A 114,928-nucleotide genomic window follows, 5' to 3' on the forward strand; every position below is an offset into this window, starting at 1 on the left:
GATTTTTTTCATTAGAGAAAGCTGTAAGTGCGATAGAAGTAGCTGGCAGAGACATGCTCTGCCAGCTTAAATGATTTTTTAGTTATCAACCAAAGTGTAGGTCACAGTAACGGCAGTACTTTTTGCTTTCAAATCAGCATAGTCTGCATCGTCAGCGTCAAAGGCATACGTTAGCTGATGACCTTTACTAATACCTGTTCCGGTGTAAACTGAGCCGATACCAGAGATAATCTCCTGATCACTTGTTGAAAGTGTAATTTCTCCGGCAGAAGTTCCTTTAGTACCTGCACCGCCGGCAGCAGCAGCACCAGCAGTAACTTTAATGGTTACACCATCAGGAATTGCACTTGCCTTAACATTTACTTTTCTTGATGTCACAGCCGAAGGTAAGATAGAGGAATAATTGATCCACAAATCTGTGTTATCGTCCGGATTATCAATCTTTTCACCCGCCTCAAGAGGTGTTGGTTGTGCAAAAGTTGATGAGAAGTTTCTTGTAGCGGCCGTTCCTGGCTCAATATCCAAAAGAGCGATGTTCGGTACCACTACTGTAATCTGGTGGTTGTCTGAGTTTGAGTCTTGTGCGTGAGCCAATGACATAACACCTACAACCAAAGCTGTCAGTGAAATAATTTTTTTCATTTTTCAATTTTACTTTTTGATTCGTTTGATATGGGGCTTTCGCCACCGATTTCGGAAAATGGAATCCAAAAAGTATGCCAAATAGAAAAACAGCTTTAGATATATAAAATAAAGTATTGGATATATGAATTTGGCTTTAACATATATGAAATCAGAATTTTCAAATCCAAAAAGGAATCCGATTTCTGTACTGAATTTCCAGATAATGGAAACTTCGAACCAAGAAATAGGGTGAGAGTGCCCTTAGCTTCTAAGGAAGAATTTATGTATATACAAAAATATTTCACCAATTACCTTGCATTGCAAAGTACCTTCCATTATGTTTGTATCAGAATTTGGTTTGAACCAGTTCAATTATGAAAAAGCTATTTAAAAACTTTAAGAGCAGCGGGGAATCTCCCTGCTGCTGCTTTCAACATCCAAAAACATTATGAAAATTGAAAACGCCAAGGTGCAGATGCGAAAGGGGATCCTGGAGTATTGCATTCTGCGAATCATCTCCCGGGGTGAAATTTATGCCTCCGAGATTCTTGATGAGCTCATAGAAGCCAAAATCATGGTGGTGGAAGGCACCCTTTACCCCTTGCTGACCCGACTAAAAAATGCCGGACTGCTCGATTATAAATGGGTGGAATCAGCCTCAGGGCCACCAAGAAAGTATTATGTACTCACTGACACCGGCCAAGAGTTTCTGGAGGCTCTCGGCGATACATGGGATAGCCTCTCTTCTTCTGTCAACACCATCATTTCGAACAAATAAGCTATTACTCAACAGATGAAAAAGACAATACAAATTAATATAGCCGGCATCGTTTTCAACATTGAAGAAGACGCCTATAAGACACTGAATGATTATCTGGCATCCGTCCAGAAGTACTTTTCGAGCTATGAAGGCAGTGAGGAGATCGTGGCTGACATTGAAGCCCGCATTGCCGAAAAGTTTATCGGTAAAAACAAACCTGATGCTGTACCGGTTATCACCGCTGCAAACGTGGACGAAATCATGAAAACCATGGGATCGGTGGCCGATTTTGAAGCTGTAGAAGAAGAGGCTGCTTTTTCGTCAGATGCTTTTGAAGAGCCTCAGGCGAAATCTTCCGAACAGTCAAAAACAGAACCTCAGGGAGAAACCAAACGAATCTTCCGTGACACTAAACGTAAAGCACTGGGTGGCGTTTTGGCTGGTTTAGCCAACTATTTCAAAACAGACGTCGTTTGGTTCAGAGTGCTGTTTCTTATAGGCTTTCTTGGCCTTGCAGAAAGCGGAATAAGCGGTATTCTTTTCCTTGCCTATATCATTTGCTGGATCGCCTTCCCGCCAAGTGAAGAGCTGGAAGAAAACGAAAACGTGAAGAAGTTTTACCGTAACCCGGAGGGTAAAGTTATCGGTGGTGTGGCCACAGGACTTGCTTCGTACCTCAATATGGATGTGGCGGTATTAAGAATCATTTTTGTGGTTCTTGTTCCTTTCTTCGGAATCGGTTTCCTGGCCTACCTCATCCTTTGGATAGCTTCTCCGATTGCACAAACGCTGACTCAAAAAATGGAAATGAAGGGCGAGGCCGTTACCATTGAAAACATTGACAGCAATATCAAGCAAAGCCTGCATGTAGAAAATAACCCGACAACCCCAAGGAAAGAAAGTGCGATTGCTACGCTGCTACTTTTCCCGTTCCGTCTTCTGGGACAGGCCTTTTCAGTTCTTGGCAGAGGTCTTTCTCATCTCGGGCCTGTGGTTCGTATTTTTCTCGGAATAATTTTATGCCTTATCGGACTCGGACTCACGATTGGAGCTTTGACGGGAACGGCCGTATTTTATGGTCTACTCACTGATCACCGTTGGATAACTAATGATGCTAACCTCGGCTTTTTTGCCCGTGATTTACCTGCAAACTCCGGCATCTTCTTATTTCTGACAACAGCCATTCCCGCCGTAGCGACGTTACTTTCGGGTGTTATTTTGATTACCAATGAGCGAATTGGTACTAGAAACTTCTGGTTAACAGGTCTCGGCCTTTGGGTTGTCGGTATTCTCGGTCTCAGCTTTATTGGTGGGCGTTACTCCTTAAATTATGCCAAAAGAGCTTCTGTACGCGAAGTCGAGAATTTTAAACTGAGCTCTGAAACGGTTTATCTTGACTCTTATGAAAATCTGGATGACGATACGCACGATTATAATCTTAAAGTGCTTATTGAGCCTTCTGATTCTGATGAAATAGAAATTGTGAAGAACTTTACAAGCTCGGGAAGCTCCCGGGAAGTCGCTAAAGAAAATGCCCGACAACTTTCTTATCAAGTCAATGTAAGAGATTCATTGGTCTTGTTTAATGAGCGACCAATTCTGGAAGAAACAGCCAATTTCAGAAATCAAAAAATAAGTGTCGACTTGAAAATTCCGAGAGGAAAAAAAATCAGAATGACCGAGAATTTTGCCCGTGAACTGCTGGCAAATGCCTGGGCTGTTAAAAACAGGTTCGGAATCGAGTATAATGATTTTGATAAACTGATTTTTGAAATCAATGAAGAAGGAGATTTGGTTTGTTTTGATTGCGAGCCGCTTGACGAAGAAGAACAAAAAGCCTATCGTGAGCGGGAAAGTCGCTGGAGTTCCTATTACCTGAATGACGATGATTTCAAACCAACCGGCCGATTCGATAAATCCTTCGATCTTGATGATTTTGATAGTATCGAATTCGGAGGCACTTTCAGAGTGATGGTAACTCAAGGCGATAATTATGAGGTTTCTGTAGTGGCTGAGAGCGAAAATGATCTTGAAGATATGACGGCCGAAGTGCGTGGTGGAGAGCTGCGTCTGGGATTTAGAGATCGTTTCTTCGACAACAGAGACCGTGTGAATGTCTATATCAATATGCCTAAACTGGAAAGCCTCAATGTTTCGGGAGCTTCCAAGTTGAAGGTTCTGGATTTTAAAAATATTACTGATCTCAATGTCGACATTTCAGGTGCGGCTAATGCTCAATTGGATATCGAGGCTAATGATATGAATTTTGATGGTTCGGGTGCCAGCAAAACTGAGATCAGAGGTATTATTGATAATCTGGATCTGGACATCTCAGGTGCCAGTCATCTCAAAGCGGTTGAGACGGAAATTAACCGTGCTGAAGTGGAAGCTTCCGGAGCAAGCCACGTTGACTTGGGAGAGGTTCAGGATTTGAAATCCAATACCAGCGGAGCCGCTTCAGTTAAGCGGAAATAAGAAGCACTTAAAACTTGTTCAAAGGCCCCGGAAATTCCGGGGCCTTTTTGCTTTCAATTTCAAAAATCAATACCGAATTAAAATCAGGGAAAGGCTGTTCTTTCCTCATGCAGCTTTTCAGCCCTTCTACTCTCATCGTGTTCTTTAGCTGGCTAGCCTATGGACTTTTGCATAGCTTAATAGCTTCAACGATAATCAAAAATAACCTGAGACCAAGGATTGAGCCTGAAGGCATCAACTACCGACTATTGTATGTGATTATTGCTGTATTAAGTCCTATTCCAATTGTCTGGTTTCAGCTTAATTCTGAGAGCCCGCCAGTTTGGGAGAATTACAGGGAAATCCGACTTTTCGGAGGGTTCATGGCCGGTATAGGCCTGGCTCTTTTGCGTCAAGCCTTCTCGGTTTATGACACCTCTCTGTTCCTCGGCTTAAGTCGTGCAGAAGAGAACTCTGAAAGCTTCAAAACTTCCGGACTGTTGCAATATGTTCGACATCCATTGTATACTGCAACACTGATGATTTTCTGGGGATGGTTTTTATTCAGTAACAGCTACCACAATCTCGCCTTTTGTCTGGCCAATACACTATATATCCTGTTGGGAATACAATGGGAAGAGAAAAAACTCATTAGACAATTTGGAGAAGAGTACCTCGAGTACCGCAAGAAGACTCCCATGCTTTTCCCAAAAAAGTTTAACTTTTCATAAACCTCACCAAAAGAATCTCAACGAGTAGAAAAGCTAATGCTGCATAAAGAAAATACTTCCAGAGCTGTTTACCGAAGTTGCTTTCGGCAAAGCTATCGATAAAATCACCATCAAGTATATTGTCAAAAACAGTAATGTTCGGCTGCTCAGCAAAAATATCCTTTAACTCTTCAGGGGTATATTGACCCATTTTAGACTCTTCCGAGTTATGGTTGAGAGCTAATAATTTCCGGGTAACTCCATCCTGTTGAAGTTCAAAAAAGCCTGACTCTATCTCATCCCCCAGTTCGGCGATATCTGGCAATTCCAAAATCAGATTATTACGAATAACCCGCTGAACCGGAATCACCTCTTTCTCTCCACTTTTCAAAGTGTAAACTGCATTTTGAGGAGCATCATTCATCGGAATTATAATACTTCCTTCATCAAAATTATAAGCCAGTCGTTGAGGCTTAACACTCAATGCAGCCATTTTAAATAATGTAGGAACAAACAAGGCGTGCTCGGCAAAATTGCCAAAACGGCCGAGTAATGGAGAACTCAAAAGATACACGGAACCATCACCAAAATTAGCCTGACTTAGAAAATTCTTACCACTTTTCATCATTAGAAGCCTGGTTCCGACCCCACTCCAATCCAGTACAGGTTTTACCGAAGGCAAATTGAGAATAACATCACCCGACTGCTCGAAAACATCAGCAAAAAATGGATTGGACTTATCCGGCTCCGTTAGCATAGTCGGAGTAACATTTACTGAAGATGAGTCTTTCAAAACCCGGAGAGAACTGAGACCAAGACTGGCCAGGGTTTCTCTATAAACCTGCTCAGAAGGATTTGACGAAGGAATAACCAAAACATGCCCACCTTCTCTTACAAAGGTCTGAATGGCCGTTTGAAGATTGGGGTCAAAAGCCTGAATCCCTTCAAGAATCACAAAATCGTTTTCAGAGATTCGATTCAAATTAACATTCCCTGAATTGTATTGAGAAAAGTTAAACAAACTATCGTTCGAAAAGAGCTTTGCTACGTAATCAGACGGTGACCGCTCCTGAAAAAGATGAAGAATATTGATGGCCGGCGAAATATCCAACACAAAATAACTTTCATTATCAAAGGTAATGGGCTGATCGTCAAACTGCACTACTCCACGATGTTCACCTTTTTCTCTAACCGTAAAATTGAAACTTGCCGTGGCATACGTATCAGGTGCTATGCTAACTGAACTGGTGCTGGTTTGAACATCATCTATAAAAAGTTTCACAGGGAGGTTTTCTACCGGCTCATTACCGGAATTAAACACTTTGACATAGAGCACACTGTTCTGCATTTCTCGAACAAAAGGCGAAGCAAGCCATACAGAATCCACAAAAACGTTTTTAAGCCCTTCTCCCTGCACAGGAATCAGATAAATTTGCTGGCTACTATCCACTCTAAAGTTCTGTAAATCACCGACCGTACTTTTTTGAAAATCTGAGAACCAGAAAAAGCTGTTTCTGTCAGCAGAGGATTCTTTATGAGCCATACTAACCTGTCGCCGATAAACATTCTCCAGTGTTCGGTGTCTTGAAGAAAAACCTACTTCGGTTAATCGGTCTTTGATTTTTGCCGCCCCTTTAATAAACTGATCATCCCCACTGAAACTGTTACTCAAAAACTGAACATTCTGCTGGTTTTTAAATAGGCCAAGAAGCTCATCAATCTTAACGGCCGCTAGGTCAATATACCGCTTATTCTCCGTTGTATTCTGCATACTCAGAGAGTTATCAAGATAGAGACTATTCATCCCTCTTTTGGTAGTACTCTGATCATTTTCAGCAGGTAAAAAAGGCTGGGCAAAAGCAACAACCAAAGCCGCTATAAAGGCCATTCTGGCAGCCATGATAAGCCATTGCTTCAGCCGTCTGAAAGAAGAAGTTTCAGTTTCGACTTTCTTGAGAAAAGCAACATTGGTAAAGAAGACTTTTTTGGTTCGCCTGAAATTAAAAAGGTGGATAATAAGAGGGATGGCTAATGCCAGAAGTCCCCATAACATACCCGGATGTGCAAATTGCATATGCTTTTATTTTTACGAGCCCTTTTTCATGTAATCGCCTCTGGAGAAGTACTTTTCAATAAAACAATACATGAGAATAAAGAAATAACGGCTTCCCATTTCCTTTATTTTCAATTTTGACTCCCCATATTTCCGGTTTGTCCAGCTATTGGGTACCACGGCATATGAGTACCCCCTCACCATAGCTTTCAAAGGCAGTTCAATAGTCAGATTAAAATGTGGAGAAAGAAAAGGCTTAATACCATTTATCGTTTCTCTTTTATATAACTTAAAGGCATTTGTGGTGTCATTATAGTCAATCCGCATCAGCATTTTAACAATGAAATTAGCCACCCTGTTAATGACTTTCTTGTGCTTTGGGTAATCAATCACTTTTCCTCCTTTCCCCCACCGACTACCAAAAACTGCATCCACATCTTCCTGAATCATCGTTTGGTAATACTTCACCAAATCTTCAGGATCATCAGACATATCCGCCATAAAAACCGCAACACAATCACCAGAAAAACGCTCCAGACCGTAACGAACGGCATAGCCAAAACCATTAGGGCCGGAGTTAGTCTCAAAAACAAGGGTAGGGATTTCCTGCTGAAGCGTTGCTAAAACATCTGCTGTATTGTCTTTTGAATTGTCATTGGTAACCCAAATTTCATGGTCTATTCCATGTTTTTGCAGTGTAGAGTATAAAGACCTGAGGGTTTCAGGGATAGATTCGGCCTCATTATAGGCTGGAATAACCACGCTTAGCTTCATGACGTAAAATTGTAGAGAAAAGCTGAGATGAGCAACGCCCCCGATTGACCTTTCTGAAATGACTGATTAAACAAATTTTAAATAGCTGATTTCCAATTTACTTCCCTCTGTTCCTCCCCCACCAAATCATAAACCCTGTTACAGGTAAACTAGCGGCTATTAGAGACATACCAAAAGCCAGTACCTTTCCTGCGAATCCCAGTATACCACCTGTATGAATATCATAGGTCATACGAATTAATAAATCTGCGGTGTCTGCATCTTTAAGTCTGCCGTAAATATTCTTTACAGGGACCTCCTCCAGGGTATATTGGTCAAAATAACGATAATCTGCACTCCAATGCACCCCTTCATTTGTGTTAACATTGGCTCCTATGGTCGCTGAGTCTGACTCTATAGTGTGGACTTCTAATGAAAGGGCATCCGGATGTTCGTTTTTCATTTTCTCCCATACAAGATCAATGACCGGTTTCTCAAAATTCAGGTTCTGAGTAGATACCTTGGAAATAGGCTCTGAAAACAACAGATCTTTCTCGCCACCTGTGGCAGTATATACCAGCTTAGTAAACCATTGAATCCCGAAAAAAATACCCGTAATGGCAATAATGAGCAGCAATGCCGAGCTATAAAAGCCGGGGATATTATGTAAATCATAATTTTTTCTTTTCCATTTGGTGCTTGGTTTCCATTTAAACCAAAACCGCTGCCGGGCAGCTGCCTTGTTTTTAGGCCACCATAAAACGATCCCGGAGATTAGCATAAACACAAAAAGAAGCGTAGCATAAGAGGTCAAAGGCTGACCGATATTCGGTGGCAACCACATATAATAATGACCATTTATAACCCATCTGAAAAAGGTCTTGTTCATGTCCTGCGTATGAATAATCTCAGCCGTGTACGGATTCACATAGATCACATAGTAATGCTCCTCTGGCTCAAAACCATAGAAGATGGCCTCTACACTCCTGTCTTTTGCCGGATAATTAATAGCATGCAAGTGCCATTCAGGCAATTCTTTTCTGGCGACTGCCTCAAAAGCCGAAGGTGGTAATACGGGCTTTTGCTGTACTTCAGAAAACCTGTAAGGCTGTAAGGCATCCTGAATTTCTCTCTCAAATGCATACAGACAGCCCGTTATACTAACTATAAACACCACCAGCCCTGTGGAAAGACCGAGCCAGAGGTGTATTTTCCCTGCTATTTTTTTTAAAGTCATCAGGTGCTTCAGTATTTATAACGAATGCTTAATCGGGCATTTCTAAGGGCCTCAGCCTGCCAATAGTAAAACTGACTCCAAGAATAATATCCCCCTGAAATCACACTGGCATTGAAGAGGTTATTCACGTTTAAAGCCACATTGAAGCGATCAAAAGTATAAGACAAAGCACCATCAAATCGGGTATAAGAGGGCATTTGAGGATCAACAGTGGTATCATAAGCGGAGTACCAAGATGTACGGCCTCCAGCATGAGAGGCTCCCATTGAAATACCAAACCCTTCCAGTGCTCCTCTGTCCATATGATAGTTTAGCCAGGCATTTGCGATATGTCTGTCAGTCCCCGGAATTTGCCTTCCTACCAGATACTCTTCGGTATCTTCAGAGATCTGACCATCAGTGAAAGCATAATTCATTGTCACATCCAGACCATTGAAAATTTGTCCACGCAGATCAAATTCAACACCCGAGGTTTTCGTTTGTCCCAGCTGCACCGAGAAATATTGATGCTCCGGATCTGTCGTAAGAACGTTATTTTTAGTTATTTGATAGGCTGCTAATGAGGCTACCCATCGACCATCAAGCCACTGTTTTTTTATACCGATTTCTGTGTTCAAACCCGAAACAGGATCAAAAGGCTTTCCATCAAAACCGGCTCCGGCCTGAGGAATAAACGACTCATCGACTACACCATATACACTCATGTTTTGATTAATGGAGTAAGAAATCCCCACCCTCGGGGTAAATTTTCCGGCATCTACCTCACCGCTATAGGGATCATCATTGCCTGTAGAAGTGTATCGCCCAGCCAACGTCAGTCTAAGTTTTTCTTTCAGGAGATGGATTTCATCCTGTGCATAAAATGCCATGTATTCATTTGAATAATGAACGCCACGTTGTCGAAGACTCAGACTACGGTCATAGACCGGATAGGATGACGAAGGGACGTTGCCAAAAACAGGATTATAGACATTAAAACCTGTAGAGCCAGGGATGGCTCCACCCTGAGCCCAGTCATGGTAAAAATCATATGCTCCCATATCTAGTCCCGTAAGAATTCTGTGAGTGATATTTCCTGTAAAGGCATCACCGTTAACAAAGAACTGCCCTACACGGGTCTGACCTTGAATATCCCAGATAGACTCGGCTCTTTGTAAGGTATCTCCGATAAACCCTGAAGGCCACAAACTACTTCCGATCTGATCAAACGTAAGATGAGCAAGTTGACCAGTAAACTTCCAGTTTTCATTCAAACTATGAGCAAGAATGAGCAAAAACGACCGATCGTCAATCGTTGTTGGTGACATATTGTTTTCAAGCGTAGTAAAGTCTGTGGGTAAATCACCCAGACCATTTGGGGAATAGATATAATTTGAACCAATCGGGGACATTTTAACATGCTGATAATTGTATTCCGCTGTGAGGGAGGTTGAAGGGTTAATCTGGTACTTTAATACCGGGGCTACAGAAATGCGGTTATTGTATTCAAAAGGCCTTTGCGTTCCCTTTTCCTGTCCCATCAGATTCAGACGATATTGTAGCTTTCCATCTCTGCTTATGGTTCCGTCAATGTCCAAAGTACTTCTGTAGGTTCCGAAACTCCCAACCGTCATTGAGACCTCTCCTTTCCGGTAACCGGTTGGTTTCTTGGTAACCACATTATAGAATCCGCTGGGCTCACCTGCGGCTAGCATAAAACCCGCCGGTCCTTTGACAAACTCAATACGCTCCACCATACTCATGTCCTCAGTAAGAGGGCCCCACGTTTGGGTTACATTCATTCCATTTCTAAAAGAGGCCACCCGAGAACCTCTCATAACTATTCGGGCATAATTCTCCCAATGTTCTGATCGGGTAGCTCCACTCACATTACGGATCACCCCCTCACGCATATCAAAAATCTGCTGATCTTTCAACGTCTGATTGGTAATCACCTGAATGTTCTGAGGCACATCCAGCAGGGGTGTTCTGAGCCTCAGCGAAACAGATGGATAATCTGTGACATATTTTCCCGGATCTGCAGTGACTAGAATTTCGTTGAGCTGATTTTCATCGACTTCTAAAATAAAATTAATGGTTGCCGTTTGGCCATCAGAAAGTGTTAAGCTTTGTTGGGTAGGTTTCATTCCAACAATAGAAGCTTCAATTTTAAAAGTACCTTCCGGAACATTGTTTAACTCATAAGCTCCCGTTGAGTCCGTTAGGGTACCAATTGTGGATCCCTTGAGTACCACACTTACAAAAGCTGCCGGTTGTTTATCCTGAGTTCTGACAGTACCCTCTATTCTGTTTTGTTGGGCAATGACCAGCCCGGGGAAAAGTAAAATTAATTGTAATAGCTTTTTCATTTTTATTTAGACTAATTATAAATAACGCGACAAATGTAGAGAACCCACCTAAACCTATCAAGCTTTATTTAGAATTAATTTAAATAATGTGTTTTAATTTTTGAGGAGGGTCAAAATTTCAAAATCAAATTCGTTCTTCTCATTCTTTTCAAAGAATTGACGTTCAATGATTTTCCAACTATCAAAGAGTGATAGATCAAAAAAGGCGTCGGCCTCCGGCGAAGAATGAACTTTAGTAAGATAGACCTTTGAAGCATAAGGAAGAGCCTGTTCGTAAATATTGGCCCCGCCGATAACAAAAATTTCCTCGCTTCCCTCCTGCTCAGCTGCAAGATCAAAAGCTTTCTCCAGAGAATAAACCACCTCACAGCCTTCCACTTTCAGGCGTTTATTACGAGTCACAATGATATTCGTTCGTTTGGGAAGTGGTCGACCAATAGAATCAAAAGTCTTTCTACCCATAATGATACTATGGCCACTAGTCAGTCTTTTGAAGTTTTTCAAATCATCAGAAAGATGCCAGATCAAAGTATTATCCTTGCCGATAGCATTATTTTCAGCTACAGCGATGATGAGGGAGATGTTATTTTGGGGCATTAAATTCATCTTAAAGTGACTGCCCTCTGCTACGCCCAGGTTGACAAATAGTACTGTCAGTTCGAGCGGAGCCGAGAACCTCGTTTATACTCAAAAGTACTAACTATTTTCTCAAAACATCCTGCTCAGAGAAACCGCAAAACCTTGATTGAGTTTTAACTCCTGATTACTGAGGTTCTGTGCTATGGGCAATTGACCGTTTATGCTCAGACCGAATTTTTTCCAATATAAATCCACTCCTGCGGCACCATTGACATACCAACCGCCGGTAAACTCATTGCGTTCGCCATTGACTAGGTCCTGCCCTTTAATTTCCGAGTTCGTTCCTGCTGAAATAACCAGATTGGCATTTCCGATATATACCGAGCGAAAAGCCAGAAGACTCAACAGCGTTTGATTTGCAAAATGATAGCCATTGTCGTTGGTGCCATTGATATTGTACATCAAATTGATATTTAAACCCGCATCATGCTTTTTTAGAGTATAAATGAGGTTCAAAGGCACATCCCAGCTTCCTGTACCCAGTTGAAAATTGGCATTGGCCACCTCAGCTACGTCATATTGATCGTAATGATAATCGCCCAGCGGAGCTTTTACCCCGAAACCTGCCATTAGCTGATGGTTCCATTGCTGATGCAGCCTGGTGGTATCTACAAAAGTGTTCAGCAGGTTATAATACACCAGCACCCGTGAATCACCTACACCCTCAAGCCTGGCTTTAAAATCATCATAAAATCTGTTTTGTTCGTTTTGCTGATAGGGTAAAAAAGCCATTAGCTGAACTTTGGGCAACGGATATAACCTCGCCCACAATTCGGTGGTTCTGAAGGTCTCTTGAGCCTCTAAAAGCGTACTTCCAATATGGGAGTCAAAGCTATTCTGCCGATAGCGAATGCCCGCAAACTGCAAATGCCCTTGCGGCAAAATCCCGAAGAATGAGCCGCCATTTACACATCCGCAGATATCGCAGGCCTGACTTTCAAAACTTGCAAAAAGTATAAGTACTAAAATTGAGAATTTTTTCATGGTGCAGCGAAACGGGAGTCTCTGACAAACTCCTCGTCACTTAATGTTTTTAAAAAGGAAATAATCTGAGCTTTTTCGGTGCTAGTCAAAGCAATTCCCAGTATTCCATCCTCTGATTTGAGTAAAGGATCCAGATTCTCTGTGTCCTGCACTCCGGCAGCATAATGATCCAATACATCGTCCAATGAACTGAATCGGCCGTCATGCATATATGGAGCTGTAAAACGAATATTCCGAAGGCTCGGCACTTTGAATTTCAACCGGTCTTCGGGCCGTTCAGTCACCAAAGCCCGCCCTAGATCAGGGTCAATTCGAAAGGGTTCCAAACCATTATTTCTGAAGCTCTGATCAGAGAATAAGGCTCCTGAGTGGCATGAGCTACACTTTTGTTCAAAAAGCCGTAGGCCCTCGAGCTCATCTGCTGTGAGTTCTCCGCCCGGCTCATTTCTGACATACTTATCGTATCGGGAATTAGCTGAAACCAGAGCATTCATAAATTGGCTTAATGCCCTCAAAAAACGACTTGTGTTTACCTCCTCTGTACCGTAAGCTTCTTTAAACATTTGCCGGTAAGTAGAGTCAGCCGCAATTTTATCAATCACGTTCGTCATGGTTTCATCCATTTCCAGCGGGTTCATGATTGGAGCCGGAGAAAACAGATCAAGATCAAAAACGCCACCGTCCCAGAAAAAACTCGTCATCCAGGCCGTATTTTGAATAGGAGGAGCATTCCTGCGACCCACTCTATTATCAATTCCATGACTCACAATATGCCCATGATGTGTAAAAGCATAGGGCTGGCCGTGACACTCCGCACAGGAAATAGTCCCATCTCTACTGAGCCGACCATCGTAAAACAGTTTCCGGCCAAGCTGGAAACCTTCTTCAGAAACCGGATTTTTTGAGAGGTCATATACTGGTTCATCGAAGTTTGAAGGAACTTCAAAAAGAGGCTTTTCTTCATTAATTATAGGTACCTCGCCTCCGGCCTTTTCGCAAGACCAGAGGCTCAGTAAACCTGCTATGAGGATCAAATATCTCATTGAAAATTAATGAATGTGATCCATTGAGAAAGCGGAAGAGTAATTCGCAGAGACCTTCATTCCACCCGTCATATCCATAATCACCGGTGTTTCGGCAATTTTGAGGGAATTAATTCCATCGAATACCTTCGTTACATCCAATACCACATGTGCTGTAGAACTACTCATATTCCGAACGGCCAGATCTTCTGACAACATGGTGTCAATCACTTTGAGGTTATTCGGAGTGGCCGTGTCTTTACCTCCAAAACCTCCGATATGGAATTTGAAAACGTTACCCGGCTTAGTAGAAACCGGGCTAACACCCTCCATTTTGAAGAAAATGTATCCCGAATTCCAGACCCAGTACATATTGTCATCTCCGTAAGAATAAATATCCAACACACCCGTACGCTCAGCCTCTGGCGAAACGCTTTTAAGGCTATCCACGCCAATCATGTAAGTAAGATGATGGTAATCACCCGCCGGCACATCATTCAGCGTAATTCTTTGAGAAGCCTCATCAGCCTCACGCACAATATAGTACTGATCAGGGAAGGAAATCGTTTTTCCGTCCATGGCAGTCAATTGAATATTGGACACAAAATAATTCAAGGTGGTTACCGTGTACTCTTCACCTGAATTATTTGAAGCTACCGTTTGACCCAGATTTAGCTCGTTGCTGCCAATACGGTTATCGAACTCAAGTACTACTGTACCGCTGCCCGTCAGCTCGTCATCATTCATTGTTTCGCAGGCAAAAAGAAATGTGATTACAGCGACAAAACCTGCCGCTTTGAAAAATATTGATTTCATATTATATATCGAATTGAAAAATTGAGGGTCTGTGATATCAAATCACAAAACCCTTGAGATATCATGTACCAAAAGTTTCACACAGAAACCGGCACCTGTTTTTGTAAATAGTTATGCTCTCTTATTGAACATCAAAAAGATATGAGAAATCAAGCCTGCGGCGGATGGAAAACGGAACCGTTTCCAGAAGAAGGTAATGCGGTGGAATTGTCGCGGAACGTCTTATTTTCAATGGTGCTAACTTTCGGCTCAAAAAGAAATACAAGGTTACCTACTTTGCTTTCAAACTTGAAGACTTCGGTTAAAAAGGTATTTGTCGCTTGTTTTTCGTCTTCTTGTTGAGCAGCTTTCAGTTGCTTGGCCAAATAACACTGGCCGTCACAATGAAGCTCAGGCATGTCTTTATTGACACAGTAATTCTGAATAATGAAATCTTTGCGAAGCTCATAATTCACAAATATGGCAGGAACAATCATCGCCTTTATGAAGAGCAATGAGAGTAAAAGAGCAGCAATGATTTGCTTTCCTGTCTGCATTCAGCAAAGATAGATCGTGATCGTTGAAAAAAATGTGACAAAAGTCAATTTGATTCAGTTTTGCACAAGAATTAACTCCACGTAAACAGGGAAAAGTCTGTAAAGACTCTATTTTTGCAGCCACAAAAAGGAAATCTTCAAGAGTACAGATGTTTATTGACAAAATCACTTCAACAAAATCAGGTCTTTTACTTTATGGTATCACTCCCCCCAAAATGGAGACACCAGCCGATAAAGTAAGTGAAATTGCAGAACGAACGCTTAGCCGAATTCAAGGCCTTGACCTTGACGCTCTGGTGGTTTATGACGTTCAGGATGAATCAGCCAGAACCGACAAGGAGAGGCCATTCCCTTTTATGGGTGCTTTAGATCCTTTTGAATTTGCCAGTCAATATTTGTCAGCACTTGAGTTGCCAAAAATCATTTACCGGCCTGCCGGTAAATTCGGTCCAGCAGAAATAGAAGAATGGTTAAAGAACCTCAAAAAACATACATTCTATCCGATTTTTGTGGGTGTTCCGGCTCCGGATTTTACACCCAAAACATCACTTCCTGAGGCCTATGCCCTTTGGGAATCTCAGCAAGAAAACTCCGTTTTAGGAGCAATCACCATTCCCGAAAGGCATGCCGTTCTTCATGATGAGCAGCACAGAATGATGAGTAAAATGACCTCCGGTGTGAGTTATTTCATTTCTCAATGCGTATTTAATGTGGAATACGCCAAGCAAATGCTGGAAGATCTGAATGAGCTTTGCAGTAAGGAAGGTAAAAATCTTCCAACCATCATTTTCACACTAACCACCTGTGGATCTGAAAAAACACTTTCTTTCATGGAATGGCTGGGTATTCACGTACCAGACAATATGAAAACTGAGCTTTTAGAAGCGGAAGACATTCTTGAAAAATCGGTTTCTCAATGTCTCAATATCGCTGAAGAACTGACGGACTTTTGTCTTGAAAAGAATATTCCTTTTGGCTTCAATATCGAAAGTGTGGCTATTCGTAAAAAGGAAATAGAAGCCTCGATAGATATCACCAATAGAGTTTCGGCGATATTGAAAGGGAAAGGTATGAGGTAAATCAGTTCCTCGGTTTCTTATACAACGGCACCGTGCTGCAAGGCTCACCAAACATCAGGCTTTTAACTACTGGCTGAAGGCGACGGCTTATTTCGACATAAATGGCGGTAGGCACCTCGACTTTTGAACAACCTTTGACCACCACTCTGGCATCACTATATTGGTCAAAATCAATACCATTCAAAGCGTTTTCATACAATTTGGTCTCCAGATCTTCAAGTGATCCGAAGACCACGCAGTTGGCAAAAGGCTCCAGCTTAAGCGTCAGAAGCATATAAGCCCAGGTCGGAATAATAGCATCCACCGAGCAGGTAATCGCCACGTTTTTACCCTGATAAGTAGACCAATCATGTTCTTTCAGAAATTCACGAAAATCCTTTTCCCTAAGAATAGCCTCCATGAAAAGATTGTCTTTAAGATCGTAAACAACCCGTTCTCCAGGATGATAATAGTCTTCAAGATCCAGACTAATAAGCCCACTAGAGGCCACCCGATTAATGATTTCTTCTGCCATGATCTAAAAACAAAGCTTGGAGCCCATAAGTTTATTCTTCTTCACCGGTGGATTCATCTTCTTCAGTTTCCTCTTCAACCACAGGCAGTATTTCGGGCTCGGGCTGTTTCGGTTCCTGCCAAAGTTGAACCGGATTTTGTTTGAAAAATTCAGCCGCAGCCGCATAATTCCAGTTTTTCAGATAGAAGCGGAGAAAAACGGTCAGCTGTTGTATAAATAACATCACCCAAACCGTGACCACTGAGGTCATTCCCAAGTATCTATCAATTTGAATATAAATCAAGGTTATAGAAATACCAATAAGTGAAATCAGCCAAAACTGGACAACGGTTTTTTGATTCTTATAAACATAGGAGAAAGATTTCCAGAAAGCATCTGGGGAACTCAATCGAGGTTCATGACTAAGCATGACTTTGGCGTAAAAACTAAGGACAAGACCAAAAGTCATCAAATAGGCCAGTAAAATAGTTGGCAATAGTAACCATAATACATAGCCCCTTTCACTGCTACCCTCGGCAATGAGCACAAAAATGAAATAGAAAATTCCGGATACCAGAAATAAAACAAAGAGTAAAATCCCGAGCAAAATAAGGAGTAAAAGGTATTTCCAGAACAGGCGTGCACAATTCTGAAAAAAGGATTTTACCGAGAACTTTTGAGTAGGATTTACCCATTCGGTTACAGCCCCTCCAGAGAGAAATGTATAAATCAAAGAACCGATAAAACCAAAAAGAGCTCCATAAGCTAAAACCGGTCTTAGAGTCTTACCACTTTGCCGAATAAAGTCAGAGAAAATCATGAATCTGAAATCGGTCACAAGCTCATTTAAAACCATCGAATGACCTGCCTCACCTTTCAAAATCTGATAGAATTTAAACAGCGGAAAAGCGATCAGAAGCACACCCGTCAGGTACATTATCAAGGTAACGTGCCATTTCTGACGGACTAGTTTGAAAGATTGTTGGAGTATCGCAATCATTTTAGTTTTGGATTATTTTTATGCCTTTCAGCATCGCGAATGCTCTTCTTTTCCAGATTCCTTTTCAGAGCTTCGGTAAGGTCTACACCCGTTTGATTAGCCAAACAAATTAGCACAAATAGAACGTCAGCTATCTCATCGCCGAGGTCCTTTTGCTTATCCGATTCCTTTTCGGACTGCTCTCCGTAACGTCGGGCAATTATCCGGGCCACCTCTCCTACTTCTTCCGAAAGGATTGCCATATTGGTCAACTCACTGAAATACCGAACACCAACGGTCTCAATCCATTCATCAACGATATTTTGAGCTTCTTTTATGGTCATTTTTTTGAAAGACAAAAGATATAAGACTTAAGATGAAAAACTTTTTATTGTTGAGGAACAAGGAAGATGGAGAAAGGAACACGGAGGTTTTTCTAAGATCAAACTTCGGTCATCCCTGTCTGCCGACAGGCGGGCGTCATTGGTTATCCGTCAATAAAATCACTCTTCAAACTTCCAACCTCAAACTTCCGACTTCTAACTTCACACCTTCACCTTCCCCCAACCAAGCGTACTGATCATCCAGTTCGGCAATGGCTTCAGCATTCCACGTTTTTTGAGATTAATGAAAATACCGAGTTTTTTAAGGACAGGCACTTTATGCGTTTCTACAAATTCAAGCAAAGTACCATCCGGGTCCTCAATGTAACTGAATCGGCCACCGGCCTCACCCATATCAAATGTAGCACCACTATCTACTGTAAATGGAAAACCGGCCGCCTCTGTTTTTGCCTTGAATGCTTTCATGTCAAGGGTATCAAAACACAAGTGAATATAGCCTAAATCACCCCAGCTGCGACCTTCCATGATAACTTCAGGCTTGTCTTCGAGCAACTGTACCAGTTCAATTTCAATATTTCCAAATAGCTTATAAAAAGCACCTTCTCCACTTTCTGTCTTTTTTAATAGTACACGGCGAACCTTGCGATCACCACCAGTCAACTCTGCAAAGTCAGTAAAAGAACCTTCTTCATCATAAACCACCTCATTGATTCCCAAAACATCCTTATAGAGAGTCAGCGATTTTTCCATATCACTTACACCAATGATGACACCAAGCACACCACCGGTATGATCGGCTTTTTGTTTAAACCAGGAGTTATCAGGTACCAGTTGCAGCTGATTACCGTAAGGGTCTTTCAACCAGGCGATATCAGAGCCGGAGGGCGACTTGTAGGTCTTTCTACCTAACGATTCCGCCAGTTTTTCGACATTACTCGACTTCATTTTAACAGCAAAAATTCCCAGATCACCGAGCTTTGGTTCTCTTAATGGGCTCAGCGGAGCTGGATCTTTCGATTGCCAGATTTCGGCTCCTCCGCCGCCTGCCATATTCACAGCAAGAATTGCTCTTCTTTCGCGAACGACCCCATTCGTATGAGGTGTCATCAATTCAGCCCGAGCCACATCATCAAAGACCGGCACATCAAGTCCCAGATGTTTATTATACCATTTGAAAGCCGCTTCGGCGTCAGGAACCCCAATGCCCACTTGTTGAATACCGGTGAAGAGATTTTTGCTCATTTGTCTGTTTTTGAATAAGAATGCGGTGCAAAAATGGCTTCTTTCAATATAAATTCCACAGTTTTACGCCAAAATCAATGCAGGGTTACATGAATTGGTACGAGATAAAAAATAGTGCTGAAGTCGATTCTCCTTCTCTCATCCTTTTCGAGGAGAGATTGCAAAGCAATATTCAACAGATGATTGCCGAAGTCAATGGAGATACCAATCGGCTGATGCCACATGTTAAAACGAATAAATGCCAAAAGGTCATTGAGGCCATGGTGCAGCAGGGCATTACACGCTTTAAGGCAGCTACAATTGTAGAAACAGAATTAGCGGCAAAAGCCGGAGCCAAAACTGTTTTATTGGCTCACCAGCCTGTAGGTCCGAAAATTGAAAAACTTTCAAAGCTTATCCTGCAATATCCTCAAACTCAATTTTCAACCCTCGTTGATAACTCAAAAACGGCTCAACTTTTACATCAAACCAACCCCAGGCCAAGTGTCTATATCGATGTCAATAATGGCATGAACCGTAGCGGAATAAAGCCGGGAAAGGGGTTGACCAATTTGATTGAATTCATTCAAAACGAAACGGATTTAGAACTCAAAGGTCTCCATGTCTATGACGGGCATTTGCATCAAAGTGATCTTGAAATAAGAAAAAACGAGGCACAAAAAGGGCTTGAAAAAGTGGAAGACTTCTTCGGAGATTTTGAGATTATTGCCGGTGGAACGCCTACTTTTTCAGTTCATAAAAACAATAAACGACTTATTTGTAGTCCGGGAACCAGCGTTTTCCATGACTGGGGTTATGGAGAAATGCTCAAAGAACAAAATTTTGAACCGGCCGTTTTGTTGCTTACCCGTGTGATTTCAAAACCTACTGAAGGAATTGTCACAATTGACCTCGGCCATAAAGCTGTGGCAGCCGAAAACCCGATTGACCGAAGATTTAAGATCCTCAATCTGGAGCATTATGAATTGCTTTCGCAAAGCGAAGAACATGGTGTTTTGAAAGTCAACAACTGGGATGAAATCGAAGTGGGTGATATGTTTTTTGCAATTCCTTATCATATTTGCCCCACCGTAAACCTTCACCACCAATTCGGTGTTATCAGGCAAAACAGTTTAACAGAATATTGGCCTACGATGGCCGCAACACGATAATATGGAAATTACAGCTGACAATAAATTGAAGAGACTCGAGATCGTCGGAGACAAGGTATTGATCAAGCCTAAATTACATAACGGTAAGACCAAAACCGGTCTTTTCCTTCCGCCGACGGTCACTGAAAAAGAAGATGTACAAAGTGGCTTTGTGGTGAAAGTAGGCCCTGGTTATCCTTTACCTAACACAGGAGACGATGAACCTTGGAAAACAACCGAAGAAAAGGTAAAATACATGCCTCTTCAGGCTGAAGAAGGTGATCTGGCGATTTACCTTCAACGACACGCCATAGAAATTGAGTACAATTCAGAGAAGTATGTGATTGTACCTCAAAGTTCCATTTTGATGCTGGAGCGGAGTGAGGACTTGTTTTGATTTAGTCCACTGAGTCAGCGTCTTCCAGCAAAAACTTCACGGTAGTCATTCCCTCGAGGCGAACAATTAGCTCCCCATCTGGCTTGAAGAAAACCGTTGTTGGCAGTGAGTAAATCCGATATTGCTGTCGCATTTCTTTACCAGGGGATTGATCTACATCCACCTTGTAATTGATAAAGGATTCGTTAAAACGTTTGGCCACCTGTTCATTGGAAAAAACATCCCGCTCCATCTGGCGGCAGGGGCCACACCATGAAGCCCAGAAATCCACAAAAATGAGTTTATTGTCTTTTTGAGCTATTTCCTGAATCTGCTCGAAAGAATATTCAGAGGCCTGATAAAACTTAATGCCCGTCGATTCTTTAGTGGATGAGTAAAGGCTGAAAAAACTTAGCAAATATAGAAAAGTAAGATTCATGAAAGTCAATTTACGGTTAGAGACCCAAAAGATGTGCCGTTTTCCGGAGGTTTACTTTTTAATTTTTTGATAAGCCTCTTTAAGTGTCCCGGGATCAACTCCCTGATTTTTGGCTAGTTTAATCGCCTGATTCATGGCTTTTCGGGCATCTCGTTTTCTGCCCACTTTTTTCAATAAAAAGGCATAGGTTTCCCAATTAGCTGGTGTTTCGTACAATTTAATGGAATAGGCCGACCAACGAATGGCATGATTCAGCTGGCTTACGTCTTCCGTCATTTGGTGATAGCCCCAGGCAAATTCATTCAACTGAAAAGCAGCCGACTTTTTAGCACTGTTTTGCAGACTTTCCAGCATAATCTGGTATTGACCGGAAGAAGCAGCGATACCCCTGAGTTCAGCCGTATTTTTGAAGTTCTCAAGCGTTTCCTCGTTCTTTATATTGAAATCTTCATCACTCATTCGGAGAATATTCTCGGCCTCTTCACGGGCAATAACACTGAAATGTTTGAAATTTTGAGTGAGTTTGGCATAATCATATCTGAATTGCCGCTCCTCTGAAATTGCCCCTTCTCTTGAATAAGCAGTTAGATGCACGGCATTGATTAAAGTATTGAAAAGCTCATCATCTCGGGTTTCCACGGCTTTTTGAAAAGTGTGCCTTTTAGCCGCAGAAATCCCGGAAAGAATAGCTTTCTGTTGTGTATCAGTCAATCCCCGAAATCGGTGTAAAGCGTTTGCCAAAATCTCAAAACCGTCTGAATGAACTGAAACGATGTTCTCTGCTATCAGCTCGAGTACCTTTTGTGTCATCAACTCATTTTCAGGAACCCGTTGCAGGTATTTATCCAACAAATTGGGTTGGGGTCCATCTTTTTCACTTTTTCTTTTCAGATATTCCGCAAAGGCATTCTGCTGCTGATCTCCTGACTCATATTGTTCTTCCAACTCTTTGAGTGAAACAAAACTTTTGCTTTCATGAATCGCCTTTCTGGCCTCTCGTAAAAAGACATTTTTTTGGTGAAAACCAATTGTTTTATGAACTACCTCACCATCCCTATTCAAAAAAACATAGGTCGGGAACTCCCTGACACCATACTCAACAGCCTCAGATTTACCGGACGGCTCATCCGTTAAAACTTTAACATTGATAAACTTTTGATTGAAAAAACGAGCTACTGCAGAGTCAGAGAAAACCGTGGTTTCCATGACTTTACATGGTCCGCACCAGGAAGCATAAAAATCAACAAAAATTAATTTTTCTCCTAATCCATATTCTACGGCTTCTTTTATGGAAGAATAGGCAAAATCAATGGTCTGGGCTTGTGCAAAACCACAAATAAAAAATGAGGCTATAGCAAGTACTCTTATCATCAAGGCATAGAAACGCTTCTCAAAAATAAAATTAAGCATTTTATGAGGACATTTTCATTTCATTAACAGGTCTGAGAGCACAATTACCTAAAGAAAAAGCTTTTTAAAACAAGCCGTCAACCTTTTGCTTAGTACCTTTGCCCCCAGATTAAGAATCAGGATTTTAATGCTCAGATCTTACTTAGGAAATATAGGCCATTTGTTGACAATTCTGGCCTTCATCAGCTCACTGATAGCCACTTATGCCTACTGGCAATCATCTCAGGAGAAAAACCAAAACAGTATTTGGAAAAAGTTTGCCAATCAGGCTTTTGCAGTTCATTCCGTATTTGTAATCGGTGTAGTAGCTACGTTGTTCAGCATTATTTTCAATAACTATTTTGAATACCATTACGCCTGGGATAACACCTCCATAAGTTTGCCTCTGGGCTACGCAATTTCATCATTCTGGCAAGACCAGGAGGGCTCGTTTTTACTCTGGATTTTCTGGAATGCTTTGGTTGGTCTGATTCTCATTTATCAATTCCATAAGTCAAAAAAGAATTATGCTTTGGCATCACCATCCATGATGATCATAGCGGGAATTCAGGCTTTTTTAACTTCAATGATTCTTGGCGTGGTATTATTTGGTGAAACCAAACTAGGCAGTTCGCCTTTCCTGACCTTGAAAGAACTGAATCCTAACCTGCCCATCTGGTCTTTAGACCCTGATTTTATTCCGAAAGATGGCAACGGACTTAACCCATTGCTTCAAAATTACTGGATGGTGATTCACCCTCCTACCCTCTTTTTGGGCTTTGCCCTGACTATGGTACCCTTTGCTTTCGCTATTGCTTCTCTTTGGAAAAAAGATTATCACGGCTGGCTTAACATCACCTTGCCATGGTCATTAGTAGGAGCCGTTATACTCGGAACAGGCATTATGATGGGAGGTATCTGGGCTTATGAAACGCTCAATTTTGAGGGCTACTGGAACTGGGATCCTGTAGAGAATGCAGTTTACGTGCCGTGGATCTTACTTGTAGCAGCCTTTCATACCTTGTTTCTGGCCCGCAAGAGCAGCTCGGCTTTGAAGTACTCCTACATTCTGGTCATAGCTCAGTTTATTCTGATTCTTTACTCTACCTTTTTAACCCGAAGCGGAATTCTCGGCAATGCCTCGGTGCACTCCTTCACGGATCTTGGACTTTCCGGTCAGTTGCTGGTTTATCTGTTAAGCTTCACTCTTGGAGCCATAATCCTTTCTGTTTTACGCTGGAAAGAATTACCAAAAGATGAAAATGAAGCTTCCATTTACTCAGCCGAGTTTTGGATCGTTATTGGAGTTTTGGTCTTAAGTTTGGCGGCCTTTCAGGTAATTGTCACCACCTCAATTCCGGTTTATAACAGCATTGCTGATGCCATCGGCATTGATCTCAATATGGCTTTGCCAACGAATCAAATCGCCCACTACACCGGGTTTCAGATGTGGCTGTTTATTCTGGCGGTGGTTTTGATGGGCGTAGCCCAATATTTTTGGTGGAAAAAAGTGAAGGGGAAAAATATCAAAGCTTTGGTCAATCCGCTGATCATTTCTTTGCTCTTAACTGCCTTTATTATTTCAACCACGCACGTTGACAAACTTTCATACATTATTCTGGTAACCGCTTCGGTTTTTGGTCTGGTGGCTAATGCCAGCATTTTGCTCGACCTTTTAAAAGGTAAAATCAAAGTAGCCGGCGGAGCGATTACGCATATTGGAGTGGCACTGATGCTTTTGGGTATTATGTACTCTTCAGCCTATCAAAAAACGATCTCTATCAATAATACTGGCACAGAGATCTTCTCAGACTCTGAGAAAGAGAGTCGGGAGAATGTTCTGCTTTGGCTCAATCGCGATTATCCCCTGAGTGAATTTGATATTGCCTACAAAGGTCAGTTTGTTGATGTCCGTCAAGTGCCCGGCTATATTGAAAAACGTTTTGTACAGCCCGTAATAGGCACTGGGTTCAAAGGTATTGCCAGAGCTGATATTGTGGACGAGTCTGACACCTTGCGATATAGAGGAGATACTATAGAATATGAAGCTGAGAATACCTATTACAGAGTAAGTTTTGAGGACAAGAAAAGCGGCGAGACCTTTAACCTTTTCCCGCGTTTTCAGATTAATGAACAAATGGGTAATGTGGCTTCGCCGGACATTAAGAGACTTTGGAACAAAGATATCTACAGCCATGTCAGCTATGTTCAGCGTGAAGAAGACCGCGAATGGAGTATGCCAATGGAATATCAGGTAGCTTTAAAGGATACCTTTTTCCTGAATGATTATGTTGCTATTCTCGAAGATGTAGTGGGCGTAAGAGAAGTGGACGGAATGGAAATTGGACCGGGTGATGCTGCTGCAATGGCCTATGTAAGAATCCTGGAACGTGATGGTGAAAAAATGATGAGTCCAACATTTGTCATCAAAGACAATCAGGTTTGGAGCAAGCCGGTCGTCAGCAACGAATTAGGCTTGAGAATTCAATTGAGTGAAATTGATCCGGTTAATGGTCAATTTTCCTTTTCCATTGCCCGAAGCGAGCGTGAATACATTGTATTGAAAGCCATTGAAAAGCCTTTCATCAACCTCCTATGGTTAGGCATATTGTTGCTCGTAATTGGGATGTTTATTTCAGCTTACAGAAGGTTTAGTATTGCTTTTCGTAAGGCGTAAAAAGAACTAGTTATAATTAGATAATCAAAGAGGCTGTCTTGTAATAAGAGACAGCCTCTTTTCATTAGGGGAACTCATCATCAGACTCATTCTCCAATTAATTCATTCTCTGGTGTTAAAATTATATGATGAGTCATCCTCTTTCTAGCTAGCCAACCCAATACGCTCACAAAAGAAATTTTTTATAGGACTTAAAAAGAAAAAACCCCGACAGAATCGGGGCATTTCTCAACTTTATAGCCATGAAAACTAATACTCTTTTTAAGCTAATTCCAGCTTTAATTCGTTTATTTTCTTCTTAATGGATGTGTCAATTTGAGTATCCCCCACTTTTAACACATAACCTCCAATAAGATTAACATCAATTTTTTCTTCGAGCTCTACCTTCTTACCGGTTGCCTTTTTGACAATCTCAAGAAACTCTTTTCTTTGAGCGTCATTAAGTGGTTCCACCGTTGTAACGACGGCCCGTTCTATTTGGTTTAAGTCATCATACAATTTCTGAAATTCTACAGAAATGGGGTATATCAAACTTTCCCTGTTTTTCTTAGTTAAGACGTCAAATATAGAATAGGTCACAGGATTTATACGATTTTCAAAAATATTTTTCAAAATCACCTTTTTCTTCTCGTGCCTGATGATTGGATTCGCCATCACACGTTGAAATTCATCGTTCTGGCTACAGACCTCCTCGAAAAATTTCATGTCTGTATTGACCTCGTCAAGTACTTTTTGCTCCAGTGCCAAATCTACAAGGGCCTTGGCATATCTGTAAGCGACTACTGAGTTTGACATATTTGTTTTTTATGCATCCACCCAAAAAACCTAACTATTCTTAAAGCTAAGTTGATCAGGTCAAAATTATTTATTCCAATTGTATTTCACTCAATTTATTATTGAGCCAGACTACTAGTTAAGCTTTGCCTCCGAGATCAACTCACTCACCAATTCAGAATGAGCACCTTTAGTAGCCAACTCTTTCTTCATAACCTTCTCGGCGATTTCAATTGACAAACTTGCAACTTCTTTCTTCAAACCGTCAACCATAGAAGCTCTTTCCTGATTAATGCTCTCACGAGCACTTGCCAAAATTCTGTTGGCTTCCTCGGTCGCCTTATTCTTTGACTCTTCAACAATGCGGTTGGCATCTTCTTTAGCTTCTTTGAGAATTGCATCTCTTTCAGAACGGGCTTCAGCCAATAGCTTCTCATTATCAGACTTTAACTTAGCCATCTCTGCACGGGTTTCTTCAGCCATTTTAAGAGCAGATTCAATCTCGTCTTCACGGGATTTAAGAGCAGAGAGAATTCCTTTCCAGGCAAACTTTCTAAGAACAAAGAAAAGGGTTAAGAAAATCAGTAATTGCCATGCAATAAGGCCAATACCGGGAGTTAATAATTCCATTTATTTTTTCAATTTGAATTTCAAAAAATAAGTTTTGCTCTGACACCTAATGTGAGCAGAGCAAAACTAAAAGTACGATTATCCAAGGATGGCCAATAGACCAACTACCACACCAAACAGGGCAACAGCCTCGATAAGGGCAGCGATGATAATCATCATTGATTGAATTTTACCAGCAGCTTCTGGCTGACGGGCAACACCTTCCATTGCAGATCCACCGATTTTACCGATACCAATACCAGCACCGATTGCAGCAAGACCAGCTCCGATTGCACCACCCATAGCAGCTAAACCAGCACCTGATTCAGCAGCAGCTTGTAAAAGAATGTTTAACAAAGACATTTGTTTAAACGTTTATAGTTAAAAAAATAAAAATACAAATCCAGTTCTGCCTCTTAGTGATCGTGGTGCTCTTCAATAGCACTACCGATATACATAGAAGAAAGAAGAGTAAAAATATAAGCCTGAATAAAGGCTACCAAAATTTCAATAAGCGACATGAAGGTTCCAATAGCCCAAACACCACCACCTACAGCGTAGTTTTTGAACATAAAGATCAAACCGATGAAACTTAAAAGAATAATGTGACCACCCGTAATGTTGGCAAAGAGACGAATGGTTAATGAAGCAGGCTTCATGAAAACACCTATAATCTCAATAATCCAGAAAAGAGGAAGTAACCAAAGAGGCACTCCCGGTGGTTTAAAAATGTGACCCCAGTAATTTTTGTTCGCTTTAAAATGAACAATTACGAAAGTTATCAAGGCTAATGTTAAAGTCACTGCGATATTTCCTGTAAGGTTTGCCGCTCCGGGGGTTAAACCAACAAGGTTGTTAATCAGAATAAAGAAGAACAAGGTCAGCATGTAAGGAAGGTATGCCTCGTACTTAGGCCCGATACTTGGCTTAACCACTTCGTCTTTGATAGTAGTAATGACCGGCTCTAACAATGACTGAATTCCTTTAGGAGCTTTACCTGCATTCTTTTTATAACCTTTGGCAACTGCTGTGAAGATCAATACAAGCAACACTGCACTCAGAATAAGAGAAGCCACATTTTTGGTAATTGAGAAGTCATACACAGTAGCGTGATGATCATCTTTTAATGCAATTTTCTCGTGGTGATTCACATAAGGACCATACTCACCATTGCCTTCATCAAATCGTGCTGAAGAAAAAATGGCAAGACCGTATTCTTTTGAGTACAGAATAACGGGCAAGGGCAATTTTACTCCATGAGCAAACTCCCAGCCATGTTCGTCAAGAATATGGTGCATAATCATGCTTCCCATATTAAAGCCTTCTTCTTCATGACCATCACCGTGCTCTTCGGCAGTAGCGTGTGATTCATGAGCGGCACCCTCTTCATGAGCTTCATGCTCCTGAGCAAAGCTATATCCAACAGAAAATACTGATAATGAGAGGAATAAAAGTAAACGTTTTAGCATTAGTATGATTCTCTTTTTAGGGGCGTTCTTCAGCCCTCACGAAAAACGCCGCAAGTTAGCACTTAATAAGTATATTTCAAAAGCAGTGAAACATAAATAAAGTGCAAAAAAGTCAAGCAGAAACGTTCCTTTATTTTCCAGGCCATTGAGCAGAAAAACAAGCACAAAAACGATACAGGCCAATAGACGGATAACTACGCTAGCGAGATAAAACTGAATAAACTTCTCATTATCATTCCGTTTACCCTGATCCACTAATGAATGAAAAAGAAAAGATAATGCCGAAAAGAAAGCCAGCATATACCATCGGTGCTCGTGCAATGGTAAATTCAGCTTTAACTGATCAGCTAAAAAAAATACAATTGCAAAGAAAAGGATCAAAAATGCCGTTTTTAACATAATTAAAGTCTTGGCAGTTGTCTGATTACATTATAAAGACTCGCAAAAATAAAGAGAATTGAACCACCCAAAGTAAACCCGGGAAAATTCGTTTGAAAGTATTCATCCAACCATATTCCAAGACAAACACCCAGACAAATGGTTAACAACATTTGAAGACCAATTTGAGTGTATTTCACCCAATTCATTTTTTCGTTTTTTTAGTTATGATTGATATCAGAAAAAAAATCACTGGTAATATTCCGTGATGCTATTTTAAAGTTATCCACATTTTCAGCCGATTCTATTGGACAAAAATAAGAAGCAAATTTTGGCCATACTTTTTATGACAAAAAAAGTAAAAAAGCAGGCCGACAGACTGTCTCAATTTATTAGATTTGTATCCTTTTTCTGTAAAGAAACCCATAAGATAATACTACTTTAACCCCTTTTGAATCTTGGTTAATACATTGATTGAAAACGACGCTCAAATAGTCTGGAATAACTGCCTGAAGGTGATTAAACAACACGTTTCAGAGCAAAGTTACAGGACTTGGTTTGAACCCGTTATCCCGTATAAACTACTGGGTAAAAAGCTAATCATTCAGGTTCCCAGCCAATTCTTCTACGAATGGCTTGAGGATAATTATGTTCAATTGCTAAGAAAGGCCCTTGATTTTTCACTTGGCAGAGAAGGGCAGCTGGAATATTCTATTGTAGTAGACAGTGGTGATAGAGTAAAAAACAGCCCTCCGATGTCTGTGAATGCTCCCAACAAGCCACATAAAACTCCTGAAAAAGAAACTGAAGCAGAAAAAAAAGTAAACAGCCCGTTTGTTTTAAGAGGTTTAGACAACGCTCAGTCTGAGTCATTCCTAAACCGGTCTTATACTTTTGAAAACTTTATTGAAGGCGACTGTAACCGCCTTGCTCGTGCGGCAAGTTTTGCAGTGGCTGAAAAACCTAGTGTCACCTCATTTAATCCCTTAATGATTTACGGGGGAGTAGGCCTTGGCAAAACTCACCTAGTTCAGGCCATTGGGAATTATATTAAAATGAATTTTGAAGGAAAGTTCGTTTTGTATGTTTCCTCAGAGAAGTTTACCAGTCAGTTTATCAACGCTATTCGTAATAATAGTCTTCAGGACTTTATGGCCTTCTACATGCAGGTAGATGTGCTTATTCTCGATGATGTCCAGTTTTTATCCGGTAAAGAAAAAACACAGGAAACCTTCTTCCATATTTTCAATCACCTGCACCAGTCAGGTAAGCAGATTGTGATGACCTCTGACCGTCCTCCACGTGATTTGGAGGGAATGGAAGACCGCCTGCTTTCAAGATTCAAATGGGGATTGACAGCCGACCTGCAAAGTCCTGATCTTGAAACCAGAATTGCCATCATTCATAAAAAGACTCAGGATGAAGGTATTGATATCGATTTTGAGGTAATAGAGTATCTTGCTCATAGTATTGACTCCAACGTCAGAGAATTGGAAGGTGTCATGATCTCGCTTATTGCCCAGGCATCTTTGACTCAAAGAACCATTGATCTTGAATTAGCCAAAAGAACACTCAACCATATTGTCACTGAATCTGAAAAAGAAGTAAGCATTGATGGCATAGTGAGTGTAGTTACAGAGCATTACAGTGTAAGAATAGCCGACCTGAAAAGTAAAAGCAGGCTGAGAAGCATTGTGATTCCTCGTCAGGTGGCCATGTATCTTGCCAAAGAGCTTACGAATTTATCTTTAAAGTCAATCGGATACCACTTCGGCGGTCGCGACCATAGCACAGTCATTCATGCAATTCAGACCGTGAATGATTTGATGGACACCAATAAAGAAATGGAAAAGGAGGTCAACTCTTTAATGAAGCAATTCAAAAAGAAATAAGCTTCTTGTGAATTTCAAGAACCTGGGGAATAAGTAAGTCAGATTCATTAACAACTACAAAATCAGCTAAAGCTCTAAAATCAGCTTCATTTTGCTGATTTTCTATGATTTTCAACACGGCCTCTATGGTTCTGAAGTTATCTCTTTTGAGCGTCCTCTCAACTCTTTTCTCGCGGGAGGCATGCACATAGATCAAATGATCAATACCCGACTTACTTTTCGCAATGGCCGCTTCCTTTATAATATAGGGAGTTGTTTTAGATTTTACCCAGCTTTCAAAATGCATGGCAACTGCCGGATGCACAAGACTATTCAATCTATGTAATAGGTCAGAATCATTGAAAACTTTTGAGGCTACATAATTCCGATTGTATTCCCCATTTACATACGCCTCTTCTCCAAGCAGTTTGACAATCCCGGTTTTGAGTTTATTATCGTTTTTAATAAGCCTCTTTGCTTCATCATCAGCATGGAAAACAGGGATACCCAGAACTTCAAAAATTCGGGCGACAGTGCTTTTCCCTGAGCCAATACCACCTGTTATTCCAACTTTAATCATGATTGGGCATTTGGCTAAATTTCTTATTCCCTTTGACAAAGTACTGCCATACGACGGAATATTTCTTTAGGACCAGAGAAGATTTTGGATAACCCTTGCTCTTTTTCAAGAGATACGGAATCATCCTGTAGAAAGCAAAGTGAGCACGAAGTACCGCCCAAAAGTCAGACAGCTTTCCATCCAGAAGAAGTTTTATTCCAGATACTCCGTCCAGTATCAATCGCACAAAAAGCCTATACGGCAAAGCTGCCAGCGGAAGGTTTTTGAGTAAAATAGCAAGGCCATTTCGGTAATTCAAAAAGGTTTTTCTCGGGTTTGACTTGTTTAGTGTTCCCCCACCCAAATGAAAGACCGTGCTCTCCGGAAAGTACTTAATGATGTAACCCGCATTTCGGATTCTCCAGCAAATGTCAATCTCCTCCATATGAGCGAAGAAGCGTTCGTCAAAACCATCCAATTTTTGAAAAACATCAGATCTTATTACCAAACAAGCCCCTGTGGCCCAGGCAATTTCCAATTCATCATCGTATTGACCTATGTCTTTTTCGCAAGTATCAAAAACCCTCCCGCGGCAAAAGGGGTAACCCCATTTGTCAAGGAAGCCTCCGGCAGCACCGGCGTATTCAAAATAGTCTTTTTGATGATAGGATAAAATCTTAGGCTGAGCAGCAGCCAGTTTTTTGTCTTCAAATGCCCCAATGAAAGGTAAAAGCCAGTTTGGAGTAACTTCGACGTCTGAGTTTAATAGGACGAGGAGATCGGCTTCAATACCGGAAAGAGCACGGTTATACCCACCAGCATAGCCGGTATTCTCCGTCATTTCCAAAACTTTTACGGCATTAAATTGAGAGGTTAAGATTTCGATCGAGTCATCAATACTGGCATTATCGGCGACCCAGATTTCAGCCTCATTTGAATATTGAATTACTGAAGGAAGAAACGTTTTGAGATGATCGGCTCCGTTATAGTTTAATATGACGACAGCTACCTTCAAGAAACCTTATTTATTGAACATGGAGTTAATATCCATTCCCGGAATATTTGGCAACATTCCCTCGGTAATGCTTTGCATCTCTTCTTTGGCTTTTGCCTCAGCGTTTTCCAAAGCTTTATTTGCAGCAGCAACAATTAAGTCCTGAAGGATATCTATTTCTTCTTTGTTGAGCAGCTCGGGTTCAATTTCAACTTTCAAAAGAGATTTTTTGCCATTGGCGGTTACTTTAACCATACCTCCTCCAGCTTCTCCTTCAGCGGTAATATCTCCGAGCTTTTCCTGAGTTTCCTGCATTTTAGATTGCAGTTCTTTCATTTTGCCCATCATACCGGCCATATCAAAAAGTCCCATTTTATTCTTGTTTTTTTTGAATGACAAAAATAAGGATACTTTGGTTTAGAAAGAAGGGAGTTTATTTCAATAATGAAACCGAGCCCGATTTTGAGAACTCTTCTCCGGCAAGGCTTACGCCATTGATACGATAGCCGTAGCTACCTGATGGTGCCATTTCGCCTGATCTGATAGTGCCATTCCAGCCACTACCATCTACATCGCCCTCGAAGATCACACTTCCCCATCGATCGTAGATGGTAATTGTGCCCGAATCCAGAAACTTAGATCTGATTTCAAAATTGTCATTCATTCCGTCACCATTTGGAGTAAATGCTGATGGAATGTATACATTAGCAGGGATTTCAATGGTGACAGTGTTACTGTAAGAAGGGAAAGTAAAATCTGTAAATCCAGGTAAATCGAGATCCTGCTCAGCTCTGATTCTAAACTTCAGAGTTGGTGTGGTAGCCTGATAAATCATTTCACCTACACCCTGGCTTAAGTCCGTTGTTCTGTATGCCGGAAGAAAAGCTCCAATGTCAGAATCCCACATTTCTACAATATACTCTGCCGGCCCGCTTGTTAAAACGTTATCCGGAAAACTGTAGTCAGTCCAGTCAAGAGTATTTCCGTTTGCAGACAAGAATACCGTACAGAATTCAGGGGACAAATCAGACTCAATACCGCAGGCATCTTCTACCTGGTACTTGTAGCAATAAGACCCGGAATTTGGCACTACAGAAATATCGTCAAAAGTGTTAGGACCACTTCCAATTCTAATAAAATCCTTTTCATCAGGAGCTTTGTGGAAGAAGGTATAGTTAGATGCATCCTGCTCGCTGAAAACAACAAGCTTAATCATTGAATCATCTGTGGATGTATATCCGGCGTTGATAACACCATTCGGAATAATTTTGATGTTCCCATTCATAGGATCAACCTCATAATCCTCCGATTCTATGATTATATACTCCGTTCTCCCATTAATTTGGACAGCATATCGTGCCGTAACCACATAAGAATAGACTTTACCACACTCAAGGTTATTATCAGAAAAACCTGTATCAAGCTTTGAGTTCAAACTCAAAGGATCAAGACAGCTATCACACCCCTGAGTAAACCGGTTTAATGATAACTGTTGAGGGACACCGCCCGGAGCCGTTGGAAAATCCCAGTACAAGGAAACATCTGACGAGCTGGACTGTGTGGAACTGAGGCCAAAACCGCAAACAATATTTGAGGGTACAATAGCACCACAATATCCTTCAACTACTATTCTGAAGCAATATTTCTTATTCTCATCAAGACCACCAGCTTCAAATTCACCATCTTTTGCGGTTCCCAATTTTACCCAGTTATAGCTTCCGCCGTTATCTTCAGCATATTGCACTTCATACTCTGTGCCCAACGTATAATTTCTAAAACCAAGTCTCACTCCTTTTCCTCCTTCTGTGGTTTTAAGTGAGGAAAGAACCGGAGCTACTCCCTGAGAAGGTGTTTCTACCTTGGGATCAGTGGTGCATTTGTCAAAACCTGAGGTCACCTGATATTGTCCCTTGATCGATACCTGAGCCAGCGTTCCACCATATGTTCTTGTTTGAACGTAAGGGAGTGTAAAATTCTCAATAGTTTCTTCAACGCCAATCCCCCAATCAATAATGTAGCGGTCATGAACATTCTCCGGAACATCCTTTATTTCTATTGTAACACTTGTACCATCACAAGTATAAATATCAGCAACCGGCTCAGCTTCACTTAAAACACGAATTGAATTACAATCCAGGTATTTTTGCCCGCCTCTTTCTCCGATTTGGAGTATCCAGTGGTTACCGGCAGGAAGTGTTCCTGTACCCTTAAATATACCTCCATTTAGTGAGGCCACTACCGGACTAAAACCCGGTGCAGTAATATCCACATCGTCAGTCATTCCGAAATAATAAGAAACCGAGCTAAACTGTCCGATACTTGTGACTGTTGCATTTGTTGCGTTAATGGGTTTGGTAGCTTCGTTTGCCCCTATACAGGTCTCAGTAGCTGTACCAAAATCACCACCAAGCAAGTAGCCCGGAGGAGGGGTAACACAAACAGACGGCTTATTCTGAGCGGTGGCATTGATACTTAATAGAGGTATCAAAATGGCCAGAATAGCTCCAATATATCTTTTTACTTTTTTGGGTAAATTAATCTTCATCTTATGACTAATGATTGTTTTAAGATAATCCCAAAAACCATGCCTGATTTTAAGCAAGCGGTATTACTAAAAATAAGGAATTTAATTCAACGAATGAGATTTGGTTCTCAAAAGATTCATTCAGAGGCTTATCAATTCATCTGTTTTTATCATTTTTCCAAAGCCAGGAAACTGAAGCCATCCTGATTTTCGTTCTTCAGACGGTCTTCCAGAGTAAAAAGTAACATATCTTTGCAGCATATTTTACAGGAGGCTCAAAACTCATATGGAGAAAATAAAACTTGATACCGTCGAAGAGGCAATTGATGAAATTGCGAAAGGAAATGTTGTAATAGTGGTGGATGACGAAGATCGTGAAAACGAAGGCGACTTCATTTGTGCAGCAGAAAAAATCACACCTGAGATGGTCAACTTTATGGTGAAAGAAGGTCGGGGCCTAATGTGCGTTCCTCTCACTCATGAAAGGTGTGATACACTCGGCCTTGAGATGATGGTGGGTAAAAACACCGCGACTCACGCCACACCGTTTACAGTTTCGGTTGATCTCCTTGGATATGGATGTACAACTGGTATTTCTGCTTCTGATCGTTCGAAAACCATATTTGCCCTCACAGACGAGAAAACGAAACCCGAAGAGCTTGGCAGACCTGGACATATTTTCCCTCTCAGAGCTGCTGATGGTGGTGTTTTGAGAAGAGCTGGACATACTGAAGCGGCTATTGATCTCGCTGTAATGGCTGGCTTAAAGCCTGCCGGAGTTCTCATTGAAATCATGAATGAAGACGGCACAATGGCACGTCTTCCTCAGTTAAGAGAACTTGCAGATAAACATAATCTCAAGTTGGTTTCAATCAAAGCTATGATTGAGTACCGCCTCAAAAAAGAAAGCTTGATAGAGCGGGAAATTGGCGTAGAAATGCCAACCGAATGGGGTGACTTTGACTTAATAGCCTTCAGGCAAAGAGATAATAATCAATTACATCTGGCCCTCAAAAAAGGAAACTGGGAAGAAGACGAGCCAGTAATGGTGCGGGTTCACTCCTCATGTGTGACAGGTGATATTTTTGGTTCTTGCCGATGCGACTGCGGCCCTCAGCTACATGCCGCCATGCAGCAAGTAGAGAATGAAGGTAAAGGGCTGGTGCTGTACATGAATCAGGAAGGCCGTGGAATTGGACTTCTCAATAAGCTAAAGGCCTACAAGTTACAAGAACAAGGGAGAGATACGGTAGAAGCGAATATTGAATTAGGTTTTCAGCCAGATCAGCGTGACTATGGAGTAGGTGCTCAAATATTAAGAGATTTGAATATTTCAAAAATCCGTTTACTCTCCAATAACCCGAAAAAAAGAGCGGGTTTGATGGGATATGGCCTTGAAATCGTAGAAACAATTCCTTTGGAAATTACACCTAACGCTCACAATCAGGTTTACCTCCAAACCAAAAGAGATAAAATGGGTCATGAAATCTTAAGAGATGAAGTCTAATAAGCTTCTCAGCAGAATCAGAAAGGTAATTCTGAAGCTGATCGTAAGCTTTTTCGCTGTAAGTATCGGCCTAGTCATCTTTTTCAAATTTGTGCCGATTCCCATCACCATTACGATGATAGGCCAGTGGATTCAACAAGGTCATCTGAACTATAATTGGGAACCCATGGAAAATATCTCTGACGAAATGAAAATTGCCGTTGTAGCAGCAGAAGACCAGCTTTTTCCGGAACATCATGGCTTTGATATTGAAGCAATCAAAAACGCACTGGAGAGAAATCAAAAGTCTGGTAAAAAGAGAGGAGGAAGTACCATTAGTCAGCAAACTGCAAAGAATGTTTTTCTTTGGCAGGGGCGTTCATGGCTCAGGAAAGGTCTTGAAACTTATTTCACTTTCTTAATAGAGACCATCTGGGGCAAAAAAAGAATTCTGGAGGTTTACCTAAATGTTGCAGAAATGGGCCCGGGCACTTTCGGAGCTCAGGCTGCGGCCAGAAGATATTATTCCATTGATGCTAAGAAACTTAACCGTTCACATGCCGCAGGAATAGCTGCTGTATTGCCTAGCCCGAGGAAGTGGAAACTAAGCCCTATGGGCAACTATGTAGCGAGAAGAAAAAATCATATTCAAAGGCAAATTCGTCAATTGGGTGGTATTGCCTACCTGAAAAGCCTAAATTTATAGCATGTTCATATTTGATGCCCATCTAGACCTTGCCATGAATGCCATGGAATGGAACCGTGATCTCACGCTACCGCTTCAAACAATTAGACGCCGTGAGGCTAAAATGACAGACAAACCGGATCGTGGTAAAGGCACAGTATGTTTCCCTGAAATGCATAAAGGCGATGTTGGCCTTTGTACCGCTACATTGATTGCCCGCCATATTAAACCTAAATCCTTTCTGCCCGGCTGGTTCTCTCAGGAACAGGCCTGGGGGCATATTCAGGGTCAGTTGGCTTGGTACAAAGCGATGGAGAAGAAAGGTGCTTTGAGGCAAATCACCTCCGTTAACCAGCTGAATGATCACCTTGAACTTTGGAAGGATATTGAGACCGAATACAGACCGGTAGGATACGTTCTCTCACTTGAAGGAGCAGATTCTATTGTGGATATCGACTACCTCGAGATACTATATAATCAGGGCCTTCGGGCCATCGGCTTAAGTCATTACGGCAAAGGGGTTTACGCTTTCGGAACTGACTCCGACGGCAGACTTCCAAAAATCGGAAAAGAACTGATCAAAAAAGTAACCGAGCTAGGTATTATCCTTGACCTTACTCACCTTTCTGATAAATGCTTTTATGATGCTCTGGGGCAACATGACGGAGCTGTATGGGCCAGCCATCATATGGTTAGGCGAATCACGCCACATAATCGTCAGTTAAGTGATGATATGATAGAGTCTATTCTGGAACGTGAAGGGATGATAGGCATGGCTTTGGATGCCTGGATGATCGTACCGAACTGGATCAGAGGCTACAGTACACCCAAAAGAAAAAAAGTGACTGTAGATCGGGTTATCGACCATATGCTACATATCGCCAATATTGCCGGTTCAACGAAGAACATCATGATCGGGAGCGATCTTGACGGGGCTTTTGGTTTTGAGCAAACCCCCATTGGTGTGAGGAGTATTGCCGATATCAAACGAAAATTCCCTGAAGCTATGGCTAAGCGTGGGCTTAAAGAAGATGAAATCAAAGGCATTCTCTCTCAAAACGGAATTGATTTTTTGAGAAAACACCTTGATCAATAATTACTTTTTCTCAGCCAATTCTTTGACCTTTTCGTAGATCATCACCTGGTTTGAAGCAATTTTTGAGAAACCTCGTACATCATCACCTGACCACGCATTGTTCATTTCACCATAACTTCCGAACACATCAGACATCAGGTCGTAATCAGATTTAACACCCAGCAGGTCAAAACGATACGAAGCAAGCCTTACTCTAACCAAACCGGTAACGTGAGCTTGCATTGAGGTAAACATGGCCTCCATATCACGCATGACAGGGTCATTGAATTGCCCTTCATGAAGCTGAATTCCATACCATTCTGCCACATTTTGTTTCCAATATTGTTGCCATTTGGTAAGAGTATGTTTTTCTAATAAATGGTGAGCTTTGATAATGATCAAAGGTGCTGCAGCCTCAAAGCCAACACGGCCTTTGATGCCAATAATTGTGTCACCAACGTGAGTATCGCGGCCAATTCCATAGGGAGAAGCCAATAAATGCAGTTTTCTTATAGCATCTACCGGGTTATCAAATTTCTCGTTATTAACACCCTTCAGTTCACCTTTTTCAAAGTGAAGAATAACTTCCTCTTCTCCATCTTTTGTTTTTTGAACCGGGAAAGCAGATTCAGGAAGGTTATCGTATGAGTTCAAGGTTTCTTTACCCCCAACAGATGTCCCCCAAAGTCCCTGATTGATAGAGTATGCAGCCTTGTGCCATTCCCTGTCTACACCTTTTGACTTCAGAAACTCAATCTCAGCGTCTCTTGAAAGCTTCATATCTCTGATCGGCGTAATAATCTCAGCATCAGGAACAATGGTACGGAAAGCCATGTCAAAACGCACCTGATCATTACCAGCTCCTGTGCTACCGTGAGCTATTGCCGTGGCACCAATACTTTTGGCATATTCAGCTACTGCAACAGCCTGAAAGATACGCTCAGCACTCACCGAGAGAGGATATGTGTTATTTTTCAGCACATTGCCAAAAATCAAATACTTGATGCAGTCATTATAGTACTTATCCGCTACGCGACTTGTGTAATGAGATTTAACGCCTAGTTCGTAGGCTTTTTTCTCAATATCCGCTATCTCTTCATCAGAGAAACCACCTGTATCTACAAGTACAGAGTGAACCTCCATACCCTTTTCCTCACCAAGATATTTTACACAAAATGAGGTATCAAGACCTCCGCTGTAAGCTAAAACTACTTTCTTTTGATCTGCCATTATTTTGTTTCCTTAAACGAGCGGCAAAAATAGGGATAAATCTCTTTGAGTAAACTAAAAAGCCGGAAACAGTTGCCTAACGAGGTACGGTAAAGTACATGAAGGTAGCTATAACACTGAAGACGATATTAGGTAACCAAACCGCCAAAAGTGGATTCATATTCCCTGACTCGGCAATACCTTTTGACATAATATAGAATAGAATATAAGTGAAAGCCAACACAAAACCGATAGCAATCTGTAGCCCAACTCCCCCACGCCTTTTTCGGGCAGAAACAATCAGTGCCATCAGCGACAAAATCAAAACGGCAAAAGGAGTGGCATAACGCTGATATCTTTCAATGAGAAAAGGCTCAATACCTTCTGAACCTCTTGAACGAAGCAGATCAATCTGACTGTTCAGCTCATTAATAGTGAAGGTTTCCTGGATACCATGCGAACTCTCAAAGTCAGTGGGATACATACTCAAAGTTGAGTCAACATACTGACGGTCAATAGTTAACTCGTCTTTCATTATACCTATCTCACGAATTCTATAATCATAGATTCTCCATTTCGCCAAAGAGTCAATCCACATCGCCCTACGAGCTGAAAGCTTTTCTATCAATTCGTTACCTTCAAATTTTTCAATGGTAAAATCAAAAGCAGTTTTAGATTGATTATTATAAGTAGAGAAGTAAACATAAGTATCAGGAGCCACGGTCATGTGAAAATCGCGGTCTGAGAAGAAGAAGGTGTCATTGATATATTGATTCTCAAATGCAATCCGCTTTGCATTGGCTTTTGGTAAAATCCAACCCACCATGACAAAGGAAAAAAGCCCGATCAGCAAGGCCCCCATAGCGTAAGGAAACATCAGTCTTCTGAAACTCACACCGCTGGTGAGAATAGCAATAATCTCGGAGTGAGCAGCCAATTTTGCGGTAAAAAACACCGTTGAAATAAAAATCATCAAAGGGCTGATATAATTAGCCCAGTATGGAGCAAGATTGGCGTAATAAGTCAAAAGAATTTCTGATGTCGGAGCATTTTTCTGAATGAAGTCATCATTCTTCTCCACATAATCAATCACCAGAATCACCAGCACAATAACAAATACCGCAAAGACGTAAGTCTTCAAAAATTTCTTCAGCAGGTATTTATCAAGGATTTTCATTCTCGGGCGAAATTACATTGGTTTTTAGAAAGACCTCAGGCTTTTAAACTCTTTTAAGAAAGTTTACGTGCCTTCACCTGAATATTTTGAGCGACTTCAGAACTTATGCGGATGTTCTGACCACTCTCTGTCTGAAGTTCAAGGGAATGATCAAAATCGCTGATATCCGTTAAACTTACCTCTAATCCTAATTTTAAACCAAGCCTGTCAAAATGTTGAAGAAAAGGTGCGGAATCTTCTGAAACACCCATAATCGTCAGCTTTTGCCCCTGTTCCATTTTTGAGAGTTGAGTGGTACCTACCGATGGCATGTTGCCCTGAGCATCAGGGATTGGGTCTCCATGCGGGTCAAACTTAGGGTGGCCAAGAAAATAATCGAGTTTATCGGTGAGTTCCTTTGATTTTATATGCTCCAATTCTTCGGCTAAGTCATGAATTTCATCCCATTTAAACCCCAACTTCTCAACAAGAAAAACCTCCCATAAGCGATGTTTTCTAATAATCTTTAAGGCTATCTGAGATCCGGATTCTGTAAGGGTTACCCCTTGATATTTTTTATAGTGGATGTACTCCTTTTCTGACAGCTTTTTAAGCATATCCGTTACCGATGCAGCACGGGTTTGCGTCACCTCAGCCAGCTCGTTAGTACTCACTGCTTTTCCCTCATTTTGTGCAGAGAGATGAAAGATCGCTTTCAGATAATTTTCTTCCGTAAATGACGCCACTGAATTTCTTTTAACAAGCCACAAAGTTAATTAATAAAGCTCCATCATAAAACCAACCTCAAAGGCACGAACAGCATTCTAAGATTGTTAATAGATTATAACATAAAAAATGAAAACAGCATGATAAAACCAAAGAACAGGAACATCAAAAAACTAGCTCTACTCATGGTAGCGGCTACTTCCTTAATAGCTTGCAGCAAAACTAACCTTGCACCAAGTCAGAGTTTTAAAGTCAGTGAAAGTGAAAACCTAAATTTCAACTATGACTCAAAAAGTGGAAGTATTGATATAACCGAGATTCAGGAAAGCCGATGCCCGGCAAATGCTAACTGCATAAGAGCTGGCGAAGCCATTGTTACATTCAACCTAAAACTTGGAGACAAAAAACTAACCGATCAAAAGCTTTGTGTTCAATGTGAACGCCCTTTTGAAATTCCGGAGGAAATGAGTTTTGAGGTTGATAATATCAGCTATACTTTAAAGCTTTTAGATGTAACTCCTTTCCCTACCTTAGACAATTCGAACGAAACAAAACAGGCTGAATTTGAGCTAAATTAAGGAACCGAATATTTTGAAATTTCGTATTGAACAAAGTTCTTCGTGCATCAACAAAAACAAAACCATACGAAATGAGAAAGAATGAACAAGAAATAAAATTTCTGGAGGGGCCACGTTCCAGATGGGATGAATTCTCAATGGCCTTTGAGGTACTCCTCGAATTTATACGCGGCTTCAGAGCAATGCACTTTATTGGTCCTTGCGTCACAGTCTTTGGCTCAGCCAGATTTAAAGAGGATAATCCATACTATATTGAATGCCGGAAACTTTCAGCTGAAATTGCAAAAGTTGGTTTCACGATAATGACAGGCGGTGGCCCGGGAATCATGGAGGCGGCAAATCGCGGTGCCAAAGATGTTGGTGGCCGATCCGTCGGTTGTAATATCGAACTGCCTTTTGAGCAAAGCGGAAACCCATACCTTGACAAGTGGGTGGATTTCAAGTACTTTTTTGTTAGAAAGGTCTTATTGGTCAAATACTCCTATGCCTTTGTTATTTGCCCGGGTGGTTTCGGTACGCTTGATGAGTTTTTTGAAAGCTCTACGCTTATTCAAACCGGCAAAATCAAGAAATTCCCGATTGTGATTTTCAATACCGAATATCATAAACACGTCATGGAGCATATCGATAAAATGATAGAAGTAGGTACAATTTCACCGGAAGATAAAAACATGTTTTTAGTGACAGATTCTATTCCGGAGGCCGTTGAATACATCCGTAAAAACACCATTAAACCTTTCGGCCTTAAATACAAACCTCAGGGAGTATTTGGAGAAAGGTCATAAAGAGAAATGCCTGCCGGAAATAAAGAAAGGTCTTTGAGTATAACTCAAAGACCTTTCTTTTTGATATTACTATTTCTTTCTCAATAACTCCCTCCGGCACCACCGCCACCAAAGCTTCCACCACCGAAGCCTCCAAAGCCTCCTCCGCCAGACCAACCGCCACCTCCACCAGACCAGCCACCACCTGACCAATTCCCTGAGTGCTGCCCCCAACCCGTATAGGTGGTATAAGGCCAGGCCGAAGACCTTCGCATACCGCCGCCTCCACCACCGCGGCCACCTTTGCTAATGGCTCGCATGATGATGAAGATTACGATCACCATCAGAATAAACGCCCAGACCGGAAATTCTCCAACCTCATCAGGTTCAGCCTCAAACTCACCCGTAGTGTACTGCATAATAGCATCTGTACCTTTTTCTAATCCCTCGTAAAATCTGGACTCCCTGAAGAGCGGAATAATGATCCTATCTACTATTCTTTTTGCATAGGCGTCTGGTAAAGCCCCCTCCAAACCATATCCCGGAGAAATGTAAATTTTCCTATCATCAGTGGCCCAAAGAACAACAACACCGTTATTCTTTCCTTCATGTCCTATACCCCACTCTCTCCCAAGCTTGGTGGCGTACATATTCATGTCATAGGGTTCCACTGTTTTGACCACCACCACTGCAATTTGATTAGAGGTGGTATCATCAAACTCCACCAGTTTGCGTTCAAGAGATTGAATTTCAGTGGTGGAGAGCATTCCCACGAAATCATTAACTAATCTGGGAGGATCGGGTACAGGAGGTATATTTTGGGCAAAGACAGTTGTCAGGGACAAGAAACAAAAGATCAGAGACAAAAGACTTAAGAAGTAAAACTTGAGACCTAAGACAGGAGACACAAAACGCCCCAAAAACAGGTTCGTATCTGTTTCTTTGTTTCCTAATACTGATGTCTTTGCGATTATTCTGTTCATTTCTTTTTCCCGAAAGAAATCTCATTTGAGATTTCATTGACGTCTCCCTTCATTTCGTAAGGGAAATACTTTTGCAAGGCTTCACCAGCCTTTTCAATAGCCAGGCATAGGCCGTCGATGGTATGTCCGATGTGTAAGTTGTCGAACATGATCTTCTTTTCCTCCTTCCAGAAATCCGGGCCGGTTTTTTCATGAATTCCGATATCTCCAAGTATAGCAAATTTGCGATCAGTAATAGAGATATAGAAGAGTACTCCGTTACGGTAAGCCGTATGGTCGAGCGAAAGAAAACTGAAAACCTCCTGTGCTCTGATGAGGGGTTCATCATGAGGACAATGCTCCTCTACGTGAACCTTGATTTCACCGGAAGTTTTCAATTCAGCTTTCCTTATGGCTTCTGTAATCTGATTTCTTTCAGCTTCAGAAAAGAACATATTGATGGTATTTATTCGAAGTCAAAATCTACATCAGGAGCTTCCTGAGCGGCTTCAGATGCAGCAAAAGGAGCTTTGCGTTCGAAGCCAAACATACCAGCCATAAGGTTCATAGGAAATGACCTGACTGCCAGATTATAATCTGCAATACCAGCATTAAAATCGTTTCTGGCCACAGCAATTCTATTTTCAGTTCCTTCAATCTGGGCCTGCAACTCCAGGAAGTTCTGATTCGCTTTAAGATCAGGATAACGCTCTACAGCAACCAAAAGGCGGCTTAATGTTCCGGAGAGTTGATCCTGGGCGGCCTGAAATTTCTCCATGTTTTCAGGGGTCAATTCATCAGCAGAAAGCTGAATAGATGTTGCCTTCGCTCTGGCCTCAATTACATCTGTCAATGTGCCTCTCTCAAAATCTGCCGCTCCCTGAACCGTTTTCACGAGGTTATTAATGAGGTCGGCTCTTCTTTGATATTGCGTCTGAACATTAGCCCATAGCTGCTCTACATTATTGTCTTTAGCCACCAGGCCGTTATATGAGTTGCAGCCGTACATTCCTAGAAGAAGTAGTAAACCTACTATTCCGAGAGTTCCTAATCTTTTCATCTGAAAAAGGGTTTTAGTTTTAAATTTAGTGTAACCAAATGTATCAAATAGTCATGATTTCTCAAATGATACAATGACAGTCGGTTTTTAAAAACGATCAAGCGGTAGAATATCAGGGCAGTTGCATCATTGGCTTAGGATAATCCTTCCCTGGACGCAAACCATAACCCTCAAGCTCACTTTCTGAGGCTTTGTCAAAATTATGAATCACCGCTGCAGGCACATTTTTTAGTTCAGGCAGCCAGTGCTTTATATACTCAGCCTCGGGGTCGTATTTTTCTCCCTGTTTTGAGATATTGAAATAGCGATTTGGGCGAGGATCATTACCTATTCCAGCGATGTAGTTCCAGTTGCCCCAGTTGCTACACACATCGTAATCAATCAGTTTGCTCTCAAAGTACATGGCACCCCACCACCACTCCAGACGAAGGTCTTTAGTAAAGAAACTCGTAACAATCTGGCGACCTCGGTTTGACATAAAGCCTGTGGCATTAAGCTCCCTCATATTGGCGTCAACGAAAGGAATTCCCGTCACACCTTTCATCCATTTTTTATAATCATCTTTATCACCCCGCCAGTCTTTGATAAGATCATGCTGAATACCGCAACGTTTAAACAGGCGAATGCCATATTTCAAGGCTACTAAATGGAAATAGTCTCTCCATATTAACTCAAAAATCACCCAGTAGGTCGATTCATTTTTGACAACTTCTTTCTCAAACTTTCTGACCTCATGATATATTTTACGTGGAGAAACACAGCCAAGACTTATCCAGGCCGAAAGCTTTGAAGAAAACTCATTTCCTAAAAGGCCATTTCTGGTCTCTTTATAGGTTTTGATATTTTGAGATTCCCACACAAAATATTGTAACCTCTCCAGCCCGGCTTTTTCCCCACCTTTGTAAAAATCACTATCGCTCTGATCTTCTTCATCAAAACCGAGGTCTTTGAGGTGTGGAATTTCGCCTAACTCTATATCACTGATATCTTTAAGTTTACCCGGTTCAGGCAAAGCTGGTCTAACTTTAGACTGCTTGTCCATTTTTTTTCTGAATTCAGTAAAAACATCCGGCAAAAACTTAATCTGAAAAGGCAGATCACGCACATGATAAAGAGTAGCCTGCCAGATAAGCTCCATATCAATATTGAGCCTTTTGAGATTTTGAGACAGCTCAAACTCAAGAGAGGTTTCTTCCTGTGTAACCTCTTTTGAGGCCAGAACATAAAGCACATCACGCTCTTGGGCTATTTTGGCTAGTTCGATGGAAGGATCCCCAATTCGGATAATGAGATCAGAGCCCTTTGATTGCAAATTTTTCTTAAGGTCTTGCAGCGACTCCAAAAGAAATTTAGCTCTGTAAACTCCCGTCTTTTTATACCCAAATTTGGTTTCATCAAACTGGGAAGGGTCAATGACATAAACAGGCAAAACCCGTCCTAAATCAGCCGCCCGCAGTAGTGCCTCATTGTCATGAAGTCTAAGGTCATTTCTAAACCAAAAAAGAATATCTCGCATAAAAAAAAGGATGTTGCTGCAAAGCTAACACCCCTTACCTACTGAAAAAAATGAAGTTTTAAAGTTTTCCATTTAACGACCAATCATAATCCTTGTAGGACACGTCAGCGTTTGAACCAGCTTTTGTTTTCGCGTATTTATTCACCCATTCTCTTACTGATCCTTTCTTTTTAAAATCGCCTCCGTACCAATTAAAGAGTTTGGAGATGTTCATCTGACCCGAACTCACTTCATTTTTAAAGGGATCATTGAGAAATTTAACACCCTGATCGTCCAGCTGGCTCACCAATTTTGAAGCCACAAAGGCTTCATTTCTGAGCGGAGGACAGGATTTTGCCGCACAAACAAGTGCAAAATGTATCCTAGGTTCATTAAATCGCTTTCGAATGATACCATGCTCAATATTGTTCAAATCCATTTCCTCTCCTCCTATTTTAATAAACTTAATGTCCCAAGGCGTGTTCACAAAGGGGATTTTGATGGTGGAGCCAATGTCTTTAATACTCTTTATATTCTTGTCGGCATGATTGAGAATCAATTTTACTGTAAATGCATTGTAAGCATTAATCCAGTATGCCAGTTTTTCGTTAGCTGACCAACTACTGGCCGGGGCATTAGCAGAAACCATATCAAGATATTGATCCAGCTTTTTCTCGTCAATTTTAAAGCCACCATAGTCTACATAACCTGAATTACTTACATGCTTCTTTAAGAGGTTATCCCAAATTTCATGACTTATAGGTGCTGCCGATGATTCTGCCGTCTCTACAGCAAAACAGCTAAAGAGAAGAAACAGGAGTGGGAAAAACACTAAAACCCTTTTCATTTTATCTACAGTTTTAAGTCTCAAATAAGATTTGGTTTACCTACGAGTTCAGGCTAAAAAAGGTTTTAAGAGTCATCAGAGGATAATTGAGGGCAATTGTACTTTTCTCACCGAAAAACATTTTGACAAATTTCTAAATATTGACTAATTAAGCAGTTAACAATTTCTTAATGTTAAGAAAATTACAAATCACTGTAATATTCTAAGATTACACATTCTGTTTAGGCTACCACCTAAATCAAAAATTAAATATTAGTATGTTTGCAGAAGAATAGGATGACAAGACCAAAAAAGGTCAGAATCTGTACTATTTTATGTCAACTTCTTCAAACAATACTTACCCCAAAATTATGTTGCAAAAGTTTACTTTTTTGCGAGCAGGTTTGCTGGCAGTAGCTGTTCTATGCCTTTCTGTGGCGGCGATAGCTCAAAACACAATTAGCGGTACCGTTATGGACGGTACAAATGACGAAGCACTTATCGGTGCATCGGTTTCTGTGAAAGGTACTACCATTGGTACTACTACAGATGTGGAAGGTAAATACACTTTAAACAATGTACCTTCAGGTGATCAGCTATTGATCATCTCTTTCATTGGTTTTGTTGAGCAGGAGATTGCTTTCAATGCTTCTACTCAAAAAGTAATCAACGCTACTCTTCTGGAAGACAATAATGTTCTTTCTGAAATCGTGGTTACTTCTGGCGTTATTGACATTGCCAAGGTTAGAGAAACTCCGGTTGCTGTTTCTACTATCACCTCTGAAGAGATTGCCCTTAAAGTGGGTAACCTTGAATTCCCTGAAGTGATGAACAGAACCCCTGGTGTTTACGCTACAAAACAAAGTGGTGGCTACGGTGATTCAAGAATCAGCCTTCGTGGTTTTGATCAGAGAAACACCTCTTTCCTTATCAACGGTCAGCCGGTTAATGATATGGAAAACGGGTGGGTTTACTGGTCTAACTGGCAGGGTCTTACTGATGTAGCTTCCGCTATTCAGATTCAGAGAGGTCTTGGAGCTTCAAGACTTGCTGTACCTTCAGTTGGTGGTACTGTTTCAATTTTTACCAAAGCTGCCGAATTGAAAAAAGGCGGTTCTGTTTCTCAGTCTGTTGGTAACAATGGATATCTGAAAACAACTGCTGCCTATAACTCAGGCAGAAATACCAGTGGCTGGGCTACTTCATTCCTTGTTTCAAGATGGAGCGGTGACGGTTATGCTTACGGTACTGCAGGTGAAGGCTGGAACTATTTCGCAGCTGTTGGTTACAGACCAGTTGGTTCTAACCACTCTCTTAACCTTTCAGTTCTTGGAGCTGGTCAGTGGCACCACCAAAGAAGCTCATGGGTTTCTATTAGAGATTACCAGAACTTTGGAGATAACAGCGGAAAAGACGGTATTGACAGAAGATGGAATACTGATGCAGGTTTCCTTGATGGCGAAGAGTTTAACATGAGAAGAAACTTCTACAATAAGCCACTTGCAACCTTTAACTGGGACTGGGATATCAACTCTAACCTGATGTTGAACACTTCACTTTACGCCTCAGCCGGTCGTGGTGGTGGAACAGGCCCTCGTGGTAGCAACTTCAGAAATGCTGATCTTGATATGTATCCGTTTAATATTGACCTCACTACGCACTATAACGAAAACGGAAGAGGTACTCGTGATGCTGATGGTTTTGTAGACTTTAACAAAGTAATTTCTGTTAACAGAGCAAATGCCCAGCCGTACTCAGGAGCTATCAGCTCTTATGAAGGTCAATTGATTGGTTCTAACGGTTTCAGAAATGATGGAGTTAGCAGAGAGGTATTGGTACGCAGATCATCTATGAACTCTCACGACTGGATCGGTGCTATCTCAAACCTTGAAGGTAATTTCAATAACATCACAGCCTCAATTGGTGTAGACCTTAGAAGCTACAAAGGTTACCACTACAGAGTATTGGAGAACCTTATGGGTCTTGATGGTTACTATTCTACTGGTAACAGAAACTCGGCCGGACAAATTATTAATACTTTGACTGAAGCCACTCCGTTTGGTAGTACTGGTATCAAAGGACCAAAGATTGACTACTATAACGTAGGTATAGTAGGATGGCAAGGTCTAAACGGTATGCTAGAGTATGCTAATACTCGTTTAACAGCCGTAGTTCAGGCTGGTGCATCTAATCAGTCTTTCCAAAGAGAAGATCTTTTTGATCAGCCGGCTCTTCCTCTTTCAGAGAAGAAGAATGTAGGTGGTGGATATGTAAAAGGTGGTGCTAACTTTAACATCTCTGACAAATCAAACGTATTTTTCAATACTGGTTTTATTTCAAGACAACCTCAGTTTGACGCTGTGTTCCCTAACTTCGCTAACATCGTAAACGAAGACCTTCAGAATGAGAAGATTACCTCTATTGAATTAGGTTATGGTTTCATCGGAAAAAATCTGACGTTGAACGTTAATGCTTACTCTACAAACTGGGGTAACAGATTCATCACTCGTTCTCTCTTCAATTCTCAAGGTGATCAGGGTACTGCTCAGTTCCGTAACATTGATGTAAATCATAAAGGAATCGAGATTGAGGCGAACTATAAGCCAACTGATAAGTTGAGAATTCAGGCTATGGCCTCTTTAGGTGACTGGAGATACACTAAAGATTTCGAGGCTCAGATTTTTGATGCCAATCAGCAGCCAATCGGTACAGGTACTCTTTATCTTAAAGATGCTAAAGTTGGTGACGCCGCTCAAACGACAGGGGCAATCAACATTGATTACCAAGTTGCCAAGCCATTTAGCCTTGACCTTGGATACCGTTTCGTAGATGGGCTTTATGCTGATTACTCAATTGCTGATTCTCAGTTTGCTTCTCCAGATAACGATGGTGCCCTTAAGCTTCCTTCTTACTCTTTGGTTGACCTTGGAGCGACTGCAAGATTCAAAATCTTTGGTACTGACGGAACACTCAGAGTTAACGTGAACAACTTGTTTGACACCGTTTATATCTCTGAGTCTGAGACTAACATTCAGGCTGAGTCTGGTTCACAAACCTGGAACGGCGTTGACGTTCGTAACTCAGTATGGTTCGGTTTTGGAAGAACCTGGAATACTTCATTGAGATTGAGATTCTAATCTTAGATTAATATCTTATCTAAAAACGGGTGGCTTTGAGTCACCCGTTTTTTTTGTGTCATACTTGAACTTTTCGGGCTTGAGAAGCATAGAAGGCTCCTTTCTGTTTGAGCTGGTACTCAAAGAAAATAGTTGCTAAATTTATTATCAACAATCAGCCAATATTTTAAGCATCTTTGAAGTGTCGAACGACAACAAATTGATTATCTGATATTTAAACCAATGCAATTATGTTAGCTGTAAAAAACAACAATCCCGAGAGAGTCTTTGTACCTATCATTCCCTTGAGAAAGCGTGGCTCTGAAAACTCATTTGAGAAAACCAGTACCATCACAAAAATGGCTTCAAAAAACCCTGATTTACTGAAATTGATTTCGGCTTTTGAGTTAAAGTAACTCAACTTTACACCCACTTAAGATGGAGTTTAAATACGCTATTCTGTATGTGGAAAAGGTAAAAGAAACGCTTGCCTTTTATCAAAAAGCGTTCGGCTTTGATATCAAATTCATCCCACCTGAAGAAGACCTATGGAGAGCTGACTACCGGCAATACGACTATTCCTTTTGCATCTTTTGAGCTGGGAAATTCAAATCTTAAGAGACGGTTATCTGGCGTCAGATAGATCAGGAAGGTCCTTCGGAATAGAATTGGCATTTATTACTTCTGATATTCAGCAAGACTTTAAAAAGCTATTGAAGGCCGGTGCGGAAATATTGTAACCTTTAAAGGTAAAGACATGGGGTCAGCACGTAGGTTATTTGATAGACTTGAGTGGTTACTTGAAAGAGTTGGCAACTCCAGTAGCCAAATAAAAAAACAGGCCACTCTATTGAGCAGCCTGATTTCGGATCAATATATTTTGACTTGATTTATCTCATCATTTCCTGGCCATTGCCACCGTCATCATCCATGGCGTCACTATCATTATTACCACCACGACGTCTGTTAAACAAGCCTCTGCCATCATTTTCCATTTTACCAAAACGGTATTGGAAATCAACACGAATACTTCTTCTAAACATACTTCTGGTGTTTGCCGAGATGAAATAATTATTGGCATCTGTCACATTCTCAAGTGTTGACTTGAAATCAATTGACCTTACAAAAGGATTTTCAAGCCCAAGCCCAAAACTTCCACGTTTGTCATTTATATCTTTCTTGAAAGTCAAACCATGGAAATAAAACCCATTTCTGGTCCCCTGCAACTGAACCCGAGGTGAGCGATAAAAACCAAAGACTGCTACGGCAAAACCTTTCGGTAGAGAGTACTGCGAATTCAGGTTTAAACCCACGTTCCATCCTTGATTCGAAATGGTTCGGTTATCCATGTAGGTATAATTCGGGCTTACACCACCACCAATTCTCCAATCTTTATTCGGATTCACATTGAAAGAAAGATCAGCTCCAAATCTTTTGTTTACACCAATATTGGCAAACGTGGTCTGTGTAATATCAATTCCGTCTTCACGAACTACTTCACTCACACTCGTGATACTGTTATCCTCGATTCTGGAATAGATCGAGAAGTTTATAGAGTTTCTTCCAAAATATGTACTTGTTGAGAGTTCAAGCATATCCACAAGCTCAGGAGCCAATGTCGGTTGACCGAACGAAATACTATTTTGATTTGAATAGTCAACGTAAGGATTCAGGAATCTGATGGAAGGACGTTGAATTCGCTGTGTATAGCTAGCTCTTACAGACCCACCTTTCTCAAAACGTTTTGATAAATTAATACTTGGCAACCAATTATCGTAATCTGGAATCTCCACATCTGCACGCTCCTTAAATTGGGCCGTAATCATAGTCCTTTCGTAACGAACACCAGCCTGAACACCCCACTTATTGGGCAATTCAAGAGTAAACGACGAGTACCCGGCCGCTACATTCTGATCATAATCCAAAAAATTAGAGCGAAGGCTATTTAAGGCGTATGCGGCATTCTCTAAACTGTAGCTGTAAAAGTTACCATCCGAGGTTGCACCACGAAAGACTCCTTTGCCTCCCATCTCCCACTTAATTTTTTCACCAAGTGGCTGCACATAATCCAGGCTAAAATTAAGCTCCTGATCTATTCCTACATTATCGCTGCTGTCAGCCGGCAATCCGTTCTGAAGAGCAGTAAAATCCTCATTCCTATTGGATTTAGAAAACTGTGCCAGTATACTAAGTTCCTGAATAGGGTTTGCGTATCTCTTATTGAACGTAAAATCAAGGTCAGCAGAATTGCTAATATTTGATTGATCAATAAAACGGGTGTTCTCAAAAATAAGAGCATTATTACCATCCACAAGACGTGTTAGCTGATCGCCCTCACTTCCATTTATTCTTGCTCTTCCAGAGTATGAAATGCTGAAATTCGTTTTCTTATCAAAATCATATGTAAATGTTCCACGATAGCGACCTCCACCCCACTGACCTCGGTTATTATCTTCCTGAGTAAGATACGTAGCTTCACCATTGATTACAGATTCACGCGTGTTCAAGCCCTCTGTTCTGAAGTTGTATGACATTCTGCCACCTCCATTGATGGCAATACCCCATTTTTTATCCTTCAAGTTCAAACTTCCATTAAGATTTGATCCCTGAACACCTACACCCGTAGAGATCATACCCGTAACACCAGCCAGGGTATTTTTCTTAAGATTGATATTAATGATTCCAGCAGTGCCTTCACCATCGTACTTTGCACTCGGTGACGTGATCACCTCAACTGACTTAATCTGATCTGATGGAATTTGTTTCAGAGCTTCTCCTACGGAACTTGCGAAAATCGTTGACGGTTTATTGTCTATTAATACTCTGACATTTGAGCTACCACGCAGCTCAACCTCTCCATCAAGATCAACACTCAACATCGGCACCTTTCTAAGAACCTCCTCGGCCGTACCACCCCTGTTAGTGATATCTTTATCAGCATTATACACCAGACGGTCAATTTTATCCTCCACCAGAGCGGCCTGACCAGTTACGGTAACCTCGTTCAACTGAATATTATCACTAAGGATAAAAACGTTTCCTAAATCAACTTTAGCATCATTATTAGGCACTACAATATTCTCAACAGATTGTGGCGAATAACCGATGTAGGAAATCAGTAATTTATAAGTACCCGCCTTTACTCCTTCAAATTTGAAGGAGCCTTTTATATCAGTTAAAGTACCATCAATAGCTTTAGTGGCATCCCACAACGCAACCGCTGCAAACTCAACACCCTGTGAGGATGTACTGTCAATCACGGTACCCGAAATGGAGGCATTGGCAATTACCGCAGCTCCGGGACCTCTTCTCCCCTGCTGAGCTAACACACTTTGAGAAAAAGTGAGGGCCAGCAAGACCAATGTCATTCGTAAATAATTTTTCATGTTCGTGTCAGTAATAATTCAATTTTTAGAAATGGACTTTTCAGAAAGCTTTTGTCTTTACAAAGAAAGACACGCAAACGACCTAAAAGATTGTGCTAGAGCTGCTTTTATCATTTTAAAGTAGATAAATCCATACAGTCTGTCGATTTAAAAAGCGAATCGTCGACAAAACAGAATTCTTTGAAAAGTTCAATAATTGCTCTACCTTAAAATAGATAATTTCTTCTGAATTTTATCCCAAATCGACTGATCTCAACATATTCTCGACGGATAAGACGATCCCCATTATAAGTGACTTGACCTTTCGTTTGTTTGACAGCTTTCATCAGCCATAGATTTCTTGTAGTTTTGCAGCCCCTTTTATGGGATAAAGTTTACACTATGAGTTTTCAATCTGAACTGAAGCGAAGACGAACCTTCGCCATTATTGCTCACCCCGATGCGGGTAAAACCACATTGACCGAAAAGCTGTTGCTTTTTGGAGGAGCCATTCAGACGGCCGGTGCCGTGAAGTCAAACAAGATTAAGAAATCAACAACTTCTGACTTCATGGAAATTGAGAAGCAGAGAGGTATCTCAGTGGCCACCTCCGTAATGACTTTTGAGTATAATAATCTTAAGATCAACATTCTCGACACACCGGGTCATAAAGATTTTGCTGAAGATACCTATCGTACTCTTACGGCTGTTGATAGTGTAATTCTGGTTATCGACTGTGTAAAAGGTGTGGAGGAGCAAACCGAAAAGCTTATGGAGGTTTGCCGCATGAGAGATACTCCCGTGATCATTTTTGTTAATAAAATGGATCGCGAAGGAAAAGCACCTTTCGACTTATTGGACGAACTGGAGCAGAAACTAAACATTGGTGTAAGACCTATCACCTGGCCCGTCAATGGTGGACGCGACTTCAAGGGTGTATATCACCTACTAGAAAAGAAAATGAATTTTTTCGCGGTCAACAAAACGAAGCTTGAGGAAGACATTTTTGAGTATGATATTGATTCGGAGGAACTGAGGTCAAAAATTGGCAACAAAGACGCTGAACAGTTACAGGAAGATGTTGAGTTGATTGAAGGTGTTTATGAAGAGTTTGATAACAAAACATACCTCAGAGGAGAAATTGCTCCGGTTTTCTTTGGGAGTGCGGTTAGTAATTTTGGGGTAATGGAACTTCTTAATACCTTTTGTGACGTTTCTCCATTACCTATTTCACGAGAAACGAATGTCAGGGTAGTAGAACCTACAGAGCCAAAATTCTCCGGCTTTGTTTTTAAGATTCATGCAAATATTGATCCTCGTCACCGAGATAGAATCGCTTTTCTGAGGGTTTGTAGTGGCACTTTTGAACGATCAAAATTCTACGAACATGTAAGACTTGACAAAAAACTGCGTTTCTCAAACCCATATATGTTTATGGCTGACAGCAAAAATGTTGTAGAAGAGGCCTACCCTGGTGATGTGGTTGGTTTATATGATACCGGAAATTTCAAGATCGGGGATACATTAACTGAAGGGGAAGAACTTCAGTTTACAGGAATCCCGAGCTTTTCACCAGAGCTTTTCCGTGAGGTTATCAATGCTGACCCTATGAAAACCAAGCAACTGGAAAAAGGAGTGCAGCAGTTATCAGAAGAAGGTGTAGCTCAGCTATTTACTATGCAACCAGGAAACCGTAAGATTATAGGTACAGTGGGTGAGCTTCAGTTTGAAGTTATTCAGCACAGGCTACTTCATGAATATGGTGCCAAATGCCGTTTTGAAGCAAAACCTTATTCTAAAGCCTGCTGGCTCACGAGCGAAAACCCAGAAGCCCTTGCAGAGTTCATTCGTCTGAAAAATAACTTCATCGCTTATGATAAAGACGAAAATCCGGTGTTTCTCGCCGAAACGGACTGGATTCTAAGAATGAATAAGGAAAACAACCCTGAAATTACATTCCACACTACCTCTGAGTTTAAGGTAAAGGAAGATTAATCTTCCGGATAAGGCACGTATACAAAACTGACGAACTTGCCATCCATTACGAAAAGGCAGCAGTACTCTTCGGGGTCTTTGTAATTCTCTTTAAAAAGAGCTTCAGATTCAGACCCGATGAGCTCTCTCTGAAGAAACTCTTCGAGCATGGAAGCTTTGTATTCGTATCGGGTTTTAAAATCATCCTTGAAGAAAAGTGTATTTCCCAAGGGCACCTCATCCACAGCCGCCACAAATACAGGAAATTGACTGAAACCCCTGCTTTTAATTTGATACGAGGCTTCTTTCAGATTATCACAGACTTTCAGAAAGTCTTCAGTGATCACCCCCATTTTCTTCTGATCTAACTCCGGTGAGTTAGCGTCATCAAGAATTGTATTTTCGTTCGAATGATTAATCATAATTTCATCATTTTAAATTCGGGCGGCCAACAGCAGCCTCAAATCTCTGAATCTCAAATCAAACTTCTTTGAGATATATTGATGGGTAATATTCCCTTTGAAAGAATAAACGGCTTTAAGAAACCATTGGTTCGTCAAAATCATTTCATCCACGCCGCCAATATTGCCCATTTTTATCAACAAAGGCGTGAAAATATTGCTCAAACTATAACTGGCCGTATTACTCACCCTTGAGGCAATATTGGGCACAGCATAATGGATCACACCATGCTTTTTAAAGACAGGGTCCTTGTGGTTCGTTAGTTCACTGGTTTCTATACACCCGCCTTGATCTATCGCCACATCCACGATCACGGCATTATCTTTCATCTCCTTTACCATCTCTTCAGTGACCACCATAGGGGTAAACCCTTTTTCCGATCGTAAAGCGGCTACCACCACATCGGCCTCTTTGAGAGCCTTAGGTAAATTTTGAGAATCTATAATGGAAGTATAAAAACTTCTTCCTAAAGCATACCTTAAACGCTGCAGCCGATAAAGGTGTAAGTCAAAAACCTTAATCTCGGCACCGAGCCCCAAAGCAGTTCTTGCCGCAAACTCCGCAACAGTTCCGGCTCCCAAAATAACAACAGATGTTGGCGGTACACCATCAATACCACCGAGTAGGGTCGATTGCCCCCGGCTCAAAAACTCGGAAGCAATCATGATGGAAGAGCTACCTGCAATTTCACTCATGGCTCTTACTACTGAGTAATTACCCGCTTTATCCTGAACAGATTCAAAAGCCAGAGCTGTGATACGTTTCCGAACCAGATTTTCAAAATAACCTTTATCACGTCCTCTGAATTGCAAGGCAGAAATCAAAGTGGATCCTGGTTTCATGAGCTCAATTTCACCCTCGGTTGGCGGGTCAATTTTGAGAACAATGTCGGCTTTCAAAGCCTCATCAGGCGAATAAATAATTTTGGCCCCTGCCTTTTGATACTCAGCATCGGTAAAATTAGCACCGGCTCCGGCACCTTTTTCTACGATTAATTCATGACCGTTTTTGACCAAAACAGAAACAGCATCAGGTGTAAGTACAATTCTCTTTTCAAGCTCTGATTGTTCCTTTGGCAAGCCAATAACCAATTGTTTTGACTCTTTTGAGACCATGGAAGGCTGCTCTTGGGGCTCCAGAACTGATTGATATTTTCCCGCTTTTGAGATACTCTCACCCATTATTTAACAATTTTCGCTATCAGTTTTCTTTTGTTTTGACCCAAGGCCGAAATATTGATTTCAAGTTGTGGAACCGGAAGTAATTCTTCTATTACCTGAGGCCACTCAATTAAACAAAGCTGATCAGAATACAAATATTCTTCAATTCCAAAATCTAATGCTTCCTCTGCTTTTTTTAGGCGATAGCAATCAAAGTGATAAAGCTCATCACCTGCGTCAGTCTGGTAAACATTAACAATAGCGAAAGTTGGACTTTGTACTACATCATTGACTCCAAACTTCCTGCAAACCTCCTTAATCAGGGTTGTTTTACCAGCACCTAAATTACCCAGAAATTTCCAAATGGTAACGTCCCCGGCGAAGCTCAAAAGCTCCCCAGCCACTACTGATAGGTCATCAAGGGTGTATTCTATGATAAAGTCTGCCATTGTGCGGCAAAAATACCATAATTCACTGAATTCTTCGTTTCCTATAAAGCAGATAAAAATTCATCAAAAAGCCTATACCATTTGGGTTTAAGCTCCATTTTTTCAGAACTTTGCGTTAAAATCTCCTCCTCCTCAAAAAAGCATGTTAGAAAGCAGAAAGCAAGTCATCCTATTTTTCTTTTTCACCATTGGAATCATCTACATTTCCAGACTTTTTTATATTCAGATTTTAGATCCCAAATACAAATCCTTTGAAGTAACCAATGCGATAAAGAGAGAAATTGAGGTTCCACTAAGAGGACAGATTTACGACAGAAACGGCAAACTCCTGGTTCAAAACAGGGAAGTTTATAATATGTATGTCACCCCTCGGGAGGTTGAGGATCTTGACACCACCCGATTCTGTAGAGTTTTCAATATCACAAGAGGCTATTTTGACAGCACAATGAATGACGCTATCAGTTATTCAAAAAACAGAGCATCTTTATTTCTCCGTCAGCTGTCCAAAGAAGAATTTGCCAGAGTTGCAGATGCTATGGTTAATTTCAAAGGCTTCAGTTTTGAGCAGTCCTTCTTCAGAACATATCCCGGCCATACACTGGCCAATGCATTGGGCTATATTGCTGAAATCCCGAAAGAAACCTACGATAACCAGGAAACACCTTATTATCGAAAAGGAGACTATATCGGACTTACGGGTATTGAGAAAGAATATGAAAATGAACTCCGGGGAACCCGCGGGATAAAGTTCAAGCTCATGGATGTTCATGGGGCGGACAAAGGTTCGTACGAAAACGGTAAATTCGACACCACCGCTGTAGTTGGTAGTGACCTTTACTCTTCCATTGATATGGAACTCCAACAGCTTGCCGATAGTCTCTTTCAGGGAAAAGTAGGCTCCATAGTGGCGATAGAACCAAAAACGGGTGAAATTCTCGTCATGGGCTCTTACCCTACTTATGACCCTAATCTACTTTCAGGCAAGGCTTTCTCAGAAAATTACCTCAATCTGATCAAAGACCCTGACAAACCTACTTTCAACAGAGCCATAAGCTCATTTTACAGACCAGGCTCTACCTTTAAGTTGGTGCAGGCAGTGGTGGGTCAGCAGCAGGGCGTAATAGATCCACGAACTTCATTCATAGGCTCCTATTCTCCAATGGGCTGTCACGGTCACGGCAATCACCATATGGCAAACCTGAATAATGCAGTTCAGTTTAGCTGCAACCCATATTTCTATAATGTTTTTAGGAAAATCATCAATAACTCTGAGCACGACAGCCCATTCCTCGCTGCACGTGAGGGGCTAGATCGTTGGCATAATATGGTCGGACGATTTGGATTTGGTAGAAAGTTGGGTATTGATCTACCAGGTGAAAAAAGTCAACTACTTCCTGATATTGCACTTTACGATAAGTACTACGGCGAAAACGGCTGGAAGTTTTCAAATATTTACTCAGTTTCCATTGGAGAAGGAGAAGTTGCCACTGATGTTTTAAAACTGGCAAACATGGCCGCGATATTGGCCAATAAGGGTTATTACATTACGCCACACCTGATCAAAGGAATCGGCTCAGAAAATTCAGGTGTACGAAAAGAATTACTGGAGGTCCACCAAACAGGAGTTCAACCTCAACACTTTTCTGCTATTTATGACGGGATGCAAAGGGTAATTGAAGCAGGCACTGCCCGAAGAGCGTATATTGAAGATATTCCAATCCTGGGCAAAACGGGAACATCACAGAATCGAAAAGGGCCTGATCATGGTATTTTCATTGCTTTTGCTCCAAGAGAAAATCCACAGATTGCAATAGCTGCAGTCGTAGAAAACGGTATATGGGGTGGTAGTTCAGCTGGTCCGATATGCTCACTAATTATTGAAAAATTCATCAAAGGAAAAATAGAAAGACGTGCTTTTGCCGAACAGGTGAAAAATACACGTTTTGTTACAGTAGCTGCTTCAAAGGCTGCCAGATAATCAATGGCAAACGAAATCAACATCAGACGCGGGATCGACTGGGTAACCGTACTTTTATACCTGTCATTAGTTCTCATTGGCTATTTCAATATTTACGCCGCCGTATATAACCCCGAGAACCCTATCGCCATTTTTTCTCTTGACCATAGTGCAGGTCGCCAGCTCATGTTTTTAGGTCTGGCTACTATCCTGGTCACTTTCATTCTCTTTATAGATTATAAAGTTTATGACAGCTTTGCCTATATTTTCTATGGATTTATGATCTTGCTGCTTATTGCCACTATCTTTCTTGGTAGCGATATAAAAGGATCCAAATCCTGGATTAAGCTGGGGAGCTTCTCTTTACAACCTGCAGAGTTTGCCAAACTGGTCACGGCCTTAGCTCTGTCCAAATACCTGAGCTCCCAGACAGTCAACCTTAAAAGGTTTAGCGACCTCTGGAAAGCAGCAGCTTTAATTCTGATACCTCCGGTGATCATTATCCTTCAGAAAGAGACCGGTTCTGCACTCACTTTTGCCATTTTTCTCGTGGTTCTTTACCGTGAAGGTCTCCCGGGAATCTACCCTGCTTTATCACTGGCTTTCGTGGTTCTTCTAATCCTCTCGCTGCTCTATTCAAAGTGGTATATCCTCATAGGCCTCGTTGTCTTAGCAGTCATTTTCTACTACTTTATTTTGGCAAAAAGAGACCGAAAGCGGCAAAATGTGATTCGTATTGCGGGTATAGTATTACTCTTTAGCACCTTCACCATGGGTGTTGACTTTTTTGTCAATAAAGTTCTGCAACCTCACCAGCAAAAAAGAATTAAAATACTGGTAGACCCTGATGCTGACCCTTTGGGAGCGGGCTGGAACGTTACTCAGTCGAAAATTGCCATTGGTTCTGGCGGATTTACTGGCAAAGGTTATCTTAAGGGGACTCAAACAAAATTTGACTTTGTGCCGGAGCAATCGACCGATTTCATTTTTTGTACCATTGGTGAGGAATGGGGTTTTATGGGCAGCCTCGTCCTGATCGGCCTTTATCTGGCTTTTCTGGCCCGAATACTCTATCTCGCAGAATTGCAGCGGGATAAGTTCGCCCGGGTTTACGGCTATTGTGTGGCTTCCATTATCTTTTTTCACCTCCTGGTTAATATTGGAATGACCATAGGGCTAATGCCGGTTATAGGTATTCCGCTACCTTTAGTCAGTTATGGAGGTTCTTCTTTGTGGTCATTCACAATATTAATATTTGTATTTCTCAAGCTGGATGCCCATCGTAGCTATAAGGTATAATTGAAACTATTATTATTTCTGAAATTATTTTTATTTCAATAATATTTGAAAATGAATTTTAAACTGTATCTTTTACCCACGGTTCTGGCCCCAGAAACACAATACAAAACGCTTTCGCCCGAAGTTATTGAGAAAATAAAGGAGTTGAATATCTTTTTCGTCGAGAACCTAAAAACGGCCAGGAGGTTCATTTCAAGCTTAAAGTTGGGAAAGGTAATTGATGAAATCACCTTTTATGAACTCACGAAAAACTCAAACTTTGACGAAACCTTTGAGATCATAAGTCAACTACCCGAAGACGCCGGAATACTCTCTGAAGCCGGTTGCCCCGGCATCGCTGATCCCGGAGCTTTGGCGGTGGATATTGCTCATCAGCTTGATATAGAGGTCATTCCTCTGGTAGGACCTTCATCCATCTTACTCGCCCTCATGGCTTCCGGTTTTAATGGTCAGAGCTTTGCCTTTCATGGCTATCTGCCGATTGACAAAAAGGAAAGGGCTCGTCGTGTTAAAGAACTGGAACGGTTGGCCCTTACCAGCGGCCAAACACAGCTTTTCATGGAAACACCCTACCGGAACAACCAAATGTTAGATACGATTGTCAAAACCTGTAACCCTAATACCAAACTCAGTATTTCAGCAAACCTGACTGGAGAAGGTGCAATCTCAAAAACTATGCGTATTGAAAAATGGAAACAGGCTAAAAATATTGACCTCCATAAAAAGCCGGCAATTTTTGGATTTGGTAGTTAAAGCTCGAACCGGCAGCTCGTTTGAAGAGCCTCTATCAGGCGGGCCTCATACACCGCTTTGGGAATCTCAATAGCTCCATACCGCTCCACATTGTCATTCATGAATTGAGTATCCAATAATTGGAAGTTGTTTTTCCGAAGAACCTCGATCAAATAATGGAAAGCAACTTTTGAAGCATTTGACTTCTCAAAAAACATTGATTCTCCAAAAAAAGCAGCACCAAGTGCCACTCCATAAAGCCCACCAACCAACTCATTTTCAAAATAGGCTTCCACAGAGTGAGCAAGACCAATTTCATGAAGATCACAATATGCCCTAATGATTTCCTCTGAAATCCAGGTTTCATCGCCAGCAAAGCGAGGCCGGGCACAGCACCGCATCACCTCTTTAAAGCATGTATCCAGCTTAATTTCAAAGACTTTTTGATTAATAACAGGGCGTAAAGACCGAGATGGCTTATAATTGCCTATCGGAATTATGGCCCGAGGATCAGGAGCATACCAGTAAATCTGACCCGAGGCCTCCGCCATCGGAAAAGCTCCGTTGGCGTAACCCTGCAAAAGCATTTCGGCATTCAGCTGCATTAGTCCATCAACCAGACTTTATCGGTTTTAAAGCCTTGCTCCTGCCACTCCACCAGTACCTTCTGGGATTTTTGAGTATTCACCTTACGGCCTGTATAATCGGGCTGAATCGGAATATCTCGCCTGTAAGACCGGTCGATCAAACAAAGAAGCTCAACTTTGTTAGGCCTACCGAAAGCCTGCATAGCGTCTAAAGCTGCCCTTACTGTACGGCCTGTAGCCAGAACGTCATCAATAAGTATGACTTTCTTATTCTCAATTACAAAATCAATATCAGTACTATTCGGAGTCAGAATAGAATCTCGTCTCCTGAAGTCATCTCTAAAAAATGTGGCGTCTAATTTTCCATGATCAACTTTATAACCCAATATTTCCTCCAGTACTTTCACAATTCGTTTAGCCAGAAAAATGCCACGGGGCTGCAATCCAATCACCACAGAATTTCTCATGTCCCCATTATTTTCAATAATCTCCTGAGCCAAACGGGCGAGTATGACATCTAATAGTGGCTGACTGAGTATTAATCTTTTCTTGTTCATCTATCTTATCAGATACCTAGCAAAAGTATTGACTTCTACCAAAATAGACTAGTGGACCTTCAATTATTGAGTTTCCAAAACCGAAACTATTTGAGACTTTTGGCGTGACTTTTATTGAAATTGCTATAATTGAACACTTTTGAAACAAACCTTTGCGGATACAAAATAAAACTGACACCATTAAATTAATCAAAAAACAAAGGAGAATTATTGTTTAAAGCAGTAAAGGCCCAGTATGAGGCCATTAATAATAAACAGAAAAGAAGCACATGAAATATTTGATAGTTGGCCTTGGGAATATCGGGCCGAAATATGCTTTTACTCGTCACAATGTTGGCTTTATGGCACTTGACCGTCTGGCCGCTATCGAAGGTTTGACCTTTTCTTTGGAAAAGCAAGCATACCATACCGAGTGGAAAATAAAGGGCCGCAGTATTCACCTGATCAAACCTACAACTTATATGAATCTATCAGGTAAATCTTTAGCCCATTATATGACTAAACTTAATATCCCTCGGGAGAATGTTCTCGTTATTGTAGACGATCTTGCACTTCCCGTTGCTAAGTTACGATTAAAGCCCAAAGGCTCTTCTGCAGGCCATAACGGATTAAAGGATATTGAAAGCACCCTTCAAACTCAGGAATACGCTCGCTTAAAGATTGGGATTGGAGACGACTACCCAAAAGGAAGACAGGTAGACTATGTTCTTGGAAATTTCGCTGAAGATGAAATGATTCAAATCATCCAAAAGCTTGATAAAGTAAAAGAGATCATTTTGGCCTTTTGCACTATTGGAATAAACAAAACTATGAATTCATATAATTAATAATTGTATTATTATAAGAATTTATCCACCTCCTAGAAAAAAATACTTTAGTTAATAAAATATTTTAATAACAATATTTTATTCCTCATTTAGCTAAAAAATAATACACCTTGATGTATTAATATTTGCAAATAATTCAAAAAGTAAAATATTGTTCCGACAAACGTCTTCTTTGAAATTTGTCAAAAAACTTAAAAGCTGACATATTTGTATCGTAATCAAACAGAGGAAATAAAACGATTCCACGAATATGTCACAAAAATTAGTTACTTTTGCAATTGTACTTTCAACATTGATCTCGGGAGTGGGATCTGCGAAAGCTGAAGACTCAGTTAGAGTTAATAATACGATATACCTTTCAGCCGGTCCTGATTTCAACTTTAAAGTTTTCATGAACAAGAAGGCCAAAAGGTTTATTAAGAAGAATGATGAAGCCTGGGCTACATTTAACAACGTAGTTCGCTTATATAACGACTCAACAGGCCAGTTCCTTTTGATGTCAGAAGACGAGAAGGCAGATTTCTATGAGGCTGTAGCCACAATCAACAGCAAGCTTAGCAACATGAGAAACGAAGACGCTCAAATTTGGCTAAAGAAAGTAGACGTAACCGAAAAGGTATTTGCTTTCTTATGGGAAAACAAAACCGAGAACAAGCCATTTGAAGAGCTTTACGAACTACCAACGATAAGCGTGGAGCCTACGGTAGGTAGATAAAAAAAATAAGAACATTAGATTTTCATAGTTTAATAGGTTAGGGTTGAATAGTAAAGCCGTCTTGCATTGCGAGTCGGCTTTTTTCTTACACCCTCTGACGGAAAACAAATTGCAGGAATCGAGACCACGAATTCAGCTCACCATTCCCCCGGCCCCTACTCATAGTTTAATAGTTGGGCGGGACACGTAGTCCTGAATAGTAAAGCCGTCTGCATTGCGAGTCGGCTTTTTTCTATTAAAATCATACCTAACTACAAAGCCCCATAAGATGGGTATACACGAAGCTATATCACTCACTATAAATGATTAAAACAAATCGACACATTAGCCGACCAAATAGACACAAAAAAAAGTCAAAAAATCTTCGACTCAATTATTGACTCTAAAAAATATACATCTATCTTTGCATCCACATTTGAGAAAGCGAGTCTCAAACACTGAAAGGTCTGGTAGTTCAGTTGGTTAGAATACCTGCCTGTCACGCAGGGGGTCGCGGGTTCGAGTCCCGTCCAGACCGCAAAAGCCTTGGATTTCTCCAAGGCTTTTTTTATTTTTTCTTCTTATCAAAACCAACGAAAAGCAAAATACTCGCAAGGCTCATCCAACTTGTTTTTGATCCCATGCGTTTGACCAGATTTGATGAAATAAAAATCTCCGGCTTTAGCGTCAATCTCCTCTCCATCTAGAACCAAAGTCGTTTCACCTTCAGTGATTAGAATAATTTCAGTATCGACATGGGAATGCGGATCATGGCTTGACCCTTTATGATCAAGACGGGTAACATGCATTTCAAACTTTTCACACATTGCTGTCGGACGGTCAAAATAGGCGATTCTTCCCCCTTTTACCGTCTTCTCCAGCACTAGTTGATCCCGACTCAGAAACATGGCTCCTCCGGCCTCTACTCCCCTTTCCACATCCATTGGCTTTTTAGACCTGAACATCATAACATAATAGGCCAGAGGCCCGTCTCCCACATTCTCCATTGATTGCTCCACTAAAGGCGGTATCAGCACCACACTTCCTGCACCTAGTGTCCTACTTTCACCATCCATGGTCATCTTCATCAGACCCTCTTTAACAATAATAACCTCCTCAATATTTTCCTGAGTGTGCGGAGGAGCAGGTTTGGCACCAGCCTGTTGCGTGGTTGTATGAATCTCCAGATATTCAAAGTGTGGAGAACTGCCTTCCATAAACCGTTTTCCTGCCCGCATTTGACCAGACTTAAAAGTTAAGTCTTCCCAAACATAAAGACCTGAGGCTACTTCAGCCGTTTGAGCCTTACTCATAAATCCGGAAGTTAAAATGCAAAACACACAAAACCATTTTTCATTTTTCATTTCAATTAGGTTGATTTTCAATTACGACTGCTATAACTAAAATAGTGGTTTACAATTCAATCACCATCAACTGACTTTCAAAATAGCACTGACAAAGGACAGAAATACCTTATCTGTAGAGATTATTACAATAGTAATTACCTTCACATTCGAAATAGTATTTTTACAAAAAACCTCAACATATGCGAATAGCGGATCTGACTAACTTTCTTGAAAGCTGGGCACCACTCTCCTATCAGGAATCCTACGACAATGCCGGCCTTATCACAGGCAACCCAAATGACGAAATTACAGGTGTTCTGGTAAGCCTTGATTGCGTTGAAAACGTCATCGAGGAAGCGATTGAGAAAAAATGCAATGTTATTGTGGCTCACCACCCCATCATTTTCAAAGGGTTAAAAAAAATCACAGGCAAAACTTATGTAGAGCGAACCATCATCCAGGCCATTAAAAACGATATTGCCATTTACGCTATCCATACAAATCTTGATAACATCAAAGGAGGAGTTAACTTTAAGATTTCAGAGAAACTTGGCCTGCAAAACCCAAGAATATTGGCAGAAAAAACCGATCAACTCATGAAATTGACGGTTTTTGTGCCGACACCACAAACAGGTCCTTTACTGGACGCTCTGTATGCCGCAGGAGCCGGAGATATTGGCAATTACAGCAATTGCAGTTTCAGAACAGAGGGCAAAGGCACTTTCAAGGCAAATCAGCAGGCCGACCCCACCATTGGAAAAAGAGGCATTTATGAGGAAGTCAACGAAAATAGAATTGAGGTTATCTTCCCGGCTCATTTGAAAAAAAAGGTGCTCCGCGGAATGCGAGAAGGACACATTTATGAAGAAATCGCTTATTACCTCTCTGTTCTTGAGAACCCTTTACAGACTGTCGGCTCGGGAATTATCGGCGAACTTGAAGAGGAACTAGAATCGATGGATTTTCTTCAGAAAGTAAAAGAAAATCTCAATGTGAGCGTCATAAGGTATACTGATATTATAAAGCCTAAAATCAAAAAAGTTGCCGTTTGCGGAGGAGCGGGTGGCTTTCTATTACCTCAGGCCATTGGCCAAAAGGCCGACATTTTCATAACCGCTGATTATAAGTATCATGAGTACTTTGATGCCGATGGTAAAATTATCATTGCGGACGTCGGACATTATGAAAGTGAACAGTTCACAAAAGAGCTGATCAGGGATGAAATATTGAAAAAATTCACTACTTTTGCGACCTATTTATCGGAGGTAAAAACCAACCCGATTAATTATTTGTTTTAAAATATAGGCCGCCTGCGGCATTCACCAAATAGCTTTAAACGAAGTTTATGGAATTAACAATAGCTGATAAACTGGAATCTCTTGTAAAACTTCAGGAAATTGATTCAAGACTTGACGAGCTCAGAAAGCTTCGTGGAGACCTTCCTGAAGAGGTTAAAGACCTGGAAGATGAGGTGACAGGTATTGAGAAAAGAATCTCAAGATTTCAATCTGAAGTAGATTCACTCAATGAGGAAATTGAACACCAGAAGCAAAACAAGAAAGATTCTGATAAGTTGATCCTTAAATACAAAGATCAACAGATGAATGTGCGTAATAATCGTGAATATGACGCCATCTCAAAAGAACTGGAACTTCAGGAGCTTGAAATTCAATTAGCCGATAAGAGAATTAGAGAAACTGAATATAAAATCAAAACCAAAGAGCAGGATATTGAGGAAACTCAATCAAAGCTTGACGCGAGAAAAGAGGTTTTGGAGCAAAAAAGAAAAGAACTTGACAAGCTTATCGTAGAAAGCCAGGAAGAAGAAGAAAAACTTTTGAAGTCAAGTGCAAGACAAGCTAAGAAAGTAGAGGAAAGATTGCTTAAGGCTTACACTAAAATTCGTGGCGGTGCTAAGAACGGCCTTGCGGTTGTTGCTATTGATCGTGGAGCTTGCGGTGGATGTTTTAACGTAGTTCCTCCTCAGATTCAGGCTGACGTTATGGAAAAATTAAAAATCATCGTTTGTGAGCATTGCGGAAGAATTCTTGCTGATGCAGACTCAATCAAAGTTCACAGAAAAAGAAAATAAGAAGAGAAAAAGCTCTTTTAAATATGAAAAGGCAAGCCCCATCAGGCTTGTCTTTTTTTATACTGTCCTATATAAAGTGCCGCCATCACCACGATTAATCCACCCAATGTAAAGAGCGTGAAAGGCTCGTGAAGTATAAAATAGGCATACGCAAACCCAAAAATCGGGCACAGGAATAGAAATAATGAGGCCTTGACCGTATCAGTGGAAAGAAGCCACAACCATAAATACACGGCTAACCCGGAGATGGGCAAACCAAGCCATAAAGCTGATAACCCAAAATCCATATCATAGCTATTTAGACCTCGATCATAAAAAAACAAAGTCACCGGCAGAAGAAAAAGAGCTCCGAAAAATGCCTGCCAACCATTAATGGTCAGCTTCGTCAGACTCCATTTTACTGAGCTGTAATAAATAGCTGCAGAAGAATAAGCAAGCGTACTTAAACCTAAAAGGAAAAGCCCTTTCGGCGAAGCGTAGGCATTGCCCAGCAAAGGGTAAACAGCCAGAACAACTCCCGTTAGACCTAACACCAAAGCCAGTACTTCATTTGATTTTACTTTTCTGCCTGCTGCAACGGCTGATAGCACACTAATCACCAATGGATTCACACCAACCTGCAAAGCTCCGATTCCGGCAGCAACTTCATGAATTGCTAACGCAAACAACCCAAGGGCTACGGTAACATTTAACAATCCGAAAATAGCCAGCTGTAGCCATTCTTTGCCCTGGGGTCTCCTGCCTTTCAAAAAGAGATAAGACAAAACCAACAAACACAAGGCTGCCAGCATAAAACGTACCTGATAAAGCACCAGCGGCTGTACTGAGACCATTCCTAATTTTGCCGCCACAGAGGCAGATGACCAAATCATAGCGAATAAAACGCCGAGCAAATAGAATCGTGCTGATGACATTATGGCAAAAGTGAAAACAAAAAAGCTCACAGCCAAAAGACTGTGAGCTTCCATTATAATTCAATTCGTTTTTATAGACCAAAGGCTTGTTTTACCTGATCAATATAATCAAGCTTCTCCCAGGTAAACAACTCAACCTCCTGCTCTACTTTTTGACCAGCGTTTTCAAAAACTTTGGTCACTGTTTGAGGTTCACGCCCCATGTGTCCATAGGCAGCCGTTTCAGAGTATATTGGAGTTCTTAATTTCAATCTCTGCTCAATAGCATATGGTCTCATATCAAAAATACGCTCGACAATCTTAGCTATCTCACCATCTTTCATTTTCTTACCATCTGCACCCTTCACTTTTGCCGTACCATAAGTATCTACAAAAATACCACAAGGTTTAGCCACACCAATAGCATAAGAAACCTGAACTAATACCTCAGAAGCAACACCTGCCGCTACAAGGTTTTTAGCGATATGACGAGTAGCATAAGCCGCCGAACGGTCAACTTTTGATGGGTCTTTTCCGGAAAAAGCTCCACCACCATGAGCACCTTTTCCGCCGTAAGTATCAACAATGATCTTTCTTCCAGTAAGACCGGTATCGCCATGAGGCCCACCGATTACAAATTTACCGGTAGGGTTAATGTGATATTGAATCTGGTCATTGAAAAGCTTTTTAAGACTCGGCTTCAATTTCTTCTTTACTCTAGGTATCACATAGTTGATAATATCCGACTTGATTTTTGCCAACATCTCCTCATCCTCAGCGAAATCATCGTGCTGAGTAGAAACTACGATGGTATCAATTCTTTGTGGCTTGTTACTATCAGAGTACTCAATAGTTACCTGAGCCTTGGCATCAGGTCTAAGATATTTGATCCTTTTATTTTCACGCCTTACATCAGCCAGTTCCTGAAGAATTTTGTGAGATAAATCCAATGCCAACGGCATGTAATTATCTGTTTCTACGGTAGCATAGCCAAACATCATTCCCTGATCACCAGCACCCTGTGCATTCGCTTTGGCTTCAAAACCGTCATCCGATTTTCTGTCAACACCCTGATTTATATCCGCTGATTGCTCATGAATAGCAGAAATAACTCCGCAAGAGTTGGCCTCAAACATGTAATCAGCCTTTGTATAACCGATTTTCATGATCACATCTCTCGCAATAGTTTGTACATCAAGATATGTATTGGTGTTAACCTCTCCGGCAAGTACTACCTGACCTGTGGTTACCAAGGTTTCACAAGCAACTTTAGAATTAGGGTCAAAAGCTAAGAAGTGATCAATCAGAGCGTCAGAAATCTGGTCAGCAACTTTATCAGGGTGTCCTTCTGAAACAGACTCGGAGGTGAATAAATATGGCATGTTTACTTATTGTTAGTAGAAATACGTTTTTTAAATGTTCCCATTATTAGTGCCAAATTTCACCAACCGCCTTCTTTTACAGGAAATGAGGAAAAAGACACTTTCTTGCATGGCAAAAATGCGAATTATTTACGAATACTCTAAAAAGAGGTTAAATTTTCTTCAGACGTTTTCACTACCAGATGTTTTATCTACAAAAAGTCAAAATTGCAGATAATTGAAAACTGTGGTTTCGAATAAAAATAATATGACCCTATGTCGAAAAAAAAGCCCGGCAAACCAGGCTCAATATCTTTAAACATTCACATGTCTCTCCGAATGGTAAGACGACCTTACCAAAGGGCCGGACTCAACGTACTTCAAACCCCTTTTCAAACCTTCCTCCCTAAACAGATCAAAAAGATCAGGATGAATAAACTCAATCACCTCATGATGCATTTTGGTCGGCTGAAGGTATTGACCCAAAGTCAGAATATCACAACCATTCTCTACCAGATCATCCATGGCTTTAAAAACCTCCTCTTTGGTTTCTCCTAAACCCAGCATAATACCGGTCTTGGTTCTTTTCCCAAATTCCTTAGTTCTTCTGATTTGCTCGAGACTTCTAGCGTATTTCGCCTGAGGGCGTACAGGTCTGTAGAGCCTTTCAACCGTTTCTACATTATGAGAAACTACTTCCTGACCCGCCGAAATCATTCTGTATAGAGCTTCCCAGTTCCCCTTGGTGTCCGGGATCAACGTTTCAATCGTAGTGGAAGGTGAAAGCTCTTTGGTTTTAACCACCGTCTGATACCATATTTCAGCCCCTCTATCCTTTAGCTCATCCCTGTTTACCGAGGTCAGAACGGCATGCTTCACACCCATAGTTTTTATAGCCTCAGCAACACGTTGGGGTTCATCTTTATCATACTCCGTTGGTCGGCCAGTGGCCACTGCACAGAAAGTACAGCTTCGGGTACAAACATTCCCTAAAATCATAAAAGTGGCTGTACCCTCACCCCAGCACTCACCCATGTTTGGGCAGTTACCAGATTGACAAATTGTATGAAGGTTATTTTGATCTACTACCTCCCGAACTTTCCTATAGTTTTCTCCGATTGGTAATTTTACACGTAGCCAATCAGGCCTTTTGGCTCTGGCCGGCTTATCTTTTGCCTCTACCATTCTTATTTTTTGATTAATCTTTTGTTTCCGAAATACAAAGTTAGGTATGCCGTGGCATAAGCCTTTGCATTCGTAGAAAGTTTTGGAGAAATAATTTCAGGCTCTCTGGTAAAGAGCTCAAGAGTAGTGCCCAATTCAAACCCGGTAATATTATCGCCAAAAGTACTCATATCTATACTCGTTGCAGCTTTAATATGAATACCGGGATTGATCTTTGAATTATTCAAAAAGCCCTGCCAGATACTACTGGAACCCCTTATACTGTTATAATCTGTATGGATGTCAGGATCGTACTGAGTAAGTATTGCCGCCTCACCAGCGTCTCTTCCATATTTGATATAATAGGGCTTTTGAATACCAATAGAAGGCCCGACAGCCAAAATCCCGCTCAATCCAATACTCGAGTCTCCATTCTTTTTGAAGAAATACCACTCACGACCGTACTCAGGCCTGACCACAAAAAAATAGTTTGTTTTACCAAAAATAAATTTCGCTCCCAGAGCCGGGTTTGAGCTCGTACTTTCTTTCGGATGTTTCAGGTTCACCGCTTCAAGTGCTATGTATCTGTGAACCGGTAGCCTCCTGTCTGTATTTATAGGAGTAGAGCTTCTAAAAACAAGCCCCCCTAAAATTCCTGAATGGGTGTTTGTAGTGACACCATATGCAAAATACTTTGAGTCCATCTGATCAGACTCCTCTGTTGAAGAATCTCCCAGCTGCCCCCTGGCACTCGCAAATGCGAAAAACGCAATCAGAAAGAAGTAGACCTTGCTTTTAGTCATAAAGATTATCGAAGAGATAAATATAGATTTAATAGCTTAACAGTCCTAGTCAATTATTTTTTTCTAAGTTTATCAGTTTAGTTAGTAACGGATTTAGGGCCAAAAAGATTTATTTTACTCCAACAAATTCTTGTTTTGCAAAACTGGGACTTCTACATCAAAGAATTTAAGAATTACCTCAAACTGGAGAGAGGTCTTTCAGAGAATAGCATTGAAGCTTATGAAAGAGATGCTATTAAGCTCAAAAACTTCAGCCGAAAAGCAGCACCAGTGCAAATTGACAGTGACGACTTAAGTCTTATTCTCAATGAGCTGAATGATATGGAGATAGCACCAACATCGCAGGCTCGGATGCTCAGCGGCTGGAAAGCCTTCTACAGATTTCTTCTCCTTGAAGAACACCTCAGCATCGACCCAACTGAGCTATTGGAAAGTCCAAGGACTCGAAGAAAAATACCTGAGGTATTACATTTCCATGAGATAGAGCAAATGCTTGAAGCCATTGACCACTCCACCGATGAAGGAACCCGGAACCGGGCCATTTTAGAAACAATGTACAGCTGTGGACTCAGGGTATCAGAACTTACATCTCTTCGGCTAAGTGACTGCCATTTTGAGGAAGGCTACATTCAGGTGACCGGAAAAGGGGAGAAAACAAGGCTTATTCCTATTGGAGGGCAGGCCATAAAATTCACAGAAATCTACCTAAAAAGTATCCGAAATTTTCAAGAGGCAAAACCGGAGGCGGAAGACATTCTTTTTCTCAATCGAAGAGGTGGCCAGCTAAGCAGGGTCATGATATTTATGATTATCAAAGACCTGGCCACCAAAGCCGGAATTAAAAAGGAGGTATCACCGCATACTTTTCGACATAGTTTTGCGACACACCTGATTGAAGGTGGAGCAGATTTACGGGCCGTACAGGAAATGCTTGGCCATGCCAGTATTACCACAACGGAGATTTACACTCACCTTGACAGAGCCTATCTTCAGCAAACTATTCAGCAGTTTCATCCAAGAGCCTAACGAAAGCAGCTTTCCAGAAAATCTCTTGTAATGCCGGCACAGCTATGCGGTGCTTCCATCATACCGGCATGGGCAACGTGATCAAGAATTAAAATATAAGGCATTGACAGCAGTTCAAGTTGAGCCATTGAATCTTCAAAAGGGATGAACTTATCTTCCTTACCAACAATAAACATCACAGGCATTCTGAGCTTTTTGAGAACAGAACTCCTGTCTGGTCGAGACTTCATAGCCATTGTGGCCTGAATGAGGGCCTCTTCAGGTAGTTTTTTATTGTCGTCTAATTGTTGACGGATGTAGACCCCGTTTTTTCTTTTGAAGGTCTCATTGTACATATTTGGGAGAAAACCTTCAATAAATGCAGCAGTGCCTTTCCTTTTTATAAAGGCAGCCGTTTTATCCCGAGTTTTTTGTTTCTCTTCAGAATCGGCATAGGCGGTGGAGTGAAACAAGCCCAGCCCCGCAAGGTACTCGGCATGCTTTTCAGCATATGCTAAAGAAATGTACCCACCCATGGAATGCCCTATCAATACAAAACGCGTGATTTTACGTTCTTCAATTTCAGAGTGAACCCATTGTGCATATTGATCAATAGTTTGACAAAACGCAATTTTTGAGTAATCAAGGGTTATAAAATTATAATTGTCAGGCAGCATGGGTAAAAAAGTATCCCATATGTCGGCATTTTCGCCAAAGCCATGCAACAGAACTACGTTCATCTATTCTTTTGAAAAGGGTTCCTAATTTTCCTCCTTCTTTTACGAAAGAGCTTTTTGAGACCAAAAATTAGGAATAAAATTGAAGCTACCCCAAACAAGAGAACCAAAGTCTGCAATTTTAATACAGCCATTACCACTGCTATCACCAGAAAAACAGTCCCGATAAGCAGATTTGCTCCAAACTGCCTCCAAAACTTCCTCCGTTTCTTTTTCTTCTTTTCCTTTTCTTTCAATTTCTGCTTTGAAGGCTCTGGCCCTTGCTGAAATTGCTCACTTTTAAGCTTAACCGAAAAAGCCGGAATGTGCACTTCTTTGTCTTTTAGCTTTAATTCTGGAAAATAGGTTTTGACCTTTTCAATCTTTGGAGCAGACTTAACCGGAACCACTTCAAGTTTAGGCTCTTTTTTGATAAGCTCAGGTAGTTTTAGCTTCAATTTCTTTTCAGGCATCCTGTAATTAACAGCTACCGGAGCATGAAAATAAGCCTGCTGAGTCCTACAAGAGGCGAAAAGAAAACTTATTATAATTAGAAAGCTTACGGGTTTCAGGTTAGGCATATAAAAAAAGCGTTGAACAGACTATTGAGCCTATTCAACGCTATGCTTTCAATTCTTGGTATTCTATTAAGCAACTAATTTGAGCTCGTAATACGAGGAATGCTCAAACTTCTTCTCGGCATACGCCTTGGTTACTTCAAATTCTTTCACATCCTCCTCTGAGGGCAATTCAAACATCGCATCTGTCAGAATTGCTTCACAGATTGACCTTAAACCACGGGCACCGAGCTTAAAGATAACCGCCTGATCTACAATATAATCAAGAGCATCGTCAGTGAATTTTAATTTAATTCCCTCCATACCGAAAAGCTTTTTGTACTGCTTCATCAGTGAGTTTTTAGGTTCAACAAGAATACGCTTCAACGTATCCTTATCCAGCGGATTGAGATAAGTCAAAAGCGGCAAGCGACCTATAAGTTCAGGAATCAAACCAAAAGACTTCAAATCTTGCTGAGTCACAAAACGCAATACATTCTCATTTTCCCAGATGCGATTCATCTTCTTATCGGTTGAGAAACCGATAGGGGCTTTATTGATACGTTTAGCAATATGGCGGTCAATGCCATCAAAAGCACCACCACAAATGAAGAGAATGTTTTGGGTATTGATCTGCACCAAAGGCTGTTCAGGGTGCTTTCTACCTCCCTGAGGTGGAACACTCACTACTGATCCTTCCAATAACTTCAATAAACCTTGCTGAACACCTTCTCCACTCACATCTCTGGTAATCGACGGATTATCGGATTTGCGGGAAATCTTGTCAACCTCGTCAATGTAGACAATGCCTCTTTCTGCAAGCTCCGGATTATAATCAGCAGCTTGAAGAAGCCTGCTCAAAATGCTTTCAACGTCTTCTCCCACATAGCCAGCCTCCGTTAACACAGTAGCATCAGCAATAGCAAATGGCACCTGAAGCATTTTAGCAATGGTGCGAGCCAGGTAGGTTTTACCTGTACCCGTCTCACCAACCATAATGATGTTTGATTTTTCAATCGTTACATCGTCCGTAGAATCGGGCTGCATGAGTCGCTTGTAGTGATTATAAACCGCTACAGAAAGAACTTTCTTAGCTTCATCCTGACCTATTACAAAATCATCAAGATAGTTTTTAAGATCAATCGGAGGTTTAAGATCAAACTTTGGCAACTCCGACTTTTTCTTCTTTTTCTTGCCTTTCGGGTTTACCCCAAAAAGCTCTTGTTGTACTAAATCATGTCCCTGTACTATACAGTGGTTACATATGTGCCCGTCAGTTCCGGAAAGTAAAAGATCTACTTCGTTCTTTTTACGTCCGCAAAACGAGCAAAAAGGCTCTTTATACGCCATTTTTAGCTTTATTAAAATTTCCGCAATTTAGTGGAATCTGCCCGAAAAACCTGATTCATATACGTTTAAGGCAGATGCAAAGACTCCGAATTAATCTCTCGACAACACCTCGTCAATAAGACCATACTTTTGGGCCTCTTCGGCTCTCATCCAATAGTCTCTGTCTGAATCTTTTTCTATTTGCTTAAACGTTTTACCAGTATGTTTGGCCAGAATATCGTACAATTCTTTTCTAAGCTCTATGATCTGCTTGACCGAAATCTCCATATCGGTTGACTGTCCTTGCATTCCACCACTTGGCTGGTGAATCATCACACGGGCGTGAGGCAGTGCTGACCTCTTACCTTCGGCACCGCCGGCAAGTAATACCGCACCCATAGAAGCAGCCAAAGAGGTGCAAATAGTAGCCACATCAGGTCTTACAAACTGCATGGTATCGTACATTCCTAAACCCGCATATACAGAACCACCCGGGCTGTTTATGTACATTAGGATATCTTTTTTAGCATCTACTGACTCAAGGAATAGTAGCTGAGCCACCACGATATTGGCAATCTGATCATCAACTCCCGTTCCGAGGAAAATGATACGATCCATAATTAATCTTGAGAAAACATCAATGGCTGCGAAACGCATAGGACGCTCTTCAATAATGTTAGCGGTCATGTTTTCTACATTGTGCTTTAAATAGTCATCAACCGTTAAACCACTAAGGCCGCGGTGGTGCACCGCATATTTTCTAAATTCTTCTCCGAAATTCATGTATTAATATTAGTTCTTATCAAATGTAAACAAAAAAGTGAGTTTGGAGGTTCTGCCTAATAAGAAAGCCGAAGCATCGGCTCCGGCTTTCATTAAGCTTATTTTGCAAGAACCGGATTACGCCGTTTCATATTTGGCTTTTGCAATCTCATTAAACTCCTCCACTTTCACAGATTTGTTTTTGATGCTGATTTTGCCCTTGGCAAAATCAATTACTTTTTTACCGAAAGCCTTATTATAATAGTTTCTGAAGGCATTGTCTTTATTTTCTTCAAGCTGCTTTTTGGCCATCTGAGTAATAAAGTCATCCATTCCCTGAGCCTGTGGCCCAAAGTAATTTTTGATTTCAGCTTTCACCACTTCAAGAACATCATCGTATTCAACTTTGATTTCTTCTCCGTTATTTGAAGCGATCTCACCTTTGATCAAATCAAGACGAACACCTCTGGCAAATGCATCGTACTCTTTCTCAATATCTTCTTCTGTCACCTTACCTTCATTCACGGCCAAAAGCCATTTTTTCAGATATGCATCAGGCAAGTCAATTTTGATATTGTCAACTAATGTTTTCTCAACATCAAAATCCAATAAGAAACCAGACTCTCTGTTATAGTTTTCTTTAATGATATTAGAAATCTCCTCTCTGAAGCCTTCCTCATCACTCACTTTACCTTCACCAATGGCCTTATCAAAAAGCTCCTGATCAATTTTTGCCGGAGCGACTCTTGAGATTTTATCAACGGTGAATTCAAAATCACCAGCCAGAGCAGCAGCCTCTTCATCTGATTTTCCAATGGCAAAGCCAAGGTCTTTATCCGTTTCAAAAATACTTTGAATATCAAAGGTCACTTTTGAGCCTTTCTCTAAACCTTTGAAAAGCTTTTGAGACTTCTTCACCACTTTATCTGTAGGAATACCAGATTGAGATTCAAACTCAGAACTCTCCTGACGAAGTGTCCCGAAAAGAAGGTCGCCTATTTCAGCATCTTCCGGCTCAAGATCAGTACCAAAACGCTTTTGCAAATCTTCAATAGCGTCATCTACCTGAGATTTTGTTGGTTCAATTTCGTAGTTCTCAATAGCAGGCAACTTCTCAAGGTCCACTGTAAAATCAGAGGCAGTACCTACTTCATACTCAAAATTGAACTCAGTATCGTTGTCCCAGTCAATTTTGTAAGCATCGTTATCAGGCATTGGATCGCCTACCACTTTCAGCTTATTCTCGGTGATGTAGCTATTGACTGCTCCGCTCACCTTATTTATGACGGTGTCTACTAAAAGACTTTTACCGTATAGTTTTTTAATGTAACCAAAAGGCACATGACCGGGTCTGAAACCCTTGATCTTTGCAGTTTTAGCGTATTCTTTGATTTGCTTGTCAACATCAGCCTGATAATCTTCCGGCGTTAAAGTCACTTTTAAACGGCCATCAGTGGCTGAGATTTTGTTGAAATTTGTTTCCATTAAGAAGCAGTTTTGGAAATTGTTTTTGAAATAAAAAACCCTCCAGCCGATTGAGACCAGAGGGTTGATTGTACGGGCGGAGGGAATCGAACCCCCACGCCTTGCGGCACTAGATCCTAAGTCTAGCACGTCTACCAGTTCCGCCACGCCCGCATCCTTTTTGGAAACCTACATTTCCAATCGGGCTGCAAAGATGTGCGGCCTTTTTTTAATTTGCAAACACTCTATCGAAAAAAAATAAAAAAAATATTTGGACTATGACCTTCGAAAAAAATCAGGTTGATCATGCCTAACTTTATCATTGAAAAACAGAGATTAGAGTTAACAAAGGAATCTTAAGGGTGGGGAAAATCAAGGAAAAGAAAAAAGAGTATTTCAGCCAGTATTACTCTGAAGACGAGAGGAGGGTGATCAAGTCAAAATACAGGGATATTCTAAAAAGGGCTGAGCCCTTTATCCAGGGTGACGATTTGAAGCAAATCAGGAAAGCTTTTGACCTTTCAATGGATGCTCATAAAGAAATGCGGCGTAAATCAGGCGAGCCGTACATCTATCATCCTTTGGAAGTTGCTCTGATTTGTGTAGAAGAGATAGGACTGGGCCCCACGTCTATTGTTTGTGCTCTCCTTCATGATGTTGTAGAAGATACCGATCTCACTCTTGAGGATATTGAAGCAGATTTTGGTTCCAAAGTGGCTCGTATTATTGATGGTCTGACTAAAATCGCTGAAAACTTCGAGCAAAGTCAATCTGCTCAGGCAGAGAACTTCAGAAAAATGCTACTTACGCTTTCAGAGGATGTAAGGGTAATTCTGATCAAACTTGCGGATCGTCTTCATAATATGCGTACTCTGGAGAGCATGGCCCGAAACTCTCAACTAAAAATTGCTCATGAGACCATTTATATATATGCCCCGCTAGCTCACCGCCTGGGTCTTTATCAAATCAAATCTGAACTGGAGGATTTATACTTGAAGTATAACGAACCTGAAGCATATAAGTCCATCGCCAATAAACTGAAATCACGAAAGAAAAAGCGGGAGGAGTTCATTGAGAAATTCATGGAGCCGATCGCAAAGCGACTTAAAGCGGCAGACATCGATTTTTATATTAAGGGAAGGCCAAAGCATATCTATTCTATCTGGAATAAACTGAGGAAACAGAACACCACTTTCGAGAATATTTATGACCTGTTTGCCATTCGAATAATCCTAAAAAACATTTCTCCAGAGGCGACTGATCGTGAAAAAGCAGCGTGTTGGTTGGCTTACAGCATTGTTACCGATGAATATAAACCTAATCCTGACCGACTAAAAGACTGGATTTCTACACCCAGATCTAATGGATACGAATCATTACACACTACCGTAATGAGTCATACAGGTGTCTGGGTTGAAGTTCAGATTAGAACGGAACGGATGGACGATGTAGCCGAAAGAGGTTATGCCGCACACTGGAAATATAAAGGAGCTGACACAAGTCTCAACAAGCCACTTGACCAATGGATTAATCAGGTAAGAGAGACCCTGGAAGCTAAAGATAACTCTGCCATGGAGTTTCTGGAGGATTTCAGAGGAAACCTGTATAATGAAGAGGTCTTTGTATTTACCCCAAAAGGTGACCTGAAGGTCATAAGGAAAGGCTCCACAGTACTCGACTTCGCGTATGAAATACATACTGAGATCGGGTCAAAATGTACGGCTGGAAAGCTAAACGGACACCTCGTTCCTATTTCTCATGTTCTTGAAAATGGTGATCAGGTTGAGATTTTGACGACTAAAACTCAGAAACCATCTGAAGACTGGCTCAGATTTGTTGTAACCACCAAGGCCAAAGCAAGAATCAAGGATGCTCTCAAAGAGGAGAATAAAACGTACGTGGCCGATGGTAAAGAGATCATCAACAAAAAACTAAAAATCCTCAATATTGAAAACTCGCTGGAAACACTAAATCAGCTGAGAGCCTATTTCAATAAAAAAGACTACAATGAACTCTACTACTTTTTCGGCAAAGGCTATATACAACCCGATGAAATAAGAAAGTTCAAATCTGAGAGGGAAGCTCTGGAGAACAAAAGGAAGAAAATTGCTCTCAAAGAGGAGGATTACAAGACGGCCAAAAGTTTTGAGAAGGCCATCCGAAAAAGTAAGGGTCAAGACCACCTCCTTATCGGAGACGACCTTCAGGAGCTTGATTACACGCTCTCAAAATGCTGTAATCCTATACCAGGCGATGATGTTTTTGGCTTTCTAACCGTGAATGAAGGAATCAAGGTACACCGTACTTCCTGCCCGAACTCACAGCAATTACTGACCAGTTATGGCAATCGCGTTATTAAAGCCCAATGGTCTTCGCAGGTAGAAAAAGCGTATCAGGTTTCAATAGAAATGAGCGGTGTTGATCGCATGGGTATTATTCAGGATATCTCAACGGTTATTTCAGAGGAGCTTCATATAAATATGCGTGGTCTTAACGTAGAAACCGACGGAGGGTTCTTCACAGGAAATATCAAGGTCTTTGTATTTGACACAAAACATTTGGACAAACTCATTCGAAAACTCGGCAAAATCAGCGGAATAAATTCCGTTAAACGATTGAGAAGTGAGGCCGCATGACAACATTTCCTTACTTTTGAATCTCTCATTTTGAGTCTTACAACAAAACCCAATGCTTAGAACAATTCTGCTCTTTCTTGTTTTGCTTGGTAGCTTTAGCAGCTTTGGTCAGCGTAATGGATTTGAAACTTCGTCCAGCTCCGACTCCTTGTACGCCGTCAGAAAGCTTTTTCACACCAATGTTTACAGAAACAACGTAAAACTGAGCAAGAGTACCTTTTCTTCAACTTTACGAAATAGCAAAAAGTGGAGTCGGAAAAATTCAATAGCAAATATCATCTTACCGGCCGGGCCCTTGGTGACTGCCGGCGGTGTATACCTCGCCTATGATGCCATTAAAGGTGTACCTATGGTTTATCGTCATGAAGGCCAGGATTACCCCTATGTAGTCAGAAGTTTGCCTAAACTCTTGGGAGGTCTGGCTCTGGCTGTAACCGGCCTTTCAATGGTAGAATCAGCCAACGAAACCAAAGCAAATGCCACTGACTGGCATAATAGCACCCTTCAGAAGAAAAATGAAAAAGCCGTTTTGTTCCGCTACGGCATCACTCCAACCGGAGGAATTGGCCTTACTGCCAACTTTTGAAAAATAGATATGGTTTGGTAGCAAAAAAGGGTAAATTTGTGAGCAAATTTCTTTTGGCCGCATAAAGAGCTTAAATGAATTCAAACAGATCGAATTTCGAATCGGCAAAGCAAATTTTTACTGCATTTCTGGAGAACAAACAGCTTCGCAAAACTCCTGAACGATACGCCATACTCGAAGAAATCTATAGCCGTACTGACCATTTTGATGTTGATGATCTATACATCTCCATGAAAAACAAAAAGTATCAGGTGAGCCGGGCTACAGTTTATAATACGCTCGACCTTCTGGTAGAATGCGACTTGGTAACCAAACATCAGTTTGGCAAAAACCTGGCTCAGTATGAAAAGTCTTACGGCTCAAAACAGCATGATCATTTGATATGCCTAGATTGCCACAAGGTTTCGGAATTCTGCGATCCAAGAATCCAGAATATTCAGAATATGGTGGGTGAAATGCTGGAATTTGATGTAAATCATCACTCCCTTATTTTCTACGGTAACTGCAAAAAAGAAAATTGCGAAAACAAGAAACAATCAGTTTAAGGATATAAAAACGACATTCATTTTTTTGACATGGTAGATATTTTATTGGGTTTACAGTGGGGAGACGAGGGGAAAGGAAAGATTGTAGACGTATTGGCTCCTCAGTATAAAGTTGTAGCCCGTTTTCAGGGTGGGCCTAATGCAGGTCACACGCTCGAGTTCGATGGTCTGAAGCATGTTCTTCACCAAATTCCTTCAGGAGTTTTTCGTAAAGACTGCCTGAATGTTATCGGTAATGGCGTAGTGCTTGACCCGGTTATTTTCAAAAAAGAGGTAGACAGTTTAACGGAAAAATTCAAAATGGATTTGACCCAAAATCTGGTCGTTTCTACTAAAACTGCCATTATCATCCCTACTCACAGAATGATGGATGCAGCTCAGGAAAAAGCCAAAGGCGATGACAAGATTGGATCTACTTTGAAAGGAATAGGACCAACATACACCGATAAGGTTAGCCGTCACGGTCTTCGTTTGGGAGATATTCTTTCAGACAATTTCAAAAAGAAATACGAAGCTGTAAAAGGTCGTCATCTGCAATGGCTATCATATCTTGATTTCGAGCCGGAAGGTTTGGAGGAGCTGGAAAAAGAGTTTTTTGCCGCTTGCGAATTTCTCAAGCAATTTGAATTGACTGAAACCGAATACCTTGTCAATGAGGAGCTGGAAAATGGGAACCGTATTCTAGCTGAGGGAGCACAGGGTTCACTTTTAGATATTGACTTTGGTTCTTATCCTTTTGTGACCAGTTCTTCAACCACAGCTGCGGGTGTCTGCTCAGGTTTGGGTGTGGCCCCGGGCAAAATTGGTGAGGTATATGGTATTTTCAAAGCGTACTGCACCCGTGTAGGTAGCGGTCCTTTCCCTACAGAGCTTTTTGACGCCGATGGTGAAGCTATGCGTAAAGAAGGCAATGAGTTTGGTTCTACTACCGGTCGCCCGAGAAGATGCGGTTGGCTTGATCTACCAGCTCTTAAATACACCGTTATGCTTAATGGTGTTACACAGCTGGTTATGATGAAAGCTGATGTACTGAATATCTTTGAAAATATTGAGGTTTGTATCGGCTACAAATTGCCGGATGGCACTGTGACCGAGCAAATGCCTTATGACCTATGCGATACTAAAGCCGAACCAATTTACACCACCCTTAAAGGCTGGAACACCTCCCTTGAAGGTATCACAGACTATGAGGCACTTCCACAGGAGCTCAAAGACTATGTTACTTATATTGAAGAAGCCGTAGGAGTACCTGTGAAATTTGTTTCAACAAGCCCTGACAGAACCGCCACTATCGCCAGATAAGACTCATGGACAGAAATCTCGCCAATTATCTTTTCCATAATGAGACGCTTTATGCGTTTGGAGAGGAAGTGGTGAGTGAGGAGAAGCTGGAAGTCGGAAGTCAGAAGTCAGAAGTTGGAAGTGACGAGAAGGGAGAAAGGAAAACGGAGCAAGGAAGTTCTGAGAACTCATTCCCTTCGGGGGCAGAAGGGGCAATACCGGAAAATGATAGACTTGACTCTAATGTCGAGCAGATCAAACATTCCGATAACCATGAACTAATAACCAATTCACCAATTTCCGCCCCCCCCAAGCCTCCGGTTTACCCGATGAAAACCAAGCACCTGGTAGTGGTTAAAAATCTTCAACCGGTAGAGAAAGAGCTTTTGGTGAAGATCATGACGGCCATCAAGTTGAAAATGGATATTGTGGATTTGGTAGACGTTGCTACTTATCCGAATATTGATTTCAAAGAAACGATTTACGGGAATATGCCGAAGGCAATTCTCTTCTTCGGCCCGGAGAGTGGAGAGGAGTTTCTTATCCGTTTAAAGCTTGAAAAGTATAATCCAAAAGTATTGAAAGGAATCAATTTCCTCATGGCGGATAATTTGGGGACTATTCTTAAAGATCAGAATAACGAGAAGCGTTTGCTTTGGAACTCCCTTAAAGCTGTTTTTGAGGTTTAATATGCCTTTGCATTTCATACCTTAGTTCAGTCGATCTTCTTTCTTAATTGCTTTGGGTAAATCTCATACAGTTGAGCTACCATGAATATCCTCGAACAGACCCAGATTCATATTGATAGAAAAATGGTTTTCGAACGCATTGTTTCCAAGGGCATCTCGAAAATGCCAAAAACTCTGGAAAACGAGGCCTGTTTCATGTACGTCATTTCTGGAGATTTTAAAATTTACACAGCGGATCGTAACACTGAAATTCACAGTCATGACTGCCTCTTATCTCAATGCGGCAATTATTATTATCAGGAAATAAAAAATCAGGATAACCCTGATCAGATTTTTGAGGCCATTGGTATCTTTTTTCATCCGGAAATACTAAGAAAGATCTTTAAAGAAAAGGATATCGAGAGCTTTAAGAATGAGTACATCGCTGTTACCATTAAGGAAAACAAGGCTCTTGAAATCTATAAACACTCCTTAAACCACTACCTCAGACACCCGAATGAATTTGATGAAGAATTACGACTGATTAAGCTCAAAGAAATTCTTCTGCTTCTCTCAAAAACTGAGGAAGCACCCAATGTACAAGCCTTGATTTCTGCACTTTTTAAAAAGCGGGAGTTTGACTTTAAAAGAGCCATCGAAACTCATCTGTTTGACCCACTCTCGCTCGATGAGCTGGCCTTCATTTGTCACATGAGTCTGGCTACTTTTAAGCGAAATTTTTCAAAATTCTACAAAAAGTCACCTGCCGCCTACTTCAGAGAAAAAAGACTGGAAGAAGCTAAAAGACTATTGCTCTCTACCGAACTTCCTGTTTCTCAAATTCCTGAGCAATGTGGTTTTGAGGCCACTTCTACCTTCAACCGACTCTTCAAACAGCAATTTGGGCTTTCTCCTTTGGAGTACAGATTGAACCAAATTGAGAGATAAGAGAGCTAATCTGAAAAGACTTTCAGTGACCATTTTTTGAGTTTTGCAACCCAAACAAATCAAAAAAACAATGAAAGGATTGCTTAGATCAGGTCAACTCATAGTTCTAATCGCCCTGCTTACCAGCTGCATGGCAGATATCAGAACCGCCCCTATCAAAAAAAAAGGCATAACCCCGGAAAGTCAGAAAAAAGGAAGAGAACTTTTACTAAAAACCCGGAAGAAACATGGGCTTGATCAACTGAAACAGCATAAAACCTACCAATACACCGCTCATGACAGTTGGAAAGGCTTCTTGGGAAAAGTAGGAAAAGTATGGCCTGAGGCTGAGCTTAATCTTGATTTTAAATACCTCCCCGGCACTTTTGAAGGTAAAGTTCAATATCTCAGTGGTAATGTAAAGGGACTTTCTGGCGGGCTGCAAAGCTGGCATTACTACGAAATTGACAACTCCGGTAAACTTGAATTCAAGAGGACAAATAAACGGGTTGAATTCGGCATTGCAGCTTTTCAGTATTTCTTTGAGGTTCTAGACCGAATGCCCGATGTACCAATTTTAGCCTATGCCGGTGAGCAAACTGTTGGAAATCAGTCATACGAAATTCTTTTCGCCACCTGGCACAAAGCGGAACCTCATAAAGAGCATGATCAATATCTGCTCTATATCAACAAAGAAACAGGTTATATGGATTTCTTAACCTATACCATCAGAGACAATTACCTGCCCGGTTCATGGTTTTTACATGGCACCGTTAAATACGAAAACCTAAAAATTATAGATGGTATAACTGTGCCTTTCACACAGAAAGTCTATTTGTTAGGCCCGCATGATGAGGATAAAAACCTGATACATGAATTGAATATCTCAGACTTTCAATTTGATACCTTTGAGGCAGAGGAACTCTATCCGGACAAATCAATACCGAGAGTGGGAAACAGCAAAGAAGGTAAACAATAAGGGAGTTTACCGTCAAACCATCTTGAAATCCAGTATTAAATCACCCTCTACGCTAGCCTGCAGATGATCGCCCCTTTCAATTTTACCCGTACCTGTTGCCGGGGTTCCGGTAAAAATGAGATCGCCCGGCTCCAGCGTCATGAATTTTGACACGAAAGCAATAATTTCAGCGAAATTATAGATCATCAGACTGGTGTTCCCCACCTGTTTTGACTCTCCATTAATTTTTAAATCAAAATTGATATCACTTAAATCCTGGAAAGATGAGATCGGCTTAAAGCTTGAAATGGGTGCGGCTCCGTCAAACCCTTTTCCTAAATCCCATGGCCCCTTGCCCTCACGACTTTGATCAAAAATATCTTTCGCTGTATAGTCAATACCGATACCAATTTCAGAAATATAATTTTCAGCCTCAGCTTCAATAATATCCTTGCCTTTAAGACCAATTTTTATAACCAATTCAGCTTCATACCTAAGGTCGTTAGTAAAAGAGGGATAGGCGACGTCTTTATTTCCCGTCACAAGACTACTTTCAGGTTTTGAGAAAATAATCTGGTTTCCGGTTTTTCCGGCGTTTTTGTCCTCGCCTTCATTAATGTAGTTTTTGCCTATGGCCAGAATTTTCATGGAGAGCTGTTTTAAATAATTGATAATCTGAACCAAAGTTAGATCGAAAACCGATTTAAAAATCAGGGCATGACAGAAATAATTTGATAGCCCTAAAAAGTGATTCAGAACATATTTTCAATTCATCAGAAACCCTAAATTGCTTCCTTAACCCCTATTGAAAATGACCAGCATACGTACCCGGCCCCGGTTTAGAACTGTAAGTAAACAAAGTGCGGAAGAACTCAAACAACGAATAAAAATTCATCTTGAAAACTATAAGGAAGAAGGAATTATCGGGAAGGTATATGATGCTCATTGTTCTTTTGACATCGGGCTTAAAGACCACCACTTCTGGTCGCCTCATCTTAATGTAAATTTTGACGAGAATGAAGAAGAAGGGGGGACCATTATCCGCGGTCGGTACGGCCCCGCTCCTACTATCTGGACTGTCTTCATGTTTGGCTACGGGGCACTCGGCATTTCTTTTACTTTTGCTGCCCTTTACGGACTAAGTGAACTGGCCTTAAAGCAAGAAGCTGCCATTCTATGGGTACTTCCTTTTCTATTAGGTGGTATACTAACCCTTTGGCTCTCTGGCCAAACCGGCCAGAAACTGGGCGTGGAGCAAACTTTCAGGATTCATCAGTTTTTTGAAGAGGCGATTGGCGAGAAGGTGCATGTTCACTAAAATAGAGAGTCATTAATAACAAAAGACCCGCCGAAGCGGGTCTTTTTGGTTGTTTATCAAATAACCATTACTGTACAAAAGTCTCTCTAACACCGCCTGAAGCAAAAAGGGCTCTCGAGCGGTCTACCTGACCACCCGTAAACATATACATACAGGCATCGTCCACATAATCCATATAGTTCATGGTCTGGTCTGTTGTACCACAACGAACCGTTGGGAACGAAGGACAGCCATAATTAGGACCATCCGATAGTGGGGTATCATCTACAAAGTCGTCTACTCCGCAACCTCCATCTCCCCAGATATGGCGAAGATTTAACCAGTGGCCTACCTCATGAGTAGCAGTACGCCCTTCATCAAATGGTGAAACAACATATCCTGTGCTACCAAAGAAACGCGGCCCGATAACAACACCATCTGTAGAAGCTGAACCACCTGGAAACTGGGCATATCCAAGAATACCACCACCAATTTCACAAACCCAAATATTCAGGTTATTCTCAGGATCAGTAGCATCAATACCACCCCTCTTACTGCTTTTCATGGCATCACGAGTTCCCCATGAAGTCTTATTTGAAGACTTTCTATTTACCGTTGCCAGAGTAAAATGAATATCCATATCGCCTACAGAACTAGAAAACAGAGAAGGCACCTGATTCAAATCATTATTAGAAGCACTAAAATCGGCGTTTAGTATATCAATTTGAGATTGGATTTGAGCCATAGAAATATTCTCATCGGCATTGCTGTAAATGACATTGACTACTACCGGAATTTCCACTGTTCCGTCAAACGGAGTACCGTCACCGCCTGTTCCGCCTCCGCCACCACCCGGCTTTCCTTTTCCGCCGCCGTTGCCGCCAGCCTTATTCGCTAACACCTTGTTGGTATGTTTTTCAATTGCTGCCAAACGATTTGCCAAACCCGGATTTTCTTTTAATTGCCTTTCGAGCACTTTCATCGAATAACAGTTTCTCCCGTTATCTCCTTGAGCAAAATCCATCCCTTCAGGAACTGCATTATCAGGATTCATTTCAGAAGGATTACAGGAAATGGCCAGTGCGAACACCGCCGAAAGGGCAAGCCCTTTGTAAAGTAGTTTCATCAGAGGTTTTAATTTTAGTTTGTTAATAAAGACTCCACAATTTGCTCATAATCTTCAATTTACCAAAAAATGAAATTTAAATTTTGACCAATTCTTAAATCATAAGTATCAAATTGACTAATCACAATCTGAAATTGAATTTCATCAGTCAAATGAACCACTCAGGCAAAATATTTCATTCTTAATGTATAATATTTTTAACATTAAGTAAATTATTTATACCTTTGAGCATTAAATAATTTACAATTCATGAAAGAGCGAAACATTTACGTCACCGTTAGTAGTACAATTCTAATTTTTGCAGGTTATCTATTTAAAATGAATGGATATTATCAGGAAGGTCTTCTTGAGGGTACTGAAGGACTTCAGTTTACAGGCAAAAGCATTCTTATTCTTATCGGGGTTATGGCAGGGGCCAATATTGTTTTAAATATTCTTGGTACCATTGGATTTACGATTAAAGATTCAGTTCAAAACAAAGACTGCAAACCAGGCCAGTTGATAGAAGACGAGCGGGATAAAATCATCGAACTTAAAGGCATGCAGGTTTCTTATGCTGTTTTTGGAGCGGGCCTTATTTTATCACTTATTGCTCTTACCATGGGCTGGGCAGCCCCTGTAGTCATCATTATGATAATTGGCTCTTTGGTTTTGGCAGAAATTATTGGAAATATTAAAAAGCTTTTCCACTACAGAAGAGGATTTTAAGATGTCGAAGAAAATAAGCAATACTATTAAAACGCTGCGGTTTTTCGCCAACGAAATGACCCAGCAAGAGCTTGCCGAAAAAGCAGGGGTTACCAGGCAGACCATCGCGGCCATTGAAAAAGACAAATATAGTCCCTCCCTTGAGCTGGCTTTTAAAATTGCCGATGTCTTTAATGTGCCTTTAAACGAAGTATTCAGCTATAAAGAAGATGAATAAAAAATATTCAAAATGAAAAACTTAAAGAAAGATGCCCGCATCGCCGGCCTATGGTACCTTTTTATGGGTATTACCGGAATGCTGGGCCTGATGTACGTCCCTGGTCAGATTTATATAGCTGGCAATAGTTCGCAAACCGCTCAAAACATTCTCAACCAAGAAGGCCTTTTCAGGTTTGGAATCTTAGCCAATCTCCTCTGCCAGACAAGTTTTCTTTTTCTGGCCCTGGCCTTTCAAAAACTATTTGATGGTGTATCTGACTACTGGTCAAAACTCCTCAAAACATTGGTCACTGCAGCAGTACCGATAGCTTTCTTTAATGCATTATTGCTTATAGCTGCTCTCCTCGTTTTGAAAGAAAACGGACTGGAGCAAAATCAAAAAGAAGCTCTTTCAAACCTATTTATTCAGATCAATTCTTTCGGCACCATGGCCGTTCAGGTTTTCTGGGGTCTCTGGCTTTTACCTCTGGGAATGCTTTTCATCAGAGCCGAGTTTATGCCGAAGCTCATAGGCTACTTTCTTATTGCCGGTTGTGTCGCCTACCTCTTTGAAAGCCTAATGGGAGTTATGAATGCACCATTTAAGGAGACGGTAACTCCCTATCTAATGCTTCCTCTTAGCCTGGGTGAGTTTAGTGCTATTTTTTGGTTATTGATTAAAGGGGTGAAGAAGGGATATTGACAATCATACCCCACTCCCCCACTTCCACCATTCACTCCATAAATCCCGCAGTTCATCGGAAACTCATTTACTTGAGGAGGCTTTTCCGTCAGTTTTGTTGCGTCATTAAAAACACAGACAATACAAAACATGAAAAAGCTATTTACTCTATTTTTAATCTTATCCGGCCTTTCAGCTTTGGCTCAAACGAGCATCAGTGGCAAAATCACTGATCAGAAAGGTGAGCCTCTTCCCTTTGCCAATATTTCTCTGGAAGGCACCTATGACGGAGCCTCGGCAGATTTGGAAGGAAATTTCACCTTCTCCTCTGACGAAACAGGTCCTCAAATGCTTTCTGTCACCATGATCGGGTTCATCCCTTATCAAAAGAAAGTTGAATTAAATGGAGAAGCCATTCTTCTCGATGTAAAATTGGAGGAATCCATCAATTCACTAAATGCTGTTGTCGTTACAGCCGGAATGTTTGAGGCCTCTGACGAGAAAAAAATGGTCATGATGAAGCCCATGGATATTGTTACCACCGCCGGTGCAGGGGCTGATATCACTTCAGTAATGCAACTATTGCCTGGTGCCAACCGTGTTGGAGAACAGGAGGGACTTTTTGTCCGGGGTGGTTCTGCACAGGAAACCAAAACAGTCATCGATGGTATTATTGTCCAAAATCCTTTTTTCAGCAGCACGCCTGATGTACCCCAGCGAGGCCGTTTTAACCCCTTTATGTTTAAAGGAACTGCTTTCAGTACCGGTGGATATTCTGCTCAGTATGGTCAGGCTTTATCATCTGTTTTGCTTCTCAATACCATGGACAAGCAAGGCGAGAATAGCAATTTCAATGTCGGACTTAACATGGCCGGCGTAAATGCTTCTTATACCCACAAAGGCTGGCTTACAGCCAGTGCCGGTTATAATAATGTGGCTCCGTTCTTTGGTTTAACCAAAACCAATCTGGATTTTGAAACCATTCCTCAGGGTTTTGGGGGGTCACTGACCATCAATGAAAACTTCAAAAACAGTTCACTGAAAGTCTACAGTACGTATACTGATGGCAGAAGCGGTATCAATTTACCATCATATGATGAGGAGAATTCCACTTATCTTTTCTCAAACAGAAATACCAATTCATTTACCAATGCCAGTTACCGTAGTAGCTGGGCAGATGGCAAGTGGGTGATGATGGCCGGGGCATCTTACAGCAATAATCAGGACAAATTGAAAATTGACCAACTAGCCGCCGATCGCTTTGATGAGCGTTCACAAGGGAGATTAGTTTTTAGCAGACTTTTCGGCAAAGAAAATGGGAGTACATTCACCTTTGGAGGCGAATTTCATGACATCACCCTGTCAAATATTTATAACGGCTATAAGCTGAAAATTGACGATCAATACAGCTCACTTTTTGCGGAGGCCGAGTTTTATTTAAGCTCAAAACTAGCTGCTCGTTTTGGACTGAGAGGTGAAAACAGTACAGTCATTCAAAAATCGAATATGGCTCCAAGATTATCACTGGCCTATAAAGCAGGAAAGTACGCCCAATTCTCTTTCGCCGCAGGTCGCTTTTATCAAAATCCTGAGAAGGAGTATCTGTATCTTGACAAAACATTGGATTTTGAAAATGCAGACCATGCTATTCTGAATTATCAGGTTATCAAGAACGGGAAAACGTTCAGAACAGAGGTGTTCTACAAAAAATACAACCACCTTGTTTCTGAAAATGTAGGGCACTTTGACCCAAATCCTTACCGTTTTCCATCCGGAGAACTTAGTAACTCCGGCTACGGATACGCACAGGGATTCGACCTCTTTTTCAGAGATGAAACCAGTATTGATAACGGAGACTTTTGGGTGACTTACTCTTTTCTGAACACCAAGAGAAAATTCAGAAACTACCCAGTGGAGGCAGTGCCTCATTTTGCAACCAAACATAATTTCAGTGTGGTTTATAAGCAGTTTATTGATGCCATTACAACTAATGTTGGAGCTACTTTTACCCACACCAGCGGCAGGCCGATTTATAACTTTAATGACACTTTCACTGCACCAGAAGAAACCAAGGCTTTTCAAAATCTAAGCCTGATGGCCAGTCATGTTCGTCAGTTTGGTAATAGTTTCCTGGTATTCTATGCCACGCTTGATAACGTACTGGGCCGTAAAAACATCTTCGGATATCGTTACTCTGCCGATGGCCGGGAGCGTTATGAGGTCAAACCATTAATGTACCGCACATTCTTCTTCGGTCTCAACTGGACCCTCGGAGAACTCAATGGCCGCAGCAGAGAGGCGGAGCTGGATTTTTGAGAATGACCGCACTCATTGCCGTCGTGACACGACCTTAATTCACTCCAAAAAAACCGTGGTTCGTCGGAAAACCATATCGCCGACACCATTTAAATAGCACTTTTGAACTGTCAATACGACATCACATTTTTAATCATATCTAATTCAAATCATGAAAAAGTTAACCTTCCTTATCGCTCTTCTTTTTATTGGCAAATCGGTTTTTGCCCAAAACAGTAAATACGAAGAGACCATGAACAAACTAACCACTGAAATGTTCAATCAACCTTACGATGCCTTGCTTCAACCTGTAGCGAATAAAATGCAAAGGGTTGCTCAGGCAGAGGCAGATCAATGGTTGCCAAACTACTGGGTCGCCTACTGTTACATTCAGGATTCTTTTAAAAAGATAGATCCTGCCGAAAAAGATCAGATGCTTGATGTTGCAGCTGAGTACCTGAAAAAAGCAGAGTCTATTGCCGCAAAGCCCATTTCAGATATTGAGCTATTAAAAGCTCAGCATGCTTCTGCAAAAATGACTGTTGACCCACAAAACAGATGGCAGGAATATGGCCCTAAGTATCAGACTTCTTTGAACAAAGCAGAGCAAATTGACCCATCAAACCCAAGAGTGGCTTATCTGAAAGGTACATCAGCCTTTTATACGCCGGAGGCCTTCGGAGGTGGCAAAAAAATCGCTAAGCCCTTCTTTGAGGAAGCCCTTGTTAAATTTTCTAACTTCACAGCAGAAACCACTTATCATCCAAACTGGGGTAAAATGGAATCTGAATATTTTATTACACAATGCAATTAAAAACATCAATGATACCTCAATTAGGATTTGTTGAATTGGTAGGCAGAGCCGAGCGATGGAAATTTAGCCATCGCTGGCCGGCCAGCCTCCTGAAGAATGCTACTGCTTTAATTTTGTTTGCAGGTTTAAACGGTTTTGGCAATGCCTGGGAAAACGCACCTGAGCATCTTAAAGTGTTAATCCCCGTGCTAAACATTCTCATCTTCTTAGCCTACTTTGGTAAAGGAAGTCTTGATGCCGGAGTCAATCGCATTATTTTGTTTTTCAGTAATATCAGTCGTTACGTGGGCGATTTTATCAATAAACTAACTGATAATTTTCTTCCCTTCCTGATCAACCTGATGGTTATCGCCATTATCATCACTTTTGTAAAAATCGGGACAAGTTTATTTCTAAGTATGCCGGTTATTCCGGCCTTTTTGAGAGAGATTCCTTTTGTAAATGATCAGACTTCTCTCGGTACTTTCAGGACCATTTTTCATCAGCTTTGGGTAGTTCCGGTGGTTTTGAAATATGCCGCTATTCTACTGGACTGGATGTTTTTCGAACATATCAATGAATAACAAACCATTACATAGCAAAACTATTGACGGTCAAAACCTCAGCGAGGTTCGGGTAAAAACCGGCTGGGGAAACATTGAGTGTTTTGCCTCAGAAAATGACGAGTACAAGGTTGAAGTATACGCCCAAAAACTAAGTTTCCTAACGCTCTTTGAATGGCAGAGAATGTCGGCAACAGAATTTGCCGATCTTGGTTTCCGAATTTACCGGGAAGACGACCTCCTCATCATCAGAAGCGATGCTATGGAAGGCAACCTTTTAGGCCAACTCCTTCAGTTTAAGAGAGTGCATTTCAGGTTATTTCTTCCCAGACAATGCTCTGTGGACGTTCAAAACCAGATTGGCGATATCCGCATCACAGGTCTTACAGGCAATCATCGGTATAAATCAAGATTCGGCAGTATTTACCTTAATAATATCAAAGGCCGGATCAGCAGCGGCAATAAGAATTACGGACGAAAAATTGAGATCAACCATTGTGAGGGCGATCTGAAGTTATCATCTGGCGGTAGCAACCTGAATATCTTGCACTGCAGCGGAAATATGGATTTTAACACTGACGGGGGCAATATCAGAATTCTCAATTATCAGGGGATTCTCAATTGCCGAACCAAAGGAGGGAATGTCAAAGTGGAAAGTTTCGTCGGTGAACTCAAAGCTGCATCATGGGGTGGAAATATCAAAGTTGACCATCTCAATGGCGATGTCACTGCCAACACCATGGGCGGCAATGTTTCATTAAAAGCCAGAAGAGTAGAGAATTATGCCTGGCTGCAAACCAGTGGCGGTAATATCCGTTTCGAGTTTTTTGAGAATCAGCGATTTGATCTTTCTGCCAAAGCCAGCAGGGTGAAAGCTTCCGGCAATTTCACCTTCCATGGCTCACAATCAAGAACAAAATGGAATGGTGAAGTAAACGGTGGCGGACCTGATGTACGACTCAAAACAGCAGGTGGTAATGTCAGTTTTTCAGGTGTTCCTGGTTTGATTGATCAAAGTCAGAATATTACCTATCAAACCAAGACTGAAATCCCGTCTATCAAAGCCAGGCCAACAAGGCCAGTCACAGAAGACAAACCCAAAATTGTTCAAACTGCAAGGTCAAAATCGTCTTCGCAAAAAAAGGAAGCCCCTGTTCCCAAATTTAAAAGCTCTTCTAAAATCTGGGAAAACACCCCTGTTATCGGACAGGCTTTGCTTGCCTTGGTGATCGTCACTCTGCTCACATATGGTTTTAATACTATTACCTATTTCTCCAGCCAAATGCTGGCAGAAAATGGCACTAAAACTGAAAACGTTGCCATTTTCTATTTAAACCTTATTAATGGAGTATTGGCATTTACGGCACTCTGGATTTTTATTTCACTGTTAAACCATAGGATAAGGAAAGCTTGGCTAAAATATCTGGTGCTTACCGTCATGACAATCTTCTTCTACATTCTTGGGCATGGTATTCTTCAGAGTATTCCAGAGAGTGCTGTGCACGGTCGAGGGTTAGTATACCACTATAAATGGTTAACAAGCAGGCCGCAAGAACAAGAGCCGATCTTTCTCGCACTGCTTTTTTTGTTTGTTCCCGTATTAGCCAATATCTCCTTTTTCAGTTATTGGAACCGCAGTAGAAACATGTCTGAAAGGCTTGATCAACAACAGTTACAATTATTAAATCTCGAAAAACTTAAAACCAAGGCACAGCTGAATGCTCTGGAAGCCCGAATTAATCCGCATTTCCTTTATAACTCTTTAAATAGTATTGCCGGGCTTATTCATGAAAATGCCGACCAGGCTGAAGACATGACTATTGAGCTTTCAAAACTTTTCAGAGCCACCACGGGCCGTAAGAATGAAAGTTATCATGGTATTGGCGAAGAAATTGAGCTGGTAAAGTCTTATCTGGCCATTGAAAAAATGCGTTTTGGCGAAAGACTCTCCTATGAGATTAATGTTGAGCCACAGCTCAAAGAACATAAAATCCCCAGGTTTCTTCTTCAACCATTGGTTGAAAACGCCATCAAACACGGGATTTCAAAAATTGCGAGCAATGGCGAAATTAAAATTGACATAAAATCTATTGAAGATAAAATCAATATCACCATTCATGATAACGGCCCTGATTTTGGCGAAGCCATGAGTGGAGGTTATGGCCTTAAAAGTGTTCAGGACAAACTAGATCTGATTTATGAAGGCAAAGCAAGTCTTGATATTTCTAACACACCGGTTAAACAGTTAACCATTTTAATTGACAAGAATCATGCATTATAAAACCGTACTCATAGACGACGAACCACTGGCTATCAGCCGATTAAAAAGACTTCTATCCAAATTTGAGGATGTTTTTGAGATCATTGATACGGCAGGTAATGGTCAGGAAGGTCTGGAGAAAATTGAGACCTTGAAACCCGACCTCATTTTTCTGGATATTGAAATGCCGCTGTTGAATGGTTTTGAAATGCTGGAGCAATTAGATACTGTACCCAAAGTCATTTTTTGTACTGCTTATGATCAATATGCGATACAGGCCTTTGAAGAAAACAGTCTGGACTATCTTCTAAAACCTGTTGAAAAAGAACGTCTTCAAAAAACGGTGGATAAACTGAAATCACTGGAAAAGAAAGACAATGGTTTTGATGATACAGCCCTTGCAAAGCTGCTTTCACAGGTGAATAAAAAGAAAACAATTCACAGCATTACCGTTAAAAAAGGGGATAAAATCTTCTTTATTCCTCTAACAGACATTAGCTATTTTCATGCGGAAGACAAATACGTTTTTCTCAATACCAACGATGGCAAACAATACCTCACGAGCTATACTATTACCTCATTGGATGAGAAATTACCGGAAGAGTTCATCAGAATCAGTCGCTCAGCGATTATTCATACACACCGCATAGCTTCACTCGAAAAGAGCTTTAATGGAAAGTTCGTTGTTAACCTTAACGACCTCAAAAAAACGAAGTTGGAAAGCGGCACCAGTTACGGTGACAATTTGAAGCAGCTGATGGAGGTTTGAGCCTTTTTTAGGCTAAATTAGTCCGTCATTAATTATATTTTGAAATGCCCCGTCTTGACCGCCTTACCTCTATCCTCATTCAGCTGCAATCAAAGCGAATTGTGAAGGCTCAGGAAATTGCGGATCGGTTTGAGATTAGCCTGCGGACGGTTTACCGCGATATTCGAACACTCGAGCAGGCCGGTGTTCCCATCATTTCTGAGGCCGGCATCGGGTATTCCATCATGAAGGAGTACCGCCTGCCGCCAGTTCATTTTACTGAAGATGAAGCTCTTTCTTTTATCACCGCCGGTAAATTTATTGAGCGACTCACCGATCAAAGCACTATTGAGGCTTATCAGTCGGCCTTGTATAAAATCAAAGCCGTTTTGGCCCATGGCCAGAAAGAACTTGTAGATGACCTGTCTGAGCGGATTGCGGTTCTCAAAAACAGATATCTGCCCGAGGAGCGAAACGAGCACCTAAACATCGGTCTTTTCCTCAAAGCCATCAATGAAAAAAGAGTGATTCAGATCGTTTATCAATCACCCGTAAAGCAAGGCCAAAGCCGAAATGTAGAACCCGTTGGCATTTACAGCTCGGGGAGCAACTGGTACCTCATTGCCTTTTGTCAATTGAGAAATGACTACCGAAACTTTCGCATAGACCGCATCACATCTTTTGAAATTTTATCAGAAAGATTCACAGGCACTCACCTAGGTTTGCACGATTTTCTCATCCAAACCAGAACGGAAAGAGAACTCACCGAGGTCATCATCTTAATCGATAAAGAGGCCTACTCCTATTTGGGAGATCAACATTATTACCATGGTTTTGTGAGCGAAAAGTCTGTCGGCAGCCAGATAGAAATGAACTTCCTCTGTGCTTCTTTGACAGGTTTTGCTCATTGGTTCATGCTATTGGGCAGTAGTGCTGATATCGTTAAACCTTTGAATTTGAGAAAAATAGTAAGCGAAAAGCTCGATCAAGTCCGCGAACGGCTTGAAGCCTCCTGACATTGGATTGTCACTACGGTCCATTAGATTCGTTTTAGAAACGAATCTAAGATGTCAAAACCTATTATTGATAAGACTTTACTGGTAGAGAAATTCCCTGGCAAAGGTGGCTGGACCTATGTGGTCATTGAGGCGGCTACGCCAGATTCTTCTAAACCCTTCGGATGGCGGAAAGTCAGAGGTACGATCGACCACTATCAGCTCGATCATTATAAACTAATGCCTATGGGCAACGGAAAACTTTTCTTACCTCTCAAGGCCGCCATTCGTAAGGCAATTGGTAAAAAAGAAGGAGATAAAGTCCATGTTATTCTTTTTGAGGATGATTCCACTTTTATTGTTCCTAAAGACATTCAGGCCTGTTTAGATGATTTCCCAAAGGCCAAGTCGTTTTTTGAGTCTATGACAGAAAGTAATCAAAAGTACTACGTCGATTGGATTCAGGAAGCTAAAACAATGGAAACTACGGTCAAGCGAATCAATGAGATGATTGATAAACTTATGGAAGGCAAGAAAATGTACGATTGAAACACTACTGACAGCCCTTTGTCACTTCCTGAATGCACCTTGAGTTGAACAAAAAAAATCAAAAACCATGGTCAAACTAGACTTAAAGAAGGAATTCAAAAGCTATTATAAGGCAGGGAAAGAACCCGAACTCATTGATTTGCCAAAGGCTCAATACATTTCTATCGAGGGAAAAGGGGACCCCTCCGGTAGAGCTTTCGCTGCCAATATTCAACTTCTTTATCCGGTAGCTTATGCAATCAAATTTGCCTGCAAAGCGAATAAAAATGACTTCGTTGTACCGCCTCTCGAAGGCTTATGGTGGTTTGATGAATCTGTTTTTGGAGAAGTAAGAATGGAAAACGCCCCAAACGAAATTCCGCGGGAAGCCTGGCAGTACCGTCTAATGATAAGAATGCCCGAGTTTGTTTGTGAATTAGATTTCAAAAAAGCCGTGGATGCCGCGAAGAGTAAAAAAGGAATAAAGGGATTGGACAAGCTTGAGTGGTTTGAGCTCCATGAAGGCAAATGTCTGCAAATGATGCACACCGGCCCTTTTGAGACCGAGCCCGAGTCGCTTGAAAAGCTAATTCGCTATAGTCTGACACATGATTTAAAAAAGAATGGGCATCATCACGAAATCTATTTGTCAGACTTTAGAAAAACAGCTCCAGAGAAACTCAGGACTATTCTCCGTGAGCCCGTCATCTAAAACCGAACCCTGCTGACAAACGGTTGTCACTCATCGAGGTGATCTTTGAGAAACAAACAAAAAGAAATATCATGATCACATTTATCGAAGCTTTTAAAAAAGAGCTTGAAGACGAAGCCAAAGAAACCAGACGCATGTTAAAGCAGGTACCCACGGACAAAAACGACTGGGCTCCACATCCAAAAAGTATGAAACTCGGAGTACTGGCCATTCATCTGGCTGAAATACCGGATATGATTGAAATAGCTCTGCTGAAATACAAATGGGATTTTGCTGAAATGGAATGGGACCCGAAAGAGTTCAAAACTTCCGAGGAGCTTTTGGGTTATTTCGACTCTTCGCTCAAAAATGCCTTTAACGCTCTGGAAAAATCATCTGATGATAGTCTCATGAATGAGTGGGTAATGTGCTCCGGCGAGCAAATCTGCCTCAAAACCACCAAATGGGAGGCTGTACGCCATGCTTTCGGTCAAAACGCACATCACCGGGCTCAGCTAGGAGTTTATCTTCGATTACTTGATATCCCCATTCCCGGACCTTACGGACCAAGTGCCGACGAAACTGAGAGTATGGTAAACTAAACCTGACAAAGATTCCCGATCTTCACGAATCGGGAATCTTTTTTTTACACCTCATGATTAAAAGTAAGGCGAAAACCATTGACGATTTTCTGGCGAATTTAGATCAAAACCAACGTCAGTTTGTTCAAAGTTACCGAGAGAAAATTATGGCTTTGGTGCCAGAGGCTACGGAGTGCATTCACTTCTCCACCCCTACTTTCAAATATGAAGGAAAAGCCTTCGCCGGTCTGGCTCCACTTAAGGAAAAATTCAGTTATTATCCATACAGTACCTCGGTAATCTCACAGTTCAAAAATGAGCTTTCTGATTTTGAAACCTCCCCAAAAGTCATTCATTTTTCACATGGTCAGCCCATTTCCGATGAGCTACTTCAAAAGCTGATTTTTGCGAGAATTATGGAGATTGAGGGTTGAAGTTTCAGATCGGCTTCTCCAGAATAAAATCTTCCATCAGATAGCCATTGCCGATATCAATATTCTCCTCTCCAACTTTCTCAAAGCCGGTTTTGAGATAAAAATCATAAGCTTTATTGAAGCGATTGACATTCAAAACCAAAGCTGAATCACCGTTTTGCAAAGCAATCTTAGCAATATGATCGATCAGCAGACGGCCGTAACCTTTACCCTGTGTTTCCGGCAGAAGATATAGTTTATGAATTTTTGTTTTTCCGGTCTTTTGATAATCAGTCTGAATACCCGAAAAGCCGACTGTTTTTTGATTCTCAACGGCTAAAAGAAACTCAATCCCTTCATCCATTTGATTTTGCAAAGAAGGCAAACTATACATCATATTCAGCATGTATTCTATCTGACCCTTACTCAAAATTTCACCAAAGGTGGGTGGCCAAATTTCGTGAGCCAAAGACCCTATAAGAGACAAATCTGCTTCGGTTGCCTTATGAATTTCTAACATACCTTAAACAGTGATAACAGGAGATTCCGAGTTTTTCTGACTCCTTTTTTCAACAAGATTATTGATGACAAACATAAGGCCTGCAGAGATGACCATTGAAGCAATTACCACCCAGCCAAGCTCAGGATAATTTTCAACAAAGCCATCCGGCTGTTGGAAAACAATCATTCCCGCCACAGCAGAGGCAATACCCCCGGAAACTTGTGAAACAGATGAATTAATGCTCATGAAAGCTCCACGGTCTTTCATATCAGGCACGGCCGTAATTAAAGCCGATGAGGCAATCATACGGGCGTTGATTCCCAGAAAAAGGATGACATTCAAAGCCAGGATGATCCAAAAAGGCGTTACCCCAAGGTTGCAGTAAATTCCAACCAGAATCATTCCCAGAATACTCCCGAAAACAAAAACTTTCAGTTTTCCGATTCTGTCCGCCAATTTACCAAGAAGAGGACCAAAAAAGATCGTGAATACACCGGTAATGCCGTAAAGCAAAGGCAGATCCTCCAGACGTAATCCGAGGTTATTGGTACTGTAAGTAGAGCCAAATGGCATTAACATAAAACCACCGGTAGCAAGCAAAATGGTCGAAAGAAACACTTTGACGTAATCCGGATTGGAAACCGTATTGATCAGATGACGAACAGCTTTTTGCCCCTGGCTTTCAGCCAAATGAGCGGTAATTGGTCGCATTTTCCATACCATTACTATTCCGGCAAAAACTCCGACGATGACAATCATCCAAAAAGAGGAATGCCAACCAAAATTGTTGGCCAAATAAAGCCCGATGGGCAAACCTAAAATCTGTGATGCTGCGAAAGCCATCTGCGTAAAACCCATCACTCGACCTCGGACTTTTAGCTCAAAAATGTCAGTGATTATGGCATAGCCTATAGAGCCGATGACTCCCCCAAAAATGCCGGTAAAAATACGAGCCATCAGCAGGAACCAATAAGAATTTGCCATAGCACAAAAGGCAGTTCCAATCAAAAAACCGGTATAAAAAAACATCAACAGCTTTTTACGATCGAACTTATCGGCGAAACCTGCAGCAAGTATGCCCGAAACCCCGGCACTAAACGCATAACCGGAAACCACCCAGCCAAACTGTGCGGTACTAATGTTCATTTCAGGAATAAGTATGGCACCAAGTGGCGAAAGCACCATAAAATCAAGAATGACCGTAAATTGTATGAAAGCCAGAATGGCAATCATAAACACCTGATAGCGTGTAAAAACTCTTTCTTTGCTCATCTTTCAAAAATTGACCGCAAAGATACTCTAATCTCTCAGGGTTTCAGGAAGTTCTTTAAAGAAGAGTCCGTTTCCTCTACTCCCTTTACTACATGTTCGGCATTGAGTTGTGCTCCTTGCCGATTGGTGTGGACGTCATCTTTATTAGTGAAGTACGCCTTTTTTACGATTTCGTAACCCAGTTTATCATAAACCTTAGCCGTCATTTCATGAAGATTAATAAAATGAGCCCCGGTCTGTTCTGCCACCTGACGAGCCCATACAGGATAGAAATCAGGTTTGCGTGGAATGAGCCCGTCCTCACCATATCTATTGAAAGGAATGGGAGAACATATAAAGACTTCGACGCCTTTAGCTTTGGCCTCATTGACATACTTTCTAAGATACCAGCCATAAGAATGCACTACCTCATGTTTATGGGTTATGAGGTTATCAATTTCTTCAAACTCCTCTCCTATTCCATCGATTGTACCGCGGGCCCTGATAGTATCGTTCAATGCCCAATCATCATTATGACCAAACTGAATAATGAGATAATCAGCGTCATTCATTTTCTCAAGAAGTGGCTCCCATCGGCCATCAGTCAGGAAAGTGCGGCTGCTTCTGCCACCAATAGCATGATTCTCGACATTGATTTTACCAGTATCAAAAATCAGATCAATTACCGAACCCCAGCCCCACATTCCATTGCCTCCATTGCCCTGACCTGCTTTAACTGTGGAGTCACCGATCAGATAAAGCGTCGGTTTTTCGACTCTGACAAAGAAACTGAAAAGAATAAAAACAGGAACTAATAATCTAATCATGGCAGGTAAAATACTTCTTTTAAAGGTACACTCACAGGTGAGTTATCCGGATTACTTTCCATAATATCAGCCATGTAAGCCCACCATCTTTTCATCACAGGATGTTTAGGTAATTCGTCCATTTGAGTTTCATCTTCAATGCTGAGCACCCCAAAAAGACTCAGTGTTTCTTCATCCAAAAAAATAGAATAATCCGAAATCCCATGCTCTTTGAGCAACTGACTTAGCTCCGGCCAGATTTCATCGTGTCGTTTCTTATATTCTTCCTCCTTACCAGGGAAGAGTTTCATTTTGAAAGCTAGTTTTCTCATAAAAAAAGACACAGGTAATTACTAGTAAGCATCACCTGTGTCGATTAAATAGTTAGCCTTATGCTTTTTTCGCCATTGGCTTTAAATCCGTCAAATCACCAATTTTAACCGGCATGCCACTGGCGATACTTTTTCTTGCGGCTACACCAACAAGAATCGCCATGGCACCGTCGCGACTACCAGCCGACTGTCTCCAGGTATCTACTTTCTCCGGGAAGCGGAAAACTTTTTCTCTCAAACGCTTATCTCCACCACCGTGACCGGCACTTTGAGGAATCTGGATATATTCTACCTCACCAAAGCTTTTGGTCACCATAATCTCGTCGTATTCCTCAAGCTCCATGGCTCCGCTTTCTTTGATCCAGGCGTCAATACGTCCTTTGGTTCCATTGAAAGCAATTCTGTAGCCTTCATAAGGCTGGTAAGTGGTCAACGAGTAGCTTACGTTTACTCCATTCGCATAACCGATAGTGGCGGCATGTTTATCCCAGATATTACAATCGTTTCTAAACACACAGCCATCGCGATGATAGCCGTCATGCTGCTCATTATCAACATAAAGCTTTGTCAAATGTTCACTCTTGGTAATATCCCAGTAAAAGTTGCAATCGTGCTTGTGAGAACAACCTCTACAAGTACCGTTTTCACTTCTGAAAGGCCCTTTATCTCCGTAATGATCGCGTGCTCCACGAGCATAGACGGTCTCAGGCTCAGACTCCAGCCACCAGTTCAATAAATCAAAATGATGAGAAGACTTATGAACCCATAGAGAACCACCCTTTTCTACCAAACGGTGCCATCTTCTGAAGTAATCAGCTCCATGACGGGTATCAAGGTACCAGTGAAAATCTACTGAGGTGATTTCCCCGATATCCCCAGATCTTAGGATTTCATAAATTTTTTGACGGTGAGGCGAGTAGCGGTAATTGAAAGTAACGGTAACTTTTTTGCCCGTTTTTCTTTCAGTATCCAAAATGGCCTGACATTTTACTTCATCAGTAGTCATTGGTTTTTCGGTAACAATGTCCGCTCCCAATTCCATACCTCTTACAATGAAGTCGCTGTGTGTTGCATCTACCGTAGTTACGATCAGAATATCCGGTTTTTGCTGTTTCATCATAGTATCAAAATCCGTGAAAGTCGGGATGTTACCACCCAAAAACTCTTTTGCATATTCCAACCTTCCCGGGTTGATATCACAAAGACCTACAAACTCAACGATGTCTGAGGCTTCAGCAATAACAGGCTTACTCCACATCCCGAGGCCACGGACACCTGTACCTACTAAAGCCACTTTTTTCTTTGCTCCTGCCGTAGAAGCAAATACTTCTGTCAGGCCGGCTGAGCTTAAAATACCGGCGGCAGCAAGCCCGGTTTTACCAATAAAATCTCTTCTGTTTAAATTCTTCATATTTCAAAATGGTTGAATTATAAAAATAGCCCAAAACTAAGTTTGGGCTATCCTTAACTATCGTTATACGTGTATTTTAGATTTTAACCTTATCCATCTTAGGAACCAGAAAATGCATAACTAACCAAGCCAAAAGGTAGGCTGCTCCGCAAATCAGGAACATAATAAAATAGGCTTTCTCAATCTGGCCTATTTCACGATAGTGAACAAAAAGGTTTTTCTGTACCGCCCATGAAAGAACAATACCTCCTAAACCACCGGCCATTCCGCCAATACCGGTTACAGAGGCCGTTGCTTTTTTCGGGAACATGTCAGATACGGTTGTAAAGATATTCGCACTCCAGGCTTGGTGAGCGGCAGCCGCAATTCCGATCACAAAAACGGCTAACCACATATTGATTTGACCTGCCCACTGAGAGAGTACTACAGGAAACACGAACAATGCAAAGATGAACATTGAGGTTTTTCTTGCTCTGAAGGCAGGCATGTTTTTATTCATAAAGAATAGCGGCAAATACCCTCCACCTATACTACCAATTGTTGAGATGAAATAAACTACAGCAACAGGAATGGCCAATTCTACAAGTGTAAGATTGTACTCACTTTCCAGGAAGTCAGGCAACCAGAATAAATAGAACCACCAGATAGGGTCTGTCAAAAATTTACCCATAGCAAAAGCCCAGGTTTGTCTAAAGCCAAGAAGTTTTATCCATGGCACCTTTTCATTTGCCGTGGCTTTTTCAATTTCTTCATCCTCTTTATCTGAATGAATGTAATCGTATTCTTCCTTTGAAAGTTTGGCACTTTCTGAAGGGGAGGTATAGTTAATTTGCCATAAAATAAGCCAAATAAAGCCGATGGCCCCGGTAAGAACAAAAGCCCATTGCCAGCCCCATGCCACAGCAATAAACGGCACTGTAAGAGGTGCTAAAATGGCTCCCACGTTCGTTCCTGAATTAAAAATACCTGTTGCAAAGGCTCTTTCTTTCTTAGGAAACCACTCTGCGGTGGTCTTAATGGCTGCCGGAAAGTTACCAGCCTCTGATACCCCTAAAGCTCCTCTGGCAATCATAAAACCGAAGGCGTTTGAGGCAAGGGCATGACCCATAGCAGCCACACTCCAGAAACCAGTGGCTAAGGCATATCCTTTTTTGGTCCCTAGCTTGTCTACTACACGACCGGCTATTACCATACCGAACATGTAGGCCATTTTGAAGGCTATCTCGATGTTAGCATAATCGCCATCATCCCAGTTCATGTCTTCAGAAAGAACAGATTTTAAAAGGCTAATCACCTGGCGGTCGAGATAGTTAACCGTGGTGGCAAAGAACACCAGGGCACAGATGGTCCACCGGTAATTTCCTACTTTTTTATTCATTGTATCAGGGTTGAATTATTCAAAGTGTCAATCTAGTTCATAAGGGTCAGACTAACAATTTGATTGTGTTTAAAAACGAAAAAGGCCACCTTTTCAGATGGCCTTTTCTAAAATTATGATCTCACTTTCTTGATGATAGCCAGAGCTTCAGCCACTTTGGCTTTCAGTCCATCCATATCTTTGTTGGTAAGAATATCTTTTGAAATCAGTTGAGAGCCCATTCCAACGCATGTTACGCCAGCGTCAAACCATCCTTTTAAATTTGACTCTTCTGGTGTTACTCCACCAGTTGGCATAATGCTGGTCCAAGGCTGAGGACCTTTGATGCCTTTAACAAACTTAGGCCCGTAAATATCCCCCGGGAAAAGCTTCACAATTTCGCACCCCAGCTCTTCTGCACGGCAGATTTCTGTCAATGTACCACAGCCCGGAGACCAAAGCACTTTGCGACGATTACAAACCGTTGCAATGTCTTCTCTAAGTACAGGGGTTACTATAAAATTTGCACCTAAAGACATGTAAAGAGAGGCCTGAGCAGCATCTGTAACAGAGCCCACTCCCAGGATCATCCCCGGACATTCTTTTAAGGCATATTTATTGAGTTCACCGAAGACTTCATGAGCGAAATCGCCACGACTGGTAAACTCCATCAGACGGGCACCGCCATCATAACAGGCTTTCACTACCTGTTTTCCTAGTTCTATGTCAGAGTGAAAAAACAAAGGAACCATCCCTGTGTCTTTCATCACCTGAGCTACTTCTAATCTTGAATATTTTGCCATTTCTTTTTAGCTATGAGCTTTGAGCCTTCAGCCTTGAGCTCCATTTATAATTTCTAATTTGAATAAAGCTCAAAGCCATTAGCTCAGAGCCAAAAGCTATTTATCGAGCTACTCTACCTGATGCGTCACCGCTCATTAGTTTTTCAACCTCATCTACCGTTACCAGGTTGGCATCGCCAATGATCGTATGCTTCAAGCATGAGGCCGCTACCGCAAAATTCAGAGCATTCTGATCGTCTTCAGGATATTTCAACAAACCATAAATCAAACCACCCATAAATGAATCTCCACCACCAACTCGATCTACAATATGTGTTATCTGATACACCGGAGATTTGAACATGTCTTTACCATCGTACATCACACCAGCCCATGAGTTGTGCGAAGCTGAGATAGAACCACGAAGCGTGGTAATCACCTTCTTCGCTTTCGGGAATTTCGCCATCATTTGCTGACAAACTGAAAGGAAAGCTTCGGCAGTTACGTCATGACCATCGCGGTGAACATCTAATCCTTCAGGTTTGATACCAAAGTGCTTTTCGGCATCTTCTTCATTGCCTAAAATGATATCGCAATGTGAGGTCAATTCCGTCATGATTTTCTCACGATCTCCTCCGTACTTCCACAATTTAGCACGGTAGTTAAGGTCCGTAGAGATGGTTAGGCCTTTTGCCGCAGCAGCCTTTACAGCTTCAAGGCAGGCGTCAGCAGAGCTTTGAGAAATCGCCGGAGTGATACCAGTCCAATGGAACCAACTTGCTCCTTCAAATACCTTATCCCAGTCTACCATGCCTGGTTTAATTTCACTCATTGCCGAATTGGCACGGTCATAAACCACCTTACTTCCTCTAGACACCGCACCGGTTTCAAGGAAGTAAATACCTAGCCTATCTCCTCCAAAAACAATGTGATTTGTACCCACATTACGCTTACGCATTTCCATCAGGGCACATTCCCCAATATCATTTTTAGGAAGACGGGTTATAAACTCGGTAGGTACACCATAGTTGGCCAGAGAAACAGCCACATTTGACTCACCACCACCATACACGACATCAAAGCTGTTTGCCTGTGAAAATCTTGAAAATCCGGGAGGAGATAATCTCAACATGATTTCTCCGAAGGTTACTACTTTTTTCATCTTATAAATTGTTATCAGGTGTTTCTAAAATTAAAATCCGAAATAGTTTTTTGTGTTATTGTAGCTGATATCCTGAACCAGTTTACCAATCCACTCGATATCATTAGGCAGTTCGCCATTTTCGATATCATTCCCGAAGAGATTACACAGAATTCTACGAAAGTACTCATGACGAGGGAAAGAAAGGAAGCTCCTGGAGTCGGTCAGCATCCCTACAAAACGCGATATCAAACCAACGTTTGACAAAATATTCATTTGATCTTCCATTCCTTGTTTTTGATCCAAAAACCACCAACCAGAACCAAACTGAACTTTGCCTGCAACCGAACCGTCATTGAAGTTCCCAATCATGGTACCGATCAGGTAATTATCAGCAGGATTGAGGTTATAAATAATTGTTTTCGACAGCTGATTGTACTCATCCAATTTACCCAAAAACTTAGACATGGCCTGAGCCTGAGCAAAATCTCCGATACTATCCCAGCCTGTATCAGGGCCAAGCTCACGCATTGCTCTGAGGTTATTATTTCTCAAAGCACCGACGTGAAACTGCTGCACCCAACCCAGCTCACTATACATCACACCAAGGGAATGTAAAACAGCCGACTTAAACTCTAACTCCTCTTCCTTCGATATCGCTTCTTTAGCCAATACCTTTTTTAAAGCCTTTGAAGCTCCTTCTTCAGTGAAGTCAGCAGCATAAATTTGCTCAAGACCGTGATCAGAAATACGACAGCCATTGGCATTGAAAAAGTTTGCTCTGCTTCGCAATGCCTTCATCAGACTTTCAAAATCTTTGATCTCAAAACCAACAATATCTCCCAGTCTGTATATGTAGGACGCAAAAGCCGGGTTTTCTATCAGAATAAATTTATCTGGTCTGAAAGCCGGGTACATATTGACGCCAGCTTCGGTACGGTCAGCATACTCTTTATGATGTACCAGACTGTCCAGTGGATCATCAGTAGTACAAACCGTTTCCACCTTCATCATTCCTAAAAGGCCCTGAACATTGTAATCCGGGGTTTGAAGTTTTTCAGAAGCTTCGTCGTAAATACCTTTCGCCGTATCGGCATTCAAAATCTTATCAATTCCAAAATATCGCTGAAGTTCCAGGTGTGTCCAGTGGTAAAGGGGATTCCTCATGGTGTAAGGAACGGTTTCAGCCCATTTTTCGAATTTAGCGTAATCAGACTCCTCACCGGTACAGTATTTCTCGTTCACGCCATTTGTACGCATGGCTCTCCATTTATAATGGTCGCCGGCCAGCCAGGCATGGGTGAGGTTTTTGAAGTTGATATTGTTTAAAATCTGATCGGGCGGCAAGTGATTATGATAATCAATAATGGGCATGTCTTTAGCATACTCATGATAAAGCCGCTCGGCCGTTTTTGTTTCCAGTAAGAAATTTTCGTCTAAAAAGTTTTTCATCAGTTCAATTCTGAAAGTTTATAAGTCAGAAAGTATGTGAGTCAAAATTTACTCACAGAGCCTTCTATAGGGTTATTCGTTAATTTGCTGTAATCACCATTATCGTCAGATTACAATGACACCCCTCGTTTCCAGGGAATAAAATCATCCTGCTGATTAGCCACGGCTTTACACGTTTCTTCACCGCTGGCTACTTTGATGAGGTAATCCAACATTTTATGTCCGGCCTCCTCAATTGTTTCTTCACCCTCAATAATCGTCCCGGTATTGATATCAATGATGTCCGACATTTTCTCAGCCAGTTTCCTATTGCTTGACACTTTTATCACCGGAGCAATCGGGTTACCGGTTGGTGTACCCAAACCAGTGGTAAACAAAACCAAATTACACCCACTACCAACCATGGCTGTAGTACTCTCCACATCATTGCCTGGTGTACATAATAAATTCAAGCCTGGCTTTTTCACCATTTCGGGATAATCCAGAACATCTGTTACCGGACTTGTTCCTCCCTTCTTTGCAGCTCCGGCGGACTTAATGGCGTCCGTGATCAAACCATCTTTGATATTTCCCGGTGAAGGATTCATATCAAAGCCTGATCCGGCCTGCTCGGCTCTTGCGGCATATGACCGCATGAGATTGATAAATTTCAGTGCTGTTTCCTCTTCCACACACCTATCGCTCAGTTCCTGCTCTACACCACACAGCTCGGGAAACTCGGATAGAACTGTGGAACCCCCTAAAGTCACCAGCATATCACTTACATAACCTAATGTTGGATTCGCAGAAATACCGGAAAAACCATCAGACCCGCCACACTCCAAACCCAAAACAAGTTTTGAAAGTGGTGCCGGTTGTCTTTCTGTTTTATTGGCTTCAATCAGGCCTACCAATGTCTGCTTTATGCCTTCGCTAACCACTTTTTCCTCGGTACCCAAAGCCTGCTGCTCCAGAAATACGATTGGCTTATCGGCATTTCTTTTGGCCAGCTCTTCTTGTAAAATGCTGTATTGAGCATTTTGACAACCTAAACTTAAAACCGTGGCACCAGCCACATTCGGGTGAGCAATGTAACCGGCCAAAAGACCACAAAGAGCCTGGGCATCCTGACGGGTACCTCCACAGCCCATATCATGTGTTAAGAACTTTACTCCGTCAATATTGGCAAAGATACGGTCATTCTTTTCGATTGCAACCGATTGCAATTCAGAATTCAAAATTTGCTCGACCGATTGCCCTTGTTTGTATTTTTGAATCAAATCTCCCGCAAAATGCTCGTATTTGGCCTTCTTGCTGTAACCCAACTGATCTACAAGAGCTTCTTTCATCAATTGCAGATTCTTGTTTTCACAAAATACCAAGGGCAGCACAATCCAGTAATTCGCTGTACCTACAGAGCCGTCTTTCCTGTAAAAACCCTGGAAGCTTCTACCTTGAAAAGCCGTAACATCCGGCTTTTGCCATTCTGTTTTACGTTTTCCTAATTGAAAAGGCGATGCTGCATGTTTTACATTAAAAGTATTTATCCAGCTCCCCGCCGGAATATCCTGAGCCGCCTTACCAACCAAAACTCCATACATCATCACTTCATCGCCTTTCTTTAAATCAGCCTGATTGTATTTATGTTTCGGTGAAATATCCTGCTGAAGTGTCACTATGCCACCATCAAATGCAATCTCTTCCCCTGCCTTTAGCTCATCAAGGGCTACGATCACATTATCACCGGGATGCACCTTCAGTACCCTGTTTTTCATTTCTGATTGCGGCTTTGTTGTTTCTAATAGATTTTTAACCTTCAAAATATTTTTTCGGTCAAAATATCACAATACAAATCTATAAACCTTTTTGACTTCTCACTTTATAATTCTAGGCGTTTTCACATATTTTATTGAGGTATTTCTCAAAGAAAATCCTCTCTTCTGGGTGTAAAAACATCAATTAGAACGCCATCTTGGAGACAAACTGCCCCATGTTCCACATCGGAAGGCACAAAGTAGGCGTCACCAGCTTTGAGATTTTTTACTTCGTCACCAATGGTCAATTCAAAAACACCACTTTCCACATAACTGGCCTGAGTATGTGGGTGAGAATGCATGGCCCCTACCCCACCTTTTTCAAAGGCAACTTTGACGATCATCATTTGCTCGTTATAAGCCATAATTTTTCGTTTAATACCTCCTCCCAGCTCTTCCCAGGGTATTTGACTATCCTCTATGAGTGTTACCATTTCTTTCCGAATACTTTTTTGAATGTAAAATCTTTTTCTGTTTTGGTCGTATTATCAGCATACCAGGAATAATCCTCACCATCTTTCTGACAATTCTTATAATAAATCCGATGACCCCATTGTAAATCCCGGTCACCTTCCTGATAAATTGGGGCATCTGCCATTTCCTGGCTGAAACTGCAATTTATCAGATACATCTGAGCCTCTCTGTGATATCTACCCAGCTTAAAACCTTTATCACCCACAAACCTGCAATTGATCAAGACCGATTTGTCTTCTTCTTTGGCAGAACCATCGTGCCAAATAGCAGCATTGAGATTATGGCAAATAAAAAGAGAATTTTCAATGATGGCATTACCCCTTGGACAATACAAATCTACATGCCCTTCAATGACACAATCTTTGAAATAAAACATGCCACCGTTGACATCCCACGGACTTACGGTATCACCACCACCAGATCTGAAAATGCAACCGTAGAATTTCATTCGTGTGGCTCCATCCATAGAGCGAAAGGCAAACTGATGACCATCTGTCCGTACCATTTTAGTCCCTTCTTTTTCGCCTAATTCTCTTGGTAAAAACTTTCGGCTGTCACCTGGTGCTTTGCCTGATTCATTGAGACATTCAATCACAACATCCTTATTAGCCTCAAAGCCATACGAATTTAAAATCGTCAGGTTTTTGAAGATTAAATCGCTTCCAAGAACATTGAAAGTAGCCGCTCCAAAATCATCAGGATTTTCACACCGCCAGTAATCGCGGGCCTGACTATAAGTTATTATGGTTTCCCTGGCACTTTCGCCAATAAATTTGATGTGATGCATGGATTTATCCACGAAAATCTTCTCGGCATAAGTGCCATTTTTGATATAAATGGTTTGATAAGATTGGCTGAACTTCAGGCTATTCAAAGCTTCCTGAATTGTTGTGAAGTCACCACTTCCATCTTTGGCAACAATCACTTTTTTAGCCAAAGCCGAATTGAAAATCAGAACAAATAGCAGGAGTAGGTGTTTCATTTAGTGGATAACGTTTTAACTAAAAAATGGTCAATGTAATTAACTGTGGGCAAAAACCATCGATCCATTTGAGGAAAGGAATGCGGGGCTTCTTTAAAAGTATGAACCTCTGAATAAATACCAAACCTGTTCAGGATTCGGATAAAATCTTCACGACCTGCATGCATGCGTTCCTCCCGACTATTGATAAAAAGATAAGGTGGAGCATTTTTATGCACCTGAGCAAGTGCACCTGCTGATATCCACAAATTCGGATTTTCACTTTTGGGGTATCCAAAATAATAAGTCGCTGCTGAAGTCGATTTTGAGTCATCACCCTCCGCCGATTCAGGATGAATGTAGGCTTAAATACCATCCACATCCACCACCGCATCAATTGAAAAATCGCCTTCTGAAGGGCAAAGACTAGAATTTTGAAAATTTAAATGAGGCGTGGCTCCCAGAAAAGCGGCCATTTGTCCACCAGCCGAAAAACCACCGACCGCCAGTTTTTGACCATCACCGCCAAAACGTTTGTGAGCCCAGGCAATAGCCGTTTTAACATCAGCCACAGCGGCCGGATAAAGAGCCTCAGTGGACAAGCGATACTCAGGAGTAAGTACGGTATAGCCCCGGGCAGCGAGCTCCTTTGCCAACTCATGATGTTGAGATTTATCTCCGCTTCGCCAGCCACCTCCGTGAACGAAAATAAAAATGATATTATTTCGCTTTCCTTTTGGCTCAAAAAGATCAAGTGTAAGCTTACGCCCTTCTGTTTTACAATAGGCTACATCGTACTGTGCGTTTATCTGTGCAGAGTTTTGAGAGATGGCCAGTTTAACATCAGGAAATTCTTGTTGGACTCCTTTAAGGGCATCGCCATTATTATAAGAATGATCTCTTTGGCCGGTGATTCCGGATAGATTTTGGGCCAACGCAAGATTAGAACATAGCGTTAACAGGACAAGCCAGACTAGTTTCAATTTTTTTGAGGGTTGAATATGGTCAAAGATGCAAAAGATAAATTTGGAAAGCATCCTTGACCGTTATCAATAAGAAAAGCCTCCGGCAAATGAACGAAGGCTTCTCGATAAACAAATAAATTCTGAATCAATCAGAACAGTTTCGGGGCAAAATCCGAAAGATAAACTCTCCAGTTACGCCAGATATGGCCGCCCTCAGTTTCAAGGTACTCGTAGTCCATTCCCATTGCATCCAGTTTATCTCTGAATTCTTTATTGGCATTATAAAGGAAATCCGTTTTACCGATCGCGATGTAATACAGCTTCAACCCATTATCCATTTGTCTTTTAAGCGTACCATCAATGTCTTTGTAAACATCCAGGCCACTGGCGTCTTCGCGTGGCATAATAGCGGCAGAGAAAAGACCAGCATAATCAAAAGTATTTGGATAATACCTTGAAATATGCATGGTATGAAAACCACCCATTGACAAACCAGCAATTGCACGGTGAGCCTTATCGGCAATAACTCTGTAATTTGACTCCGTAAACTTGATGATATCCATGAAGTTAGCTTCATATGCTCCCTGCATGGTTCCCGGAGCCATAAACTGAGGTTTGTAGAAACCATCTCTCCCTTTACCCGGAGCGGCATCTTGTGTAATGTTTGCATTCGGCATTACCACAATCATCGGCTTCGCTTTACCCTGAGCTATCAGGTTGTCCATAATTTCAGCGGTACGACCCAGATCACTCCAGGCTTCTTCATCACCACCTGCTCCATGAAGCAAGTAAAGAACCGGGTACTTTTGATTTGAAGACTCATATCCCGGAGGGGTATATATTGTAATTCTACGATCCATGCCCAGGCCCGGCGAATCATACCATCTTTTAGCTACTGTGCCGTGAGGCACATCATTGTCTTTATAAAGATCAGCATGCCCACCCCCGATGATAAAGATGTTAGTCACAGAGGCCACATCACGAATCAAGAATGGGTTATTAGGGTCCGTAGTTCTCAGACCATCTACTTCAAATGCATAGTTATAAAGTTCAGAAGAAAGCGGCTGGGTGGTAAAAGACCATACGCCGTTATCACCCTTGGATAAATGAACAGGTCCAGGAACATCCATCGCTCCAAACTGCGTTTGTATTTTAATTGTTGGCAAGAAGTCTCCGGTCAACTTTACACTGTCCGCTTTCGGTGCTAGAAAACGAAAAGTAACGCTGTTATCGTCATGGATTTCAGGCGATTTGATTTCCTGAGCTCCGAAAAGAGCCTCCTGACCGATGGCAGTATTCACCATCAAAAGGGCCGCCACAGCCCATAAATAGGTTTTCAAATTTAAATTCATCGTTTTGTTTGAAAGGTTTATGTTTAGAATAATTTAGGTGCAAATTCTGAGAGGTATATCCGCCAGTTTTTCCAGATATGGCCTTCACCTGACTCGCGGTACTCATAAGGAAAGTTCAAATCGTCAAGCTTTTTGCGGTAGGCTGTGTTAGCCTCGTACAAAAAGTCTTTTTTACCAATACCGATCCAGTACAACTTTAGTCCATTATCTTTTTGGACTTTGAGGTTTTTGTCAATGTCAGAATACACTTTGCCGGTGGCATCTTCACGTGGCAAAATGGCGGCTGAGAAAAGGCCAACATAATCAAAAGTATTAGGGTAATATCTCGAGATATGCATGGTATGAAAACCACCCATTGATAAACCGGCGATAGCCCGATTTTCTTTACCCGACTTTATTCTGAAACGATCTTCGACAAAATTGACAATGTCAATAAAACTAGCTTCAAACTCTCCGTTCATAGAATGCGGCGGTAGAAATACCGGCTTTTGAAAACCATAGCTTCCGTACCCATAGCCACCATCCTGAGAAACATTACCATTCGGCATGACCACAATCATTGGCTTTGATTTGCCCGAGGCAATCAGATTATCCATGATTTGGGCTGCCCGCCCGTGAGCCAACCAAGACTCCTCATCACCTCCTGCTCCATGTAAGAGATAAAGAACAGGGTACTCTTCACGTGAGTCCTCATAACCAGCAGGCAAATAAACACTTAAGCGGCGATCAATCCCGACCGTTGGCGAATCATACCAAACGCGAGAAACCGTACCGTGGGCAATGTTTTTATCCTCATACAAATCTGCCTGACCTCCACCTATGGTGAATACATTAGTTACGGTAGATCCATTGCGGAAAACATAAGGAGAATTAGGATCGGGCACTCTAATACCATCTACGAGATACCAGAAACTGTATAGCTCCGATTCCAATGGGTCAGAGGTGTAAGTCCAGAGCCCGTTTTGATCTTTCTGAAGCAAAACTGAGCCAGGACCATCCTGAATACCAAAACGAGTCATTATTTTTTCCGGTGGCAGTAAATCTGAAACCAACTTTACCGTATCTGCCTGCGGAGCAAAAAAAGTAAAAGTAACCGAGTGGTTTTCATGAATGTTTGGAGATATGATACTCTCCGGCTCAGCCGGGACTTCCTGAGCTTTCAAAGTCGGTTGGCTTAAAGACAAAGTCAGACATAAAAGAGTCAATAATTTTCTGGTCATTTTCAATAGGTTAAGAGCTTTTGACGCAAGTTAGCTCTTTTCCTAAATAATCATAGTCTCATTTTGAGACAATAGATAATTTCCCCAGAATTTCCGACTACTTAGGCTGAAATTTTAAAAACATTTGATGATTTGGATTGTAGTGTGTTTCTGAAATTTTGAAATCATGACTGCCAACGATTTCAAAACCTTGCTTCCGATAAAACCGAACAGCTCTCTCATTCCCTTTCCAGACGTATAGCCAAAGGCCTTTATCACCCGCTTCTTTTGAGAGATTCAAATTGAAATTGAATAATTCCGCTCCCAGGTTTCTACCATAGAATTCTTTCAGGAGATAAAGCCTTTCCAGTTTTGTCACTCTGGATTCTGGGACATTGGAATGAGGACTATTGAAAATAATTTTTGAGTAACCGGCAGGTTTACCTTCACAAAAAATGATGTTGAAGACGTTGGAAGGTTCTTTGAGCTCTGCCTCAAAAGATTCTGTGGTAAAATACTTTTTTGCGTAAACTTCAATATCCGCTTGAGGCCCACTTAAGCCATGTGATTCAATAAAACTGAGCGTTCCGATATCAGAAAGCATTTCGGCATCGGCTATGGTACCTTTTCTAATTTCCATATTGAAGTGTTTGAATACTCCTTAAGATACACGATTGCCATAGACAATACTTTGTTCACCTTTGAAGAGGTCAAAA

Annotated in this window: 116 protein-coding genes and 2 tRNA genes (1 of these 118 running past the window's edge); 48 read left to right on the top strand and 70 right to left on the bottom strand. The window is 41.4% G+C overall.

Going from position 1 to position 114,928, the window contains the following annotated elements:
- Both AFM12_RS15140 and AFM12_RS15145 read right to left on the bottom strand, forming a co-directional pair.
- Positions 1-12 carry the start of a hypothetical protein gene (locus AFM12_RS15140; RefSeq protein ID WP_055149745.1) on the bottom strand. 762 nt of this gene lie to the left of the window's left edge, so 12 of the gene's 774 nt are visible here — the first part of the coding sequence; its start codon is at positions 10-12; its stop codon lies off the left edge, out of view.
- Positions 13-78: 66 nt separating this feature from the next.
- Complete coding sequence (locus tag AFM12_RS15145; RefSeq protein WP_055149747.1) at positions 79-642, bottom strand: hypothetical protein; 564 nt, start codon at positions 640-642, stop codon at positions 79-81.
- Between the two features lie 430 nt (positions 643-1,072).
- Here AFM12_RS15145 and AFM12_RS15150 point away from each other — a divergent pair, with 430 nt between their 5' ends.
- Genes AFM12_RS15150 through AFM12_RS15160 form a run of 3 tightly spaced genes read left to right on the top strand, consistent with a single transcriptional unit; the run spans position 1,073 to position 4,569 of the window.
- A complete protein-coding gene (locus AFM12_RS15150; protein ID WP_055149749.1) occupies positions 1,073-1,402 on the top strand; it encodes a PadR family transcriptional regulator in 330 nt (109 codons plus the stop codon).
- A 15-nt stretch (positions 1,403-1,417) separates the two neighbouring features.
- Positions 1,418-3,859 carry a PspC domain-containing protein gene (locus AFM12_RS15155; protein WP_055149751.1) on the top strand — a complete coding sequence of 814 codons (2,442 nt, stop codon included), beginning with the start codon at positions 1,418-1,420 and terminating at the stop codon, positions 3,857-3,859.
- A gap of 14 nt (positions 3,860-3,873) precedes the next feature.
- Positions 3,874-4,569, top strand: a complete 696-nt coding sequence (locus AFM12_RS15160; RefSeq protein ID WP_055149753.1) for a methyltransferase family protein — start codon at positions 3,874-3,876, stop codon at positions 4,567-4,569.
- Here the strand turns inward: AFM12_RS15160 and AFM12_RS15165 are convergent.
- From AFM12_RS15165 to AFM12_RS15205, 9 genes are all read right to left on the bottom strand, one after another.
- Positions 4,556-6,622 carry a BatA domain-containing protein gene (locus tag AFM12_RS15165; protein WP_055149755.1) on the bottom strand — a complete coding sequence of 689 codons (2,067 nt, stop codon included), beginning with the start codon at positions 6,620-6,622 and terminating at the stop codon, positions 4,556-4,558. The two genes, AFM12_RS15160 and AFM12_RS15165, sit on opposite strands and share 14 nt — an antisense overlap.
- A 12-nt stretch (positions 6,623-6,634) precedes the next feature.
- Positions 6,635-7,375, bottom strand: coding sequence for a glycosyltransferase family 2 protein (locus AFM12_RS15170; RefSeq protein WP_055149756.1), 741 nt, complete (start codon positions 7,373-7,375; stop codon positions 6,635-6,637).
- A gap of 97 nt (positions 7,376-7,472) precedes the next feature.
- Positions 7,473-8,591: a PepSY-associated TM helix domain-containing protein gene (locus AFM12_RS15175; RefSeq protein ID WP_055149759.1), complete on the bottom strand. Its 1,119-nt coding sequence runs from the start codon at positions 8,589-8,591 to the stop codon at positions 7,473-7,475.
- A gap of 8 nt (positions 8,592-8,599) precedes the next feature.
- Entirely contained in the window at positions 8,600-10,939 is a 2,340-nt protein-coding gene (locus tag AFM12_RS15180; RefSeq protein ID WP_055149761.1) for a TonB-dependent siderophore receptor, read from the bottom strand.
- Between the two features lie 93 nt (positions 10,940-11,032).
- Positions 11,033-11,536 carry a dihydrofolate reductase gene (locus AFM12_RS15185; protein ID WP_055150329.1) on the bottom strand — a complete coding sequence of 168 codons (504 nt, stop codon included), beginning with the start codon at positions 11,534-11,536 and terminating at the stop codon, positions 11,033-11,035.
- Positions 11,537-11,647: 111 nt separating this feature from the next.
- Complete coding sequence (locus AFM12_RS15190; protein ID WP_055149763.1) at positions 11,648-12,562, bottom strand: transporter family protein; 915 nt, start codon at positions 12,560-12,562, stop codon at positions 11,648-11,650.
- Complete coding sequence (locus AFM12_RS15195) at positions 12,559-13,605, bottom strand: cytochrome-c peroxidase (RefSeq protein WP_055149765.1); 1,047 nt, start codon at positions 13,603-13,605, stop codon at positions 12,559-12,561. Before AFM12_RS15195 ends, AFM12_RS15190 begins: the two co-directional genes overlap by 4 nt.
- Before the next feature lie 6 nt (positions 13,606-13,611).
- A complete protein-coding gene (locus AFM12_RS15200; protein ID WP_055149767.1) occupies positions 13,612-14,400 on the bottom strand; it encodes an MbnP family protein in 789 nt (262 codons plus the stop codon).
- Positions 14,401-14,549: 149 nt separating this feature from the next.
- The gene (locus AFM12_RS15205; protein WP_055149769.1) at positions 14,550-14,936 is read right to left on the bottom strand and encodes a hypothetical protein; all 387 of its coding nucleotides are present in this window, start codon (positions 14,934-14,936) and stop codon (positions 14,550-14,552) included.
- Positions 14,937-15,085: 149 nt separating this feature from the next.
- Between AFM12_RS15205 and AFM12_RS15210 the strand changes: the two genes are divergently transcribed.
- Positions 15,086-16,015, top strand: a complete 930-nt coding sequence (locus tag AFM12_RS15210) for a methylenetetrahydrofolate reductase (protein ID WP_055149771.1) — start codon at positions 15,086-15,088, stop codon at positions 16,013-16,015.
- 1 nt (position 16,016) lies between these two features.
- Here the strand turns inward: AFM12_RS15210 and AFM12_RS15215 are convergent, their stop codons facing one another.
- From AFM12_RS15215 to AFM12_RS15230, 4 genes are all read right to left on the bottom strand, one after another.
- Positions 16,017-16,529 (bottom strand): DUF2480 family protein, encoded by a 513-nt coding sequence (locus tag AFM12_RS15215; protein ID WP_055149773.1) that lies wholly within the window; start codon positions 16,527-16,529, stop codon positions 16,017-16,019.
- 31 nt (positions 16,530-16,560) lie between these two features.
- Positions 16,561-17,508: a hypothetical protein gene (locus tag AFM12_RS15220; protein WP_131458398.1), complete on the bottom strand. Its 948-nt coding sequence runs from the start codon at positions 17,506-17,508 to the stop codon at positions 16,561-16,563.
- Positions 17,505-17,831 (bottom strand): nucleotide pyrophosphohydrolase, encoded by a 327-nt coding sequence (locus tag AFM12_RS15225; RefSeq protein ID WP_055150332.1) that lies wholly within the window; start codon positions 17,829-17,831, stop codon positions 17,505-17,507. Before AFM12_RS15225 ends, AFM12_RS15220 begins: the two co-directional genes overlap by 4 nt.
- A gap of 201 nt (positions 17,832-18,032) precedes the next feature.
- Positions 18,033-19,073 carry a VOC family protein gene (locus tag AFM12_RS15230; protein ID WP_055149777.1) on the bottom strand — a complete coding sequence of 347 codons (1,041 nt, stop codon included), beginning with the start codon at positions 19,071-19,073 and terminating at the stop codon, positions 18,033-18,035.
- An 89-nt stretch (positions 19,074-19,162) separates the two neighbouring features.
- On the opposite strand from AFM12_RS15230, the gene AFM12_RS15235 reads away from it, so the two are divergent.
- Both AFM12_RS15235 and AFM12_RS15240 read left to right on the top strand, forming a co-directional pair.
- Positions 19,163-20,224, top strand: a complete 1,062-nt coding sequence (locus tag AFM12_RS15235) for a D-TA family PLP-dependent enzyme (RefSeq protein WP_055150335.1) — start codon at positions 19,163-19,165, stop codon at positions 20,222-20,224.
- Position 20,225: 1 nt separating this feature from the next.
- Positions 20,226-20,600: a co-chaperone GroES gene (locus AFM12_RS15240; protein ID WP_055149779.1), complete on the top strand. Its 375-nt coding sequence runs from the start codon at positions 20,226-20,228 to the stop codon at positions 20,598-20,600.
- Between the two features lies 1 nt (position 20,601).
- On the opposite strand, the gene AFM12_RS15245 is transcribed toward AFM12_RS15240, so the two are convergent.
- Positions 20,602-21,018: a thioredoxin family protein gene (locus AFM12_RS15245; protein ID WP_055149781.1), complete on the bottom strand. Its 417-nt coding sequence runs from the start codon at positions 21,016-21,018 to the stop codon at positions 20,602-20,604.
- Positions 21,019-21,069: 51 nt separating this feature from the next.
- Positions 21,070-22,428 carry a thioredoxin family protein gene (locus AFM12_RS15250; protein ID WP_082391372.1) on the bottom strand — a complete coding sequence of 453 codons (1,359 nt, stop codon included), beginning with the start codon at positions 22,426-22,428 and terminating at the stop codon, positions 21,070-21,072.
- A 127-nt stretch (positions 22,429-22,555) separates the two neighbouring features.
- Between AFM12_RS15250 and ccsA the strand changes: the two genes are divergently transcribed.
- Positions 22,556-25,084, top strand: coding sequence for a cytochrome c biogenesis protein CcsA (gene ccsA / locus AFM12_RS15255; protein WP_055149785.1), 2,529 nt, complete (start codon positions 22,556-22,558; stop codon positions 25,082-25,084).
- A 261-nt stretch (positions 25,085-25,345) separates the two neighbouring features.
- On the opposite strand, the gene atpH is transcribed toward ccsA, so the two are convergent.
- The 4 genes from atpH to atpB all read right to left on the bottom strand — a co-directional run bounded on the left by atpH (position 25,346) and on the right by atpB (position 27,936).
- Complete coding sequence (gene atpH / locus AFM12_RS15260) at positions 25,346-25,879, bottom strand: ATP synthase F1 subunit delta (protein ID WP_055149787.1); 534 nt, start codon at positions 25,877-25,879, stop codon at positions 25,346-25,348.
- A 114-nt stretch (positions 25,880-25,993) separates the two neighbouring features.
- Positions 25,994-26,488, bottom strand: a complete 495-nt coding sequence (gene atpF / locus AFM12_RS15265; protein WP_055149789.1) for a F0F1 ATP synthase subunit B — start codon at positions 26,486-26,488, stop codon at positions 25,994-25,996.
- A 78-nt stretch (positions 26,489-26,566) separates the two neighbouring features.
- Positions 26,567-26,830: an ATP synthase F0 subunit C gene (atpE, locus tag AFM12_RS15270; RefSeq protein WP_055149791.1), complete on the bottom strand. Its 264-nt coding sequence runs from the start codon at positions 26,828-26,830 to the stop codon at positions 26,567-26,569.
- 53 nt (positions 26,831-26,883) lie between these two features.
- The gene (gene atpB, locus AFM12_RS15275) at positions 26,884-27,936 is read right to left on the bottom strand and encodes a F0F1 ATP synthase subunit A (protein ID WP_055149793.1); all 1,053 of its coding nucleotides are present in this window, start codon (positions 27,934-27,936) and stop codon (positions 26,884-26,886) included.
- Between the two features lie 257 nt (positions 27,937-28,193).
- On the opposite strand from atpB, the gene AFM12_RS19735 reads away from it, so the two are divergent.
- Entirely contained in the window at positions 28,194-28,337 is a 144-nt protein-coding gene (locus AFM12_RS19735) for a hypothetical protein (RefSeq protein ID WP_157687432.1), read from the top strand.
- Here the strand turns inward: AFM12_RS19735 and AFM12_RS15285 are convergent, their stop codons facing one another.
- Positions 28,338-28,523 carry an AtpZ/AtpI family protein gene (locus AFM12_RS15285; protein ID WP_055149797.1) on the bottom strand — a complete coding sequence of 62 codons (186 nt, stop codon included), beginning with the start codon at positions 28,521-28,523 and terminating at the stop codon, positions 28,338-28,340.
- A gap of 249 nt (positions 28,524-28,772) precedes the next feature.
- Between AFM12_RS15285 and dnaA the strand changes: the two genes are divergently transcribed.
- Positions 28,773-30,206 (top strand): chromosomal replication initiator protein DnaA, encoded by a 1,434-nt coding sequence (dnaA, locus tag AFM12_RS15290; protein WP_229308517.1) that lies wholly within the window; start codon positions 28,773-28,775, stop codon positions 30,204-30,206.
- On the opposite strand, the gene coaE is transcribed toward dnaA, so the two are convergent.
- The 4 genes from coaE to AFM12_RS15310 all read right to left on the bottom strand — a co-directional run bounded on the left by coaE (position 30,193) and on the right by AFM12_RS15310 (position 34,283).
- Entirely contained in the window at positions 30,193-30,765 is a 573-nt protein-coding gene (coaE, locus tag AFM12_RS15295) for a dephospho-CoA kinase (RefSeq protein ID WP_082391373.1), read from the bottom strand. The two genes, dnaA and coaE, sit on opposite strands and share 14 nt — an antisense overlap.
- Positions 30,758-31,759, bottom strand: a complete 1,002-nt coding sequence (locus tag AFM12_RS15300) for a glycosyltransferase family 2 protein (RefSeq protein ID WP_055149799.1) — start codon at positions 31,757-31,759, stop codon at positions 30,758-30,760. Before AFM12_RS15300 ends, coaE begins: the two co-directional genes overlap by 8 nt.
- Positions 31,760-31,765: 6 nt before the next feature.
- On the bottom strand, positions 31,766-32,110 hold the full coding sequence (locus AFM12_RS15305; RefSeq protein WP_055149801.1) for a YbaB/EbfC family nucleoid-associated protein: 345 nt from the start codon (positions 32,108-32,110) through the stop codon (positions 31,766-31,768).
- A gap of 61 nt (positions 32,111-32,171) precedes the next feature.
- Entirely contained in the window at positions 32,172-34,283 is a 2,112-nt protein-coding gene (locus AFM12_RS15310) for a T9SS type B sorting domain-containing protein (RefSeq protein ID WP_055149803.1), read from the bottom strand.
- A gap of 265 nt (positions 34,284-34,548) precedes the next feature.
- Between AFM12_RS15310 and AFM12_RS15315 the strand changes: the two genes are divergently transcribed.
- The 3 genes from AFM12_RS15315 to AFM12_RS15325 are packed head-to-tail and all read left to right on the top strand — an operon-like array spanning position 34,549 to position 37,529.
- Positions 34,549-35,769 carry a bifunctional 3,4-dihydroxy-2-butanone-4-phosphate synthase/GTP cyclohydrolase II gene (locus AFM12_RS15315; RefSeq protein WP_055149805.1) on the top strand — a complete coding sequence of 407 codons (1,221 nt, stop codon included), beginning with the start codon at positions 34,549-34,551 and terminating at the stop codon, positions 35,767-35,769.
- The gene (gene mtgA, locus AFM12_RS15320; protein ID WP_055149807.1) at positions 35,759-36,454 is read left to right on the top strand and encodes a monofunctional biosynthetic peptidoglycan transglycosylase; all 696 of its coding nucleotides are present in this window, start codon (positions 35,759-35,761) and stop codon (positions 36,452-36,454) included. Before AFM12_RS15315 ends, mtgA begins: the two co-directional genes overlap by 11 nt.
- Position 36,455: 1 nt before the next feature.
- Positions 36,456-37,529: a dipeptidase gene (locus tag AFM12_RS15325; protein ID WP_055149809.1), complete on the top strand. Its 1,074-nt coding sequence runs from the start codon at positions 36,456-36,458 to the stop codon at positions 37,527-37,529.
- Here AFM12_RS15325 and AFM12_RS15330 read toward each other — a convergent pair whose 3' ends face one another.
- From AFM12_RS15330 to AFM12_RS15340, 3 genes are all read right to left on the bottom strand, one after another.
- Positions 37,530-38,738 (bottom strand): argininosuccinate synthase, encoded by a 1,209-nt coding sequence (locus AFM12_RS15330; protein ID WP_055149811.1) that lies wholly within the window; start codon positions 38,736-38,738, stop codon positions 37,530-37,532. It lies immediately after the preceding gene.
- A gap of 76 nt (positions 38,739-38,814) precedes the next feature.
- Complete coding sequence (locus AFM12_RS15335; protein ID WP_055149813.1) at positions 38,815-39,894, bottom strand: LptF/LptG family permease; 1,080 nt, start codon at positions 39,892-39,894, stop codon at positions 38,815-38,817.
- 53 nt (positions 39,895-39,947) lie between these two features.
- Complete coding sequence (locus AFM12_RS15340; protein ID WP_055150344.1) at positions 39,948-40,619, bottom strand: metal-dependent transcriptional regulator; 672 nt, start codon at positions 40,617-40,619, stop codon at positions 39,948-39,950.
- 120 nt (positions 40,620-40,739) lie between these two features.
- Between AFM12_RS15340 and AFM12_RS15345 the strand changes: the two genes are divergently transcribed.
- Together AFM12_RS15345 and AFM12_RS15350 are read left to right on the top strand one after the other, a co-directional pair.
- On the top strand, positions 40,740-41,177 hold the full coding sequence (locus AFM12_RS15345; protein WP_055149815.1) for a hypothetical protein: 438 nt from the start codon (positions 40,740-40,742) through the stop codon (positions 41,175-41,177).
- 71 nt (positions 41,178-41,248) lie between these two features.
- Positions 41,249-41,962 (top strand): LOG family protein, encoded by a 714-nt coding sequence (locus AFM12_RS15350; RefSeq protein ID WP_055150347.1) that lies wholly within the window; start codon positions 41,249-41,251, stop codon positions 41,960-41,962.
- Positions 41,963-42,042: 80 nt separating this feature from the next.
- Here AFM12_RS15350 and AFM12_RS15355 read toward each other — a convergent pair whose 3' ends face one another.
- From AFM12_RS15355 to AFM12_RS15375, 5 genes are all read right to left on the bottom strand, one after another.
- Complete coding sequence (locus tag AFM12_RS15355; RefSeq protein ID WP_082391374.1) at positions 42,043-42,924, bottom strand: TPM domain-containing protein; 882 nt, start codon at positions 42,922-42,924, stop codon at positions 42,043-42,045.
- Positions 42,921-43,358, bottom strand: a complete 438-nt coding sequence (locus tag AFM12_RS15360; RefSeq protein ID WP_055149817.1) for a TPM domain-containing protein — start codon at positions 43,356-43,358, stop codon at positions 42,921-42,923. Before AFM12_RS15360 ends, AFM12_RS15355 begins: the two co-directional genes overlap by 4 nt.
- Before the next feature lie 11 nt (positions 43,359-43,369).
- Entirely contained in the window at positions 43,370-43,963 is a 594-nt protein-coding gene (locus AFM12_RS15365) for a LemA family protein (RefSeq protein ID WP_055149819.1), read from the bottom strand.
- Positions 43,964-44,075: 112 nt separating this feature from the next.
- Positions 44,076-45,479 carry a DASH family cryptochrome gene (locus AFM12_RS15370; protein WP_055149821.1) on the bottom strand — a complete coding sequence of 468 codons (1,404 nt, stop codon included), beginning with the start codon at positions 45,477-45,479 and terminating at the stop codon, positions 44,076-44,078.
- Between the two features lie 58 nt (positions 45,480-45,537).
- Positions 45,538-46,305 carry a DUF547 domain-containing protein gene (locus AFM12_RS15375; RefSeq protein ID WP_055149824.1) on the bottom strand — a complete coding sequence of 256 codons (768 nt, stop codon included), beginning with the start codon at positions 46,303-46,305 and terminating at the stop codon, positions 45,538-45,540.
- Positions 46,306-46,655: 350 nt separating this feature from the next.
- On the opposite strand from AFM12_RS15375, the gene AFM12_RS15380 reads away from it, so the two are divergent.
- The 3 genes from AFM12_RS15380 to AFM12_RS19875 all read left to right on the top strand — a co-directional run bounded on the left by AFM12_RS15380 (position 46,656) and on the right by AFM12_RS19875 (position 49,997).
- On the top strand, positions 46,656-49,421 hold the full coding sequence (locus tag AFM12_RS15380; protein ID WP_165492355.1) for a TonB-dependent receptor: 2,766 nt from the start codon (positions 46,656-46,658) through the stop codon (positions 49,419-49,421).
- A 230-nt stretch (positions 49,422-49,651) separates the two neighbouring features.
- Entirely contained in the window at positions 49,652-49,816 is a 165-nt protein-coding gene (locus AFM12_RS19740; protein WP_157687435.1) for a hypothetical protein, read from the top strand.
- A gap of 22 nt (positions 49,817-49,838) precedes the next feature.
- Positions 49,839-49,997 carry a VOC family protein gene (locus tag AFM12_RS19875; RefSeq protein WP_216598520.1) on the top strand — a complete coding sequence of 53 codons (159 nt, stop codon included), beginning with the start codon at positions 49,839-49,841 and terminating at the stop codon, positions 49,995-49,997.
- Between the two features lie 293 nt (positions 49,998-50,290).
- Here the strand turns inward: AFM12_RS19875 and AFM12_RS15390 are convergent, their stop codons facing one another.
- Positions 50,291-52,786 (bottom strand): TonB-dependent receptor, encoded by a 2,496-nt coding sequence (locus tag AFM12_RS15390; protein ID WP_055149829.1) that lies wholly within the window; start codon positions 52,784-52,786, stop codon positions 50,291-50,293.
- A 381-nt stretch (positions 52,787-53,167) separates the two neighbouring features.
- On the opposite strand from AFM12_RS15390, the gene AFM12_RS15395 reads away from it, so the two are divergent.
- Positions 53,168-54,760: a peptide chain release factor 3 gene (locus AFM12_RS15395; RefSeq protein WP_055149832.1), complete on the top strand. Its 1,593-nt coding sequence runs from the start codon at positions 53,168-53,170 to the stop codon at positions 54,758-54,760.
- On the opposite strand, the gene AFM12_RS15400 is transcribed toward AFM12_RS15395, so the two are convergent.
- From AFM12_RS15400 to tsaE, 3 genes are read right to left on the bottom strand one after another with little or no spacing between them, the layout of a single operon-like run.
- A complete protein-coding gene (locus AFM12_RS15400) occupies positions 54,757-55,161 on the bottom strand; it encodes a hypothetical protein (RefSeq protein WP_055149835.1) in 405 nt (134 codons plus the stop codon). The genes AFM12_RS15395 and AFM12_RS15400 overlap by 4 nt on opposite strands.
- Positions 55,162-55,173: 12 nt before the next feature.
- Entirely contained in the window at positions 55,174-56,382 is a 1,209-nt protein-coding gene (locus AFM12_RS15405; protein ID WP_055149838.1) for an alanine dehydrogenase, read from the bottom strand.
- The gene (gene tsaE, locus AFM12_RS15410; RefSeq protein WP_055149841.1) at positions 56,382-56,810 is read right to left on the bottom strand and encodes a tRNA (adenosine(37)-N6)-threonylcarbamoyltransferase complex ATPase subunit type 1 TsaE; all 429 of its coding nucleotides are present in this window, start codon (positions 56,808-56,810) and stop codon (positions 56,382-56,384) included. The genes AFM12_RS15405 and tsaE overlap by 1 nt, the downstream gene beginning before the upstream one ends.
- A gap of 142 nt (positions 56,811-56,952) precedes the next feature.
- On the opposite strand from tsaE, the gene AFM12_RS15415 reads away from it, so the two are divergent.
- From AFM12_RS15415 to AFM12_RS15425, 3 genes are read left to right on the top strand one after another with little or no spacing between them, the layout of a single operon-like run.
- Entirely contained in the window at positions 56,953-58,788 is a 1,836-nt protein-coding gene (locus AFM12_RS15415) for a penicillin-binding transpeptidase domain-containing protein (RefSeq protein WP_055149843.1), read from the top strand.
- Positions 58,789-58,791: 3 nt separating this feature from the next.
- Positions 58,792-60,066 (top strand): rod shape-determining protein RodA, encoded by a 1,275-nt coding sequence (gene rodA, locus AFM12_RS15420; protein WP_055149846.1) that lies wholly within the window; start codon positions 58,792-58,794, stop codon positions 60,064-60,066.
- Positions 60,067-60,117: 51 nt separating this feature from the next.
- Positions 60,118-60,819, top strand: coding sequence for an SAM-dependent methyltransferase (locus tag AFM12_RS15425; RefSeq protein ID WP_055149849.1), 702 nt, complete (start codon positions 60,118-60,120; stop codon positions 60,817-60,819).
- On the opposite strand, the gene aat is transcribed toward AFM12_RS15425, so the two are convergent.
- Together aat and pyrR are read right to left on the bottom strand one after the other, a co-directional pair.
- Positions 60,816-61,403 (bottom strand): leucyl/phenylalanyl-tRNA--protein transferase, encoded by a 588-nt coding sequence (gene aat, locus AFM12_RS15430; RefSeq protein ID WP_055149852.1) that lies wholly within the window; start codon positions 61,401-61,403, stop codon positions 60,816-60,818. The genes AFM12_RS15425 and aat overlap by 4 nt on opposite strands.
- Positions 61,403-61,942 carry a bifunctional pyr operon transcriptional regulator/uracil phosphoribosyltransferase PyrR gene (pyrR, locus tag AFM12_RS15435; RefSeq protein WP_055149855.1) on the bottom strand — a complete coding sequence of 180 codons (540 nt, stop codon included), beginning with the start codon at positions 61,940-61,942 and terminating at the stop codon, positions 61,403-61,405. Before pyrR ends, aat begins: the two co-directional genes overlap by 1 nt.
- 269 nt (positions 61,943-62,211) lie before the next feature.
- Here pyrR and pth point away from each other — a divergent pair, with 269 nt between their 5' ends.
- From pth to AFM12_RS15450, 3 genes are all read left to right on the top strand, one after another.
- Complete coding sequence (gene pth, locus AFM12_RS15440; RefSeq protein WP_055149859.1) at positions 62,212-62,769, top strand: aminoacyl-tRNA hydrolase; 558 nt, start codon at positions 62,212-62,214, stop codon at positions 62,767-62,769.
- Between the two features lie 250 nt (positions 62,770-63,019).
- Entirely contained in the window at positions 63,020-63,484 is a 465-nt protein-coding gene (locus AFM12_RS15445; RefSeq protein WP_131458400.1) for a hypothetical protein, read from the top strand.
- A 443-nt stretch (positions 63,485-63,927) separates the two neighbouring features.
- Positions 63,928-64,001: transfer RNA gene (locus AFM12_RS15450), tRNA-Asp, on the top strand.
- 46 nt (positions 64,002-64,047) lie between these two features.
- Here the strand turns inward: AFM12_RS15450 and AFM12_RS15455 are convergent.
- A complete protein-coding gene (locus tag AFM12_RS15455; RefSeq protein ID WP_165492356.1) occupies positions 64,048-64,776 on the bottom strand; it encodes a cupin domain-containing protein in 729 nt (242 codons plus the stop codon).
- 233 nt (positions 64,777-65,009) lie between these two features.
- Between AFM12_RS15455 and AFM12_RS15460 the strand changes: the two genes are divergently transcribed.
- Positions 65,010-66,107 carry a Nif3-like dinuclear metal center hexameric protein gene (locus tag AFM12_RS15460; protein WP_055149868.1) on the top strand — a complete coding sequence of 366 codons (1,098 nt, stop codon included), beginning with the start codon at positions 65,010-65,012 and terminating at the stop codon, positions 66,105-66,107.
- Positions 66,108-66,154: 47 nt separating this feature from the next.
- The gene (locus AFM12_RS15465) at positions 66,155-66,901 is read left to right on the top strand and encodes a zinc ribbon domain-containing protein (protein WP_055149871.1); all 747 of its coding nucleotides are present in this window, start codon (positions 66,155-66,157) and stop codon (positions 66,899-66,901) included.
- 41 nt (positions 66,902-66,942) lie between these two features.
- Here the strand turns inward: AFM12_RS15465 and AFM12_RS15470 are convergent, their stop codons facing one another.
- From AFM12_RS15470 to AFM12_RS15485, 4 genes are all read right to left on the bottom strand, one after another.
- Positions 66,943-67,869 (bottom strand): DMT family transporter, encoded by a 927-nt coding sequence (locus tag AFM12_RS15470; protein WP_229308518.1) that lies wholly within the window; start codon positions 67,867-67,869, stop codon positions 66,943-66,945.
- Positions 67,870-67,886: 17 nt separating this feature from the next.
- Positions 67,887-69,176: a methionine adenosyltransferase gene (gene metK, locus AFM12_RS15475; RefSeq protein WP_055149874.1), complete on the bottom strand. Its 1,290-nt coding sequence runs from the start codon at positions 69,174-69,176 to the stop codon at positions 67,887-67,889.
- Between the two features lie 294 nt (positions 69,177-69,470).
- On the bottom strand, positions 69,471-70,340 hold the full coding sequence (lipA, locus tag AFM12_RS15480; RefSeq protein ID WP_055149878.1) for a lipoyl synthase: 870 nt from the start codon (positions 70,338-70,340) through the stop codon (positions 69,471-69,473).
- Between the two features lie 2 nt (positions 70,341-70,342).
- Positions 70,343-71,122: a hypothetical protein gene (locus AFM12_RS15485; protein ID WP_055149881.1), complete on the bottom strand. Its 780-nt coding sequence runs from the start codon at positions 71,120-71,122 to the stop codon at positions 70,343-70,345.
- Between the two features lie 135 nt (positions 71,123-71,257).
- On the opposite strand from AFM12_RS15485, the gene xerD reads away from it, so the two are divergent.
- Complete coding sequence (gene xerD / locus AFM12_RS15490) at positions 71,258-72,148, top strand: site-specific tyrosine recombinase XerD (protein ID WP_055149884.1); 891 nt, start codon at positions 71,258-71,260, stop codon at positions 72,146-72,148.
- On the opposite strand, the gene AFM12_RS15495 is transcribed toward xerD, so the two are convergent.
- The 6 genes from AFM12_RS15495 to AFM12_RS15520 form a co-directional block, all read right to left on the bottom strand.
- Positions 72,145-72,867, bottom strand: a complete 723-nt coding sequence (locus tag AFM12_RS15495) for an alpha/beta fold hydrolase (protein WP_055149887.1) — start codon at positions 72,865-72,867, stop codon at positions 72,145-72,147. The two genes, xerD and AFM12_RS15495, sit on opposite strands and share 4 nt — an antisense overlap.
- Positions 72,864-73,424, bottom strand: a complete 561-nt coding sequence (locus AFM12_RS15500; protein WP_055149890.1) for a hypothetical protein — start codon at positions 73,422-73,424, stop codon at positions 72,864-72,866. Before AFM12_RS15500 ends, AFM12_RS15495 begins: the two co-directional genes overlap by 4 nt.
- A 66-nt stretch (positions 73,425-73,490) precedes the next feature.
- The gene (gene clpX, locus AFM12_RS15505) at positions 73,491-74,750 is read right to left on the bottom strand and encodes an ATP-dependent Clp protease ATP-binding subunit ClpX (protein ID WP_055149893.1); all 1,260 of its coding nucleotides are present in this window, start codon (positions 74,748-74,750) and stop codon (positions 73,491-73,493) included.
- A gap of 90 nt (positions 74,751-74,840) precedes the next feature.
- The gene (locus AFM12_RS15510) at positions 74,841-75,512 is read right to left on the bottom strand and encodes a ClpP family protease (protein WP_055149896.1); all 672 of its coding nucleotides are present in this window, start codon (positions 75,510-75,512) and stop codon (positions 74,841-74,843) included.
- A 117-nt stretch (positions 75,513-75,629) separates the two neighbouring features.
- Positions 75,630-76,976, bottom strand: coding sequence for a trigger factor (locus AFM12_RS15515; RefSeq protein ID WP_055149899.1), 1,347 nt, complete (start codon positions 76,974-76,976; stop codon positions 75,630-75,632).
- Between the two features lie 71 nt (positions 76,977-77,047).
- Positions 77,048-77,129 (bottom strand) — tRNA-Leu (locus tag AFM12_RS15520).
- Between the two features lie 188 nt (positions 77,130-77,317).
- Between AFM12_RS15520 and AFM12_RS15525 the strand changes: the two genes are divergently transcribed.
- The 7 genes from AFM12_RS15525 (at position 77,318) to AFM12_RS15555 (ending at position 84,577) form a co-directional block, all read left to right on the top strand.
- The gene (locus tag AFM12_RS15525; protein ID WP_229308519.1) at positions 77,318-79,591 is read left to right on the top strand and encodes a RelA/SpoT family protein; all 2,274 of its coding nucleotides are present in this window, start codon (positions 77,318-77,320) and stop codon (positions 79,589-79,591) included.
- Positions 79,592-79,643: 52 nt separating this feature from the next.
- A complete protein-coding gene (locus AFM12_RS15530; protein ID WP_055149902.1) occupies positions 79,644-80,177 on the top strand; it encodes a hypothetical protein in 534 nt (177 codons plus the stop codon).
- A gap of 74 nt (positions 80,178-80,251) precedes the next feature.
- Complete coding sequence (locus AFM12_RS15535) at positions 80,252-80,722, top strand: Fur family transcriptional regulator (protein ID WP_055149905.1); 471 nt, start codon at positions 80,252-80,254, stop codon at positions 80,720-80,722.
- Between the two features lie 30 nt (positions 80,723-80,752).
- Complete coding sequence (locus tag AFM12_RS15540) at positions 80,753-82,024, top strand: adenylosuccinate synthase (protein WP_055149908.1); 1,272 nt, start codon at positions 80,753-80,755, stop codon at positions 82,022-82,024.
- A 5-nt stretch (positions 82,025-82,029) separates the two neighbouring features.
- Positions 82,030-82,692: a hypothetical protein gene (locus AFM12_RS15545; protein WP_055149910.1), complete on the top strand. Its 663-nt coding sequence runs from the start codon at positions 82,030-82,032 to the stop codon at positions 82,690-82,692.
- An 81-nt stretch (positions 82,693-82,773) separates the two neighbouring features.
- Positions 82,774-83,619 carry a helix-turn-helix domain-containing protein gene (locus AFM12_RS15550; protein WP_055149913.1) on the top strand — a complete coding sequence of 282 codons (846 nt, stop codon included), beginning with the start codon at positions 82,774-82,776 and terminating at the stop codon, positions 83,617-83,619.
- Between the two features lie 70 nt (positions 83,620-83,689).
- Positions 83,690-84,577 (top strand): DUF6503 family protein, encoded by an 888-nt coding sequence (locus AFM12_RS15555; RefSeq protein ID WP_055149916.1) that lies wholly within the window; start codon positions 83,690-83,692, stop codon positions 84,575-84,577.
- 12 nt (positions 84,578-84,589) lie between these two features.
- Here AFM12_RS15555 and AFM12_RS15560 read toward each other — a convergent pair whose 3' ends face one another.
- Positions 84,590-85,204: a fumarylacetoacetate hydrolase family protein gene (locus AFM12_RS15560; protein WP_055149919.1), complete on the bottom strand. Its 615-nt coding sequence runs from the start codon at positions 85,202-85,204 to the stop codon at positions 84,590-84,592.
- Between the two features lie 163 nt (positions 85,205-85,367).
- Between AFM12_RS15560 and AFM12_RS15565 the strand changes: the two genes are divergently transcribed.
- Entirely contained in the window at positions 85,368-85,874 is a 507-nt protein-coding gene (locus AFM12_RS15565; protein ID WP_055149922.1) for a hypothetical protein, read from the top strand.
- Between the two features lie 67 nt (positions 85,875-85,941).
- On the opposite strand, the gene AFM12_RS15570 is transcribed toward AFM12_RS15565, so the two are convergent.
- Positions 85,942-86,979, bottom strand: coding sequence for a zinc metalloprotease (locus tag AFM12_RS15570; protein WP_055149925.1), 1,038 nt, complete (start codon positions 86,977-86,979; stop codon positions 85,942-85,944).
- A 249-nt stretch (positions 86,980-87,228) separates the two neighbouring features.
- On the opposite strand from AFM12_RS15570, the gene AFM12_RS15575 reads away from it, so the two are divergent.
- The 13 genes from AFM12_RS15575 (at position 87,229) to AFM12_RS15635 (ending at position 98,455) form a co-directional block, all read left to right on the top strand.
- Positions 87,229-87,687 (top strand): hypothetical protein, encoded by a 459-nt coding sequence (locus AFM12_RS15575; RefSeq protein WP_055149928.1) that lies wholly within the window; start codon positions 87,229-87,231, stop codon positions 87,685-87,687.
- A 1-nt stretch (position 87,688) separates the two neighbouring features.
- Positions 87,689-87,904: a helix-turn-helix transcriptional regulator gene (locus tag AFM12_RS15580; RefSeq protein WP_055149931.1), complete on the top strand. Its 216-nt coding sequence runs from the start codon at positions 87,689-87,691 to the stop codon at positions 87,902-87,904.
- Positions 87,905-87,916: 12 nt separating this feature from the next.
- On the top strand, positions 87,917-88,588 hold the full coding sequence (locus tag AFM12_RS15585; protein WP_055149934.1) for a DUF4386 domain-containing protein: 672 nt from the start codon (positions 87,917-87,919) through the stop codon (positions 88,586-88,588).
- Between the two features lie 129 nt (positions 88,589-88,717).
- Positions 88,718-90,883: a TonB-dependent receptor gene (locus tag AFM12_RS15590; protein ID WP_055149936.1), complete on the top strand. Its 2,166-nt coding sequence runs from the start codon at positions 88,718-88,720 to the stop codon at positions 90,881-90,883.
- 151 nt (positions 90,884-91,034) lie between these two features.
- Positions 91,035-91,676, top strand: a complete 642-nt coding sequence (locus AFM12_RS15595; RefSeq protein ID WP_055149940.1) for a hypothetical protein — start codon at positions 91,035-91,037, stop codon at positions 91,674-91,676.
- Between the two features lie 8 nt (positions 91,677-91,684).
- Positions 91,685-92,239 carry a hypothetical protein gene (locus AFM12_RS15600; RefSeq protein ID WP_131458405.1) on the top strand — a complete coding sequence of 185 codons (555 nt, stop codon included), beginning with the start codon at positions 91,685-91,687 and terminating at the stop codon, positions 92,237-92,239.
- A complete protein-coding gene (locus AFM12_RS15605) occupies positions 92,232-94,499 on the top strand; it encodes a histidine kinase (protein ID WP_055149946.1) in 2,268 nt (755 codons plus the stop codon). Before AFM12_RS15600 ends, AFM12_RS15605 begins: the two co-directional genes overlap by 8 nt.
- Positions 94,489-95,247, top strand: coding sequence for a LytR/AlgR family response regulator transcription factor (locus AFM12_RS15610; RefSeq protein ID WP_055149949.1), 759 nt, complete (start codon positions 94,489-94,491; stop codon positions 95,245-95,247). Before AFM12_RS15605 ends, AFM12_RS15610 begins: the two co-directional genes overlap by 11 nt.
- Before the next feature lie 44 nt (positions 95,248-95,291).
- On the top strand, positions 95,292-96,242 hold the full coding sequence (locus AFM12_RS15615) for a helix-turn-helix transcriptional regulator (RefSeq protein ID WP_055149952.1): 951 nt from the start codon (positions 95,292-95,294) through the stop codon (positions 96,240-96,242).
- A 51-nt stretch (positions 96,243-96,293) separates the two neighbouring features.
- Positions 96,294-96,770, top strand: a complete 477-nt coding sequence (locus AFM12_RS15620; protein ID WP_055149955.1) for a YdeI/OmpD-associated family protein — start codon at positions 96,294-96,296, stop codon at positions 96,768-96,770.
- Between the two features lie 67 nt (positions 96,771-96,837).
- Complete coding sequence (locus AFM12_RS15625; RefSeq protein WP_055149958.1) at positions 96,838-97,461, top strand: GyrI-like domain-containing protein; 624 nt, start codon at positions 96,838-96,840, stop codon at positions 97,459-97,461.
- A gap of 71 nt (positions 97,462-97,532) precedes the next feature.
- Positions 97,533-98,042, top strand: coding sequence for a DinB family protein (locus AFM12_RS15630; RefSeq protein ID WP_055149961.1), 510 nt, complete (start codon positions 97,533-97,535; stop codon positions 98,040-98,042).
- Positions 98,043-98,095: 53 nt separating this feature from the next.
- Positions 98,096-98,455 (top strand): iron chaperone, encoded by a 360-nt coding sequence (locus AFM12_RS15635; protein ID WP_055149964.1) that lies wholly within the window; start codon positions 98,096-98,098, stop codon positions 98,453-98,455.
- Between the two features lie 4 nt (positions 98,456-98,459).
- Here the strand turns inward: AFM12_RS15635 and AFM12_RS15640 are convergent, their stop codons facing one another.
- The 17 genes from AFM12_RS15640 to AFM12_RS15720 form a co-directional block, all read right to left on the bottom strand.
- The gene (locus tag AFM12_RS15640; protein ID WP_055149967.1) at positions 98,460-98,954 is read right to left on the bottom strand and encodes a GNAT family N-acetyltransferase; all 495 of its coding nucleotides are present in this window, start codon (positions 98,952-98,954) and stop codon (positions 98,460-98,462) included.
- A gap of 3 nt (positions 98,955-98,957) precedes the next feature.
- On the bottom strand, positions 98,958-100,208 hold the full coding sequence (locus AFM12_RS15645) for an MFS transporter (protein WP_055149970.1): 1,251 nt from the start codon (positions 100,206-100,208) through the stop codon (positions 98,958-98,960).
- A 35-nt stretch (positions 100,209-100,243) separates the two neighbouring features.
- Entirely contained in the window at positions 100,244-101,014 is a 771-nt protein-coding gene (locus AFM12_RS15650) for a rhamnogalacturonan acetylesterase (RefSeq protein WP_055149973.1), read from the bottom strand.
- Positions 101,011-101,325 (bottom strand): L-rhamnose mutarotase, encoded by a 315-nt coding sequence (rhaM, locus tag AFM12_RS15655; RefSeq protein WP_055149976.1) that lies wholly within the window; start codon positions 101,323-101,325, stop codon positions 101,011-101,013. Before rhaM ends, AFM12_RS15650 begins: the two co-directional genes overlap by 4 nt.
- Before the next feature lie 58 nt (positions 101,326-101,383).
- The gene (locus AFM12_RS15660) at positions 101,384-102,736 is read right to left on the bottom strand and encodes a Gfo/Idh/MocA family protein (RefSeq protein ID WP_055149979.1); all 1,353 of its coding nucleotides are present in this window, start codon (positions 102,734-102,736) and stop codon (positions 101,384-101,386) included.
- A gap of 76 nt (positions 102,737-102,812) precedes the next feature.
- Positions 102,813-104,114, bottom strand: a complete 1,302-nt coding sequence (locus AFM12_RS15665) for an MFS transporter (protein ID WP_055149982.1) — start codon at positions 104,112-104,114, stop codon at positions 102,813-102,815.
- Between the two features lie 113 nt (positions 104,115-104,227).
- Positions 104,228-104,896, bottom strand: coding sequence for a bifunctional 4-hydroxy-2-oxoglutarate aldolase/2-dehydro-3-deoxy-phosphogluconate aldolase (locus AFM12_RS15670; protein WP_055149985.1), 669 nt, complete (start codon positions 104,894-104,896; stop codon positions 104,228-104,230).
- A gap of 100 nt (positions 104,897-104,996) precedes the next feature.
- Positions 104,997-106,037, bottom strand: a complete 1,041-nt coding sequence (locus tag AFM12_RS15675; RefSeq protein ID WP_055149988.1) for a sugar kinase — start codon at positions 106,035-106,037, stop codon at positions 104,997-104,999.
- A gap of 30 nt (positions 106,038-106,067) precedes the next feature.
- Positions 106,068-107,468, bottom strand: a complete 1,401-nt coding sequence (uxaC, locus tag AFM12_RS15680) for a glucuronate isomerase (RefSeq protein ID WP_055149991.1) — start codon at positions 107,466-107,468, stop codon at positions 106,068-106,070.
- A gap of 110 nt (positions 107,469-107,578) precedes the next feature.
- Positions 107,579-109,222 (bottom strand): UxaA family hydrolase, encoded by a 1,644-nt coding sequence (locus AFM12_RS15685; RefSeq protein ID WP_055150359.1) that lies wholly within the window; start codon positions 109,220-109,222, stop codon positions 107,579-107,581.
- Positions 109,223-109,368: 146 nt separating this feature from the next.
- Positions 109,369-109,695 (bottom strand): cupin domain-containing protein, encoded by a 327-nt coding sequence (locus AFM12_RS15690; RefSeq protein WP_055149994.1) that lies wholly within the window; start codon positions 109,693-109,695, stop codon positions 109,369-109,371.
- Positions 109,689-110,717, bottom strand: coding sequence for a pectinesterase family protein (locus AFM12_RS15695; RefSeq protein ID WP_055149997.1), 1,029 nt, complete (start codon positions 110,715-110,717; stop codon positions 109,689-109,691). Before AFM12_RS15695 ends, AFM12_RS15690 begins: the two co-directional genes overlap by 7 nt.
- The gene (locus AFM12_RS15700; protein ID WP_055150000.1) at positions 110,714-110,965 is read right to left on the bottom strand and encodes an alpha/beta hydrolase family protein; all 252 of its coding nucleotides are present in this window, start codon (positions 110,963-110,965) and stop codon (positions 110,714-110,716) included. Before AFM12_RS15700 ends, AFM12_RS15695 begins: the two co-directional genes overlap by 4 nt.
- A 96-nt stretch (positions 110,966-111,061) precedes the next feature.
- Entirely contained in the window at positions 111,062-111,679 is a 618-nt protein-coding gene (locus AFM12_RS15705) for an alpha/beta hydrolase (RefSeq protein WP_055150003.1), read from the bottom strand.
- A gap of 131 nt (positions 111,680-111,810) precedes the next feature.
- Positions 111,811-113,013, bottom strand: coding sequence for an esterase (locus AFM12_RS15710; protein WP_082391377.1), 1,203 nt, complete (start codon positions 113,011-113,013; stop codon positions 111,811-111,813).
- 23 nt (positions 113,014-113,036) lie between these two features.
- Positions 113,037-114,233 (bottom strand): esterase, encoded by a 1,197-nt coding sequence (locus AFM12_RS15715; RefSeq protein ID WP_055150006.1) that lies wholly within the window; start codon positions 114,231-114,233, stop codon positions 113,037-113,039.
- A 97-nt stretch (positions 114,234-114,330) separates the two neighbouring features.
- Positions 114,331-114,852 carry a GNAT family N-acetyltransferase gene (locus tag AFM12_RS15720; RefSeq protein WP_055150009.1) on the bottom strand — a complete coding sequence of 174 codons (522 nt, stop codon included), beginning with the start codon at positions 114,850-114,852 and terminating at the stop codon, positions 114,331-114,333.
- Positions 114,853-114,928: the final 76 nt, after the last annotated feature.

It is taken from the genome of Jiulongibacter sediminis (assembly GCF_001306455.1).
In the GTDB taxonomy this organism is placed as follows: Bacteria; Bacteroidota; Bacteroidia; order Cytophagales; family Spirosomataceae; genus Jiulongibacter; species Jiulongibacter sediminis.

Coding starts and splice junctions, on each gene's coding strand:
- AFM12_RS15145 (WP_055149747.1), bottom strand. CDS start 642: ATGAAAAAAATTATTTCACTGACAGCTTTGGTTGTAGGTGTTATGTCA.
- AFM12_RS15150 (WP_055149749.1), top strand. CDS start 1,073: ATGAAAATTGAAAACGCCAAGGTGCAGATGCGAAAGGGGATCCTGGAG.
- AFM12_RS15155 (WP_055149751.1), top strand. CDS start 1,418: ATGAAAAAGACAATACAAATTAATATAGCCGGCATCGTTTTCAACATT.
- AFM12_RS15165 (WP_055149755.1), bottom strand. CDS start 6,622: ATGCAATTTGCACATCCGGGTATGTTATGGGGACTTCTGGCATTAGCC.
- AFM12_RS15170 (WP_055149756.1), bottom strand. CDS start 7,375: ATGAAGCTAAGCGTGGTTATTCCAGCCTATAATGAGGCCGAATCTATC.
- AFM12_RS15175 (WP_055149759.1), bottom strand. CDS start 8,591: ATGACTTTAAAAAAAATAGCAGGGAAAATACACCTCTGGCTCGGTCTT.
- AFM12_RS15180 (WP_055149761.1), bottom strand. CDS start 10,939: ATGAAAAAGCTATTACAATTAATTTTACTTTTCCCCGGGCTGGTCATT.
- AFM12_RS15185 (WP_055150329.1), bottom strand. CDS start 11,536: ATGCCCCAAAATAACATCTCCCTCATCATCGCTGTAGCTGAAAATAAT.
- AFM12_RS15190 (WP_055149763.1), bottom strand. CDS start 12,562: ATGAAAAAATTCTCAATTTTAGTACTTATACTTTTTGCAAGTTTTGAA.
- AFM12_RS15195 (WP_055149765.1), bottom strand. CDS start 13,605: ATGAGATATTTGATCCTCATAGCAGGTTTACTGAGCCTCTGGTCTTGC.
- AFM12_RS15200 (WP_055149767.1), bottom strand. CDS start 14,400: ATGAAATCAATATTTTTCAAAGCGGCAGGTTTTGTCGCTGTAATCACA.
- AFM12_RS15205 (WP_055149769.1), bottom strand. CDS start 14,936: ATGCAGACAGGAAAGCAAATCATTGCTGCTCTTTTACTCTCATTGCTC.
- AFM12_RS15210 (WP_055149771.1), top strand. CDS start 15,086: ATGTTTATTGACAAAATCACTTCAACAAAATCAGGTCTTTTACTTTAT.
- AFM12_RS15215 (WP_055149773.1), bottom strand. CDS start 16,529: ATGGCAGAAGAAATCATTAATCGGGTGGCCTCTAGTGGGCTTATTAGT.
- AFM12_RS15220 (WP_131458398.1), bottom strand. CDS start 17,508: ATGATTGCGATACTCCAACAATCTTTCAAACTAGTCCGTCAGAAATGG.
- AFM12_RS15225 (WP_055150332.1), bottom strand. CDS start 17,831: ATGACCATAAAAGAAGCTCAAAATATCGTTGATGAATGGATTGAGACC.
- AFM12_RS15230 (WP_055149777.1), bottom strand. CDS start 19,073: ATGAGCAAAAATCTCTTCACCGGTATTCAACAAGTGGGCATTGGGGTT.
- AFM12_RS15235 (WP_055150335.1), top strand. CDS start 19,163: ATGAATTGGTACGAGATAAAAAATAGTGCTGAAGTCGATTCTCCTTCT.
- AFM12_RS15240 (WP_055149779.1), top strand. CDS start 20,226: ATGGAAATTACAGCTGACAATAAATTGAAGAGACTCGAGATCGTCGGA.
- AFM12_RS15245 (WP_055149781.1), bottom strand. CDS start 21,018: ATGAATCTTACTTTTCTATATTTGCTAAGTTTTTTCAGCCTTTACTCA.
- AFM12_RS15250 (WP_082391372.1), bottom strand. CDS start 22,428: ATGCTTAATTTTATTTTTGAGAAGCGTTTCTATGCCTTGATGATAAGA.
- ccsA (WP_055149785.1), top strand. CDS start 22,556: ATGCTCAGATCTTACTTAGGAAATATAGGCCATTTGTTGACAATTCTG.
- atpH (WP_055149787.1), bottom strand. CDS start 25,879: ATGTCAAACTCAGTAGTCGCTTACAGATATGCCAAGGCCCTTGTAGAT.
- atpF (WP_055149789.1), bottom strand. CDS start 26,488: ATGGAATTATTAACTCCCGGTATTGGCCTTATTGCATGGCAATTACTG.
- atpE (WP_055149791.1), bottom strand. CDS start 26,830: ATGTCTTTGTTAAACATTCTTTTACAAGCTGCTGCTGAATCAGGTGCT.
- atpB (WP_055149793.1), bottom strand. CDS start 27,936: ATGCTAAAACGTTTACTTTTATTCCTCTCATTATCAGTATTTTCTGTT.
- AFM12_RS19735 (WP_157687432.1), top strand. CDS start 28,194: ATGAATGAAAAAGAAAAGATAATGCCGAAAAGAAAGCCAGCATATACC.
- AFM12_RS15285 (WP_055149797.1), bottom strand. CDS start 28,523: ATGAATTGGGTGAAATACACTCAAATTGGTCTTCAAATGTTGTTAACC.
- coaE (WP_082391373.1), bottom strand. CDS start 30,765: ATGATTAAAGTTGGAATAACAGGTGGTATTGGCTCAGGGAAAAGCACT.
- AFM12_RS15305 (WP_055149801.1), bottom strand. CDS start 32,110: ATGGGACTTTTTGATATGGCCGGTATGATGGGCAAAATGAAAGAACTG.
- AFM12_RS15310 (WP_055149803.1), bottom strand. CDS start 34,283: ATGAAGATTAATTTACCCAAAAAAGTAAAAAGATATATTGGAGCTATT.
- AFM12_RS15315 (WP_055149805.1), top strand. CDS start 34,549: ATGGAGAAAATAAAACTTGATACCGTCGAAGAGGCAATTGATGAAATT.
- mtgA (WP_055149807.1), top strand. CDS start 35,759: ATGAAGTCTAATAAGCTTCTCAGCAGAATCAGAAAGGTAATTCTGAAG.
- AFM12_RS15325 (WP_055149809.1), top strand. CDS start 36,456: ATGTTCATATTTGATGCCCATCTAGACCTTGCCATGAATGCCATGGAA.
- AFM12_RS15330 (WP_055149811.1), bottom strand. CDS start 38,738: ATGGCAGATCAAAAGAAAGTAGTTTTAGCTTACAGCGGAGGTCTTGAT.
- AFM12_RS15335 (WP_055149813.1), bottom strand. CDS start 39,894: ATGAAAATCCTTGATAAATACCTGCTGAAGAAATTTTTGAAGACTTAC.
- AFM12_RS15345 (WP_055149815.1), top strand. CDS start 40,740: ATGATAAAACCAAAGAACAGGAACATCAAAAAACTAGCTCTACTCATG.
- AFM12_RS15350 (WP_055150347.1), top strand. CDS start 41,249: ATGAGAAAGAATGAACAAGAAATAAAATTTCTGGAGGGGCCACGTTCC.
- AFM12_RS15355 (WP_082391374.1), bottom strand. CDS start 42,924: ATGAACAGAATAATCGCAAAGACATCAGTATTAGGAAACAAAGAAACA.
- AFM12_RS15360 (WP_055149817.1), bottom strand. CDS start 43,358: ATGTTCTTTTCTGAAGCTGAAAGAAATCAGATTACAGAAGCCATAAGG.
- AFM12_RS15365 (WP_055149819.1), bottom strand. CDS start 43,963: ATGAAAAGATTAGGAACTCTCGGAATAGTAGGTTTACTACTTCTTCTA.
- AFM12_RS15370 (WP_055149821.1), bottom strand. CDS start 45,479: ATGCGAGATATTCTTTTTTGGTTTAGAAATGACCTTAGACTTCATGAC.
- AFM12_RS15375 (WP_055149824.1), bottom strand. CDS start 46,305: ATGAAAAGGGTTTTAGTGTTTTTCCCACTCCTGTTTCTTCTCTTTAGC.
- AFM12_RS15380 (WP_165492355.1), top strand. CDS start 46,656: ATGTTGCAAAAGTTTACTTTTTTGCGAGCAGGTTTGCTGGCAGTAGCT.
- AFM12_RS19740 (WP_157687435.1), top strand. CDS start 49,652: ATGTTAGCTGTAAAAAACAACAATCCCGAGAGAGTCTTTGTACCTATC.
- AFM12_RS19875 (WP_216598520.1), top strand. CDS start 49,839: ATGGAGTTTAAATACGCTATTCTGTATGTGGAAAAGGTAAAAGAAACG.
- AFM12_RS15390 (WP_055149829.1), bottom strand. CDS start 52,786: ATGAAAAATTATTTACGAATGACATTGGTCTTGCTGGCCCTCACTTTT.
- AFM12_RS15395 (WP_055149832.1), top strand. CDS start 53,168: ATGAGTTTTCAATCTGAACTGAAGCGAAGACGAACCTTCGCCATTATT.
- AFM12_RS15400 (WP_055149835.1), bottom strand. CDS start 55,161: ATGATTAATCATTCGAACGAAAATACAATTCTTGATGACGCTAACTCA.
- AFM12_RS15405 (WP_055149838.1), bottom strand. CDS start 56,382: ATGGGTGAGAGTATCTCAAAAGCGGGAAAATATCAATCAGTTCTGGAG.
- tsaE (WP_055149841.1), bottom strand. CDS start 56,810: ATGGCAGACTTTATCATAGAATACACCCTTGATGACCTATCAGTAGTG.
- AFM12_RS15415 (WP_055149843.1), top strand. CDS start 56,953: ATGTTAGAAAGCAGAAAGCAAGTCATCCTATTTTTCTTTTTCACCATT.
- rodA (WP_055149846.1), top strand. CDS start 58,792: ATGGCAAACGAAATCAACATCAGACGCGGGATCGACTGGGTAACCGTA.
- AFM12_RS15425 (WP_055149849.1), top strand. CDS start 60,118: ATGAATTTTAAACTGTATCTTTTACCCACGGTTCTGGCCCCAGAAACA.
- aat (WP_055149852.1), bottom strand. CDS start 61,403: ATGCAGCTGAATGCCGAAATGCTTTTGCAGGGTTACGCCAACGGAGCT.
- pyrR (WP_055149855.1), bottom strand. CDS start 61,942: ATGAACAAGAAAAGATTAATACTCAGTCAGCCACTATTAGATGTCATA.
- pth (WP_055149859.1), top strand. CDS start 62,212: ATGAAATATTTGATAGTTGGCCTTGGGAATATCGGGCCGAAATATGCT.
- AFM12_RS15445 (WP_131458400.1), top strand. CDS start 63,020: ATGTCACAAAAATTAGTTACTTTTGCAATTGTACTTTCAACATTGATC.
- AFM12_RS15455 (WP_165492356.1), bottom strand. CDS start 64,776: ATGAGTAAGGCTCAAACGGCTGAAGTAGCCTCAGGTCTTTATGTTTGG.
- AFM12_RS15460 (WP_055149868.1), top strand. CDS start 65,010: ATGCGAATAGCGGATCTGACTAACTTTCTTGAAAGCTGGGCACCACTC.
- AFM12_RS15465 (WP_055149871.1), top strand. CDS start 66,155: ATGGAATTAACAATAGCTGATAAACTGGAATCTCTTGTAAAACTTCAG.
- AFM12_RS15470 (WP_229308518.1), bottom strand. CDS start 67,869: ATGGAAGCTCACAGTCTTTTGGCTGTGAGCTTTTTTGTTTTCACTTTT.
- metK (WP_055149874.1), bottom strand. CDS start 69,176: ATGCCATATTTATTCACCTCCGAGTCTGTTTCAGAAGGACACCCTGAT.
- lipA (WP_055149878.1), bottom strand. CDS start 70,340: ATGGTAGAGGCAAAAGATAAGCCGGCCAGAGCCAAAAGGCCTGATTGG.
- AFM12_RS15485 (WP_055149881.1), bottom strand. CDS start 71,122: ATGACTAAAAGCAAGGTCTACTTCTTTCTGATTGCGTTTTTCGCATTT.
- AFM12_RS15495 (WP_055149887.1), bottom strand. CDS start 72,867: ATGAACGTAGTTCTGTTGCATGGCTTTGGCGAAAATGCCGACATATGG.
- AFM12_RS15500 (WP_055149890.1), bottom strand. CDS start 73,424: ATGCCTAACCTGAAACCCGTAAGCTTTCTAATTATAATAAGTTTTCTT.
- clpX (WP_055149893.1), bottom strand. CDS start 74,750: ATGGCGTATAAAGAGCCTTTTTGCTCGTTTTGCGGACGTAAAAAGAAC.
- AFM12_RS15510 (WP_055149896.1), bottom strand. CDS start 75,512: ATGAATTTCGGAGAAGAATTTAGAAAATATGCGGTGCACCACCGCGGC.
- AFM12_RS15515 (WP_055149899.1), bottom strand. CDS start 76,976: ATGGAAACAAATTTCAACAAAATCTCAGCCACTGATGGCCGTTTAAAA.
- AFM12_RS15530 (WP_055149902.1), top strand. CDS start 79,644: ATGCTTAGAACAATTCTGCTCTTTCTTGTTTTGCTTGGTAGCTTTAGC.
- AFM12_RS15535 (WP_055149905.1), top strand. CDS start 80,252: ATGAATTCAAACAGATCGAATTTCGAATCGGCAAAGCAAATTTTTACT.
- AFM12_RS15540 (WP_055149908.1), top strand. CDS start 80,753: ATGGTAGATATTTTATTGGGTTTACAGTGGGGAGACGAGGGGAAAGGA.
- AFM12_RS15545 (WP_055149910.1), top strand. CDS start 82,030: ATGGACAGAAATCTCGCCAATTATCTTTTCCATAATGAGACGCTTTAT.
- AFM12_RS15550 (WP_055149913.1), top strand. CDS start 82,774: ATGAATATCCTCGAACAGACCCAGATTCATATTGATAGAAAAATGGTT.
- AFM12_RS15555 (WP_055149916.1), top strand. CDS start 83,690: ATGAAAGGATTGCTTAGATCAGGTCAACTCATAGTTCTAATCGCCCTG.
- AFM12_RS15560 (WP_055149919.1), bottom strand. CDS start 85,204: ATGAAAATTCTGGCCATAGGCAAAAACTACATTAATGAAGGCGAGGAC.
- AFM12_RS15565 (WP_055149922.1), top strand. CDS start 85,368: ATGACCAGCATACGTACCCGGCCCCGGTTTAGAACTGTAAGTAAACAA.
- AFM12_RS15570 (WP_055149925.1), bottom strand. CDS start 86,979: ATGAAACTACTTTACAAAGGGCTTGCCCTTTCGGCGGTGTTCGCACTG.
- AFM12_RS15575 (WP_055149928.1), top strand. CDS start 87,229: ATGAAAGAGCGAAACATTTACGTCACCGTTAGTAGTACAATTCTAATT.
- AFM12_RS15580 (WP_055149931.1), top strand. CDS start 87,689: ATGTCGAAGAAAATAAGCAATACTATTAAAACGCTGCGGTTTTTCGCC.
- AFM12_RS15585 (WP_055149934.1), top strand. CDS start 87,917: ATGAAAAACTTAAAGAAAGATGCCCGCATCGCCGGCCTATGGTACCTT.
- AFM12_RS15590 (WP_055149936.1), top strand. CDS start 88,718: ATGAAAAAGCTATTTACTCTATTTTTAATCTTATCCGGCCTTTCAGCT.
- AFM12_RS15595 (WP_055149940.1), top strand. CDS start 91,035: ATGAAAAAGTTAACCTTCCTTATCGCTCTTCTTTTTATTGGCAAATCG.
- AFM12_RS15600 (WP_131458405.1), top strand. CDS start 91,685: ATGATACCTCAATTAGGATTTGTTGAATTGGTAGGCAGAGCCGAGCGA.
- AFM12_RS15605 (WP_055149946.1), top strand. CDS start 92,232: ATGAATAACAAACCATTACATAGCAAAACTATTGACGGTCAAAACCTC.
- AFM12_RS15610 (WP_055149949.1), top strand. CDS start 94,489: ATGCATTATAAAACCGTACTCATAGACGACGAACCACTGGCTATCAGC.
- AFM12_RS15615 (WP_055149952.1), top strand. CDS start 95,292: ATGCCCCGTCTTGACCGCCTTACCTCTATCCTCATTCAGCTGCAATCA.
- AFM12_RS15620 (WP_055149955.1), top strand. CDS start 96,294: ATGTCAAAACCTATTATTGATAAGACTTTACTGGTAGAGAAATTCCCT.
- AFM12_RS15625 (WP_055149958.1), top strand. CDS start 96,838: ATGGTCAAACTAGACTTAAAGAAGGAATTCAAAAGCTATTATAAGGCA.
- AFM12_RS15630 (WP_055149961.1), top strand. CDS start 97,533: ATGATCACATTTATCGAAGCTTTTAAAAAAGAGCTTGAAGACGAAGCC.
- AFM12_RS15635 (WP_055149964.1), top strand. CDS start 98,096: ATGATTAAAAGTAAGGCGAAAACCATTGACGATTTTCTGGCGAATTTA.
- AFM12_RS15640 (WP_055149967.1), bottom strand. CDS start 98,954: ATGTTAGAAATTCATAAGGCAACCGAAGCAGATTTGTCTCTTATAGGG.
- AFM12_RS15645 (WP_055149970.1), bottom strand. CDS start 100,208: ATGAGCAAAGAAAGAGTTTTTACACGCTATCAGGTGTTTATGATTGCC.
- AFM12_RS15650 (WP_055149973.1), bottom strand. CDS start 101,014: ATGATTAGATTATTAGTTCCTGTTTTTATTCTTTTCAGTTTCTTTGTC.
- rhaM (WP_055149976.1), bottom strand. CDS start 101,325: ATGAGAAAACTAGCTTTCAAAATGAAACTCTTCCCTGGTAAGGAGGAA.
- AFM12_RS15660 (WP_055149979.1), bottom strand. CDS start 102,736: ATGAAGAATTTAAACAGAAGAGATTTTATTGGTAAAACCGGGCTTGCT.
- AFM12_RS15665 (WP_055149982.1), bottom strand. CDS start 104,114: ATGAATAAAAAAGTAGGAAATTACCGGTGGACCATCTGTGCCCTGGTG.
- AFM12_RS15670 (WP_055149985.1), bottom strand. CDS start 104,896: ATGGCAAAATATTCAAGATTAGAAGTAGCTCAGGTGATGAAAGACACA.
- AFM12_RS15675 (WP_055149988.1), bottom strand. CDS start 106,037: ATGAAAAAAGTAGTAACCTTCGGAGAAATCATGTTGAGATTATCTCCT.
- uxaC (WP_055149991.1), bottom strand. CDS start 107,468: ATGAAAAACTTTTTAGACGAAAATTTCTTACTGGAAACAAAAACGGCC.
- AFM12_RS15685 (WP_055150359.1), bottom strand. CDS start 109,222: ATGAAAAACAGGGTACTGAAGGTGCATCCCGGTGATAATGTGATCGTA.
- AFM12_RS15690 (WP_055149994.1), bottom strand. CDS start 109,695: ATGGTAACACTCATAGAGGATAGTCAAATACCCTGGGAAGAGCTGGGA.
- AFM12_RS15695 (WP_055149997.1), bottom strand. CDS start 110,717: ATGAAACACCTACTCCTGCTATTTGTTCTGATTTTCAATTCGGCTTTG.
- AFM12_RS15710 (WP_082391377.1), bottom strand. CDS start 113,013: ATGAATTTAAATTTGAAAACCTATTTATGGGCTGTGGCGGCCCTTTTG.
- AFM12_RS15715 (WP_055150006.1), bottom strand. CDS start 114,233: ATGACCAGAAAATTATTGACTCTTTTATGTCTGACTTTGTCTTTAAGC.
- AFM12_RS15720 (WP_055150009.1), bottom strand. CDS start 114,852: ATGGAAATTAGAAAAGGTACCATAGCCGATGCCGAAATGCTTTCTGAT.